The following is a 112695-nucleotide window of genomic DNA, read 5'->3' as shown; positions in this document are numbered from 1 at the left end:
CTTGCTGCCCGAAAGCACCAGCACTTCGGTCTTCATGTCGAAGGTGCCGCGGTCGCCGGTGGCAACCTGATTGTCCGATTTGATGTAGACCTTATCGTCGACCTCGAGATGGTCGATGTTGGCGGATCCGGTCATTGCCGCGGCACCCGCCGGCTGGGCGCCTTTGGCGGCGCCTGCATCCCTGACGTAATAGACCGTCATTTTGCCGGCCTTGAGCACAGTTGGACCCTGGACGACGTTGACGTTGCCCGTGAAGACGGCAACGCTTTCCGCTTGACGCACCTCGAGCTTGTCGCTTTCGATCTGGATCGGCTTGTCGCCCGACAGCCTGAGGCCGGACATTTGGCTGGTCGCCTTGGACTGCGCCAGCGACGGCGCCGTCCCCAAGGTCAGCCCCAAGGTTAGCAACGCCGAAATCGCAGCGAGGCGCCGTGCCGAACTACTGAACCACATTGGTCTCTCCGCTCTTTGCCTCTGCCGCCTTCAGGCTGGCGGGATCGATGTCGACGCGCACCTTGTTCTCGAAAACCAGGACCTTGCCATTGTCCTGGACCGACATCGAATCCGCCCTGATCCGCGACCCGCCGCGGCTGACGTCGACGGGCTCGCTTGTCTTCATAGTGCCTTCGCCGATGTCGAGATAGACCGATTTGAATTTTGCCACCACGCCATCCGTGGTCGACACCGTCACGTCGCTGGTCAGGCTGAGCGTGTTGCCGTCGCGATCATAGGTGCCGTGCGTGGCATCGATGGCGGCCGTGTTGTCGGCCGCAATCGGCAGCTTGGCCTTGATGCCTTCCAGGTCGATGATGCCTTGTTTGCTAACGTCCTGTATGGCGCGCAGGGCCGTCATCGAATAGGGCAGATTCTGCTTGGTGAAGCCGTTGAGTTTGGGATTGGCCATCACCAGCTTGCCATCGGCAAAGGCGCCGCCGTCGGCCTGCACCTCGATTGCAGCGGGGGCCATGAGATAGGAATAGACCGGAAACGCGACCGCGATCACGGCGGCGACCAGCGGCACGGCCAGCTTGAGAATCCGGACCCGGCGCGAATGACGCTGCGCAATGTCAAACGCGTCGACCCGCGCCCAGCCTGCGGCCTTGGGAGCCAACTCCGTCTCGGTGTTGGTCGGTTCGATTGGTCCCGCTAACATGACTGCTTCTTCTAAACCCCTGCCCGCCAGGCCGCCCTATAGGTGGGGTGCCGGCGCCCTCAAGCAAGCACAAGCCGAGGAAAACCGCAAAAATGTGACAACCGCCCCTGTACAACGAAAATGCCCCCGGCGCGCCTGTACCTCATACCAGATATGGGCGCAGAGTGTTAGAGCCTGTAAACGTGACAGGTTGAAGCGTGCCGCGAACGCCGAAGACGGCCTTTGGCGCAAGGCCGTCAGGAAACGGTAGCCGGGCGCGAATGGTTGCTTTAAAAGCATCTGCTCCCACCGACTACGAGGCTGACCATGGCATTGAGAGCCGACGACCTGATCGACCGCCGCCGCTTGCGCCGCAAGCTGACATTCTGGCGTGTTGCGGCGATTGTTGTCGCAGCAGCCGGGCTGATCGCCTTTTCCGCCTGGATTTATGGCGACGACTTCACTGGCGCGGCTGTCGACCACATTGCCAAGGTCAAGATCGAAGGTACCATCACCGAAGACGAAGAACTGATCAAGCGGCTGGAAGCCATCCGTCAGTCGCCGCGCGTCAAGGCTGTGATCCTGTCGATCGATTCACCCGGCGGCACCACCGTCGGTGGCGAGTCGATCTACGAGGAAGTGCGCAAGCTCGCCGCCGACAAGCCGGTGGTGGCCGAGGTCGGCACGCTCGCCGCGTCGGCGGGTTATATGATCGCCACCGCGGCCGACCATATTGTCGCACGCAAATCATCGATCGTCGGCTCGATCGGCGTGCTGATCCAGTACCCGGACGTCAGCGGCCTTATGGACAAGCTTGGCATTAAGCTGGAGGAGGTGAAATCCTCGCCCTTGAAGGCCTCGCCGTCTCCCTTCAAGCCGACCAATGATGATGAGCGCGCCATGGTCCGCAAGCTCATTCTCGACAGCTACGACTGGTTCGTCGGCATCGTCGCCGAACGCCGCAACATGACCAAACCGGAGGTGCTGGCGCTCGCCGACGGATCGATCTTCACCGGCCGGCAGGCGGTCACCAACAGATTGATCGACGCGGTCGGCGGCGAGGCCGAAGCGATTGACTGGCTTGCAGGCAAGGGTGTCGATGCCAAGCTCAAAGTGGTGGAATGGAAGGACACGGAAAAACGCAGCGGTTTCCTGTTCTCCAAGACGATGGCGCAGACCATCGGCGGTGCGCTTGGCCTGCCCGGCTATGGCGGCGACGTCCTTCACGAAATTGGAGCGGACCGCTTGTTTCTTGACGGTCTCGTTTCCGTCTGGCACCCTTGAGACGAGTGAAAAAAGCAAATAAAATCATTCTGATAATTTCGACGGCACTGCTTTCACGGGGAGCCTTTTCATGATCAAATCCGAACTTGTGCAGATCATCGCCACGCGCAACCCGCATCTTTTCCTGCGCGACGTCGAAAACATTGTCGGCGCCATCTTCGATGAAATCACCGACGCCCTTGCCGAGGGCAACCGGGTCGAGCTGCGCGGCTTCGGTGCGTTTTCGGTGAAAAACCGCCCTGCCCGCACCGGCCGCAATCCGCGTACCGGCGAATCCGTCGAGGTCGAGGAGAAATGGGTGCCGTTCTTCAAGACCGGCAAGGAATTGCGTGAAAGGCTGAACGGAGGCAAATAGGCGCGGCGCCCGCCGACCCGCTCCTGCCTTTTCTTCCGAACGGAAAAACATGTTCAATCGCTTCATCCTCATCGTGGTTTTCGTGCCGCTGGCCGTCATCCTGATTGCGCTGGCCGTCGCCAACCGCGAACCGGTGGCCTTCACGCTCGATCCGTTCAATCCCGGCAATCCGGCGCTGACGCTGACCGTGCCGCTCTTCATTTTCCTGTTCCTGGCGCTGGCCATCGGCATGATCGTCGGCAGCCTGGCGACCTGGATCAAGCAGGGTCGCTACCGCAAGCTGGCGCGCCAGCGCGGCGCCGAGGCTGAGAACCTGCGCCAGGCGGTCAGCCGCGCGCCCACCGCGGCGCAGGGCCCGGCCTTGCCGAAGCCGACGAACTGAGCCGCGGTTCGGGCCTGAAGCGCAGCTGGCCTATTTCTCCACGGAGCCTTCCATGCTGACCATTTCCGCCGCCGAGGTCGACCGTGCGCTGACCTTTTCCGGGCTGGTCGAGACGTTGCGCGCCGCTTTTCGCGACGGCGCTGTGCAGCCGATCAGGCACCATCACACGGTCGAGCGGCCCGATGGCGCCGCCTCGACGCTGCTTTTGATGCCGGCCTGGACCGACTTCAACGCAGCCGGCACCTCGGCCGATGGCCATATCGGCGTCAAGATTGTCACCGTGTCACCCGACAACAATGCCGTAGGCAAGCCTGCGGTGATGGGGCTTTACCTCTTGCTCGACGGCGCCACCGGCGAGCCGCAGGCCTTGATCGACGGCCAGCGGCTGACGCAGTGGCGCACGGCCTGTGCCTCGGCGCTGGCCGCCTCGTATCTGGCCCGCGAGGACGCCTCGCGGCTGCTGGTGGTCGGCGCCGGCGCGCTGTCGCCATTCCTTGCAAAGGCGCATTCGGCGGTGCGGCCGATCAAGAACATCCGCATCTGGAACCGCACGCCGGCCAATGCCGAAAAGCTCGCGGCAAAATTGCGTGCCGAGGGTTTTGCGGCCGAAGCAGCAGGCGATCTCGACGCCGAACTCGGCCAGGCCGATATCGTGTCGTCGGCGACCATCACCACCACGCCACTGATCAAGGGCGCACTCTTGAAGCCAGGAGCCCATGTCGATCTGGTTGGCGGCTTCACGCCGGCGATGCGCGAAAGCGACGACGACGCGATTGCACGCGCCCGCGTCTATGTCGACACCCGCGCTGGCGCCATCAAGGAAGCCGGCGATATCGTCCAGCCGCTGGCCTCCGGCGTGCTGAAACCGGAAGCCATCGTCGCAGACCTGCATGAACTGGCACGCGGCCAGAAAAAAGGTCGGCAGAGCGATGACGAGATCACGCTGTTCAAGTCGGTCGGTGCGGCCCTCGAGGACCTCGCCGCCGGCATTGCCGTGTATCGCGCAAGCGTAGGGCAGTAGGGCAGTAGGGCAGTAGGGCAGTAGGGAGCCGTACCAATCGTGCGGCTTCGTGCCAATCATATTTCCTATTCACCTACTGCCTTACTGCCTTACTAACCTACTGCCTTATTCCCTTTGCCAATAAACCCGCAGCCGGTGGTTATCCGGATCGAGCGCGACGAAGGTCCGGCCGAAATCCATGTCGGCCGGGCTCTGCAGGATTGTCAGGCCGCGGCCGGCCCACTCGGCATGGGTGGCGTCGACGGCTGCAGGCGTATCCAGCGCAAAGACGACCTCGGCGCCGCCACCTGCTGCCGCGGCGGCCGGCTCCACCGTGTGACGCGACCAGAGGCCGAGCTTGAAGCCGTTGTCGAGCACGAACAGCACGAAGGTCGGCGAGGTATCGACCGGCTCCCGCCCGAGCAGAGCGCTATAAAAGGCGCCGCTGTACTCAGGCTTGTCGACATAGAGGATGACGAAATTGGGCGGTGTCATGAATTGCTCTCCAGATGGTTTCGACTGGAGGAGCATAAGGCATCCCACTGCCAGATTCTGGCAGCAGCCTTTATTGCGGGCAGCCTTTAACCTGGGCAGCAGCCTTAGCTTGGCTTGTCGAGCGTCGCCCGCCATTCCCTCAGCAGCACCTGGCGACGGCGCGGATAGCGCATCTCGGTGGCGTTGAGGCCGGATATCCGATCGGCGCGAAAGTGTCTGAAGTCCTGGCGCATCTCGCACCACGCCGCGACGACGCGCACCTTGTCGAAGAAGCCGAGCGCAAATGGCCAGACGGTGCGCTCGGAGGCAGCGCCGCCGGCATCGCGATAGACAAAGCTCAGCTTGTGCTCCTCGCGGATGGCCTGCCGCACCACGCCGAGATCGATGCCTTCGATGACCTCGGTGCGCGATCCGACCAGCAGCGTCGAGGCATCGAGATCTTCACGCAAATCGTCCGGCAGCACCGCGGCGACCTTGGCCAGCGCGTCGGTGGCAGCGTTCGCAAGCCGCCAATCCGGCTGCTTGGCCACCCAGCGCGAACCGAGCACGATCGCCTCGATCTCCTCGTCGGTGAACATCAAGGGCGGCAGCATGAAGCCGGGCCTGAGCACATAACCCAATCCCGCCTCGCCCTCGATCCGCGCGCCCTGCCCCTGCAGCGCGGCAATATCGCGATAGAGCGTGCGGATCGACACGCCCATTTCGCCTGCAAGGCTGCGACCGCTGACCGGCCGGCGATGACGGCGCAGTATCTGGATCAGGTCGAGCAGGCGTTCAGCACGGGACATGAATCATAACCTGGTTTCAATCGACGATAGAGCCCCAGCACTTTCGGCGGCAAGCAACATGGTAGCGGACGGGAACATCTACGGCCTCGCTCCGTTGTTCGAACCTATGGAAATCCGCGGGTTCCTATTGTTCTGGTCGATTTTGACCACCACCGTCGCTGCGCTCAGCCTTGGGCCATCCTTCGCCCATGTGCTAGAATCGGTGCCGCGACTGACCAGATGGTCGCCTTCGCTTTGGCGTGAAACTACGGTCTTCAACGCTCAGTTCCAATTCTTCGCGACTATCGGCGCACCGCTGGACGTGGCGGCGATCGTCTGTCCGGGTCTACTCGCATGGATGCTGCGCGGCGACCGCCCGGCATTCTGGTGGGCGTTGGCCGCCACCATGCTTTACCTGATGGCCCTTGTGGCGTGGGTTGCGCTGGTCAAACCGGCAAACGATGTCCTGGCTACCTGGGTGCCCGGACCGATCCCGGACAATTTCGAAACTATCCGGAGCCGCTGGGAAACGGGCCATATGGTCGTCACCGGCTTCAAGGCCGCCGGTTTCATAGCGCTCGTCGTCGCCCTGCTTTCGATCCGGCGCGGCTGATCCTTTCGCAAATGCCGGCGGCCGCTTTGTTGCGCCGGTCAATGTGCTGTGGCAGAAGCGGCCGAGCCGCCGCCCGGAGATGCGCCTTCTTGAAACCTTTTCGCGACAAACGCCGCGACAGCCGCCCGCCCGCGAAGGGCGTGGCGGAGCAGCCGCGGCAGCGCGACGCCAATCGAACTGCTGGTCCGGAGACAAAACCGCAGGACCGGTCCGAGCCTAAAGCCGCGCCACGCCTGCTGTCGCGCCGCGACGGCGCGCTGCCTGCCGAACATTTGCCGCTGATCCTCGAAGTCGGTCCCAATCAGGACTACGCGCTGCTCGACAGCGGCGCCGGAGAAAAGCTCGAGCAATACGGCCCCTACCGCATCGTTCGGCCGGAGGGCCAGGCGATCTGGCAAAAGGCTTTGCCGGCCAGAGACTGGGAGCGCGCCGACGCCATTTTCACCGGCGATACCGACGAGGAAGGCATCGGCCGCTGGCGCTTTCCGAAGACACCGCTCGGCGAGACCTGGCCGATGAAGCATGACGGCATCGACTATCTCGGCCGCTTCACTTCGTTTCGCCATGTCGGCGTCTTTCCCGAGCAGGCCTCGCATTGGGACCACATGGCCGGGCTGATCGCGGCGGCAAAACGGCCGGTCAAGGTGCTGAACCTGTTCGGTTACACCGGCCTTGCTTCGCTCGTGGCGGCGCGTGCTGGCGCCGAGGTCACCCATGTCGATGCTTCCAAGAAAGCGATCGGCTGGGCCCGCGAAAACCAGGAGATGGCGGGCCTGTCGCAAAAGCCGATCCGCTGGATCGTCGACGATGCCGTGAAATTCGCCGAACGCGAGGAGCGCCGCGGCAACCGCTATGACATCATCCTGTTCGACCCGCCCGCCTATGGCCGCGGACCGAAGGGCGAGGTCTGGCAGCTATTCGAGGATCTGCCGGCGCTGACCGACATCTGCCGCGCCATCCTGACGCCGAAGCCGCTCGCCGTGGTGCTGACCGCCTATTCGATCCGCGCCTCCTTCTTCGCCATCCATGCCTTGCTGCGCGACACCTTCGCCGGCATGGGCGGCACGGTCGAATCGGGCGAGTTGATCATTCGCGAGAAATCCGCCGGCCGGGCGCTGTCGACCTCGCTGTTCTCGCGCTGGGTGGCCTGAATGAGTACATACGAACGGCACGCAGGCGCGCCAGGGCAGGTGAAGGAAGTCACCAGCCTCGCCAATCCGCTGATCAAGGACATCAAGGCGCTCGCCTTGAAGAAATTCCGCGACCAGCAGAATGCCTTCATGGCCGAAGGCCTGAAGCTGGTCATCGACGCGCTCGATCTCGGCTGGACGATCAGGACACTGGTCTTCGCCAAGGCCGCACGCGGCAATGCGGCGGTCGAAAAAGTCGCGGCGCGCACAGTTGCCGCCGGCGGCACCGTGCTTGAAGTTTCGGAAAAGGTGCTGGTCGCCATCACCCGCCGCGACAATCCGCAAATGGTCGTCGGCGTGTTCTCACAGAAATTCCTGCCGCTGAAGGACATCCGCGCCCAGGACGGCGACGTCTGGGTGGCGCTCGACCGCGTGCGCGACCCCGGCAATCTCGGCACCGTCATCCGCACAGTCGACGCCGTCGGCGCCACGGGTGTCATCCTGGTCGGCGAGACAACCGATCCTTTTTCGGTCGAGACGGTGCGCGCCACCATGGGTTCGATCTTCGCCGTGCCGGTCGCCAAGGCGACGCCTGAGGCTTTCCTCGCCTGGCGAAAGAGCTTTCCCGGCCTCGTCGCCGGCACACATCTTAAGGGTGCGGTCGATTACAGATCGGTCGATTTTTCAAAAGGTCCGGTGCTTTTGATGATGGGCAACGAGCAGCAAGGCCTGCCTGACGAGTTGGCTGCAAGCTGCGACAGATTGCTGCGGATACCGCAGGCCGGCCGCGCCGATTCGCTCAACCTGGCGGTGGCCACCGGCGTCATGCTGTTCGAGATCCGGCGCGGCGCGCTGAAGCTCGGCCCGGAGGAAGCCGGATCGTGACATCCCAAACCGTGAAACTGCAAACCATGAAGTCCTGGAGCCCCTACGCTCTTCTGGTCGTCGCCGCGATAGCGTTCGACCAGTGGCTGAAGTATCTGGTCGAGACCGGCCTTGCCTTTCAGCAAAGGCTCGATCTGTTGCCGTTCCTGGCACTGTACCGCACCTACAACACCGGCATCGCGTTTTCGCTGTTTTCGTCCTTTGGCGACACCGGCCTGGTGGTCGTCGCGGTCCTGGTGGTCGCTTTCGTGCTCTACCTCGCTGCCCGCACGCCGCCCGGCCACCTGCTTGCCCGCGTCGGTTTCGCGCTGATCGTTGGCGGTGCGCTCGGCAATCTGATCGACCGCGCTACCTATGGCCATGTCATCGACTATATCCTGTTCCATACGCCGGTCTGGTCCTTCGCCGTCTTCAACCTCGCCGACGCCTTCATTTCGGTCGGTGCCGTGCTGGTCGTCTTCGATGAACTCATTGGCTGGGGGCGCGGGACCTCGCACGATTGACCTCACTGGCTGGGCGCCACACACTTCAGAACCGAACGCCTCGAGGAGAAAAAATGCTCGAAACCTTCAAAGCCATCCTCGTTTCGCGCGACGCCGAGAAAAAACAGTCGGTCGCAGTGACCGAACTCACCGAGGCAGACCTGATGGAGGGGGACGTTACCGTCGCGGTCGAGGCGACGACGGTGAACTACAAGGACGGTCTTGCCATAACAGGCAAGGCACCGGTGATCCGCCGCTGGCCGCTGGTGCCGGGCATCGATTTCGCCGGCACCGTCACCTCGTCTTCCAATCCCGACTGGCGCAAGGGCGATCGCGTCATATTGAACGGCTGGGGCGTCGGCGAGACGCATTTCGGCGCCTATGCCGGACGCGCCCGCGTCAACGGCGACTGGCTGGTGCCGCTGCCGGACGGCATGAGCCCGCATGATGCGATGGCGGTCGGCACCGCCGGCTACACCGCCATGCTTTGCGTCATCGCGCTGGAGCGGCACGGCATCGTGCCCGACCGCGGCCCGGTGGTGGTGACGGGTGCTGCCGGCGGCGTCGGCTCGGTTGCGGTCTCGATCCTGTCCAGCCTCGGCTATCACGTCATCGCTTCGACCGGCCGCAGTGCCGAACGCCCTTACCTGATAGACCTTGGCGCGGCCGAAGTGATCTCACGCGACGAGCTTACCCAGCCGGCAAAGCCGCTCGCCAAGGAACGCTGGGCCGGCGGCGTCGATGCTGTCGGCAGCCACACGCTGGCCAACGTTCTGTCGATGACCTCCTATGGCGGCGCCGTCGCCGCTTGCGGCCTCGCCGGCGGCATGGACCTGCCAGCAAGCGTCGCTCCGTTTATCCTGCGCGGTGTCTCCCTGCTCGGCATCGATTCCGTGATGGCGCCCAAGGCGGTCCGCATCGAGGCCTGGCGCCGCATCGGCACCGATCTCGATCACGCAAAGCTTGCCAGCCTGTCGACGAGCATCGGCTTCGACGGCATCATCGGCGCGGCGCATGACATCGTCGAGGGCAGGATCCGCGGCCGAGTGGTGGTGGACATGTGAGCCCAAGGGCAACAAGGGACAAAAAGAGCGCGACCGCTAAAATTCGAACGATCCGCCACAACCTTCCATAAGCTCTATCTGGCAGGAGTTCCGTATGATTGCGGAACCCGGCATCAGAGAGGCGGAACCAGCCGAACGGGCCGACGGGACGGCTCCCGAGGGGCGGCAGCTTGTCGCCGCTCCACCGCTGGCGCCGGAATTGCCGGATGCCAACCGCGAAGGCCTGCCGTTCCTGACGCTCGTCGCCATCGTCGTGCTGGCAGGCCTGTCGCATCTGACCGGAGCGCCGATCTTCATCACCATCGGCCTTTTGGCGACAGCCATGGCCGGGCTCGCCATGCATCTGCGCAACAGGCGCGCCGAGCGCCGCGCGGTGGCCTTGCTCGGCGCGACGGCGGCCCGCAGCCGCGCCGAGATCGAGACGCTGGCCGACCGCATGTGGGAGATGCAGGAGAGCGAGGAGCGCTTCCGCGGGCTGATCGATGCGCTCGGCGATCTCGTCGTCCACCGCGACCGCGACGGCCACATCGTCTACGCCAACAAGGTTTTCGCCGACCTTGTCGAAACCGACCAGCGCGACCTTGCCGGCAAGACCTTGGCCGAACTCGGCATCGATGTCGGCATCGTCCCCGACGCCGCCTTTTCCGACCATGAATGCCTGAGTTCCACCGACGTCGCCATTCGCACGCCGGACGGTCCACGCTGGTTCTCTTGGATCGAGCTGTCGGTGCGCGACAAGGACAGCGGCGCCGTTTCGCATCGTGCCATCGCCCGCGACATCACTGCCCGCAAGCGCGCCGAATCGTCGCTGATCACCGCCCGCGAGCGGGCCGAATATGCCAGCCAAGCCAAATCGCGCTTCCTCGCCACCGTCAGCCACGAGATCCGCACGCCGATGAACGGCATCATGGGCATGGCGCGGCTTCTCGCCGACACCAGCCTTTCGCCCGAGCAGCGGACCTATGTCGGCGCCATCTCGACCTCGGCCAGCGCGCTGCTGGCTCTGATCGAGGACCTGCTCGATTACTCCAAGATCGAGGCCGGCCGCTTCGATCCGGAACCGCAGCCGATGTCGGTGCGTGAGATCGCCGACAACGTCGTCGAACTCTTGGCGGCGCGGGCCTTTGCCAAGGATATCGGCCTCGGCTGCCATGTCGAACCCGACGTGCCGCAGCTGATCACCGCCGACCCCGGCAGGGTCAGGCAGGTGCTGCTCAACCTCATCGGCAACGCCGTCAAGTTCACCGACAGCGGCGGCGTTCTGGTAAGCATCGCCCGCGTCCGCACCGAAACCACCGATCGCATCCGCTTCACCATCGCTGACACCGGCCCCGGTCTGCGTGAGGAGGACATGGAGCGCATCTTCGAGGACTTCGAACAGGCCGACGGCACCTCGACCCGTGCGCATGGCGGCGCCGGCCTCGGTCTTGCCATTTCCAAGCGCCTGGTGACCGCCATGGGCGGCACTATCTCGGTGTCGAGCCGGCTTGGCCAGGGGTCCGAATTCGTCTTCGAGATTCCCGCTATTTCCGCAGTCGAGGCGCCGCAGATCCGCCAGAACGCGCTGTCGGGCCGGCATGCGGTGATCGTGTCGAAGAATCTCGTCGAGGCCGAAGCCATCGCCCGCACCATTCGCGCCAATGGCGGCACGGTCGATCTGGCCACCACCGCCGCCCAGGCCACCCCTTTCGCCGAGGGCTGCGACGTGCTTCTGGTCGATGCTGCCATGGAGGAAAGTGACGGCAGGCTGCTCAGGCGCCTGCGCCAGGGCGGCTTTGCCGATTGCGAGGCGGTGACGCTGATCGCGCCGACCGACCGCGGCATGCTTGGCGAGTTCCGCGCCAACGGTTACGCCACCTTCCTGGCAAGGCCGGTGCGCGGCGAGACACTGCTGCGCGTGCTTTTGACCAGCCATGCGCCGGTCATCGCCGAGCCGCAGCCGCAAAAGCGCGGCGCGCAAGCTGTGCACGCCATTGGTGGCCGCCAGCAGGGCCTGTCGGTGCTGATCGCCGAGGACAACGACATCAACGCCATGCTGGCCCGCGCCACGCTGCTGAAGGCCGGGCATCGCGTAAAAGTGGTCGGCAACGGCAAGGCCGCGGTCGAGGCGGTCATCAGCACCGGCCACAAGCACCGCTTCGATGTGGTGCTGATGGACCTGCATATGCCGGTGATGGACGGTCTGGACGCCATCGCCGCCATCCGCCGCTATGAGGAGGAGACCGCGGTGCCGCCGGTGCCGATCATGGTGCTGTCGGCCGACAGCCAGGAAAAGACCCGCCACGCCGTGCTCGCTCACGGTGCCAGCGGCTTCGTCACCAAGCCGCTCGACCCCGATGCCCTGGTTCACGCGGTCGAAGGGCAAGTGGCTGCCTGAGCCGCTTTCGATCACCCGATAGCCGGTTGGCATTAGAGCGCCCGCGTCTCTTGGACGCGCAAAGGACGCTCTAACACTTTGACTTTTTCGCATGATCCTTTCCGGAAACCAATTTCGGTTTCCGGGGTCATGCGATACCCAGCCGACGAAGTATTGCCCGCAGAGCCGTATCACGGTACTGTCACAATCCTGTTGCACCTACACCGTATCCCCGTGCCAAGAGGGATGGCTCGAAGGAGAATCACTCGTGCATACAGTCATGCCGGAATGTGATGCTCGGCCGAACGCCAGCGGGCCTTTGCTTGTCGGCCGGAACGCCGATGCCGTCATAAAAGGCGCATCGCTCGGCCGCATCGGCAATCTCGAAGTGCGGCTCGCCCGCAACGAGGCCGAGATCGCTGCCGCGCAGGAAGTGCGCTACCGGGTGTTCTACGACGAGCTTGGTGCCAGGAAGGACCTGTTCCAGATGCAGGACCGCCGCGATGCCGACCGCTTCGATCCCCTCTGCGATCATCTGCTGGTCTTCGATACTTCGCTTTCCGGCCCCGAGCATCGCCGCATCGTCGGCACCTACCGCCTGCTGCGGCAGGAGATTGCCGCAGCAGCCGGCGGCTTCTATTCCGAGGGCGAATTCGAGCTGACCAAGTTGATCGCCCGGCATCCCGGCCAGCGCTTCCTTGAGCTTGGCCGCTCCTGTGTTCTGCCGGAATACCGTTCGAAGCGCACCATCGAGGCGCTGTGGCAAGGCATCTGGGCCTATATCAACCATTACGGCATCGGCGTGATGACAGGCTGCGCGTCGTTCCACGGCACCGTGCCGGCGGCACATGCCGAGGCGCTGACCTATCTTGCCCATCACTGCCGGACGAATTCATCCTGGGACGTGCGTGCCGTCGCCGGGCGCTATTGTTCCATGGATCTGATGCCGATCGAGGCCGTCAATGCCAAGGCGGCGATCGCCGCCATGCCGCCGCTGGTCAAGGGCTATCTGCGCGTCGGCGCGCGCATCGGCGACGGCTGCGTCATCGATCGTGAATTCTCGACGGTCGACGTGTTCGTGGTGATGCCGGTCAAGGAGATCGGCGCCCGCTACGTCAACTATTATGGCGGGGAAGCGCAGCGCTTCGCTGCGTGAATAGTGAATAGTGAATAGTGAATAGTGAATGATGAATAGTGAATGATGAATAGTGAATGATAGAAACGAAGCCCGTCTGGCTTCTACAAACTACTTTCTACCAACTACTAACCATTCACTATTGACCATTCATCATTCACGCATCCTTCTCAGCCTGCTCGTTGACCGGCCCCGGCTCCGGCGCTTCGCTTGCCACATGCTTGGGGCCGCCCTTGGCGACGCCGACCATGGCCGGCCGCAGCACGCGCTCGCCGATCGAATAGCCGGGCTGCACGACCTGGACGACCGTGTTGGCGGGCACGTCGGGATTGGGCACCTCGAACATCGCCTGGTGGAAATTCGGGTCGAATTTCTCCCCCTCGGGCTCGAGCTTCTTCACACCGTGCCGCTCCAGCGCCGACAGCATGGCGCGCTCGGTGATCTCGACGCCGTCGATCAGCGCCTTGAAGCCGGCATCGCCCGATGCCTTGGCCTCCTCCGGGATGGCATCCAGCGCACGGCGCAGATTGTCTGATACCGACAGCATGTCGCGGGCAAAATTGGCGACCGCATAGGCGCGCGCGTCGTGGACGTCTCGGGCGGTGCGGCGGCGCAAATTCTCCATGTCGGCCGCGACGCGCAGCGCGCGATCCTTCAGCTCTTCGTTTTCCTTCAGAAGCCGCACAAGCGCTTCATAGTCGCCGTCGACGCCGCCTTCCCTTGGCTCCGCGGCAGCCTCGGTCTTCTCGGCTTCATCGGGCGCGCGTTCGTCTTTTGCCTGGTCGCTCATCGCCGTTTCCCGTCATTTCGAATGGTGTGGATTTGCGCCCGATATCGAGGTTTAGCGGCCAAAAATCAAGGGGCAAGCGATACTGCAGCCGCTGTCGCGGCTTGATGGCGGACGGCGCAGACCTTTCGATTTTAATTCAAACTTTACCACAGCTGCCGGCTTTGCTTGCCAGGATACTACAAAGCGGGAACCATTCCTCCCCTGGAAGAGTTTCGAAGCCGACACAGGATTTTGGATGATGCCCCGCAGGAATGGCGAAAAACGCGACGGGCTCGCCGCCGATATCCGGCGCCAGCTCGGCACCGAAGCGACCAAGCGCTTTCTGCGCACCTTGCCGGCCTACCGCACGGAGTCCGATATTCCCGACCGTTTGAAGGAATTGCTTGACCGCCTGGACGGCATCGAAGCCAACATGGTCGCAGGCGGGCGCCGTCGGTAGACGCCGTTGCCGGCGGCGCGCCCGGCGATTGCGGCCGGAAACTCCTCGCATCGCGCGACATTTACGCGCAGTAACTTTGCGTGACCCCATCTTGTGGCAGCGCCCTGCACCGCCTATGTTTCATGATGAACATGATTTCCCCCGAAGCTGTGGCAAACAGCAAGCGTGCCTGGTTGAAAATCCTGTCGCGCTATAAAAAGCCCGACAGGCGTCGCAGCGCCGTCGAACTCGCCATCACCCTCATCCCTTTCGCCACGCTGTGGGCATTGTCCTCGGCCGCTTATGCCTATGGCCATTGGTGGGGTCTGGTCCTCATCCTTCCGGCCGCCGGCTTTCTGGTGCGGATCTTCATGATCCAGCACGATTGCGGCCACGGCTCGTTCTTTGCCAATCGCTATGCCGACGACTGGATCGGCCGCGTGCTTGGCGTGCTGACGCTGACGCCATACGATTGCTGGCGCCGCGCCCACGCAACCCATCACGCCAGCGCCGGCAATCTCGACGAGCGCGGCACGGGCGACATCAAGACGCTGACCGTGGCCGAATATCGGCAACTGTCGTGGCGAGGTCGGCTCGCCTATCGCCTCTATCGCCACCCGCTGGTGATGTTTGGCCTTGGCCCGATTTGGATCTTCATTTTCGAGCAGAGACTGCCCTTGGGCATGATGCGGGGCGGTCTCACCCCTTGGGTGTCGTCGATGTCCACCAATCTCGCCATCGCCGTCATCGCTGCCCTGCTCATCTGGTTTGTTGGCCCCGGCGCGTTCCTGGTCGTCCATTTGCCGATCGTCATCCTCGCCGGATCGGCCGGCATCTGGCTGTTCTATGTCCAGCATCAGTTCGAGGAGACGGAGTGGACAAAGGACTCCGAGTGGGAATTCCAGCGCGCCGCCCTGCACGGCTCGTCCTATTACGACCTGCCGCCGGTGCTGAGCTGGCTCACTGGCAATATCGGCGTCCATCACGTGCACCACCTCTCCGCCAAGGTGCCATGCTACCGGCTTCCGGAAGTGCTGAGGGACTATCCGGAGCTGCGTGAGATCGGCCGCATAACGCTGTTCGACAGCCTGCGCTGCGTCAAGCTGGCGCTGTGGGACGAGAGCCGCAACAAGCTGGTGTCGTTCCGCGAAGCGCGGATGGCCATGTAGACGCACCGCCGCGCTGCCTGCGCGGCGGTTTATTTAGGACTCTAAATCAAGCCGCCTGGCGTTCGTCGCGCATCAGGATCTCGCCCTGGCGGATCTCGGTGCCCAGCACTTTCAGGCATTCGCGCATGAAGGCGGCAAGGCCCGGCCAGCCCTTGGCCGACACAAGATTGCCGTCGACATGGGCGCCGGTCGGCGCAACGTCGATATAGATGCCGCCGGCCAGCGTGACTTCCGGCTCGCAATACTGCAGCGCCGCGACTTCCCTGCCGCGCACGACGCCGTCGACCGCGATTAGGATCTGCACGCCGTGGCAGATGGTGAAGATCGGCTTGCCGGTGTCGTGGAAATGCCGCACCAGCGCCTGCACGCGCTTGTCGATACGAATATATTCCGGGCCCCGCCCGCCCGCCGCGTAGACGGCGTCGTATTCGGCCGGGTTGACCTCGGAAAACGTCTTGTTGAGAATGTAGTCGTGGCCGAGCTTTTCCGTATAGGTTTGGTGGCCTTCGAAGTCGTGCAGCGAGGTCTTCAGGATATCGCCCGCCTTCTTGTCGGGACAGACGACATGGACGGTGTGGCCCACCGCATGCATGGCCTGTTCAAAGACGAAAATCTCGTATTCCTCGCTGAACTCGCCAACGAGCATCAATATCTTCTTGCCAGCCATATCCGGTTCCTCCCTTGTGGCCACACATTTATTTCGGATCTCGAAATAATAGACCTATCCTAAAGCGGGGACGGGCAAAATAAAAGACTGAATCGGCAATGTGGTCCGACCAGATGCGGCTTTGGTTCCGCGGGGCGGATCAGCCGGCGCGCACCCGCCGCCAGGAATATTTCGGGCCTTTGGCCTCCGGCTTCACCGCCGGCTGGTAGAACAGCGGCAGTCCGCCGGTGCGGCCTTGCTCGAGCCGCTTCAGCAGCACCGGGTGCGACACCTCGAATTCGTCGAAGCCGAGGCGCAGCATATGCGGCAGCTGGTCGATCAGAACCTGGCCGGTGGCGCGCATGGCGCCGGCAAAATGATAACGGCTGCGCAGCAATTCGCCCTTAGAGAACGAGCGGCCGTCATTGAACGCCGGAAACGCCAGCGCCACCAGCGACAGCTGGTCGAGCAGGCCGGCGATCTTTTCGAGCTGGTCGCCGGGCTGCAGCAGCACGCCAATGCGTTCCTTCGCCGACCGCCGCACCTCCGGATCGAGGCCGAGAAACGCCTGCAGCGGCAGGATGAAGCGGCCATTGCCGACCAGCGCCTCGGCGCTTTCGGCATGAACCCACTCGTCCTCGCAGAAACCATTCGGCGTCCACAGGCGGGTGGCGGTTTCCGCTATCAATTCGCTCATCAAGAAAATTCCCAAGTTCAAAAACCTGGATCCCAAAAATCCGGGATCCCAAAAGATCCTAAAGCGAGGCGTCGGTCAGTGACTTCTCCAGCCCCGACAAATGGATGCCGCACTCGGTCTTGGCGTGCCCGGCCCAGCGGCCACTGCGCGCGTCATCGCCAGGCTGCACCGGCTGCGTGCACGGAAAACAGCCGATCGACAGATAGCCATAGGCGACCAGCGGGTTTTCACGCAGCGCATGTGCGCGCATGTAGCCGGCCTGGTCTGATGTCGTCCAGTGCGCCAGCGGATTGATGCGGATGCGCGAGCCGACCGCCTCGAACACCGGAAGCGCTGCCCGCGTCGCCGCCTGGAAGCGCTTGCGGCCGGTGAACCAGGCGCGGAACGGCTCGACGCCGCGCGCCAGCGGCTCGACCTTGCGCACGTCGCAGCAGGCGTCGGTATCGGTCTCGTTGAGATTGCCGGTCGGGTCGATCCTTGCCAGCGCCGTATCGTCGGGCCTGATCACCCGGATATCGGTCAGCCCGAAATCGGCGACCAGCGCGTCACGATAGCCGAGCGTTTCCTCGAAATGCTTGCCGGTGTCGAGAAAGATCACCGGCAGCGTGCGGTCGATCTCGGCGATCATGTGCAGCAGCACCGCCGAATCCGCGCCGAACGACGAAACCGCGGCGATTTCGCCGTGAAACAACTCCCGGGCTGAGCGCTCGATGATCTCCAGCGGCTTCAGATGGCCATAGAGCGCGTCGAGACCCGCCGCTTCGGCGGCGATGCCGGCCTCGACGTCGACGATCCGATCAAGCGGCCTTGGCTTCGCCAGCATAGAGCGCCTCCTTGAACGGCGCGGGACCGACACGGCGGTAGGCGTCGATGAATCTTTCGTTTCTGTCCAGCCGAAGCCCGAGATAGGTCTCGACGATCTGCTCGATGGCATCGGTGATCTCTTCCGAACTGAAGCCGCGGCCGATGATCTCGCCGACCGAGGTGTTCTCGTCGGCCGAGCCGCCGAGCGTCACTTGATAGAGCTCGGCGCCTTTCTTCTCGACGCCGAGGATGCCGATATGGCCGACATGGTGATGGCCGCAGGCATTGATGCAGCCGGAAATCTTCAGCTTCAATTCGCCGATGTCGCGCTGGCGCTCCAGCGAAGCGAAGCGGCGCGAGATTTCCTGCGCCACGGGGATGGAACGCGCCGTCGCCAGCGCGCAATAGTCGAGGCCGGGGCAGGAGATGATGTCACTGATCAGATTGGAATTGGCCGTCGCCAGCCCGATATCGACCAGCGCGTCATAGACCGCCTTGAGGTCGGCACGCGCGACATGCGGCAGGATCAGGTTCTGCTCGTGGCTGACGCGCAGCTCGTCGAAGGAATATTTTTCGGCAATGTCGGCGACCGCTTCCATCTGGCTGTCGGAGGCATCGCCCGGCGTCTCGCCGATGCCCTTGAGCGAGATGGTCACTGCGGCATAGTCGGGATGGCGATGGGTGACCACATTCTGGTCCAGCCATTCGGAAAAGCTCTTGGAATCGAGCCGGGCAAGCTTGACCGCCTCGTCGCCTTCCGGCCGGTCGACAAGCGCCGGCGGCGCGAAATAGGCGTCGATGGCACGGATGTCGGCTTCCGGCAGCTTCAGCTCGGCGTCCTTCAATTCCTGCCATTCAGCCTCGACCTGGCGGGTGATCTCCTCGACGCCGGTCTCGTGGACCAGGATCTTGATGCGCGCCTTGAACTTGTTGTCGCGCCGGCCATAGAGGTTGTAAACACGCAGGATCGCCGTGCAGTAGGACAACAGATCCGCTTCGGGCAGGAAGTCGCGGATCTTCTTGGCCACCATCGGCGTGCGGCCCTGGCCGCCGCCGACATAGACCGCGAAACCGAACTCGCCGGCCGCATTCTTCTTCAGGTGCAGGCCGATGTCATGCGTCTGGATGGCGGCGCGGTCGCGCTCGGCGCCGGTCACCGCGATCTTGAACTTTCGCGGCAGGAACGAGAATTCCGGATGCACCGACGACCATTGCCGCAGGATTTCGGCATAGGGGCGCGGATCGGCGACCTCGTCGGCGGCGGCGCCGGCGAAGTGGTCGGCGGTGACGTTGCGGATGCAGTTGCCGCTGGTCTGGATGGCGTGCATCTCGACGCTTGCCAGGTCGGCCAGGATAGCCGGAATGTCCGACAGCGCCGGCCAGTTGAACTGGATGTTCTGGCGCGTCGTGAAATGGCCGTAGCCCTTGTCGTATTTGCGGGCGATATGGCCAAGCATGCGCAGCTGCTTGCTGTTCAGCGTGCCGTAGGGCACCGCAATGCGCAGCATATAGGCATGCAGCTGCAGATAGACGCCGTTCATCAGCCGAAGCGGCCGGAACTGATCCTCGGTGATCTCGCCGGCAAGCCGCCGTGCGACCTGGTCGCTGAACTCGGCGACGCGGGCCTTGACGAAATCGTGGTCGAACTCATCGTAACGGTACATGTCTCGGTCTTTCCGGGCGCGTCCGCCCGTTATTTTCTTCATTCGAGCATGATCGGGATCATGCTCCTGTCATCTATGCCGCGCGGGCGGCTTGCGGACGGGCCTGCTTGCCCAGATCGTGACGGGTGGTGGGGCCGGCGGCGCGGATCTTTTCACGCAGCCGGACCGCCTCTACCGTGCCGTTGAGCACGGTCACGTCGATCAGATTGACGTCGACCACCTCGTTGTCGGCGGAGGCCTTGGCGCCGATCGCCTCCAGCCGGTCCTCGGCCGCCTTGTCATAGGCGATGTCGGCGTGGTCGATGGTCTCGGCCCAGCCGCCATTGGCGTACCAGACGGCTATGCCGTCGGCGAGGCGGTTCGCGGTCAGGACTTTCATTGGTTCACTCCTACCGCGGCAGCACGGGCCACGCTTTCCTGCCTGTGTGCCGCGAGCGGCTCGGACCGTTCGAAATTGGCGCCGGCGACCGCGTCGCCGATGATGGTCATCACCGGGCCGCTGAGATCGGCGCGCGCCTCCAGCGACGGCAGGTCGGCGAGCGTGCCATGGAAACGGCGGCGGTTGGCGAGGCTGGCATTCTCGACCACGGCGACGGCCGTATCCGGCGACAGGCCGGCTTCGATCAGCCGGCCGGCGACCTCGGCGGCGACCGAGCGTCCCATATAGACGGCGACCGTTGCACCGGAAATAGCGAGCTTTGCCCAATCGGGCAGCGAATTTCCCTTTAAGTCGTGACCGGTGGTGAACACCATTGACGACGACACGCCGCGCAGCGTCAGCGGCAGTTCGAAATCGGCGGCGGCGGCAAAGGCCGCGGTGACGCCCGGAACCACCTCATAGGCGATGCCGGCATCGCGCAGTGCCGCCATTTCCTCGCCGGCCCGGCCGAACACCAGCGGGTCTCCGGATTTCAGCCGCACGACGCGCCTGCCGGCGTGGCCAAGCTCGACCAGCAGCGCATTGATCTCGGCCTGGCTCTTGGAATGGCAGCCCTTACGCTTGCCGACCGGCAGGCGTTCGGCATCGCGGCGGCCCATGGCGACGATCGCCTCCGGCACCAGCGCGTCATGCACAATCACGTCGGCTTCCATCAGCAGGCGATGAGCGCGCAGCGTCAGCAAATCCTCGGCGCCGGGACCAGCCCCCACCAAAGCAACATTGCCCAGGGCGACATGGCCCGATTCCGGGGTATTCGAAAGCAGCAGGCCGACGGCGGCGTCATGCGCCTCAGAAAGCTGTCCAGCTTCCACGGCGCGGGCCGGCGCGCCGCCAAAGAAATCGCTCCAGAAGCGGCGGCGGGCATTGCCTTTCGGCAGCAGCTTTTCGGCGGCGCCGCGAAACGATGCGGCAAGCGCGGCGAGCGGCCCGAGCGAAGGCGACAGCATGCGGGCAATGCGGCTGCGCAGCATCTGCGCCAGCACCGGGCCGGCACCTTCCGTGCCGATGGCAATGGCGACCGGCGCGCGGTTGACCAGTGCCGGCGTGAAGAAATCGCAGAGCTCCGGCCGGTCGACGGCATTGACCGGAATGCCCAGCCGGCGCGCATCCCCTGCAACGCGGCGGTCGAGCGCCTCATTGCCGCTGGCGGCAAACACCATCACCGCATCTGCGAGGTGCGCGACATCGTAGGCGTCGGCGACGTGGGTGGCACCTGTCTCGGCGATGAAGGCCAGCAGTTCGGGGCTTGCAGCATCGCTGACGATGCGCAGCACAGCGCTCGACTGAGCGAGCAGCCGCGCCTTGGCCAGCGCCTCCTCGCCACCGCCGATGATGGCCACGGCTTCGCCCTCGACCCGCATGAAGACGGGAAAGGCGTTGAGCTTGGGGTTGGCTTGCGGCATGACGAGCGGAATCCTGGAACCGTTTGCCAGTTCTACGCGGGGGCGCGAAAAACCAGAAGGCACCCACTCGCGCATCGCTTCGTAGCAGGCAATCTCTTTTCTGCAAGCATGACGGCCAAGAGAAAAATATTCCACATTCAAATGCGGAGCGGATTGAAGCTGCTGTTGCGGCCCTTGATCCGCTGCCTTTCTAGCGGCTGGCCGAGCGCGCCACAAAACAGATTTTTCTAAATTCTACCAATTTAGTAGATTAAAGCCGCCGGATCCCAACCGAGCCATTAACGGCAGCTTGGCGCTCTCGCCATCCCTACCGGAACATTCACGCCTCGGCACGCGTTTGCCCTGTAGACCCAGGCCCGGTCATACCCCTGCGGCAAAGGCCCGGCGATGGGTTCGAAAAATCAAAAAGGAGCGCCCCATGAGCAACGTCAGACTGAAACGCGGATTGTGGATCGTGGTGGCCGACGGCGAAAAGGCGCTATTCCTCGAGAACCGTGGAGACGTCCAATATCCCGACCTTCAGGTCGTGCACGAGATGGAGCAGGAAAATCCGGCGACCCGAGAGCAAGGCACAGACCGCCCCGGCCGCTACAGCGACGGCCCTTCCGTCCACCGCAGCGCGGTCGAGGACACCGACTGGCACCGTCTCGGCAAGGAGCGTTTTGCCGACGAGATTGCCGACACGCTCTACAAGCTCGCGCATCGCGGCACGTTCAAGGAGATCGTGCTGATCGCGCCGCCCCCGGTGCTGGGCGACATGCGCAGGAAGCTGCACAAGGAGGTCGCTGACAAGATAACGGCGGAAATTCCAAAGACGCTGACCAACCACAGCATACCCGATATCGAGAGCCTGCTGCAGGCGACCTGATCGCGGCATCGGCGGCGCGCAACCTTCATTTCCGTATCAATCGCCAGGCTGGAGCAGGCCGCGCCGTGGTGGTGGCAAATCTCGCCGGCTCTCCGTCTGTTTGCTGCTTTGCCATTGATTTCATGGGATTGCGGGTTGTCACGCGACTGTCCATACTGCCAGGACGGCGGCTTTGGGCGGCGCATATCCGACATCGCGATTCCTGAAGGCGCTCCATAGACAATGCCGCATGACACGCCCCTTATCGCCACTATCGTTGCCGGTCTGGGGCTGGCTTTCGTCTTCGGCGCGCTTGCCAACCGCTTCCGCGTCCCGCCGCTGGTAGGCTATCTCATCGCCGGCGTTCTGGTTGGACCCGAACACGCCGGGTTTCGTCGCCGATGCCGGCCTCGCCAATGAACTGGCCGAGATCGGCGTCATCCTGCTGATGTTCGGCGTCGGCCTGCATTTCTCGCTGAAGGACCTGTTGTCGGTCCGCGCTATCGCGGTGCCCGGCGCCATCGTGCAGATCGGCTTTGCGACAGCCCTTGGCGCCGGCCTTGCCTGGATGCTCGGCTGGTCGATGGGTGCGGGGCTGGTCTTTGGCCTGGCGCTTTCCGTCGCCTCGACCGTGGTGCTGTTGCGCGCCCTGCAGGAGCGGCGGCTAATCGAGACCGAGCGTGGCCGCATCGCCGTCGGCTGGCTGATCGTCGAGGATCTGGCCATGGTGCTGGCGCTGGTGCTTTTGCCGGCATTGGCCGGCGTGCTCGGTGGCCAGCAGCAGGCCGAGGTCCACGGCAGTCTGCTGTCGCTGCCCGCGAACTACGGCATCTGGGGCGTCGTGGCCATCACGCTGGCCAAGGTCGCGGCCTTTGTCGTGGTCATGCTGGTGGTCGGCCGCCGGCTTATCCCCTGGATCCTGCACTACGTCGCCCATACCGGATCGCGCGAACTGTTCCGGCTGGCGGTGCTCGCCATTGCGCTTGGCGTCGCCTTTGGCGCGGCCAAGCTGTTCGGCGTGTCGCTGGCACTGGGCGCTTTCTTCGCCGGCATGATCATGAGCGAATCCGAGCTCAGCCACCGGGCGGCCGAGGAATCGCTGCCGCTGCGTGACGCCTTTTCCGTGCTGTTCTTCGTTTCGGTCGGCATGCTGTTCGACCCGTTCAGCCTGATCAGCAATGGCTGGCCGATCCTGGCGACGCTGGCCATAATCGTTATCGGCAAGTCGCTGGCAGCCTTCGTCATCGTCCTCGTTTTCCGCTATCCGATCGCAACCGCGTTGATGATTTCGGCAAGCCTTGCCCAGATCGGCGAATTCTCGTTCATCCTGGCTGAACTTGGCGTCGGTCTGAAGCTGCTGCCCGAACAGGGCCGCGACCTCATCCTCGCCGGCGCCATCCTGTCGATCGTCCTCAACCCGCTGATGTTTGTTGCCGTCGACTGGGTAAAACCTTGGCTGGAAAAACGCGCCGGCAAGACGGTGCCGTCCGACGAAGTAAGGCCGATCGGCCCGGCAACCGAGCCCGGCCAGGTGGCTTCCGTGGCGGCACCTGCGAAAGAGGATGGCCCGCCGCCCAGGACGAGGCAGGCCGGCCACACCATCCTGATCGGCTACGGCCGCGTCGGCAGTCTCGTCGGCGCGTCCCTGAAGCAGGCCGCCCTGCCCTTCCTCGTCATCGAGGATGCAGACAAGACGCTGGCGAAGCTCAAGGCCGACGGCATCGAAACCGTTTCCGGCAATGCGGCGAACGGCGGCGTGTTCGCCGCGTCCAATCCCGAGGGCGCCGCGCGGCTGATCTTGGCCATCCCCAACGCCTTCGAGGCAGGGCAGATCGTGCTACGCGCCCGCGCCGCCAATCCGACAATCGAAATCATCGCCCGCGCCCATTCCGATGCCGAGGTCGAGCACCTCAAGGGCCTTGGTGCCGACACGGTCATCATGGGCGAACGCGAGATCGCCCGTGGGATTGTCGAAGTGGTGACGGGGACGGCCTGACCCAATTCACCTGGCCGGCTGAGGATGACCGCGTGCCATCACATGGGAACGGGACGGCAGGCTGGATAGCTCGCCTGGAAAAGCCTTCTACACGTGCTGGCCGCCATTGATGTGGATTTCCGAGCCGGTCACGTAGGAGGCCTGCTGCGAGCACAGGAAGAAGATGATGTCAGCGACTTCCGCGGTGGTGCCCAGCCTTCTCAGCGGGATTGTCTCGACGATTTTTTCCGTGCCCGGCGACAGGATGGCGGTGTCGATCTCGCCCGGTGCGATCGCGTTGACGCGGATGCCGTGCGGGCCGAAATCATGCGCCATCTCGCGCGTCAGCGAGCCGAGTGCCGCCTTCGACGTCGCGTAGGCGGTGCCGGCGAAAGGATGCACGCGGGTGCCGGCGATCGAGGTGACGTTGACGATCGAGCCCTTGGCCGAAGCCAGCTCCTTGAACAGACCGCGCGCCAGCATGATCGGGGCGAAGAAATTGACCTGGAAGACGTCGCGCCAGACATGCATCGGCGTGTCGATCGAGTTCATGCGGCTGTTGCCGTCCTTGAGCTTCGGCGAGATGCCGGCATTGTTGACCAGCGCATGCAGCTGGCCGCCATGTGCTTCCAGGCGGTGGCGAATCTCGGAGATCGCGATGCCGACATCCTCCTGGTCGGCGAGATCGACCTTGATGTGGTCTTCCGGGCCGGCCGGCCACGGGCAGTCCTCGGCAAAAGCCTGGCGCGAGCAGGTGATGACGCGCCAGCCTTCGCGTGAAAAGCGCTTGACCGTGGCATGGCCGATGCCGCGGCTGGCACCGGTCAGCACAATGGTCTTTCTGGTGTCGGTTTCGGCCATGTCGCGTCTCCAGCCGCATGATCTAGCCGATTGTGAGGGCGGTGGCGAGCGTCGCCAAGACCCGCCCGTCCGGCTGCCGACCTGCCATTGTTCAATAGCAGGTCGGACATTCGTATAGCAGCCCGAAGTTGAGAAGAAAGATTGCGATTGCCAGCGGCCAAAGGACACGCAGGAACCCGCTGCGCGATCGTTGCATCAAACGCCCGGAAAGCCACGCCGCTCCATAAGGCAACAAAAACCCCGTGATCACCGATGCAAGTATCGCACCTATCCTCTCATGGAAGACGTACGGCGGATCGGAGAAATGAAGATTCGGCAGATGCCGGAATACCACTACCCAAATGGTCATTGCCAGCAGCAAGGACTACTGCCACCAATTCAAAGTGTTGAATCTTTTGACGTCGTCCATTCCCCTGGCCCATTTTCCGACAATGGATGTCCGTTGTCGCTCAGCCGCCTGTCAGGATGTCCAGGATCGAGGTCTGCCGCTTCTTGACCGGGCCGCCGACATTGCCGGGCGGCACCGGGTGCTTGATCGATCCGGTAGTGCCGTCGACACCCGGCATGGCAAGGCCGCCGGCATCGACCGTCTCGGCGGGCCGCGCGGGACGCGAAGGCGACTGGGTGGCTGCGGGCGGCGCTGACTGGCCAACGGAAGCGACCGGCGCCGGCGGCGCCGTCTCGGACGGTATCTCGTCCTGCACGATGGTGTCGGGCGGCGTCGATTTCCAGGTTCCGGGCAGCGGCGCCACCGGCACGCCCTCATGTGCTGCGACCATGAACTCGTGCCAGGCCTGCGCCGGCAGCGCGCCGCCGGTGACCTTCTTCATCGGGCTGCCGTCGTCATTGCCGAACCAGACGCCGGTGGTCAGATTAGCGGTATAGCCGATGAACCACGCGTCGCGCGAGTTCTGGCTGGTGCCGGTCTTGCCGGCGGCCGGCCAGGCGAACGCCGCCTTCCTGGCCGTGCCGATCTCAACCGTGCCGGTCATCATCGAGTTCATCATGCCGACGACGTCGGGCTTGACGACGCGCGGCGCGCCGCCGCCATTGTTCTCGTAGAGCACCTTGCCGTCGCTCGTCGTGACGCGGCGGATGAAATGGATGTCCGGCTTGTAACCGCCATTGGCGAAGGGAACATAGGCCGAGGTCAGTTCCAGCGGCGTCACTTCCGAGGTGCCGAGCGCGATCGATGTGTTGGCCGTCAGCTCGGACTGGATGCCCATGCGGTGCGCCGCCTCGACCACCGCGCTCGGTCCGACTTCCATGGTCAGCTGCGCGGCCACCGAGTTCAGCGATTTTGCCAGCGCCGTCGCCAGCGTCACCTTGCCGAAATATTTGCCGCCGTAATTATCGGGCGTCCAGTTGCCGATCTTGATCGGCGCGTCATTGCGCACGCTGTCCGGCGTGCGGCCGGATTCCAGCGCCGCCATATAGACGAACGGCTTGAACGCTGAGCCCGGCTGGCGGCGCGCTTCCGAGGCACGGTCGAACTGGCTGGTCGAATAATCATAGCCGCCGACCATGGCGCGCACCGCGCCGGAATTGTCGATCGACACCAGCGCGCCCTGGCTGACATTGAGTTTTTTGCCGCTCTGGTCGATCAGCCGGCGGATCGATTGCTCGGCGAGCTTCTGCAGCGTCAGATCGACGGTCGTGTCGACGACGATATCGCGGCGCACGTCGCCGATCAGGTCGGGCAGTTCTTCGATGATCGTATCGGCGACATAGTTTTCCGAGCCGGTCCAGTAGGACGGCGCGCGCGTCGCCGGCGCGCTCATCGCCGTGGTCAGCTCCTTGGCGCTGATCTTGCCCTCGTCGCGCATAGCAGCGAGCACCAGCTGCGAGCGCTGCTCGGCCGCCTTCGGGTCGCGCGCCGGCGACAGCCGCGACGGCGCCTTGAGCAGGCCGGCGAGAAGCGCCGCCTCCGACAGCGTGACGTCGCGCGCGCTCTTTCCGAAATAGCGGCGCGAGGCCGCTTCGACGCCATAGGCGCCGGAGCCGAAATAAACCCGGTTGAGGTACATTTCGAGGATCTGGTCCTTCGTATGCTTGTGCTCCAGCCACAGCGCCAGCAGCACTTCCTGCACCTTGCGTTCCAGCGTGCGGTCCGGCGTCAGGAACAGGTTCTTGGCCAGCTGCTGGGTCAGCGTCGAGCCGCCCTGCGAAAAATGCCCGCCGAGAACATTGGTCACCATGGCCCGGGAAAGGCCGATCGGGTCGATGCCGAAATGCGAATAGAAGCGGCGGTCCTCGATGGCGATGACGGCTTCGGGAATGTAGGGCGACATCTCGTGCAGGCCGACGGCTTCGCCGCCGCTCATGCCGCGATTGCCAAGCAGCTGGCCGTCGACCGAGACGATCTTGATGTTGGGTGCGCGGTCGGGAATGGCCCAGGTGGTAGCCGCCGGCATTTTCGCGCCGTAATAGACGACGATGCCGGCAGCAGCGATGCCGCCCCAGATGGCCAGCACGAAGCACCAGTAGAACAGCCGGCCAAGCACGCCGAACACGCCGCGCCGGCCTTTGCCGCGCCCGCCACGTGACGGTTTTGCCTTGGGCGATTTGCGTTTTGTAGCGGCTTTTCGGTTGCTCGGCACGACGCGGTCCTCCTCGCTCACCGAAAAACCGGCCGAGGAGCTCGCCGCCGGCGATGCCTCGAAGCTGGGCTCGATGCGGCTGTCTTTCCGGTTCGCCATGCGCTGTGCTGTTTTCCCGATGCCTATGGCGTTCGGGTTGAAGACTAGATGCGGCGGTTTAAAGGCGGGTTAAGTCGGGATAAATCGAAGCAAACTGTATTCAACCGGATGCGGCCCGCGACGGCGCTAAAGCCGAAATGAAAAAACCCGCCTCGGTCGGCGGGTCGTCGGCGCGAATGAGCAACCATACGGAAATTAGTAGCATAGCTGCCGGCACAAAGCAAGAACAAAATACGCCATCCAGGAATAAATCGCTTCAGCGTGCGATGCCGGCCGGCGACATACCCGGCCTCAGTCGTCCGCGTCCGGATCATCGGAGGCCGGCCGCCAGCTGATCGGCTCGATCTTCTTTTGCGTATGGCCGTCCGTATAGGCCCACCAGCCGGCATCGCTTTCGTCCCAGTCGCCGCCGGCCGCCTTCAGCCGGTCGAGCGAACGGTATTGCGCGATGCTCTCGTTCATGACGCCGTCGCTGTCCTGCCAGTAGACGGTGACCTTGGAACCGTCCTTCGGCGCCGTTTCGATTGATTTTCGGGCAGCCATTTCAGTTCCTCCCGGCCGACGGCGATAAATTGCCAGAAGGCCATCAGCTATGGGCGAAGATATCCTCTTCATCCCAGCCCATCAGGTCGAGTTTCGCACGGGTCGGCAGGAAGCGGAAGCAGGCATCGGCTTCCTTGGTCCGGTTGTCGCGCGCCAGCCGCGCGCCCAGCACGTCGCGCAGCCGGTGCAGATAGAGCACGTCGGACGCGGCATATTCGAGTTGCTCGGGCGACAGTGTCTCGGCCGCCCAGTCCGACGATTGCTGCGCCTTCGACAGTCCGACCCCGAGAAGCTCGAAGCAGATGTCCTTCAGCCCATGCCGGTCGGTGTAGGTGCGCGTCAGCCGCGACGCGATCTTGGTGCAGAACACCGGTTCCGGCATGACGCCGAAGGCGTTGTAGAGCACGGCGAGGTCGAAGCGGCCGTAATGGAAGAGCTTGGTGATGCTGCGGTTGCGCAGCAGGCTGACCAGGTTCGGCGCCTTCTTCTGGCCGGGCGCGATCTGGATGACGTCGGCCGAGCCGTCGCCCGGCGAGATCTGTACGACGCAGAGCCGGTCGCGGTGCGGGTTCAGCCCCAGCGTCTCGGTGTCGATGGCGACCGCCCCGACATCGTAATGCAGCAGGCCGGGCAGATCGTTCTTGTGGAAACGGATGTCGCTCATCGTCTTCTCCGGTCGCGGCCCCGTGCACAGACGCGCGACGGACCATGCCCGTCCTTGCCGTGATCCGGTGAAAAATCAACAGAAAGTTGATCATGGCGCAATTTCAGCGTGTCAGCGCCTCGAGAATGCGCGCCCAGGAGCGCTGGCCCTTGTGGAAGGAACTCATCTCGTACTTTTCATTCGGCGAGTGGATGCGGTCGTCGTCGAGGCCGAAACCGACCAGCAGCGATTCCATGCCGAGATAGGTCTGGAAATCGCCGACCACAGGGATCGAGCCGCCGCTGCCGGTCACCACGGCCGGCTTCGGCCATTCGTCGGAGAGCGCCTGCTTGGCCTTGGCCAGAAAGGGCGAGTCGTAGGAAAGCTGGATTGCCGGCGAGGCGCCATGCGGGTGGAACTCGACCGCGCAGTCCGCCGGCACACGTTCCCTGGCGAACGCCTGGAAGGCGGCGCGGATCTTCTCCGGATCCTGTTTGTGGACGAGGCGAAAGGAGACTTTTGCCGAAGCTTGCGCCGCGATCACCGTCTTGAAGCCCTTGCCGGTATAGCCGCCGATGATGCCGTTGAACTCGGCCGTCGGCCGCGCCCAGGTCAGCTCGAGTACCGAGCGGCCCTTTTCGCCGGACGGGATCGACAGGCCGATGGGGCCGAGGAAGGTCTCGGCGGTCTCGCCGAGCGACAGCCACGACTGCAATATCTGCGAGGGCGTTTCCTCGACGCCGTCATAGAACCCCGGAATGGTGACGTGACCGTCCTGGTCGTGGATGTCGGCGAGGATTTTTGCCAGGATGCGGATCGGATTGGCGGCGGCGCCGCCATAGAGCCCGGAATGCAGGTCGCGATCGGCGGCCGTCACCGTGATCTCCTCGCCGACCAGACCGCGCAGCGAGACGCAGATCGACGGCGTATCGCGGTCCCACATGCCGGTGTCGCAGACCAGCGCGAAATCGGCCCTGAGCTCGTCCGCATTCGCTTCGAGAAACGGCTTCAGTGACGGCGACCCGGACTCCTCCTCGCCCTCGAACAGGATCGTGATGCGGCACGGCAATCCGCCATGCACCTGCTTCCATGCGCGGCAGGCCTCGACGAAGGTCATCAGCTGACCCTTGTCGTCGGCCGCGCCGCGGCCGGTGATCACCTTGTGGCCGGGCTCGATCTCCTTGACCGCTGGCGCGAACGGGTCGCTTTCCCACAGTTCGATCGGATCGACCGGCTGCACGTCGTAATGGCCGTAAAACAGCAAATGCGGCGCGCCCGCCGGCCCGTCGTGATGCGCGACCACCATCGGATGGCCAGGCGTGTCGCGCACGCTGGCGTCGAAGCCGATCAGCTTGAGCTCGGCGACCAGCCATTCGGCGGCCTTGCGGCAGTCGGCCGCGTAGTCCGGATCGGTGGAGATCGACTTGATGCCGAGCAGGCCGAACAGGCGTTCGAGGCTCTGGTCGAAATTCTTGTCGAGGCGGTCGAGTACCGGGGAAACTGCAGACATCTGGCGGGCCTTTCGATTCTGGCGGCGAATCTAGAGCCCATACGGCGAAACGGAAAGCCCGCGACCGTTAGGCCACAAGGTAGGATCCTGTCGAAAGGCAAAAAAATGCCGCCGTGGTGGAGGGGGAACCACGGCGGCCTTACTCGAAACGATGCGGCAGCCCGGAGAGGGGGGATAGGCTGCCGCAAGTGTCCGGGATAGGCGGGGGACGGGCCTTGCTCCGGACTTCGGCGAAAACTGCCGATGCCATTTATTTGTGTCTCCGAACATGGCGATTCAAGGGCACAAAAATTACACTTTCGTAACATAGGCGTGAGCGAACAAAGCTCTGAACCAGGCTCTGAACCAAGCCCTCATGGGCCAGCTCTGTCAGGGTGTTGCCGGAACCCTTGCCTGAAGCCGCGTTTGGCATGGACCGCGGCGCTGCGCCGCGCTATCCCTCGTGCCATGAAAAAAGGCGATCATCTCTTCCTTATCGACGGCTCCGGCTACATCTTCCGGGCCTATCACGCGCTCCCGCCGCTGACCCGCAAGTCCGACGGGCTGCCGACCAGTGCCGTGCTCGGCTTCTGCAACATGGTCTGGAAACTGACGCAGGACGCCCGCAACACCGATGTCGGCATCGTGCCGACGCATTTCGCCGTGATCTTCGACTATTCGTCGAAAACCTTTCGCAACCACCTCTACCCTGAATACAAGGCCAACCGCTCGGCGCCGCCGGAAGATTTGATCCCGCAATTCGGCCTGATTCGCCAGGCGACCAGGGCCTTCAACCTGCCCTGTATCGAGACGGAAGGCTACGAGGCCGACGACCTGATCGCCACCTATTGCCGGCTTGCCTGTGAAGCCGGCGCCGATACCACCATCATCTCTTCCGACAAGGATCTGATGCAACTGGTTGGCCCTTCGGTCGCCATGTACGACCCGATGAAGGACCGTCAGATCGGCGTTCCCGAGGTGATCGAGAAATGGGGCGTGCCGCCGGAGAAAATGATCGACCTGCAGGCGCTGACCGGCGATTCGGTCGACAATGTGCCGGGCGTGCCCGGCATCGGGCCGAAGACGGCGGCGCAATTGCTCGAACAGTTCGGCGACCTCGACACGCTGCTCGCCCGCGCCGGCGAGATCAAGCAGGACAAGCGGCGCGAATCGATCATCGCCAACGCCGACAAGGCGCGCATTTCGCGTGATCTGGTGACGCTGAAGAATGACGTGCCGGTGACCGAGGGGCTCGACGAGTTCGTGTTGCACGCGCCGGACGGTCCCAGGCTGATCGGCTTTCTCAAGACCATGGAATTCTCGACGCTGACCCGCCGCGTCGCCGAAGCGACCGGAACCGACGCAGGCGACGTTGCGGCCACTGCCGTCACGATAGAGCGTGCCGATACCGCGCATGGCCCCGACATGGGTTTTGGCGTGCCCGCGGCCGCCGAGAGCGCACCGGGCGTCAAGTCGGACGAAGCGGCGTCCGAAGCCCCGGCCGAAGCCACGCAAGGCGACACCCCATCTCTGCTTTCGGCGCTTCGCCTGGAGGCTGCCACCGCCCGTAAGATCGACACCGGCGCCTATGCCTGCATCCGCGACGCCGCGACGCTGAAGGCCTGGATCGCCGAGGCGATGGAGACCGGCATCGTCGCCTTCGACGTTAAGGCCTCCTCACCCGATCCGATGCGGGCCGAACTGATCGGCCTTGCCATGGCCGTCGCGCCCGGCCACGCCGCCTATGTGCCGCTTGCCCACAAGAACGGCAACGGCGACCTGCTCGGCGGCGGCGCGGTCGAAAACCAGATCCCGATCCGCGACGCGCTGGCGTTGCTGAAGCCGCTGCTCGAGGACAAATCCGTCCTCAAGATCGTGCACGACATGAAATACCGCCTTGTCGTCATGAGCCGTCACGGCATCGAGATCGGCCCCTATGACGACACTATGCTGATCTCCTACGTGCTCGAGGCCGGCACCCATGGTGGCCATGGGCTGGAGGCGCTGGCCGATAAATGGCTCGGCCACTCGACCATTCCGCTGAAGGAACTCGCCGGTTCGGGAAGAAGCTTCGTCGGCCTCGATCAGGCCGACCTCGGCAAGGCGACCGCCTACGGCGCCGAGCACGCCGACGTCGCGCTCAGGCTCTGGCAGGTGCTGAAGCCACGGCTTGCCGCCAAGGGCCTTGTCTCGGTCTATGAACGGCTAGAACGGCCGCTGGTGCCGGTATTGGCGAGGATGGAACAGCGCGGCATCTCCGTCGACCGGCAGATCCTGTCGCGGCTCTCCGGCGAACTGGCACAGGGTGCCGCGCGGCTCGAGGACGAGATCTATCAGCTGGTCGGCGAGCGCATCAACATCGGCTCGCCAAAACAGCTCGGCGACATCCTGTTCGGCAGGATGGGCCTGCCCGGCGGTTCTAAAACCAAGACCGGCCAATGGTCGACCTCGGCGCAGCTTCTCGAAGACCTCGCCGCCGAAGGCCACGAATTGCCGCGCAAGATCGTCGACTGGCGCCAGCTGACCAAGCTGAAATCGACCTATACCGATGCGCTGCCCGGCTTCATCCATCCCGACACCGGGCGCGTCCACACCTCCTACGCGCTTGCCGCGACGACAACCGGCCGGCTGTCGTCCTCGGACCCCAATCTGCAGAATATTCCGGTGCGCACCGTCGAGGGCCGAAAGATCAGGACGGCCTTCATCGCCGACAAGGGCAACAAGCTGGTTTCCGCCGACTACAGCCAGATCGAATTGCGCGTGCTCGCCCATGTCGCCGAAATCCCGCAGCTCAAGCAGGCCTTCGCCGACGGCGCCGACATCCACGCCATCACCGCCTCGGAAATGTTCAACGTGCCGGTCGAGGGCATGCCTTCCGAAGTGCGCCGCCGTGCCAAGGCGATCAATTTCGGCATCATCTACGGCATTTCGGCCTTTGGCCTCGCCAACCAGCTGTCGATCGCGCGCGAGGAAGCCGGCGACTACATCAAGAAATATTTCGAGCGCTTCCCCGGCATCCGCGACTATATCGACGCGACCAAGGCCTATGCCCGCGAGCACGGCTTCGTCGAAACCATTTTTGGCCGCCGCATCCACTATCCGGAGATACGCTCGTCAAATCCCTCGGTCCGCGCGTTCAACGAGCGCGCCTCGATCAATGCACGCCTGCAGGGCACCGCCGCCGACATCATCCGCCGCGCCATGATCCGTATGGACGAGGCGCTGGAAAAGGCGAAGCTTTCCGCCCGCATGCTGCTGCAGGTGCATGACGAGCTGGTTTTCGAGACGGCCGAAGCCGAGGTCGAGGCGACGATCCCCGTCGTCTGCCATGTCATGGAGAACGCCGCCATGCCGGCGGTATCGATGTCGGTGCCGCTGCACGTCGACGCCCGCGCCGCCAACAACTGGGAAGAGGCACATTGAGGCGGGGCCGCTGAGCCGCCCTGCGAATGGCGGCTTCTGCATTTTCACAACAGCACCAACTGACAGTCCTCGGCGCCGCCCCTCATCGCCCTGCCGGGCACTTCTCCCCGTAAATGACGGGGAGAAGGAAGCCGGCACCAACGCTGGCGACCCCCTCTCCCCGTCCTTCACGGGGAGAGGGTGAGGGTGAGGGGCAGCGCAAACGGCTGGAATGGGCGCAAAGTGAAAATCCAAACCCGTCCCCAGTGTGATACAAAGCCCCCATGATCACCAAGACACTCCAGAATCTGGTAAAGCATGCGGAAGCTTGGCCTCGCGAAGACCAGGAGGAGCTTGCCGACTATGCCCGCCTCATCAAGGCCCGCCGAACCGGTCTATATGCCACGTCCGAATCGGAGCGCAGCGCCGTCAGAGCAGGACTCGCGGAGGCCGACCACGGCACTTTCGTAGATGAGGATACACTCTAGCGTCACCCGACAAGACGTAAAAGGCTCCCTTGCCTTGTCTCTGAGGCTCCGGCCTCAAGCCGCTTCGGCCAAACACTTCGCACAAGTCCCACGAAACTCGATCACCGCCTTTTTGGCGGCGAAGCCGGTCGAGCGCACCCATTCGTCGAGCCGGTGGCCGACATCGTGGTCGGAGAACTCGGTCACCTGGCCGCAGGCATCGCAGATGGCAAACGCTGTCATCGAATGGCTATGGTCGTGCGGCTCGGCACAGGCGACGAAGGAATTGAGGCTTTCGAGCCTGTGCACGAAGCCGGACTTCACCAGCGTGTCTAACGCCCGGTAGACCTGCAGCGGGGCGCGGAAACCGCGCTCGCGCAGCTGGTCGAGCAACGTATAGGCGCTGAGCGGCCCGCTGGCAGCCTCGAGTTTCTCGAGCACGCAAAGCTGGTTCTTCGTCAGTACATCCCTTGCCGCCATGATCCCGTTCCAAGCCGTTCCGTGCCGATGGCCGCTGTTGGGCATGCAATCAGGCCTCTTCCATCCAGATAGCGACGAACCGCCTTTTTTGCTACTGTTTCTATTCGCGGCCGGTGGTCGGCCGGGCAGCGGCGCGATATTCAAAATACTGACAAAATCCTCGGCCAGGCTGGCCGTGCTTGGAAATTCGATCGGGCTTGGGGAAGCAATCATGATCAAATTGACTCGGCGGACGCTGCTTGCCGGCACGTCCGCGCTGGCGGCCGCCGGCTTGCTTCCGTTCCGGGCATTCGCAGCGGCGCGCACCTACCACGCGCTGCTCGTTGCTTGCACCGATTATCCGAACCTGCCGCGGAAGAACTGGCTGATCGGACCGAAGAACGATGCCGGCCTGGTGCGCGATTTCCTTCTGAAGAACACGCCCGCGCCGGTGAAGTTCTCAGCCGAAAACGTCACGCTGCTCGCCAAGGATGTCGAGGGCGCCAACGGACCGCCGACACATGCGGCGATCAAGGCGGCACTCGCCGACCTTGCCGCCAAAGTCCAGCGCGCCGATTTCGTCTACCTGCATTTGTCCGGCCATGGTGCGCAGCAGCCCGCGGCGAACAAGGGCGACGAGACCGACGGCCTCGACGAGATTTTCTTGCCGTCCGACATCGACAAATGGGTCAACCGCGAAAAGGGCGTGCCCAATGCGCTGGTCGACAACGAGATCGGCACCGCGCTCGACGCCATCCGCGACAAGGGCGCCTTTATCTGGGCCGTGTTCGACTGCTGCCATTCCGGCACGGCGACGCGCGCGGCCGAGGTCGACGACGAGCTGGAACGCAAGGTCGAGTTCGCCGATCTGGTCGGCGGCGACGACGCTGCCAGGGCGGCTGCGGTGAAAGCCTATGACGAGATTGCGTCCGCCACGTCGCGCGGCTTTGACGGGGACGGCCAGCGCAAGCCGGCCTTCAAGCTGACGCCGACCGGCGCCGAGCCGACCACCAAGGGTAAGTTGGTCGCCTTCTACGCGGCGCAGACGGTGGAGACGACACCTGAGATGCCACTGCCCAAGGGCACGGCCGATGCGCCTCGATTCGGCCTGTTCACCTTCACCATCCTGTCGAAATTGGCCGAGAACCCCAACATCACCTACCGCCAGCTCGGCCAGGCGGTGCTGCAGCAGTATTCGGCGGACGGCCGCAACCGGCCAACGCCGCTATTCGAGGGAGAACTCGACGCACGCGTGTTCGGCACCGACAAGACCGACGCGGTCATGCAGTGGCCGGTCGTCGTCAAGGACGATAACGCCACGATCGGCGCCGGACTGCTGCACCGCCTCACCCCCGGCAGCAAGCTTGCAATATTGCCCTCGGCGCTGTCGCCGCTGTCCGAAGCGCTTGGTTATCTCCAGGTGCAATCGGCGAAGAATCTGGAAAGCCGCGTCAAGCCGGTCGAGTTCGGCGGCAAGCCGGCGCTCAGGCTGGCCGACATCCCCGCCAATGCCTATGCGCGGCTTGCCGAGCTCGCCGTCGATTACAAGCTCGTGATCGCACGGCCGGCGGCGACCAAGGGCCTGGAGACGGAGGCCGCGCTCGCCAGTTCGGTCCTCGACGAACTGGCGGCCAGGGAGAACTCAGGTTTCCATATCGCACTGGTCGAGCCGGGCAAGGGCGCCGATCTGCGTCTCGCCGTGCTGCGCGAGAATGCCGTCGCCGGCGCTGCAGAAGATGCCACCGACGCGCCGGCACTGTGGTTTCTGCCGGCTTCGGGCGACATGACGCTCAAGGACGGCAGCAAGCCGCCGCTGATCGTCATTCATCCGGATGACCACGGAAAGTTGGTCGATGCCGCGGCCAAGAACCTGACGAAAATCTTTCGCGCCATCGGCCTGTCGAGGCTGGCCGCCGCTTCGGACTATCGGCCGGAAGAGGTCGACGTCGAGTTCCGGATCAAGCGCCTCGATAGTGACACGCTGCAGCCGATCGAGCCGTCGACGGTGCCGCGTGTTTCGCCCGATGATCAGGTGCATGTTTTGGCCAGGAACAGCTCGGCGAACCTGGTTGACATCAACGTGCTCTATGTCGGCTCTGATTATTCCATCCAGCATTTTCTCGCCGAGCGCCTAACCGAGGGAGCCGTCCTCGAGGAAGGCCTGTTCAAATTCACCGACACCAGCTTCGGCATGGAGCGGATGATCGCCGTCTTGACCCAAGCGCCGCCGCAGAGCGAGAAGCAGGATCTGAGCTTCCTGGCGCAAGAGGGCGTTGTCTCGGTAACGCGCGGACTGGGACAGCCAAGCTTCTCCGACATGCTGGCCGATATCGGCATGGCGCCGGCGACGCGGTCGGCCATGCGGCTTACCGACGACAAGGCATCGAAGGGCGCCGTGATGATCTTCCCGATGGAGACGGTGCCGCGCGCTTGAGGCGACATCAAGCGCCCGGCCAGGCCTCTTGCCTAGGCGGCTGACAATGAACATTCTTCGACCGCCGCTGTCGGCGGCGGAACGAAACGGATGAGGGCGTTCGTGAACAGGATCGTATTTTCGTGGCGCGCAACAACCGCCGGCTTTGTCGCCGGGCTGTTGCTGGCCGCCAATGCCTCGGCGGACGAGGCCTGCGGCCTCTGCGCCAAGGAGGTCGTCATCAACTCCGAGTTGGCGAGTTGCTTTCTCGACCAGTATGACCAGATCGCCAAAACCGGCAACACCGCCGTCGTGGTCGATCTCAGCAGCTGCGCCTCGCGCGGCGTGGTCGAGCCATTGCCGTCGCCGGGCAAGGCGCAGGTGGAGCCTGACGTGCAGTTCATCGTTTCGCGCGCGCAGCTGGATTGCCTGAAGAAGAAGCTTGAGACGCCGGGTATCGTGCTCGACCCGTCCGCCACCATAGAACTGGACAGCTGCGGATGACAAAAGCGGGGGGCATCGCAACACAGCAGGCAGTGTCAGCGCCGACATCGGAAAAGAAACCGGTGTCACTGCCGGAAACCGTCGAAGGCCTGCCGTGGGTGAGCAATCACGAGGTCAAGAAGGAGGCGAACCCGTTCACCGATCGCGACTGGCGCATGCTCGTCTATGCCTGGTCCGGATTGCTTGTACGCCTGGCGATCATCTTCACCTTGATCTTTTCGGTCTACCAGTTCCTGGCAAACCAGGAGCAGAAGCGCGTCGAGCAGACGATGTCGCTGGTCGAGCTCTGGGAAAGCAAGGACTACCAGCAGGCGCAACGGGCCCTCAAGCAACGCCTTGCAGCACTCAATGCCAAATACGGCAATCTGCTCAGCGCCAATCCGACGCCGACCGAGGAACAGGTGTTCAGGCAACGCATTGGTATCGAGGCGATGAGCGCAACTGGCGGCGACATGCCGCTTGCCGAGTTCAGCGACAATTTCGACCGCGTCGTCTATTTCCTCAACCGCCTTTCCTTCTGCGTCGAAGGCGGGCTGTGCTCGCGTGAGGTCGCCGACTCTTATTTCCGCGACTATGCCGCTTCCTTCTGGAGCTATTTTGCCGGCTATATCGACAAGGAGCGCAAGGCCGGTTCGCCGACTTTCGCCCTGCCGATCGAGAACTATGTCCGCCAGGCGCCACCCTCGGCCCAGTCCAGATAATCCCCGAAAATGCGAAAGCCGGCGACGGAAATGCTCCGCCGCCGGCTTTGGTTTGGAGCATTTTGCAGCCAAGTGTAATCACAGTTGGCGTCGCAGAAATGCGGCTAAAATAAATAGCCCGCCCCGACGATCACGCGGCGGAAATTCTGCTGGCCTATTTGTACAGGCTGTTGATCCACAGGACGTTAATGGCGTTCAGACGCACGGCGGTATTCGCATCCGGGCTCTCGGCCACGTTCACGCCGGTGATGACGCGCTGCTTGGAGCCATTGTCATAGGCATAGACCGAGCTGCCGCTCGATCCTGGATAAGTGTCGCAGTCGTACTGGAAATACTCGGTGGCGATGTTTTCGGCGTGCACTTCGCAGGTCGCCTTCCACATCGTGCCCATCGGCTTGTCGCCGGGATAGCCGATGATGTTGGCAGTGAAATCGCCGAGATCCACATAATTGGCATAGCCCAGCCAGCCGAGATTGGTGCCGACATCCTGCTTCAGGGTGACGATGCCGAGATCCCACGGCACGACCGAGCCGTAAAAGCCCTGATAATTGTCGATGAAGCCCTGGACGATATAGGCGCTTTCATAAGTGAAGGCGCCGAACGGTGCGTCGTCGGCTGTCTTCCCGTTGAGAGCCGGCACGAACAGGATATCGTCGAGCCAGGCCTTGTCTTCGTGACTGTAGAGGCAGTGCGCCGCGGTGAGTACCGTGCGCGGACCGATCAGCGTCGCCGAGCAGCTGCCATAGCTGCCGCTCTTCGATTTGCCTTCGAGGTAGCCGATCGCGGTGAACGGGTAGGTTTTGGTATTCTTGATCTGCTCGCGGTCGTCCGCCCCGAACACCTGGCGGCCGGCCTCTTCGCCTCCGCTTAGCCCGGAATTGTCGGACTTCTGCCCCTCGGCGGGCGCGTTCATTTCCTTGATGACAAGGTCCTTCAGCGTTTCGTTCGGGTCGATCTTGATGTCCTTGCCATCGGCGGAACGGCCGACGATGCCATAGGATTTGACCGCCGTTGCTTCGTCGGCGAGCGGCGCGGCGCGGTTGGCCTCGTCGTCGGTCAGTTTCAGCGGAGCGATCGGCTTCGCCCGGCCGGGCTTGTAATCGCCCGATGTCACGTCCCGCATGCTTTCGCCGTTGCCGGCATTGGCGGAACCTGGATCGGCAGCTAACGCAGGAACCGCCCACATTGCGGTGGAAAGCAACGCGGACGCAATAATGCTATGTGTCAGTTTTGTCATGGTGAGACTCTCCCAAAAGTCAGCAAGGACTGGATCAAGATCGAGAAATATTGTCGAGATAGTGGTGGCGCCGAAAAATGAGATTGGTTGCCGGCGCCTTTACCGGGCCATTATTCAGTGCAGCCAGTTTAGGTCCTCGCCAAAAATGCCCGCAACGGTATACTGCCTAAAATAATCCAACATTGGCAACGACAAATTGCTTCCACATAGCCCGTGGGGGGCTATAGGATTTTGGGCGGGTTTGGCTCGACAGCACGATTAGCAGAAGTGGTGCTCGGTTTTGTGACAGATCGTGCTTCGCCTTGGAGCATGACCTCACCGGCCGGTTCCATTTCAGTGGATTATGCGTCGAGGCTGATCTGTCGGAACATCGTCTGAGGGGGTTCGTGGTGAAGATCATCCATAGGTTCAGACCGATTGCTGCCGCCTCGCTGCTTGGCATCGCGGCGGCCTTGCCGGTCGTCAATTCCGTTCATGCCACGGACGCGGCCGCCCGGCCGGAGGTGGCGATCTCGCCGATGAAACGCGTGGCCGAGTCCCGGGCAAAAGCCAAGGCGGAGAACCCCGACGGCGCCGATCGCGTCTACGGCGGCAAGCAGGCCGAGACGGGCGCCTACCCGTTCCAGGTGGCATTGCTGACCACCGACAGACTGGACGAACGCCCGGCCTCGCAGGCGAATGCGCAGTTCTGCGGCGGCAGCCTGATTGCGCCGCAATGGGTGCTGACGGCGGCGCACTGCCTCAATGACGACGGCCAGCCGATTTCGCCTGATGTGGTCACCGTGCTCACCGGCGCCACCGATCTCAGCGAGGGCAAGCGTTACAAGGCGGTGGAGATCATCGTCAACGAAGGCTACAGCGAGCAGACGCTGGACAACGATCTCGGCCTGATCCGGCTGGCCTCGCCGGCCGATGCCCCGACCATCAAATTTGCCCGTGAGCCGACCCCCGACGCCGGCAAAACGACGGTCACCGGCTGGGGCAAGATGCAGGACGGAACATTTCCCACAGCGCTGATGGTCGCCGACCTGGACCTCCAGCCGAACGCAACCTGCAACAGCGGCATCAAGGCGATTTATGCGCATGATTTGAAGGCTGCGCTCGGCGAGCTCGCCCGCCGCATGCGTTACTCGGAAAGAGGCATCGAGGCGGCCGCCAACGCAATTGCTGCTGATATGGCCGATCCGCTGACCGGCAACATGATCTGCGCCGGCACCGCCAGCGGCGAGCGCGACGCCTGCAATGGCGACAGCGGCGGACCGCTGTTCATGACCGGCGCCGACGGTCCGGTGCAGGTCGGTGTCGTCAGCTGGGGCGAAGGTCCGGCCGACGGCAGCGCCGCCTGCGGCCACAAGAACGCTTACGGCATCTACACGCGGCTGGCCAACTACACTGGCTGGATCGAGGACAAGATGAAGACGGCGGCTCCCGCACCCGCAGCGCCCAAGGCGGCCCTCGGCACGGCTCAGAAGCCGGCGACGCCCTGACCGCGTTCGCCTGCTGAATGAACGGCGGGAGCAATCCCGCCGTTTCTGTCCGGAAACTTAAGGTTGGGACTAGAACCAGCGATCGCGGCGCTGGTCTGTGGCGGCCAAGGCGAGGCCCAGTAGCGCCCCTACGGCCGCTCCGAGTATGAAGGCGGACGATACTGTGCCAGGATTCTCCTGGACAACCCCGGACACTGTCTGCGCCCTGTTGCGGAGGGCTTGTGCCGTCCGAGAGGCGCGCTCAGCAGCGTTGTCATACCAATCGCCGGCGTCCTCGATCGCCTCTTCCGCGCGTTCGGCCAAGGTCCGGTTGATCTTGTTGATCTCGCGCCTCAGTTGCGCGACCTGCTTCTCCAGGGCTTCCTGAGCTTCACGCTGAGTCATTTTCGGTGCTGCGGATTCGTTCGGTTCGTCGGCCATCGTTATCTCCTTTGCTCAGGTTCGGATCAACGGCCGGCCCGCTATCTAGGTTCCTCCGCAAAACGCGTCTGTCCGGTGTTTGTTCGATGAAAATCCGGGTTTGTCCCGGCTTGTGTGAGAAATCGGCGCGAGCGTCGGATCGTTCCGGCACTCCCGGCGTTGGTGAAAACCCACAAGGGAGGAACCGCCATGGATGACGATCGGCATGAAAAAATTCGGCAGCGAGCATATGAAATCTGGGTGCGCGAGGGCCGCCCGCACGGCGCCCATGAGCGTCATTGGCAGCAGGCGAAACATGAGCTTGACCTCGACGACGCGGACCGCGTTCCGGCTGGAACGATCGCCAGTTCCGACGTTCTGACGGTCGAGGCGCTGGCGATGCGCACCGGGATAACCGGTGATCAGGCGCAAGACCTGATCGACAGACTTGGCAACGATAGAGCGACGCTCGAGGAAGCCGCGCGGAGCCTCAAGGCAGCCGAAAGTTAGCCGCTGGCTGTCGAGGTCGAAGACGGCTGCCAACTGAAGTGGCAAATCTGACCCCGCGCACGCGAGTTGCCGGACCCTGTGCGCGCCGGACTGGTGAGGCAGGCGGCCGATTGGCCTTGGTCAAGCGCCCGGGCGCATCTGACGGATCAACTCGACGGCGTTGTGGATCTGAGACCGATGAAGGACCGGCTGCCATCGTCGACGGGCTGTTCGATTTGCTCGACACGGATGTCGCGGCTCAAAAAGGTGCACCGTCATCGTAATTAAATTTCACCAGTTACCGGGTGGACTGTACTGAATGATAGCGATCTTTGCCTTACTATGCTGTAGATCCATTCAATTCATTGAGGTTTCCGTAATGAGTAATAGGATATCATGGGTTGAGAATACCGAAGTAACTTTGATTAGAATCGAATTGTATTCGGTTGTGATTGAAGCTTTATCCTTAGACATGGGCGATAGGATATCGACAGATATAAATAGAGATTTTAAAGTCTATATTTCAGATGAGCTCTCAAATTACGATGTCGTAAAACACAAAGGATCACTTCCAATTCTTTGGAAAATAGGTATGAGCATAGTTCCCGTAAAATTCGATCAAGACGCCCTCGAAATAGAGCTCAACGACGGCGGACGCATCTCTGTCGAACTAGAAATTGGAAAATTGGAGCAAGTTAGCTTTCGTCGCACAAAGCCAGATACACTCGAACACCTTCCCTGAAGCCTGGCAGGAATTACGAGGAATTACGGTGACAGTGCACTCTTTACTATGTTCGCCCGGCTGTCGTTGTGTAGATTGACCGCGTGGCTCACCATGCTCGCATCGTCGTTCCCGGTCTGAGCCGTGGATGCCGCAGTCGCCTACTTCCTTGGCGGACCCTTGCGCTCGGCCGACGCCGCCCAGAGATTGATATCCGACTCGCGTGCAAAGGTGTCGATCTCGGCGAGCTCGGCATCGCTGAAGTCGAGCGCCTTCAGCGCGCTGACGCAATCCTCGACCTGTTCCGGCCGGCTGGCGCCGATCAGCGCCGACGTCACCCTGCCCCTGCGCAGCACCCAGGCCAGCGCCATCTGCGCCAGCGTCTGGCCGCGGCGACGGGCGATCACGTTCAGCGCCTCGATATTGGCGATGGATTTGTCGTTGATGAAGGCCGGGCGCAGCGACTTGCCCTGGCTGGCGCGGCTGCCGTCGGGGATGCCGCCGAGATATTTGTCGGTCAGCATGCCTTGCGCCAGCGGTGAGAACACGATCGAACCGACGCCAAGCCCCTCAAGCGTATCGAGCAGGCCGTCATCCTCGACCCAGCGATTGAGCATCGAATAGCTCGGCTGATGGATCACGCAAGGCGTGCCGAGCTGTTTCAATATGTCGGCGGCCTCGCGTGTGCGCTGCGAATTGTAGGAGGAAATGCCGGCATAAAGCGCCTTGCCCGAGCGCACCGCGTGATCGAGCGCACCCATCGTCTCTTCCAGAGGTGTTTCGGGGTCGAAGCGGTGCGAATAGAAGATGTCGACATAGTCGAGCCCCATCCGCTTCAGGCTCTGGTCGAGGCTGGCCAGCACATATTTGCGCCCGCCCCACTCGCCATAAGGTCCTGCCCACATTTCGTAGCCGGCCTTGGTCGAGATGATCAGCTCGTCGCGATAGCCGGCAAAGTCCGTCCGCAGGATCTCGCCGAAAGCCCGCTCCGCCGAGCCGGGCGGCGGGCCGTAATTGTTGGCGAGGTCGAAATGCGTGACGCCGAGGTCGAAGGCCTTGCGGGTGATCGCCTGCTTGGTTCTATGCGGTGTGTCGTCGCCGAAATTGTGCCAGAGCCCAAGCGAGATCGCCGGCAGCTTCAGGCCGGACCGCCCGCAGCGATTGTAGATCATCTTTTCGTAGCGGTTTTCGGCGGGGACATAGGGCATGGGAAATCCTCAGATTGAAGCGAGTTCGACAATTGCCGCCGCGAAAACGGGTGAGTCGGCTCCGCCCCTCACCCCTTACCCTCGCCCCGTAAGAACGGGGAGGGGGCCGCGATCCCTTGAGTGCGCCGCCTACTTCGTTTTCTTCTTCGCCAGCAGCTCTTTCGCCGCCTTGACGCCGAGCGCTTCAGGCCGCTCGCAGCTGGTCTGCATGGCAACGAACTTTCCGGTCTCGCCCGAACGCAACAGGCCGGTCATGACGTCGACGGCATGCAGCGCCAGTTCCATCGAGCAGCGGTGCGGCCGGCCTTCGGTAATCGCGATCGCGATGTCGGCCAGACCGGCGGTGCGGTAGTTGGCCATCATGCCTTGCGAGTGCATCTCGTTGGGCACGCCGAACGGGTGCCGCCATTTCGGCAGCTTCTTCACCGGCTTGGCGGCTTCGGTGTAGCGCACCTCGCCGCCGAAGAAGTTCGGATCCGGCACGAACACCGTGCCCGCCTCGCCATAGAGCTCCATCGGCGCGTGGCCGTGGCTCCAGACGTCCCAACTGGTATTGAGCGTCACCACGGCGCCGTTCTCGAACTCCAACACCCCGTGGATCGTCGTCGGCGTGGAGACCGGGATCTTTTCGCCGACGCGCGGCTTCGAGCTGATGATGCGTTCCGTCATCGGGATCGAAGCGAAGGCGGCGACCTGCTTCACCGGCCCGATCAGCTGGATCAGATTGGTGATATAATAGGGTCCGATGTCGAGCACCGGGCCGGCGCCTGGCTGGAAGAAGAAGTCCGGATTGGGGTGCCAATGCTCCATCCCATGGCTCATCACATGACAGGTGCCGCTGGTGATCCTGCCGAGCCTGCCGGTGTCGATCAGGTCGCGGACAAGCTGGTGTGCGCCGCCAAGGAACGTATCGGGCGCCGAACCGATGCGAAGCCCCTTGTTTTCCGCCCGCTTCTTCAGGTCGAGCCCTTCCTTGACCGACAGTACGAACGGCTTCTCCGAATAGACGTGCTTGCCGGCGTCGAGGATCTGCTTCGACACCTCGTAATGCACCGCCGGAATGGTCAGGTTGACGATGATGTCGATATCGTCCGCCTTGAGCAGCCCCTCGACGGTCTCGGCGCGCAGCTTGAACTCCTTTGCCCGCGCTTTCGCCGCTTCCATGTTGATATCGGCGCAGGCGCGCATCTCGATGCCGCGAAATAGCGGCGCCAGTGAAAAATACGCCTTCGAGATGTTGCCGCAGCCGATGACGCCAATCCCAAGTTTTGTTGCCATGCTGGTGTGCTCCTAATAGGTCTTGGCGGCTGCGATCGAGCGGCGGGCAAAGCGCTCGATGTCGTTGGGGTTGTCCTGTTCCATGACGTAGTATTTTGCCGCACTTTTGGCGCGCAGCGCCTTGATCAGGCCGGGCCAGTCGATGGTGCCGTGGCCGACGTCGGACCAGCCGTCCTCGTCGAGGCCCTCGCCCGGCTTGGCCATGTCCTTGACATGGGCGGCGACGATGCGCTTGCCGTGCTTTTCGATCCAGGGCAGCGGGTCGACGCCGCCGCGCACCACCCAGGCGACGTCCATCTCCCAGCCGATATCGGGCGCCGAAGACAGGATATGGTCCTGCGGCACCGAGCCGTCGGCAAGCGCCTTGAACTCGAAATCATGGTTGTGCCAGGCAAAACCATAGCCGGCTTTCTCAGCCGTCTCGCCGACCTTGGCCAGCCGTTCACCGAAGCCGCGCCAGCCGGCCGCGTCGGCCGGCCTGAACTCGGCGTTCAGGAAGGGGCAGATGAGCAGCGTGATGCCGAGCGCATCGGCCGTTCTGCGCACGCCGTCGAAATCCTTCTCGAGTGCGTCGATCGAGAAATGCCCGGTCGGCATGGCGAGCCCGTTCTTGTCGAGCTCGGCACGGAAGGCCTTGGGATCGTCATAGACGCCGCCGAACCCTTCGACTTGGCTGTAACCAAGCTCGCCCAGCATTTTGAGCACGCCCTCCCAGGGCTGGAAATTGCGGGCGCTGTAAAGTTGGAATGACCAGTTCATCGTGTCTGTCCGTTTTCTTGGGAGGGTTAGTCTTGGGGGAGGGTTAAGTCTTGGGCGAGGGATGGATGTTGGACGGTTAAATCATGATCTAGAGGCGGCTGCCGGTTGCGGCGTCGAACAGCGAGGCGCGCATCGGGTCAAATCCGATGCCCACCGCCTCGGCGTTCTTCGGCGTGCGTTCCGATGTCACGCGTACAGTGAAATTCTGGCCGCCGAGCTTCAGCCACACCAGCGTGTCGGAACCCATGGGCTCGACGACCTCGACATTTGCCGTGGCTGCGAACGGCCATCCCGCCCCGCTGTTGAACGCGACATGCTCGGGGCGGATGCCGAACACGGCCGGGCCCGGCACCGGGTCCTTCTCGAAAGCATAGGTGGCAAGCGGGATCCGCACATCCTCGACGACAAAGTGCCAGTCGCCTTCCGCCTGCTCCAGCCTGCCGTCGAGAAAGTTCATCGCCGGCGAGCCGAGGAAGCCGGCGACAAACCGGTTGACCGGCCGGTTATAGATCGTCTGCGGCGCATCGAGCTGCTGGATCACGCCGCCCTTCATCACCGCGATGCGGTCGGCCAGCGTCATCGCCTCGATCTGGTCGTGGGTGACGTAGATCATGGTGTTTTCCAGCTTGCGATGCAGCAGCTTTATCTCAACGCGCAATTCCGCGCGTAGCTTGGCGTCGAGATTGGAGAGCGGCTCGTCGAACAGAAAGACATCGACGTCGCGGACAAGTGCGCGCCCGATCGCCACGCGCTGGCGCTGGCCGCCGGACAGAGCCGCGGGCTTGCGATGCAAAAGCGGCTCGATCTGCAGGATCTCGGCGGCCCGGGCGATGCGCTTGGCGATCTCGTCCTTGGCGAGGCCGGCAACGCGCAGCCCAAACGACAGGTTTTTCTCCACCGTCATCTGCGGATAGAGCGCATAGGACTGGAACACCATGCCGATGCCGCGGTCCTTGGGCTCTTCCCAGGTGACGTTCTTGCCCTTGATGAAGATGCGGCCTTCGGAAACGTCGAGCAGCCCGGCAATGCAGTTGAGCAAGGTCGACTTGCCGCAGCCGGACGGGCCGAGCAGCACGATGAACTCGCCTTCGGCGACATCGAGATTGAGCGTCTGCAGCACCGATACCGCGCCGAAATTCAGCGACAGGTTCTGGATCGAGACGCTGGTGCCGTTTGCCCCCCTGCTGCCGTTTACCTCAACGCTGCGGTTTGCGGTCATCGCCATCATCCTTTCACCGCGCCGGCGGCGATGCCGCGCACAAACAATTTTCCGGACAGGAAATAGACGATCAGCGGCACGAGGCCGGTCAGGATGGTGGCTGCCATGTTGACGTTGTATTCCTTCACGCCTTGCACCGAGTTGACGATGTTGTTGAGCTGCACCGTCATCGGATAGGTGTCGGGGCGGGTGTAGACGACGCCGAACAGGAAATCGTTCCAGATGCCGGTCACCTGCAGGATGATGGCGACAACGAAGATCGGCAGCGACATCGGCAGCATGATGCGGAAATAGATGCCCCAGAAGCCGGCGCCGTCGACGCGCGCTGCCCGGAACAGCTCCTCCGGCATGGAAGAGAAGTAGTTGCGGAACAAAAGTGTGAGGATCGGCATGCCGAAGATGGAATGGACGATCACTAGGCCGCTGAGGCTGCCATAGAGGCCGATCTCGCGCAGGATGATGACGATCGGATAGATCATCACCTGGTAGGGGATGAAGGCGCCGACGATCAGGATGATGAAGAAGGTGTCGGCCCCTTTGAAGCGCCAGTTGGCAAGCGCATAGCCGTTCACGGAGGCGAGCGCGATCGACAGGATCACCGACGGAATGGTGATGCGCACGGAATTCCAGAAGCCGCGCGACAGCCCGTCGCAATTGAGCCCGGTGCAGGCGCTCGACCAGGCCTTGACCCAGGGCTCGAAGGTGATCTCCATCGGCGGCGAGAAGATGTTGCCGAGGCGTATCTCGGGCATGCCTTTGAGCGATGTCACCACCATCACGTAGAGCGGCAAAAGATAGTAGAGCGCCACCACGATGAGCGTGCCGTAGAGGAAGATGTTGCGGCGCGAGAACATATGCCGCGGCTTCGGCCCGCTCGGCCCGTACGCTTCGAGCGTGCCGGGGCCGGCCGGCAAGGAAACGGTATGGTCAGACACGCTTCTTGCCTCCAAACTCGAGATAGGCCCACGGCACGATGACGATGATCACCGACAGCAGCATCATGGTCGACGCGGCGAACCCCTGACCGAGGTTCTGGGCGAAGAACATGTAGTCATAGACATATTTGGCCGGGACTTCGGAGGCGATGCCGGGCCCGCCGCTGGTCTGGGCGACAACCAGGTCATAGATCTTGACGATACCGGCAGCGATGATGACGAGCGTGGTGATGAAGACCGGCCGCATCATCGGTATGATGATGAACAGATAGGTCTTCCAGGTTGGTATCCCGTCGACCCGCGCTGCCTTCCAGATATCCTCGTCGATCCCGCGCAGGCCGGCCAGCATCAGGCACATGATGAGTCCGGTGCCCTGCCAGAGAGCGGCGATCAATATGCCGTAGATGACGATGCTGGAATCATAGAGCGGATTGAAGCTGAAGCTCTCCCAGCCGAGGCTGCGCACCACTCCCTGGATCCCGAATTCGGGGTTGAGCAGCCACTGCCAGACAAGGCCGGTGACAATGAAGGAGAGGGCGAAGGGATAGAGGAAGATGGTCCGGAACGTGTCCTCGAACCGGATCTTCTGGTCGAGCAGGGCGGCAAGCAGGAAGCCGATCACCAGCGAGAACAGCAGCGACAGCACGCCGTAGATCAGCAGGTTCTCGATCGAGACCAGCCAGCGCGGCACCGACCACAGCCGGTAGTACTGGTCGAGCCCGACGAAATTCAGCCGCGGCAGGAGCTTCGAACTGGTGAAGGAATAAAGCACCGTCCACGCGCTGCCGCCGACAAAGATCACCAGCGCGGTAAGGATCATTGGGATCGAGGCGATCTTCGCATTGAGGTTGCGAAAGAGTTGGCTAGGGCGTTCGCTCTTGCTCATCTGCACAGCCGCGCTGGATCGGGTAAGGGCGGTACGCTCCCGACCCTGCGCTCGCAGGGGCGGGAGTGAGGGCAGTTGTCGATCGTCAATCGGCCGAACCGACGATGGCGGCGAAGCGCTTCTGCGCATCTTCCACGGTCATGTCCTGCTTGGCGAAGAACTCGGAGAAAAGATCCTCCTTCTGCTTCTGCGTATCCTGCGAAAGCAGCTGGTCCGTCCAAGGCATGACGTTGCCCTTGGCGAGGATTTCGAGCCCCTTCTTCATGCAGTCGTTCGCCGCCTTGAGGTCGACGTCGCCGCGCACCGGCAGCGAGCCCTTCTTGAGATTGAAGGCGACCTGTGTCTTGGGATCGAGCAGCGTGTGGGCCAGCACTTCCTGCGCCTTCGATTTTTCGGGGTCCTTCAGCAGCGGGAAGTAGAAAGCGTCGCCGCCGGTGGCGATGACCTCGTTGAGACCAAGGCCCGGAAGGCAAGTATAGTCCTTGCCGGCGGTCTGGCCGGCAACCTGGAACTCGCCCTGCGCCCAGTCACCCATGATCTGGCCGCCGGCCTTGCCGGTGATGACCAGATTGGTGGCCTGGTTCCAGTCCTGCACATTGGTGTTCTTCGCCATCTTGCGGGCGTCGTCCGCCGCCTTGAAGACCTTGGCGACCTCGGGCCCGGCGGCGAATTCCGCGTCCTTGTCCTTGTAGACCTTGAGGAACGCGTCGGTGCCGCCGACCGCCGCAAGCAGCACGTCGAAAGCGCCGGAGGCTTGCCAGGGCTGGCCGCCGACCGCGAGCGGCTGGATGCCTGCTTTTTCCAGCGCGGGCGCGGCAGCGACATATTCATTCCAGTTCTTCGGCACCGGCACGCCGGCTTTTTCGAAGGCGGCGTTCGACAGCCACAGCCACTGCCAGGAATGGATATTGACCGGCACGCAATAGATCTTGCCGTCGAGGGTACAGCCGTCGAGCAGGCTCTTCGGCTGCACGATTTCCGTCCACTTCTCCTTGGTGGCGAGATCGGTGAGGTCGCGCATCAGCCCGGCCTGCACCAATTCTTCCGCCTGCCGGCCGTGATTGAACTGGGTCGCGCCCATAGGGTCGCCGCCGGTGATGCGGCTGATCATGATCGGCCGCGCCGTGCCGCCGGAGCCGGCGATAGCGCCATCCACCCAATGATTGCCAGTCGCGTCGAAAGCCTTGGCGAGTTCGGCAACCGCCGCCGCTTCACCGCCCGAAGTCCACCAATGGGTGACTTCCAGATCCGTCGCGGCCGCCGGGCCGGCGAACTGCAGCGCGGCCGTCGCTGCCAGCGCAGCAGTCATGAGTTGGTATCGCATTTCGTTCCTCCCAGAATCTGAAACGTTACAGATTTTGGATACGGCAATTGCTTCAGACGCGCAACCCCTCGGGCAAAGGCGCCATCACATTTTTTCGAAACACGAATAAAATCAATCAGCTCGCCAGCCTACCGCAACGCAACAAGAGAGGTTGCATCGCGAAAGTAAATGCTGCGGCGCCCAAAAACGAGAAAAGCCCGTTCCAGTCGCTCTTTCTGCGCCGATTGAAGTATCGCTCATTTTGCGCCTGTCACCAGTGATAAGGCGATGGCAGTGACAATCTGTAACGTTTCAGTATATAGCGGTCTCATTCGGTGAAGGCCCGCGGCGTACCCGCGGCCCGCCGATTGCCGGCCTGCCCGGCAACTGCTATGCGCCTGACGGGGCGGGACGAATGAACAGGCATCAAAAAGAGAAGGCCGACGAGGCGTCGGGCCAGGGCCGGCCGACACTGAAGACGCTCGCCTTCATGACCGGGCTGGGCGTCACCACCGTGTCGCGCGCGTTAAAGGACGCGCCTGAGATCGGCGCCGAGACCAAGCGGCGCGTCCAGCTTGTCGCCAAGCAGATCGGTTATCGGCCCAACCGCGCCGGCGTGCGCCTGCGGACCGGCAAGACCAATGTCATCAGCCTGGTGCTCAACACCGAGCACGAGATCATGAGCTTTGTCTCGGATATCATCTACGGAGTTTCGGAAGTCATCGCCGATACGCCCTATCATTTGATCGTGACGCCCTATTCGCGCTCGCAGGATCCGCTGGACCCGATCCGTTATCTCGTGGAAACCGGTTCAGCCGACGGCGTCATCATTTCGCGCACGCAGCCGAACGACCCGAGGGCCCGCTATATGCTGGAGCGCGGCATTCCCTTTGCCACGCACGGCCGCACGGATATGGGGCTGATCCACCCCTACCATGATTTCGACAATTACGCTTTCGCGGCCGAGGCAGTGCGCCATCTGGCCGGCATCGGCCGCCGCCGGCTGGCTCTGCTGGCGCCGCCCGTCGAGCTGACTTATCACGGCCACATGCTCGCCGGCTTTGCCGATGCGCTGAGCGAGGTCGGCGCCAGCGAAATCCCGTTCAACACCGTTTCGATCGATCATTCGATCGAGCAGATCAGAATGCGGACCGCGCAGCTGATGCGCCGCGAAAACCGTCCGGATGGTTTCATCAGCAGCGCCGCCGCCGCGACGCTCGCCATCGTCGCCGGCATCGAAGATGCCGGCCTTAAGCTTGGCCGCGATGTCGATGTGGTATCCAAGCAGTCGTCGGAGCTTCTGCATCTGTTTCGCAGCGAATTGCTGGTCGTCAACGAGAACTTCCGGCTGGCCGGCGCCGAGCTCGCCCGCTCGGTGCTGGGCTGGATCGGCGGCGCCGCACCCGGCTCCCTGCAAAGCCTGAGCGTGCCGGGCGAAGTGCAGGCCTATCGCCGCCCGGCGTCCACTTAAGCGGCGTCGGTCAACCCGCCGCGCCGCTTCCCCACGGGCCATGGAAAGCGCCTTGCCCGTCGATGCGCTCGAAGCCATGCGCACCGAAGAAATCGCGCTGCGCCTGGATCAGGTTCGAAGTGCCGCGGCCCTGCCGGTAACTGTCGAAATAGGCAAGCGCCGATGACAGGGCCGGCACCGGCGAGCCGGCTTCGGCTGCCCTTGCCACGACACGGCGAAGCGACGGATGTGCCTCCTGCATCAATGAAACGAAAGCCGGCGCCATCAACAGGTTGGTGGCTGCGCCGCCGGCGCCGAAGGCCTCCGCCATCGTATCCAGCAATTGCGAGCGGATGATGCAGCCGGCCCGCCAGATCTTGGCGATGACCGGCATCGGCAGGTTCCAGTTGAATTCCTTCGACGCGCCGCTCATCACCGCGAAGCCTTGCGCGTAGGCGGCGATCTTGCCGGCAAACAGCGCCAGCTCGAGATCGCCGAGCAGTGCGTCCCTGTCTCCGGAAATCTTGCTCACGCCGCCGCCATAGACCTTTCCGGCGGCAAGCCGCTCGTCCTTGATCGACGACAGCACGCGCGCCGCCACCGCCGCCTCGATCGCGGTGGCCGGGATGCCGAGCTGCTGCGCCTCGATCACCGACCATTTGCCGGTGCCTTTCTGGCCGGCGCGGTCGAGGATGATGTCGACGACCGGCTTGCCGGTCTTGGGATCGTCGGCGGCCAGCACCTTGGCAGTGATCTCGATCAAATACGAGTTAAGCCGACCGGTGTTCCACTGGGAAAACACCTCAGCGATCTCTTTCGGCCCCATGCCGAGCCCGTCGCGCAATATGCCGTAGATCTCGGCGATCATCTGCATGTCGGCATATTCGATGCCGTTGTGAATGGTCTTGACGAAGTGCCCGGCGCCGTCGGTGCCGAGCCACGCCGCGCAAGGCTCGCCCTTGAACTTGGCCGAGATTGCGGTCAGCACCTTTTCGACGCGCTTCCAGGACTCTTCGGTGCCGCCGACCATGATCGAGGGACCGTGGCGTGCGCCCTCCTCGCCACCGGACACGCCCATGCCGATGAAGGTCAGGCCGGAGCTGGAAAGCTCGGAAAAGCGCCGCATCGTATCGCGGAAATTGGCATTGCCGGCGTCGATGACGATGTCGTTGGCCGACAGCACCCCGCGCAATGCCGTGATCTGCTCGTCGACCGGTTTGCCGGCCAGCACCATGATGATGATCGGCCGCGGCGGCCGGATCGCGGAGGCCAGTTCCTCGAGGCTATAGCAGGGCACCACCATATCCCTGAGCGCGCCGGCATTTTCGACAAAGGCATCGGTGCGCGCCGCGGTGCGGTTGAAGACTGCGATGCGGTGCCCCTTCTCGGCGATATTGAGCGCCAGGTTGGAGCCCATCGTGCCAAGGCCGATCAGGCCGATTTCGGCTTTTTCCATTGTTTCTTCCCTGCTTTCGGATCTTGTTGGTTTGAGCCCGCGATTGGGTTGGATGCCCATTCTTGATGACGATGATTGACGGGCCTTCAAGGCCGCGTCAACCGCCTCGCCGAATTGTGTTGCAGACCACCAGCTTGTCCTCACGGCCTGATGTCGATCGGTGCCTCGATCTTCACCATCTCGAAATCCGAGACCAGGATATCGAGCCGCGCCGTCCACCGGCCGGGGACCGGGATGACAAGATCGTCGACGCGCCAGGTGCCGTCGCCGGGCTTTGTTGCCGGGCGCTTTATCGGCTCGATGCCGGAATCGGGCTTTGACAGCACCAGCGTCACCTGCTTGGCGTCGAGCGGGCCGAAATCGCCGGTCATGATGAAGATCGAAGCGGCAACAGGCCCGGCGTGGCCGGGCGCAATGCTGAGGTCGGCCATCGCTTGCAGCGTGTGGATATGGACCGATGCCGGCTGTGCGGCGGCGATCGCCAGCGCGCGCGGCGGTGGCGTGAAGCGCCAGCCGGCGGCAACGCCAAAGATCACCACCACGATCAGCGCTTCGATGCCGATCGAGCGGGCCAGCCGCCTCTGGACCTCCGTATTTCCCGCCTCGGCCGGGGCCGTTAGCTTAAAGCGGTTGACGGCGGCGAGCGTGAACAGAAAGACAAGCAGCACCAGCTTGATCAGCAGCAGCCGGCCATAAACGGTATGGACCAGCGCCGATGGCGTTTGCACCTGGATGACGGCGAGCACGATGCCGGCTGCCGCAAGCACGGCCACGACGAACAGGATCGCTCGCGAAAACCGGCGCAGCAACGGCCCGGCTTTGGCCGGCTGCCGTTTCAAGGCAAGACCGAGCGGTGCCAGCGCCCCGGCCCAGACAGCGATCGCTGCGCCGTGCAGAAACACCATCGGCCTGGTCAGCCACTGCGGCTCGGCAGCACTGGCATGCCCGCTGGCGGCAAGTGCTGCGCCAACACCAACCAGCCCGGCCAAGGCGAGCGGCTTTGCGTCGGCGGGCGGCACAACCAGCGACAATAGGCTAAGGCCGAGCGCCATCAGCGCGATCAGCACCGTCCAGCCAAAGCTGGTCCCGAGCGCGGTCTGCCAGATGACCGGCTGCGCCAGCCGGGCCAGCGGCGCACCGAGTGCATCCAGGCCCTGGAAGCCGAGCGACAAGGGTCCCGCGACCAGCCCGCACAGGATTGCCGCGGCGATCAGGCGCTGGCCGGATCGCCCGCCTTGTGCCAGCCAGGCCAACGCAAAGGCACCGCCAACGCCGAAAAGGAGGCCGATATAGAGAAAGACCTTGCCGATCCAGATCGCCGTACGAAGCCCCCGGTCGACGGCTTCGGCGACAGCCGGCGCAGCACTCGGCGTGCCGATCGAAAACAGCACCGAGCCGCCGACCGGATGGCCGTCGGCGGAAATCACCCGCCAGCTCAGCACATGCGTGCCGGATGTCAGCGCCTGCGGATTGTCGATCTCGACGGTCTGGCCGCTGAGCCGGAAAGAGGTCAGCGGGACCGGCGTGCCGTCGGGCCGCACCAGCGTCAGCACCAACGGCGAAACCGGCTCGGTGAAGGTCAGCGACAATTGCGACGGGCTCTGCGCCAGCACCGCAGCGTCAGCCGGCTCGGCCTTGATCAGCGCCGCGTGGGCGAAGGCGGGGTTCGGCGCGGCAATTGCGGCGAGCAGCATGATGGCGGCAAGCAGGCCAACGGCAAGCCGGCCGGTATAATTACCGGCGATACAGGCTCGTCGCAGGAAGGATGCCGCGCTCATCTCATGGCCAAAAGCAGCGGCGCGCTCTTTCGAACAAAGCCCGCCGTTAGCGCTCACTTCTTCGGCGACAATTTGAGGCCGGGCGCCGGAAATTCCAGCGCGTCCTCAGCCTGCCCGACCGCCGGAATCTCGATCCAGCGATCGGCAACGCCGTCACATTCCTGCACCACCGGGAAATAGAGCGTCTGACCTGCCGGCAGATCCGCCGCCAGTGTCGCGCGGAAGACGAATTCGTCGTAGAATTCGTCCGGCAGGCTGCCGGCGCTCCAGTCGATCTCCTTGACGCCGCTGGTCACTGCCTGGCCGTAAAGCTGGTAGGGCTTCTCGTACTTGCCGTTCTTGACCTGCAGCGTCCAACCCGGCTTCGGCATCGGTTTGACCGAGAGCACCCCTTCCGGAATCTGCACGCGAACGGCGGTCGTTGCCTTGCCCTCGCAGCCATGCGGCACAAGCAGCACCGCCTTGTAGGTCGAGCCGACCGCCGCTTCCGGCGTTTCGAGCGTGATGTGGGCGAAGGCCATGCTGGTCCCGAGGACGAGAAGCGCGCAGCCGGGCAAAAGAGATTTCTTCATGATGGTACCTCTCGAAGCGGCCAAGTCAGTCGTCGTCCTGAGGTGCCGCGCTGCCGATGCCTTGCACGGCGAAGTTGACCGTAACGGTACCGGCTTTCTCGAAGGTCAGCGTGGCAGAGAAGGTCTCGCCTTGCTTCGGCTGCCGCTTCAAATCCATGAACATCAAATGATAGCCGTTGGGCGCCAGCGCGACCTTGCCGCCGGCCGGAATCTCGAGGCCGCCGGTGACCGGCCGCATGGTCATGACGCCATTGCTGACGCCCATCTGGTGCAGTTCGGCCTTGGCCGAAATATCGGAGGTGATCGACAGAAGGCGATCCGGCGCACTGCCGGAGTTGGTGATGGTGAAATAGCCGCCGGCCACCTTGGCGCCGGCCGGTGTGGCGCGCGACCAGGGATGCCCGATCTCGATATCGCCGACCTTGAACTCATGCGCGAAGACGGACTGGGCGCTGGCGAACAGGAGGGCAAGGACGAACACCGCGAAGCCGAGATGCGCCTCGAAGCCGCGCAACGGGAAACGCCTGCGGCTGAACGCGGCGGCGCGAAGAAAGTGGGACATGATTGCTCCATGAGCTTTAGGGGATCGCGCCGTGGCCGGTCGCGAACGATGTCGATAAACGCGCCGGCGAAGGGTTGCGCAGCGCGAACCAGAACGGATCAGGCCGTCGCCGGTGGTGCGCGCGGATTGGATGGAGTGCGGGCACGGGCGAAATCGCGATGCCGGAATGCCGCCAGGATAAAGGCGACGGTTTCTACGGAAAGGCTGCGAGCCGGGCCCCCGGCATCGGGCGGTGGCGCGTAGACAGCCGAAACGAGGTTGCAACCAAGCATGCAGCAGGCTGGCATGTGCTGCGGGTGCGGGTCGCCGGCAGGGAGTTGCGTCGCACCGTCATGGGTGCAGATGGTGTTGCCGAAAGCATCGAATTGCGAAGCGTTCGGTTCGATGCCGGAAGCGAACGCGCCGAGCATCGACTGGAGCACGAGCAGCCAGGCCGCGGCGAACGCGACCGGCATGCTCCATCGTTTCCGGCATATGGTCAAGAACCAGCCTCTCCACGCAGCAACGTCAGCTCTCTAGCACGGAGCCGGCGGCCGGAAAATCGCCAAAACGTTGCTGCGGCAACGCAACACAATCACGCGCGTAGCGGCTGCCTTCCCTCCGGGATCGACGTCAGCAGCGTGTGGCGGGCCGATTTCAGGTGCTTGCGGCAGGCGGCGTCGACCCTGGCTAGATCGCGCGATTTGAGCGCGGCGATATAGGCGAGATGCTCCTGGACCGCGACTTCGTTGCGCTCGCGCTCCTGCGCCTTGTTCCACTGGTAGTGGTAGTGGAAAATCATGGCGATGACGTCATAGAAATCGACGATGAAGCGGTTGTGCGAGGCGCGGTGGATCAGCCTGTGAAAGCGTTCGTCGAGCTCAGAGAACTCGCTGAAGCGCGCGGCGATCTCGCGCGCCAGCCGGCGATGCTCGTCCTCCAGGCGGTCGAGGTCGGCCCAGACCGGGCTGTCCTCGGGCAAAGCGGCAAAGGCGGCGGCCGAGCGCAGTTCGAACATTTCGCGGATTTCGGTCAGCTCCAGCGCGAAGGCGCGGGTAAAGCCTTTCAGCACCCAGTGGCTGTTGCGGCGCTTCTCGATCAGGCCGAAGCGCGAGAAGCGGATCAGGAATTCGCGCACGCTGGTGGTGCCGACGCCGATCTCGCGCGCCAGTTCGAGTTCGTTGATCTGCATGCCGGCTTCGGCACCGCCGGCAAGCAGCCGCCGCATGAAGGAGCGCTCGATGATCTCAGCCAGCGTGTCGGTCTCTTCCTCGGGGAAAAAATCGTCCGGCCGCGGTTCGCGCAGAACCGTCTTGTTGCGCTTGTTCCAGTCGATCAGGCCGGTCTCTTCCATGCGCGCAAGGATGGTGCGGACCGTCGTGCGGCTGACGCCGAGCAGAGTGCCCAGCTCCGGCTCCGAGGGCAGGCTCTTGGTTTCGTCGAGCAGCCGGAGACCGCGATTATAGGCGTCCTTGTAAACGTTGTTGCTCTTTGACATCCCCTGCCCCGTGGCGCACCGGCGCTTGCGGCCGGCCTGAAGCGTTTCTCGCGCATGAAATCGGAATCGCTTCGGAAAACATCATGCGCAACGCTAGTTTTGGTGCCTCCATCGCGCATCCAAAAGACGCGGCGCGCTCGTGCGAAAAAACAATTGACGCAAAAATGTTTTTTCCCGATAAAAGACATTATATGTTAAGAGCCGCGTGTCAATCCGCTCGCGCACCCAGGAACATACCCAGGAAGCTCCCGTGAACGCCGCAACCAGCATTCTTCTGTCTCCCGCCGACAATGTCGCGGTCGCCAATGGCCGCATCGAGATCGGCACCGTGCTGCCGGGCGGCGCCGTCGCCGTCGCACTGATCGAGCCCGGCCACAAAGTGGCGATCAAACCGATTGCAGCCGGCGAAGCCGTGGTCAAATATGCCCAGGCGATCGGCCGCGCCACGCAGGACATCGCGCCCGGCGAGCATATCCATTCGCATAACCTGGTCTTCGAAAGCGGTCGTTTGCCGGTGGTGCCGCCGAGCGAGGCAGTGCACGCGACCGAGGCGGACCGCACCCGCACCTTCATGGGCTACCGCCGCGCCGACGGCCGTGCCGGCACGCGCAACTTCATCGGCATTCTCGCCAGCGTCAATTGCTCGGCCACCGTCTGCCACGCCATCGCCGATGCGGCGAACCGCACGCTTCTGCCGCAATATCCCGGCATCGACGGTTTCGTCCCGATCGTCCACGGCCAGGGCTGCGGCATGAGCGCCACCGGCGACGGCATGATGGTGTTGCACCGCACCCTTGCCGGCTATGCCCGTCACCCGAATTTCGGCGGCGTGCTGATGGTTGGGCTCGGCTGCGAGGTCAACCAGCTCACCCTCTATGGCCAGAAGGGCGTCGCCGCGGGAAAACGCCATTTCAACATCCAGGAAGCCGGCGGCTCGCGCAAATCGGTCGAGAAGGCGTTGCTCGTGCTGGCCGAGATCGCCGAAGAGGTCGGCACGCTTCAGCGTGAGCCGATCCCGGTCAGCGAGATCGTCGTCGGCCTGCAATGTGGCGGCTCCGACGGCATGTCCGGCATCACCGCCAATCCGGCGCTGGGTGCGGCCGTCGACATTCTGGCCGGCGTCGGCGGCATCGGCATCCTTTCCGAGACGACGGAGATCTACGGCGCCGAGCATCTGCTCGCCTATCGCGCCGCCACCCCCGAGATCGCCGCCAAGCTCGACGGCTACGTGAAATGGTGGGAAGACCACGTCGCCAAGCATGGCGCTTCCATCGACAACAACCCCTCGCCGGGCAACAAGCGCGGCGGCCTGACCACCATCCTGGAAAAGTCGCTGGGCGCGGTCGCCAAGGGCGGCCAGACGCCGCTCAACGGCGTCTTCGGCTATGCCGAAAAGGTCACCGGGCACGGGCTGGTGTTCATGGACACGCCCGGCTACGACCCGGTCTCGGCCACCGGCCAGGTGGCGGGCGGCGCCAATGTCATCGTCTTCACCACCGGCCGCGGCTCCTGCTTCGGCTGCCGGCCGACGCCGTCGATCAAGGTCGCCAGCAACTCGACAATGTACCACACGATGGAAGAGGACATGGACGTGAATTGCGGCGTCATCGCCTCGGGCGAAAAGACCATCGCCGGCATGGGCCGCGAGATCTTCGAACTGATCGTTGAGACAGCTTCGGGCCGCAAGACCAAGAGCGAAGAGTTCGGCTACGGCGACAACGAGTTCGTACCCTGGCACCTCGGAGCGACGCTCTAAACCAGACCGCCCGCGACAATCGCGGACACCTGACATATCCCAGGTGTCACACTTCTGCGAGCCTTAAAAAGAATGAACATTCCATATTGACTGAGCGATGGAATTAATATTCCATGCGGGATATTGGAGGAGATTGGCAGCGGAGTTCCGACGGAAAAAACTCTCCCGCCCAGCCATTCGAAGCAGGCATCAAACATCGCTTGCGCCGACCGAGGTGATACACTATCAAAATGCGGTAACTGTTTTTTATTGATAAAGTTCCGTTGGGCCGCGCCATCCGGATGGAGCTTCTGTAACGTTCACCGGGCGACTTAGGGAGGACTCCTAATGAAATTCGTGACCAGCATTCTCAACCGCCGCGCCTTCGTGGCACTTGCAGCCGCCTCGATGCTTGCCGGCGTGATGCATTCGGCGCCGGCATCCGCGGCCGACGTTACCATTCCGATCATCGTCAAGGACACCACGTCCTTCTACTGGCAGATCGTTCTGGCCGGCGCCCGCAAGGCCGGCAAGGATCTCGGCGTCAATGTTCCCGAACTCGGCGCCCAGGCCGAGACCGACGTCAACGGCCAGATCTCGATCCTCGAAAATGCCGTCGCCGGCAATCCGGCTGCCGTCGTCATCGCGCCGACCGAAGCCAAGGCGCTCGGCAAGCCGATCGACGAGGCCGCCACCAAGGTCAAGATCATCGGCATCGACTCCGGCGCCGACTCCAAGGCCTTCACCTCGTTCCTGACCACCGACAACACCCAGGGCGGCCGCGTCGCCGCTGACGGCCTCGCAGCGGCCATCGGCGAAGCCAATGGCGGCAAGGTCGAGGGCGACGTCGCCCTGATCACCGCGCTTCCGGGCGCCGGCTCGCTCGAACAGCGCGCCCAGGGTTTCAAGGAACAGCTCGCCGCCAAATATCCCGGCCTCAAGCTGGTCGCCGACAAATATGCCGACGGCCAGGCCACCACCGGCCTCAACATCGCCACCGACCTGATCACCGCCAACCCTAATCTCAAGGGCATCTTCGCGTCCAACCTGATCATGGCGCAGGGCGTCGGTCAGGCGATCGCCGAGAACAGCCTCGCAGGCAAGGTCGGGCTGGTCGGCTTCGACAGCGACGAGAAGCTGATCAAGTTCCTCAATGACGGCGTCATTTCGGCTCTCGTCGTCCAGGATCCGTACCGGATGGGCTATGACGGCATCAAAACGGCACTCGCCGCCTCGAAGGGCGAAAAGGTCGAGGCCAATGTCGATACCGGCGCCAACCTGGTGACCAAGGCCAACATGAAGGATCCGAAGATCGACGCGCTGCTCAACCCGAAGCTCGACTGAGCATCGCCACAGGCGAACTGTTTCCGGGGCCTTTTCGCCCCGGAAACACCCCGTACTCGCGCCAATCGTGAGGCCGATCTGGGGGCCAATCTGGGAGGATTGTCATGACTTCGACGGCGCAGGAACTCCATCCGGCACCAACGCTGGAACCGGGCAGGACCATCCTCGAACTGCACGGGCTGGAAAAGCGCTATCCCGGCACCCACGCGCTGAAGCCGGTCAACCTCGCCTTCAAGGCCGGCGAAATCCATGCCATCGTCGGCGAGAACGGCGCCGGCAAATCCACCCTGATCAAGCTTCTGACCGGCGTCATGCCGCGCACATCCGGCGACGTCATCTGGGAGGGCAAGCCCGCCGCATTGGCGACGCCGCATGAGGCGATGGCGCTCGGCATCAATGCCGTGCATCAGGAAGTCGTCCTGTGCCGACATCTCACGGTCGCGGCCAACATGTTCCTCGGCGAGGAGGATTCCCGCTTCGGCATCCTGCAGCAGCGGGCGATGGTCAGGCAGGCGCAGAAGATCATCGACGATCTCGGCTTCGACCTGCCGGCGCATGTCATGCTGGGTGACCTGACCATCGGTCAGCAGCAGCTGATCGCCGCCGCCCGCGCCACCGTGCGCGGCACCAAATTCCTGATCTTCGATGAACCAACCGCCTACCTCACCCGCAAGGAGGCCGACCAGCTGTTCACGCTGATCCGCCGGCTGAAGGGCGAAGGCGTCACCATCATCTACATCAGCCATCGCATGGAAGAAGTGTTCGAGCTCGCCGACCGCGTTTCGGTGCTGCGCGACGGCACGCTGGTCGGCACCAGGAACATCGCCGAGACCAATGACGCCGAACTGGTCAAGATGATGATCAACCGCTCCATCGAGCAGGTCTACCACAAGGAGCATTTCACCCCCGGCGCGACCATCGTCGAAGCCAGGAACCTGTCCGGCAAGGGCTTCGAAAATGTCTCCATGTCCGTCCGTGCCGGCGAGATCGTCGGCCTCTACGGCCTGATCGGCGCCGGGCGCAGCGAGTTCGTCACCACGCTCTATGGCCGCCACCGCAAGTCGGCCGGCCAGATCCTCTGGGAGGGCAAGGAGGTCAGGGTCAATTCCGAACATGACGCGATCCGGCTTGGCATGGCGCTGGCACCGGAAAGCCGCCGCGACCAGGGCCTCTGTCTCAACCTGCCGGTCGGGCTCAACCTCAATTTGCCGATCTACAAACGCATCTCGAGCAATCTGCTGATCTCCCGCGCGCAGGAAAAGGCGCAGGCCGATCGCCAGATCGCCGACCTGCGCATCAAGACGCCGACGCGTAGCGCGCTGGCCTCCAGCCTATCCGGCGGCAATCAGCAGAAGATCGTCATCGGCAAATGGCTCGCCCACGGCGCCAAGCTGTTCATCTTCGACGAGCCGACGGTCGGCGTCGATGTCGGCACCAAGGCCGAGATCTACCGCCTGTTCGGCGCGCTGTTATCCAAGGGAGCCGGGATCATCCTGATCTCGTCCTACCTGCCGGAGGTCTATGAACTCGCCGACACGCTGCATGTGTTCCGGCGCGGCAAGCTGGTGGCTACGCATGGGTTTCGGACCGCTGATCACGAGGAGATCCTCACCCAGGCGCTGGCCGAGAAACAAGAAAGACCGGGAGGACAGATATGAGCACCGAGGCGATCCCTGCCGAAAGGCCGAAACGCAACTACAACGCCCTGTTCGGGCTGACACTGCTGGCGCTGCTGGTTCTTTTATGGATCATCCTGTCGGTAGCGACGCCGAGCTTCGCCTCCGCCAACAACATCTCCAACCTGTTGCGGCAAGGGTCGATGATCGCCATCCTGGCGGTCGGCCAGACCTTCGTCATCATCACCGGCGGCATCGACCTTTCCGTCGGCGCCGTTGTCGGCTTCGCCACCGTCATCGTTGCGATGCTGATCAACGCCGGCACACCGGTTTTCCTCGCCATCCTGATTACCTTGCTGGTCGGCGTCGCCATCGGCATGTTCCATGGCTTCGGCATCGTCAAGATGGGCCTGCCGCCCTTCATCATCACCCTGGCGACGCTGACCTCGCTGCGCGGCATCGGCCTGTTGATGACCAACGGCAACTCGATCTCGATCAACAACGACGCCTTCCAGACGTTCTCGCGCAGTTCCTTCGTCGGCGTCCCCAATCTGTTCTGGATGGTGATCCTGGTCGGCATCCCGGCCTATATCTTCCTGCACCACAGCCGCTGGGGCCGCTATCTGTTCTCGGTCGGCTCCAACGCCGAGGCGTCGCGCCTGTCAGGCGTCAACGTCCAGCGCACCATCTACATGGCCTACACGCTGTCGGGCCTATGCGCGGCCTTCGTCGGCGTGCTGCTCGCGTCGCGCATTGGCATCGGCAATCCGACGCAGGCCGAGGGCTGGGAATTGCAGGCGATCGCCTCCTCGGTGATCGGCGGCACCTCGCTGTTCGGCGCTGTCGGCTCCGTGCACGGGCCGCTGCTCGGCGCCTTCATCCTCGCCACCATCAACAACGGCGCCAATCTCTTGAACGTCAACGCCTTCTGGCAGCGCATCATCACCGGCGTGCTGATCATCGTCATCGTCTATTTCGACGGCCTGCGCCGACGCGGCAAATAAACTGGATTGAAGCATGAAAGCCGTCATCTGCCGCTCGCCCGGCGACCTTGTCCTTGAAGATCGGCCGGCGCCGGCCGCGCCGCCCTCCGGCTGGGCGCTGGTCGCGGTCAGCCATGTCGGCATCTGTGGCACCGACTATCACATCTTCGAAGGCAAGCATCCGTTCCTCGCCTATCCCCGCATCATGGGCCACGAAGTCTCGGGAACCGTGATCGAGGCTGGCGAAGGCGTCGACCTCGCAATCGGCGAGCCGGTGATCGTCAATCCCTACCTCGCTTGCGGCCAATGCATCGCCTGCCGGCAAGGCAAGCCGAATTGCTGCGTGAAGATCGAGGTGCTCGGCGTCCACCGCGACGGCGCCATGTGCGAGCAGATCCTGGTGCCGGCGCAAAATCTTTATCCGGCAAACGGCCTGTCGCTGGCCGATGCCGCCGCCGTCGAATTCCTGGCGATCGGCGCCCATGCAGTACGGCGCTCGCTGGCTCAATCCGGCGCACGCACCCTGGTCATAGGCGCGGGCCCGATCGGGCTCGGCACGGCGCTGTTTGCCCGCATCGCCGGGCTCGATGTGACACTGCTCGACATGAGTACGGAGAGGCTGGGTTTTGCCGAAAGCGAACTCGGCTTCGCGACGCACGACGGCTCGCAGGGAGCTGCCCCCGAACTGGTCCGACAGGCGACCGGCGGCGATGGTTTTGACGCGGTGTTCGACGCCACCGGCAGCACCCGATCGGTGCAGTCGGCCTTCGCCCATGTCGCGCATGGCGGAACATTGGTGCTGGTTAGCGTCGTCAAGGACGACATCAGCTTTTCCGACCCTGAATTCCATAAGCGGGAAATGATGCTGATCGGCAGCCGCAACGCCCTGCGTGCCGATTTCGACCATGTCGCCGCCTCGATCCGCAACGGCGCGGTGCCGCTGGCAAAGCTCGTCACGCACCGCACGACGCTTGGCGAGACGCCGCGCGACCTCGCCCGCTGGGCGCATGAGAAATCCGGGTTGATCAAGGCGGTCATCCAGGCCGGGTGATGCCGAAGCTGGCGCGCCTCAGAGAGCCGAAAGTTTCAGCTCGACGCGCTCCGCTGGGAACCGCGTTTCGGCAAACTGGATCGGCTTTCCGTCCGGCGTGACGTTGACGGCGACCGTGACCAGCACGATGGCCCCTGGCTGGAGGTCGAGGTCGGCAAGATCGGCGGCATCCGCATGGCGCGCCGACAGCACCGTCGACTGCCGGAGATAGTCGCTGACGCCGAAGCGCTGGAGCGATGCGGTGATGGATCCGGTCTCCGCCATGACGGCATCGATGCCGGCAAAGCGCTTGGCGTCGAACCAGCCGGTGGCCCGTGACACCGCCTGTCCGTCGGCTTCACCGCGCGTCTCCAGGCGAATGACGTCGGACCCTTTGGCAAGGCCCAACCCTTCGGCGACGCGCCGGCTGGCCGGCTCGACCGCCGACGCCAGCAAGACGCTCCTGCGCTCCGACGCCTGGCCCTGCAGGCCTTCGGAAAAGCGCGTGCGCGTGCCGATCGGATAGGACAGCCGCCTGCGCGACAGCACGAAAGTGCCACGCCCCTGCTCTGCCTTGAGCACACCCTCCTGCACCAACGCCGCGATGGCGCTGCGCACCGTGTGGCGGTTGACGCCATAGCGCTCGGCTAGCACGATCTCCGGCGGCAGTGCCGCGTTCTCGGGAAAATCCCCGATAGCGATCGAACGCAGGATCTGGTCGGCGATCTGGCGCCACAGTGCAACACCGCTGCGCCGCTCGATGCTGTTGGCATGCCCGATCATTCCCGCCCCCAACTTTGCGCCCACTTTGGCTCTTGTCACTCACCCGTCATGGACACGCGCTAGATAACGGGTATAATTTGTATAGTTGTCTATATCAATAGACAAATTAAGCGCACAAGGAGCACCGGCCATGCGGGGACAGGAAGCGCGAGAGCAGGCCGAGCGCAAAGCCGCCATGGCGACACTGGCACAAGCCCCCGGCGACGATATCGTCCGTCTCTGGAATGAGTCCGGCCTGCCTTCCCAGGCGGAGCTTTTGCGTGGTCCCGAAACCGGCCTGGTTACGGTGCGCGGTCGCATTGGCGGTGGCGGTGCGCCCTTCAATGTCGGCGAGGCGACGGTCACCCGCGCCACGGTGCGGCTTGCGTCCGGGCAGGTCGGCCACTGCTACGCACTCGGCCGCGACAAGCAAAAGGCAAGGCTGGCAGCGATTGCCGACGCGCTCTGGCAGGACCCCGCCCACCGTAACGCAGTCGAGACCAGGATCGTCGCCCCCTTGCAGGCCGCACTGACCAAGGCGCGTGAACAGCGCCGCGCCGAGACGGCGGCGACCAAGGTCGACTTCTTCACCATGGTACGCGGAGAAGACTGATGGACGCAGCCGTGCAATCGATCGAAGGCGGTTTCGCCGATCCGGTCTTCAACGCGCAGACGGTGTTCCGCGCCGTCATGGACGCGATGGCACGGCCGGGCAGCGTGCAGCCCCTGCCGGTCCTTGCCCACCCTCCGGCGCCGCTGTCGGCCACCGCCGGCGCCATAGCCCTGGCGCTGTGCGACAACGACACGCCGCTCTGGCTCGACCCGGCTTTGCAGGCCTCGCCCGCTATCAAATCCTGGCTCGGCTTCCATACCGGCGCGCCACTGGCCAACACGCCGGCCGACGCACATTTCGCGCTGATCGCCTCGCCGGCCGAGATGATGGCGCTCGACGGCTTTTCGCAAGGCACCCAGGACTATCCGGACCGTTCCACGACGCTGATCCTCGAGGTCAGCGATCTCGTCTCCGGCGCTCCGCTATTGCTCGAAGGCCCCGGCATCGAACGGACGGCGACGATCGCGCCGGCACGGATGCCGCGTCATTTCGTCGAGCAGTGGAAGCAGAATAACCAGCGCTTTCCGCGTGGCGTCGACATCATCCTCGCCACCCCTGGCGGAATTGCCTGCCTGCCGCGCACGACGCGCATCAAGATGATGGAGGCATAGGATGTATGTCGCGGTAAAGGGCGGCGAAGCGGCCATTCGCAACGCTCATCAATTGCTCGCCGACCGCCGGCGCGGCGACCGTTCAGTGCCCGCACTTCGTCTCGACCAGATCGTCGAGCAGCTGGCGCTCGGCGTCGACCGGGTGATGAGCGAAGGCTCGCTCTACGACCGCGAACTGGCGGCGCTCGCCATCGTTCAGGCGCGCGGCGACATGATCGAGGCGATCTTCCTGGTTCGCGCCTATCGCACGACGCTGCCGCGCTTCGGCTACACCAGAGCGGTTGAGACCGGCACGATGCTGGTCGAGCGGCGCGTCTCGGCGACCTACAAGGACCTGCCGGGCGGCCAGCTTCTCGGCCCGACCTTCGACTATACCCACCGGCTGCTCGATCCCGAGCTTGCCGCCGGCGGCGATGTCGCCGAGCCGGAGCAGCGTGCGGGCGAGGCGGAAGCCATGCCGCGCGTCTCGGCGATCCTTGCCCGCGAAGGCCTGATCGAGCCCGACGGCGACATGCCGCAGGACCATGTCCCAGGCGACATCACCCGCGAGCCGCTCGAATTCCCGATGGCGCGTGATATCCGCCTGCAGGCGCTGTCGCGCGGCGACGAAGGGTTTCTGCTGGCGCTCGGCTATTCCACCCAGCGCGGCTATGCGCGCAATCATCCCTTCGTCGGCGAAGTCCGCATTGGCGAGGTCGAGCTGGAACTCGACGTGCCGGAACTGCCCTTCGCCGTCCCGCTCGGCTCAATCCGCGTCACCGAATGCCAGATGGTCAACCAGTTCAAAGGCTCGGCCAAGGCGCCGCCGCAATTTACCCGCGGCTACGGCCTCGTCTTCGGCCAGAGCGAGCGCAAGGCGATGGCCATGGCTTTATGTGACCGCGCGCTGCGCGCTTCGGAGTTCGGCGAGGATGTCGTTGCCGCCGCCCAGGACGAGGAGTTCGTCATCTCGCATTCCGACAATGTCCAGGCGACCGGCTTCGTCGAGCACCTCAAGCTGCCGCACTATGTCGACTTCCAGGCCGAACTCGACCTCGTGCGCCGCATGCGCGCCGAGCACGACGCCCGCGAGAACACCGGCAAGATGGAAGAGAAAAGGGAGGCCGCGGAATGACCGCCCAACCAACCGATATCGCCACCTACAACTTCGCCTACCTCGACGAGCAGACCAAGCGGATGATCCGCCGGGCGATCCTCAAGGGCATCGCCATCCCCGGCTATCAGGTGCCGTTCGCCTCGCGCGAAATGCCGATGCCCTATGGCTGGGGCACCGGCGGTGTCCAGGTCACCGCTTCGATCATCGGGCCGGACGATGTGCTCAAGGTCATCGACCAGGGCGCCGACGACACCACCAATGCTGTCTCGATCCGCGCCTTCTTCAAGAAGGTCGCCAATGTCGCCGTCACCACCGAGACGGCCAAGGCGACCATCATCCAGACCCGCCACCGTATCCCCGAACACCCTTTGGTGGCCGGCCAGGTGCTGGTCTACCAGGTGCCGATCCCCGAGCCGCTGCGCTTCCTCGAGCCGCGCGAGACCGAAACGCGCAAAATGCATGCGCTGGAGGAGTACGGCCTGATGCATGTGAAGCTCTACGAAGACATCGCCAAGCACGGCCGCATCGCCACCACCTATGCCTATCCGGTCAAAGTCGAAGGCCGCTATGTGATGGATCCTTCGCCGACGCCGAAATTCGACAATCCGAAGATGCACCGTTCGCCGGCTTTGCAACTGTTCGGCGCCGGCCGCGAAAAACGCATCTATGCGTTGCCGCCCTTCACCAATGTGGTCAGCCTCGACTTCGAGGACCATCCGTTCGAGGTGCAGACCTTCGACCAGCCCTGCGCGCTGTGCGCGGCCGAAAACGTCTATCTCGACGAGGTCATCCTCGATGATCATGGCGGCCACATGTTCGTCTGCTCCGACACAGATCATTGCGAGAAGCGGCGCGAAGCGGGTCATGGACAGCACCCAGCAGCCACTCTTGAGGAGCGGACATAATGGGCACCTCATTCGTCGCGATTGGCGACAAAGGCTTCTGGATGCGCGACTCTGTCCTGTCCCTTTGGCTGCGACTGTTGGCTTTGAACCTGGAAACCAAGGCAGATCGAGCAGATCCCCTTATGCTACTGCGCGACGAATGGTTGTGGCAGTCAGAGGCTGAGATCGTCGGGGCGATGGACGCCCATCTCGACGAGGCTGCTGCCGACTCCGCAACGAAAGCTTCCGTCGTCGCCGCTATCGAAAGACTGCTCGAAGCACTGTCCCGGCATGGCGACAAGCTCCCTGCATCAACCATGAACCTTCTTGGTTTCACAAACTCCTGGGGGCTGGATTATCAAACCAAGGGTCTGGTTGAGGTCGGGAGGGCCTTCCTCGCACTCCTTGACGGCAAGATCGACAGCGAAGCCGACAGCATAGAATTCATGCCAGGATCGCGCCCATGATCGACGAACCGTTGCTGCGCGTCTCGGCGCTGTCCAAATTCTACGGCTCGCGCGTCGGCTGCGAGAACGTCACGTTCGACCTGTGGCCGGGCGAGGTGCTGGCGGTGGTCGGCGAGTCCGGTTCCGGCAAGACGACGCTGCTCAACTGCCTGTCGACGCGGCTGCTACCCAGCTCCGGTACCGCCAGCTACCGCATGCGCGACGGCCAGTTCCGCGAGCTTTACCGGATGAGCGAGGCCGAGCGCCGCTTCCTGATGCGCACCGACTGGGGCTTTGTCCACCAGAACCCCGCCGACGGCCTGCGCATGACTGTGTCGGCCGGCGCCAATGTCGGCGAGCGGCTGATGGCGGTCGGCGACCGCCACTATGGCAGGATCCGCGCCACGGCCGTCGACTGGCTGTCGCGCGTCGAGATCGACGAGGACCGCATCGACGATGAGCCGCGCGCCTTTTCCGGCGGCATGCGCCAGCGCCTGCAGATCGCCCGCAACCTCGTCACCGGGCCGCGGCTGGTATTCATGGACGAGCCGACCGGCGGCCTCGACGTCTCGGTACAGGCGCGCTTGCTCGATCTGCTGCGCGGGCTGGTCACCGATCTCGGCCTCGCGGCCATCGTCGTTACCCATGATCTCGCGGTGGCGCGGCTGCTGTCGCAGCGCATGATGGTGATGAAGGACGGCCGCGTCGTCGAAAGCGGCCTCACCGACCGCGTGCTCGACGATCCGCGCGCGCCCTACACCCAGCTTCTCGTTTCCTCGATACTGCAGGTGTAATCATGGCGACCCCGCTCGTTGTCTCCGATGTTGCCAAGAGCTTCACCATGCATCTGCGTGACGGCATCAAATTGCCGGTCGTCGCCGGTGTCTCGTTCGCGATCAGGGCCGGCGAATGCTCTGTGCTCGGCGGTCCGTCCGGCGCCGGCAAGAGCTCGATCCTGAAAATGCTCTACGGCAATTATGCCGCCGACGAAGGCCAGATCATCGTCCAGCACGAGGGCGGGCTCATCGATCTCGCCTCGGCCAGCCCGCGCACCGTGCTTGCAGTTCGCCGACTCACGATCGGCTATGTCAGCCAGTTCCTGCGCACCGTGCCGCGCGTCTCGGCGCTCGATGTTGTCGCCGAACCGTTGGTCGAGCGTGGCGAGGACCGTGAGGTCGCGCGCGGCAAGGCGCGCGCCTTGCTGGGGCAGCTGAACCTGCCCGAAAAACTCTGGGCGCTGCCGCCGGCGACCTTTTCCGGCGGCGAGCAGCAGCGCGTCAATATTGCGCGCGGCTTCATCACCGAGCATCCGATCCTGCTGCTCGACGAGCCGACCGCCTCGCTCGACGCGAGGAACCGCGACGTGGTGATTGCGTTGATCGCCGCCAAGAAGGCGGCGGGCGTCGCTTTGCTCGGCATCTTCCACGACCACGACGTGCGCGAGGCGGTCGCCGACCGCATCATCGACGTGACCGCCTTCGCCGCCGGGAAAATCGCCGCATGACCAAGAAATTGTCGGAGGCGCCGCTGGTCCACGAGACGGCGGAAGTCGAGAACTCGACGCTTGGCCGCTGGACCGAGATCGCTGAGCGCAGCCGGGTCTCGGAAAGCATTCTTGGCGACTATTCCTACATGATGCAGGACTGTGCCGTCTGGTGCGCGACCATCGGCAAGTTCGCCAATATCGCCGCAAGCGTCCGCATCAATGCCACCAATCATCCGACCTGGCGGCCGACGCTGCATCATTTCACCTATCGCGCCTCCGACTATTGGGACGACGCCGAGCACGAGAGCGAATTCTTCGCCCAGCGCCGCGCCAAACGCGTCACCATCGGCCACGACACCTGGCTCGGCCATGGCTCGACCATCCTGCCCGGCATCACCGTCGGCGACGGCGCGGCGGTCGGCGCTGGCGCGGTCGTCTCGAAGGATGTCGCGCCCTACACCATCGTCGGCGGCGTGCCGGCCAGACCGATCCGCGAACGCTTCGACCGCCGCACGGCGGAGCGCTACCAGGCGCTCGCCTGGTGGGACTGGGATCATGCCCGGCTGCGCGCCGCACTCGACGATTTCCGCGCGCTTTCGGCCGAGGCGTTTCTGGAGAAATACGGCGCGTAGCCCTGATACCGCGGCAGAGATTCCACCCGGCGAGTGACACGCGCGTTCGCGCACCAGGAACCACAATTTAGCCGAGTCTAAACTTATCTGAATCTTAACAGAGACATGCGAGATGTATGTACTACGGTTGTCGCGATGGGCGAGCAGCCGAGAAAAAAGGAGCACTCGGATGCGCGCCAAGCTGACGGCCATTTTGGCTATTCTTTCGACAGCGTCATTGATGACGAATTCCGCTTTTGCCGTGACGGCTGCCGGTAGTATGACGGTTCGCCTGACGATCACTAATCAATGCAAAGTCCAAACCGCTGGCGATCTGAATTTCGGTTCGCACGGCGTCATCGATGGAAACGTCGAGGAGACCAGCACAATCGGTGTGCAATGCACCTCCGGACAGACTTACAATGTGGGCCTCGGCGCAGGTGCCGGCACCGGCGCGACGGTTGCGGTTCGCAAAATGACTTCGCCGGCGGCTGCTACGGTAAACTACACGATGTATAGTAACAGCGCGCGCACCCTGGTATGGGGCGACACTGTCAACACCGACACCGTTACGGGAACCGGCGACGGCAACGTCCAGAACCTGACCGTCTATGGGCGGGTACCTGCGCAGCTGACGCCGGCAGCAGGCGACTACACGGACACCGTTGCAATTACCATAACCTATTGACCTTCCCCAAACGCGAAGGAATTAGCATGCGATCCATGCTGACACACGTCAGTGCCGCAGCGATCGTCTTGCTGTGCGCGGGCTACTCTCAGGGTGCTTCCTTGCGGGTAGCCCCGACCAATCTGGAATTGATCGCCCCCGACAGCGCGGCGGTTCTGAACCTGCGCAATGACGCCAAGCGGCCTATCAATGTCCAGGTCCGCGTCTTTCGGTGGCGCCAGGCAGGCGGCGTGGAGCAACTAGAGCCGACCTCGGATGTCGTCGCCAGCCCGCCATCGACGCGGATCGGACCGAATGCCGACTACGTCGTTCGTGTCGTTCGCGTCAGCAAGGCGCCGGTGGATACGGAAGAAAGCTACCGCGTCCTGGTGGACGAACTGCCTGACCCGTCGCGGAGGAAGGGCGGCACTGTCACTCTGGTGCTGCGCTATTCCGTGCCTGTCTTCTTTCGCAATCCCGACGCAAAGGCATCTGACGTGTCGTTCAGTGTATCGCGGACCGGAGGCAGGCTGATGCTGATAGCGCACAACAATGGTGAAAGCCGCGTGAGACTGTCCAATCTCAATTTGGTTCAGGGCGGCAAGAAGCTGGGTGGTCGCAGCGGGCTTGTCGGTTATGTTTTGGGCGGCGCGACCATGCAATGGCCGCTCGGCAACGGCAAATCGCTGGCTGGAAGCCCTATCACGCTAAAAGGGCAAAGTGATCGTGGACCATTCGATGCCCCAGTGGCGATCAAGGGGCGCTAGGGTCGCGGTCGTCGTTGCGGGCATCATCTTCCCTCTCCTGCCGGCGGTCGCTCAGGTTTCGCAAGCTGAGCCGCAAGTCGTGGACTCCGCTCTCCCCCCGGCGGGACGCCGCGATCTTTACCTCGAAGTGTTCATCAATGATGTTTCGACGGGACTGATTGGCACCTTTACGGAATTTGCCGACGGCGGCCTGGCGGCAACTCCGGACGAGCTGGAGCAAGTCGGCTTGAAGCCCGTGGAGGACGCTATCGGCAACGATGGCCTGGTCAGGCTCGACCGACTGCCGGAGGTCGCTTTTCGGATCGACGAAGCAACCCAGCGCCTTTACGTCACGACCAGCAACGAGGGTCGGGCCGCACGCGTCGTCGACATTCGCGGCACCGACAAGGAAGATCGTCTTCAGCCGCAGTCCGGCTACGGTGGTGTGCTGAACTATTCGCTTTTTGCGAGCTCCAACAGCTTCTTCGACGATGATCTGGACTTGTTCCAGGGCATTTCCGGCGGCTTCGACGCGCGTGCTTTCAGCCCTTTCGGCACGCTCAGCCAGTCATTCACCGCCGGCTATTCCGACAGCGAGTTTGGCGGACTTGTACGGCTCAACACGACCTGGAACTACTCGGACCCGAAGCGCCTGATGACCTATCGGGCAGGTGACTTCATTTCCGGCGGGCTGTCATGGACGCGGCCCGTCTACCTCGGCGGCGTCCAGGCGCAGCGCAACTTCCGGCTTCGATCCGACCTGGTCACGCTGCCGCTGCCGTCTTTCGGAGGAACCGCAGCCGTTCCTTCGACGCTTGAAGTCTACACCCAGAACGTCCGCACCTACAGCGGCGAGGTTCCCGCCGGCCCCTTCCAGATTACCAATCTGCCGGTGTTTGCAGGCGCCGGCGAAGCGCAGGTTGTCTTGCGAGACAGTCTCGGTCGTGAAACCACCGCCACGCTTCCGTTCTACACCTCCAGCTCGATGCTGGGACAGGGGCTGCTCGATTTCTCCGCCGAAGTTGGACTTCCACGGCGCAATTTCGGCATCGAATCCGCCGACTATGACGAGCGCCTGTTTGGCATCGCCACGGCGCGTTACGGTCTCACCAACTGGCTGACACTCGAGGCCCATGCCGAGGGCGGCGAGGGGTTGGTCAATGGCGGGGTGGGCGCCGCGTTTCCGCTCGGACACTACGGCGCTGCCTCACTCGCCGTTGCCGCCAGCAATCATGACGGGCGCACTGGCTCGCTGGTGAACGCGTCGCTGGAGATGAGTTCCGAGGGATGGTCGATCTATGGTCGGATTCAGCGCGCCTTCGGCGACTACCAGGATATCGCCTCGGTGACCGCCGAACCTTCCTTTCCTGATCCCGGCGATTTCCCGATCTTCAGCGGGGACGTTCCGCGATCGATTGATCAAGTAACATTGAGCATTCCGGCACCACTTGAGTTTTCGAGCCTCAATCTCTCCTATACGCATCTCGAAAGCGCCGAAGGCGAGAAGAGCCAGATTGTCGGCCTTTCCTATAGTCAGCAAATATTCAAACGAAGCAGCTTTTACGCTACGGCCTTTGCCGATCTCGAAGACCATCACAGCTTCGGCGTGTTTGCCGGGATCTCGATCTCATTCGGGGACGACATCACCGCCTCGACCGGCGTGGAGAACGGCCCCGACGGCCTCAATGTCGTTGCCGACGTTGCCAGGTCGGAGCGTCTGGAGGACGGCAGCATCGGTTGGCGGGCGCGAACGTCGGAAGGAGAAACAACCAGCCGTTCGGCTGCCGTCAGCTACAGGGCTCCCTTCGCTCGCTTCGAAGCCGACGTTCAACAATATGACAAGGATTTCAGAGCCACCGCGCAGATGGATGGCGCAATCGCAGTGGCAGGTGGCGGCGTTTTCGCCACCAATCGTATCGACGACGCTTTCGCGGTCGTCGAGGTCGGCGCGCCCGACGTCGACGTGCAATTCCAGAATCGCCCGGTCGGCAAGACCGACAGTCGCGGCCGCATTCTGATCCCCGGCCTCAATTCCTACGAGCCGAACACAATTTCGATCGATCCCAAGAACCTGCCGGTCGACGCGGATATTCCGGCCACCAGGGAAATCGTGGTGCCGGCCGATCGCAGCGGCGTGGTGGTGAAATTCGGTGTTTCGGAAGCGCCGGAGGCGGCGCTCGTCACCTTGGTCGACAGCAGCGGGGTACCGCTCGAGGCCGGCCTGAGCGGCCGCATGGAGGGTGGGTCGGAAGACTTCATCATCGGCTATGACGGCCAGGCGTACATTCGCGACCTGGGTGCCGAAAACGCACTCGTCATTGCTCGCTCCGATGGGAGTTCCTGCCGGGCCGAATTTTTCTACCTGCCCACACCCGGCCAGCAAGTGGCGATCAAGGACGTGACGTGCCAGTGACAATGGGAAAGGTGACAATGGGAAACAAGATGCTCCGCTTTGTCATGCTCTTGATCGTCGTCCTGTTCCCGTCGGCCGCTTGGGCCTTGAGCTGCAGTTTCGGCGTTTCCGGCATGAATTTTGGCTCGGTCGATACTCTGTCGAGCAGCCAGACCAACTCGACCGCGACGATAGACATGAGTTGCACGGGGGGCTTGGTCACCCAGCGCATCCTTATTTGTGCGCATCTTGCAGCCGGCAGCGGAGGCGCATCCACGGCAGCGGCCCGACAAATGCTGAGCGGAGCCAGCAGCCTCAACTATCAGCTCTATTCGGATACGGCGCGCAGCATCGTCTGGGGATCTTATGCCTGGGCCTATGCTTCGCGCCCGCCGGTCTTGACGTTGACGCTGGGTCTTTTGGGCACGGCCACGGGCACCGCCACAATCTACGGCGCGGCATTTGGTGGCCAGGGCACGGCTCCACCCGGGACCTATCTCTCGACCTTTTCTGGTGCGAATGTCGAATTTCGTTACCGCGTCAGCAGCACCAACAACTGCAATACAGGTACCGGCACCTTGGCGGCGGCTCCGACTTTCACCATAAATGCAACGGTCGCTGCGAATTGCCTCGTATCGACCAGCAACGTCGATTTCGGATCGACGGGCGTTCTCGCCGCAGATGTCGATGCCGCCGGTCAGGTTTCGATAACCTGCACGCCGGCAGCTGCTTACACTGTATCGCTGGGCGGCGGCACAACCGGTTCGGCCCCGACGGCGCGCAAGATGTCGAAGGGTGCGGAAACCGTGACTTACGGGCTCTACAAGGACACCGATCGAACTCAGCCCTGGGGTGATGCGTCGACGCCTGGTAGCACAGTGGCGGGCACCGGAACCGGCGCGCCTCAAAGCCTCACCGTTTATGGTCGGGTGCCGCCACAAGCCACGCCATCGGCCGGTGTCTACACCGATACGGTCGTCGTCACAGTCACCTACTGAGCGGAACGGCAAGCTGATGCCCTTCGGAACCGACTGACGAACGGGGCCGCCTGCAGCACACCTGTGGGCGGTAACAAAACTGACATCAATCAGACACCGCAGGTTCACGTGGCTGCGCTAGCGAGGGTTAACAGACCTTCAATTGCGACTGGACTGGAGCCTGCACCATGTCAGCTACGCTCGAAATCCGCGGCGTCACCCGCCGGTTCGGCAAGAACACTGCTGTCAGCAATGTTCACATCTCCATTCCGCAAGGCCAGATGGTCGGCATCATCGGCCGCTCGGGCGCCGGCAAATCGACGCTTCTGCGCATGATCAACCGCCTCATCGATCCCAGCCAGGGATCTATCCTGTTCGACGGCGTCGAGGTCTCCGGGTTGCGCGGCTCGCCGCTCCGGCGCTGGCAGCGCGACTGCGCCATGATCTTCCAGCAGTTCAATCTGGTGCCGCGCCTCGACGTGCTGACCAATGTGCTGCTCGGCCGGCTCAACCACCGCTCGACCCTGTCCAACCTGTTCGGCATGTTCTCCCGCAACGAATGCGCCGAGGCGGTGGCAGCCCTCGAGCGTCTCGACATCGCCCGCACCGCGCTGCAGCCTGCCGGCACCCTTTCCGGCGGTCAGCAGCAGCGCGTTGCGATCGCGCGTGCCATGATGCAACGGCCGAAGGTGTTGCTCGCCGACGAGCCAATCGCCTCGCTCGACCCGCTCAACGCCAAGGTGGTGATGGATTCGCTGCAGGACATCAATTTGCGCGAAGGCATCACGGTGATCACCAATCTACACACCCTTGATACGGCCCGTAACTATTGCAACCGCATCATCGGCATGGCCGCCGGCAAGGTCGTCTTCGACGGCCCGCCCGAAGATCTCAACCGCGAGGCCGTGCGCATGGTCTACGGTGCCGACAGCAATGGCGGCGAAATCTCCGAGGCCATCACCTCGACCAGTGTCGCCGTCAAACAGAAAATCGCTGCATCCGCCGGACCGCTGGAGCCCGCATTTCCGGGATACTAGTCCATGATCCCGAACCGAAGGTCAGCGTAGCAAAAAGTGGACACCGGTTTTCGGAAAAGATCATGGACAAACAATGAAAACGGCCTGATCGCCCGCCCGCGTCAAAGGCACTCGTCAAAATTCGATCGCAACCGGCGCGAGGCCGGATCAAAGGAGAGAGACCCAATGTTTAGGAAGATGGTTTTTGGCGCCGTTTCATTGCTCGCCATCGCTGCAAGTGCCGCTCACGCCCAGGATATCAAGGAATTCCGCATCGGCATCCTTGGCGGTGAAAATGAAGCAGACCGGCTGCGCAACTTTCAGTGCCTCGCCGATCACCTGAAGTCCGAATTCGGCTTCGAAAAGGTCTCGCTGTTCCCGGCCGCCGACTATGACGGCGTTATCCAGGGCCTGCTCGGCGGCACGCTCGATTTCGCCGAGCTTGGCGCGTCAGGCTATGCCAGCGTCTATCTCAAGGATCCGAACGCGGTGACCCCGATCCTCACCACCCAGCAGACCGACGGCGCGACCGGCTATTATTCAATCGGCCTGGCGCTGAAGTCGTCCGGCATCACCGACATAAAGTCGGCAAAGGGCAAGAAGCTTGGCTATGCCGACCCGGATTCGACCTCCGGCTATCTGATCCCGCTGACCCAGATCCCGAAGGACACCGGCGCCTCGAACGAAACCTTCTTCGCCTCGACGCAGTTCAATGGCGGCCACGAGAACAACCTTCTCGCCGTCCGCGACGGCAAGGTCGATGTTGCGGTTGACGATTCCTCGGGCATCGGCGACTTCAAGAACGGCTATACTTCTGGCACCTTCCACAAGGAAATCGCCAAGGGCGCCGTCGACCCCAACGACTTCGTCGAAGTCTGGCGCTCCGGCCTGATCCCGAACGGCCCGCTGGTCGTGCGCACCGCGCTCGGCGGCGATATGAGCGCCAAGCTCGCCAACTTCTTCACCAGCCTGCCGGCCAAGGACAAGCCTTGCTTCGAGGCCATCGAAGGCGGCGATTTCACCGGCTACGTTCCGGTGAAGCCGGACTTCTACAGCGTCATCGTCGAAGCCCGCAAAGCCGCGATCGGCGGCTGAATGCAATTGAAAAGGGCGGCGTTACCCGCGCCGCCCTTTTTGCATACCCGATCATGACCATCTCAGCCACGATCCGTTCAGACACGACCCGGCGGACGGCCGACACCTGGCAACGCCAGACGTCCTTGCGCCGGTTCTACACCGCGCTCGGCGTCGGCTTGCTGCTTGTCGCGATGTGCACAGCCATGTGGTTCGCCGACGAGGCCAATGCCGGACATTTCTTCGATCGGCTACCGCACATACTGGATTTCCTTAGTTGGCTTGTTCCCAAGGACTGCAACGACGTCTGGCGCGCGCTGTTCGACATCGCATCGCCGCACGACAAGGGCAGCCAGGAGTTCAACTTCCCGCTTGGCCGCGTCTATCTCTGGGGCGGTTTTTACCTGCCCGAATATTTCGAGCTGATGCTCACCACGCTTAATGTGGCGCTGGTTTCCACTTTCATAGGCTTCATCTTTGCGGTGCCCTTCTCCTTCATCGCGGCCCGCAATTTGACGCCCAGTCCGGTGCTCAGGCTCGTCGTCAAGCGCTTCATGGAACTGCTTCGCGCCTTCCCGGAGATCGTCATTGCCGGCCTGTTCGCAGCCATCCTCTCGACCGGCCCGGTCGCGGCCATCATCGCCATCGGCCTGCATTCGATCGGCGCCCTCGGCAAGCTCTTCTACGAGATCAACGAAAACGTCGACATGCGCGCCGAAGAAGGCCTGCGCGCGGTCGGTGCCAACTGGTTCGAGCGCGTACGTTTCGCCGGCTTGCCGCAAGTGCTGCCCAATTTCATGTCCTACACGCTGCTCAGGATCGAAATCAATGTCCGCATCTCGACCATCATCGGCGCGGTCGGCGGTGGCGGCATCGGCGAGGAGCTGAAGCTCTCGATCTCGCGCGGCTTCGGCGCCAAGACACTGGCACTGGTGCTGCTGTTGTTCACCACCATCTTCCTCGTCGACCAGTTCTCCGCCTGGCTTCGTCGCAAGCTCGTCGGCGATCAGGCATTTATGATGCGCGCTTGAGCATGGCCGCGATGACCGCCGATGAGATGCAGTCGATCGAGGAGCGCTTTCCCCAAGTGTTCCGGCGGCCCGTGCACAAACGCTTCGGCCCGCTGGTTCTGTTCGCCGGCATCCTGCTCTACCTCGTCTACGCCTTGTGGTTCTTCAGCCTGCCGCAAGTGCTGAGGGAATCGCACTGGGAACGCCTGCCGCTCTTCCTGACGCAATGGATCAGCTACGATCTGCAGCCGGAATTCCGTCTCGACCAGCCTCAGATCACGCCCAAATACCCGCGTTTCTCGGCTCTTGGCGAAGATCCCCATCCCGACTGGGTCATCACCAATGCCCACGGTTCCTACACCATCCTGATCGACGGCCGGGCCAAATCGGTCACCTTCGACAAGACCGAGGCGATACTGGTCGCCAATGGCCAGACGGTACCGGTGTCGTTGACCAGCGGCAAGCCGGTGATATCCGGCCCCGTGCCGGACTGGATCACCGCACACGACGATGAAATCGTTGCCAGGATGGGCTTTGCCGGCGAGGTCCGCATAACCGTCGATCGCGTCAAAGTCCGCAAGCGCTTCCTCGGCTGGGCGAATTTCGTCTTCGACACACGCTCGCCCTTCTTCAGCAAGTCGCCCGGCGAGGTGGTTTCGTTGCTGATGTCCGGACCCGAGCTCAAGCCGGGCACATCGAACATTGCGCTGGCCGCCGACAATATCTGGTACAATGCCCAATGGCAGCATGGCGACGTCTGGACGAAGCTGTTCCAGACCATCGTCATGGCATTTCTCGGCACGCTGCTCGGCGGCATCGTCGCCTTCCCGCTCGCCTTCTTCGCCGCCCGCAACATCACCCCGAGCGGCCTGCTTAGCCAGGTGCTCAAGCGCTTTTTCGATTTCATGCGTTCGGTCGACATGCTGATCTGGGCGCTGTTCTTCACCCGCGCCTTCGGCCCCGGCCCGCTGGCCGGCAGCGCCGCGATCTTCTTCACCGAGATCGGCACGCTCGGCAAAGTCTATTCGGAAGGTCTCGAGAACATCGACGACAAGCCGCGCGAGGGCATCCAGTCGACCGGCGCCAACGGCTTGCTGGTGCAGCGCTATGGCGTGCTGCCGGAAGTGATCCCGGTCTTCATCAGCCAAACGCTCTACCAGTGGGAATCCAACACCAGGGGCGCGACGATCATCGGTGCTGTCGGTGCCGGCGGTATCGGCCTGAAGCTCTGGGAGGCGATGCGCACCAACTCCAACTGGGCCAATGTCTTCTACATGGTGCTGCTGATCCTGCTCGTCGTTTTCATCTTCGACAACATTTCCAATTTCCTGCGCCGCCGGCTGAGCAGGACGATCCACGACTACAACCGGATTCAGGCCGGCCAGGGGTGATCACCACGATTGGCCGCAGGTCTCCACGCCTTCGGCAACAGCGGGCTTCCCCCGTGTTTGACGAAGGAACAGTTGCTATGCCGCCTTCTTCCAGCCGCTCGTGATATGCCTGTAGCCGTCGCGGTAGACAGCTTCCGGGCTTTCCGAAAAGTCGCGCCACACCTTGGTTGCTGCCGCCAAATCCTTCAGCGAACGGCCGAACGCCTCGATCGTCAGCCAATCGTCATAGCCGCTCTTGCGGATAGCGGAGAACGTCTCCTTCCAGGGGACGTGGCCGCGGCCCGGCACGCCGCGATCGTTCTCCGAAATGTGGATATGGACGACGTTTTTGCGATTGCGCGTATAGGCGCCGATCGGATCGGCCTCTTCGATATTGGCATGGAAGGTGTCGTACATCGCCTTGACGTGCGGCCGGTTGATCGCGTCGATATGCTCCGACAGGTCGTCCATCGTGTTGAGCAGATAGCATTCGAAACGGTTGAGCGCCTCCAGTCCGATGGTAATGTTCTTGTTGCCGGCATGGTCGCCGATGGCACGTTGCGAGGCGACCGAGCGCTTTTTCTCAGCCGCTGTCGGCCCGCTGCCGGAGAAGGCCCCGAGCGTCGAATGCAACGGGCCGCTCAAGGTGTCCGCGCCAAGCGCTTGAGCGCAATCGATCGCCCATTTCATGTAGTCGATACCGGCCTTGCGCGTCGAGGCATCCGGCGAGATCAGGTTCATCGCCGGATCGCCCATCGCCGAGACCGCGGTGCGTTCCAGCCCGATGCGGTCGAGCAGCTCACCGAGCTTCTTGTAGTCGTCCGGCGTGCCGGCAAAGACCGGTATCTCGACGCCGTTGAACCCGGTCGCCTTGATGTCCCTGAGCAGCGGCTCGTGTTTTTTCAAGACACTGGTCGTCCACAACAGCATGCACATGCCGATTTTCATCGACGCCCCTCTCCCATCATTCGCTCGATCACCCGAGGAGTGGTGAGATTCAGATGAGGCCGGCCTCATCTGAATATCACCATCCCTTCAGAGCTTCGTCCACGCCCCATTCTTCGTGGACGACTTCACGCAGGCCTCGATGAAGGCCATGCCTTCGACGCCGTCCTGTACGGTCGGGAAGACGACATCCTTAGCCGGCTTGCCGCCCTCTCTACGTGCTGCACGAATCGCCCGCGCGGCCTCCTGGTAGATGTTGGCGAAGCCTTCGAGATAGCCTTCCGGATGGCCTGGCGGAACGCGGCTGACGCGCCCGGCGACGGGAAGTGCGCCGGCGCCATTTCGGGTGATCAATTGCTTTGGCTGGCCGAACGGCGTGTACCAGAGATAGTTCGGGTCGGCTTGCACCCATTCAAGCCCGCCCTTCGATCCGTAGATACGCAATTTCAGCCCGTTCTCGTGGCCGGGCGCCACCTGGCTTGCCCAGATCATGCCCTTGGCCGGGTGCGACTTGCCGACCGGCTTGAAGCGCAGCAGCACGTTGATGTTGTCGTCGAGCAGCCGCCCCGGCACGAAGGCGTCGAGATCGGCCGACAGTGAATCGAGCTCCAGCCCGGAGACGAAACGGGCGAGGTTATAGGCATGCGTGCCAATGTCGCCCAGCGCACCGCCGGCGCCGGCCTGCTTGGGGTCTGAGCGCCACGCCGCCTGCTTCTGGCCGGTGGCGGCCAGGTCTTCGGTCAGCCAATCCTGCGGATATTCCGACTGCACGATGCGGATATCGCCGAGCTGTCCCTTGGCCACCATCTCGCGTGCCTGCCGTACCATCGGATAGGCGGTGTAGTTATGCGTCAGCACGAACACCTTGCCGGTCTTTTCGACCAGCGCCGCCAGCTTGTTCGCCTCGGCCAGCGTCGTCGCCAGCGGCTTGTCGCAGATGACGTGGATGCCGGCCTCGAGAAAAGCCTTGGCGGCCGGCACGTGCACATTGTTCGGCGTGACGATGGCCACCACCTCGATGCCGTCCGGCCGCTTGGCCTCTGCCTTGGCCATCTCGGCATAGGAGCCGTAGCTGCGTGCCGGATCGAGCCCGAGCTCGGCCGCAGAGGCCTTGGCGCGCTCCGGATCCGACGACAGGGCACCGGCAACCAGCACGAACTCGTTGTCCATACGCGCCGCGATGCGGTGCACCGCACCGATGAAGGCGCCTTGTCCGCCGCCGACCATGCCGTAGCGGATCGGACCGCCCCCCGTTTCCGCCTTCGATGCGCCAACCATGATTTTCTCCCTCGTTGTTCGTTACCCTCCCCCTTGCGGGGCGGGTCGACGCGTAGCGTCGGGGTGGGGTCGTAAAGGCAGAGTTCGGCATGAACCGACCCCACCCCGCCCTGCGGGCCACCCTCCCCTCAAGGGGAAGGGAAGCAGCGCTAAATACCCATCATGCCGCGCAGCACCTTTTTGTCGGTCGTGCCGCCGGCGAAATCGTCGAATGCCTTTTCCGTCACCCTGATGATGTGATGCTGGATGAAGGGGGCCCCTTCCGCAGCACCATCCTCGGGGTGCTTGAGGCAGCATTCCCATTCCAGCACCGCCCATGAATCATAGTTGTATTGGGTGAGCTTGGAGAAGATGCCGCCGAAATCCACCTGCCCGTCGCCGAGCGAGCGGAAGCGCCCGGCGCGGTTGGTCCAGCTCTGGTAGCCGGAATAGACGCCTTGCCGCCCGGTCGGGTTGAACTCGGCGTCCTTGACGTGGAATGCCTTGATCCGCTCGTGGTAGATGTCGATGAATTCGAGATAATCGAGCTGCTGCAACAGGAAGTGCGACGGGTCGTAGTTGATGTTGCAGCGTTTGTGGCCGCCGACCGCATCGAGGAACATCTCGAAAGTCGCGCCGTCGAACACGTCCTCGCCCGGATGGATCTCGTAGCCGACATCGACGCCGTTCTCGTCATAGACGTCGAGGATCGGCTTCCAGCGCTTGCCGAGTTCGGCAAATGCTTCCTCGATCAACCCCGCCGGCCGCTGCGGCCACGGGTAGAGATAAGGGAAAGCCAGGGCACCACAAAACGACACCGACGCCTTGAGCCCGAGATTGTTCGACGCCTTGGCGCCGAACTTCATCTGCTCGACCGCCCATTGCTGCCTGGCTTTCGGATTGTTGTGCACCGCAGGTGGCGCGAAGCCGTCGAACTGCGCGTCATAGGCCGGATGCACCGCCACCAGCTGCCCCTGCAGATGCGTCGACAGTTCGGTGATCTCGACGCCGGCGTCGGCGCAGACGCCCTTCACCTCGTCGCAATAGGCCTTGGAGGACGCCGCCTTCTCGAGATCGAACAGTCGTGCATCCCAGGTCGGGATCTGTACGCCCTTGTAGCCCAGCCCGGCTGCCCATTTGGTGATCGAGCCCAGCGAATTGAACGGCGCGGCATCGCCCGCAAACTGCGCCAGGAACAGACCAGGGCCCTTCATCGTCGTCGGCATCGGCATCTCCCTATGTTTCACGACCAAGCATAGCGCCGATTGAAAACAGGGCCAGCCTCTTTGGTCTCTTTGCGCTGTGCGCTTCGTACCGCCATTCTGGTATTACCAAATGTCGAAATCTGGTCAAGCCATTTGACGCGCCACCGGAGCTTTGCAACCATGCCGAGTTGCGCCACATATTCCAACGTAATCAATGGTGTAGACGAGAAACAGCGCGTCATGGCAGCACTTCTTGCCGTCCAGATGAAATTGCTGTAGACCTCCCATCAGGCCCAATTGGTCGAACCAGTTTGCAAAAAAGCTGGGACGCCTTGGGGAGGAATCATGCGATGGGCTCCGGCAGAGCGCGTTGCAGGCGAACTGGTACAGGCGAATTCTGGGAAGGATAGACCATGCATCTTTCGACGCACAATTGGATGCGGGCGGAGCCGTTGGAAACGACGCTCAAACGCATCAAGAAATTCGGCTATGAGTCGATCGAGATTTCCGGCGAACCCGAACAGTACAAGCCCAAGGAAACGCGCGCGCTATTGAAGGAGCACGGCATCCGCTGCTGGGGAGCGGTGACGCTGATGCTGGGCGAGCGCAATCTCGCCGCCAAGGACCAGGGCCAGCGCGAGCGCTCGGTGCAATACGTCAAGGACGTGCTGACTATGGTCAGCGAGCTCGACGGCGAGATCATCACGCTGGTTCCCGCCACCGTCGGCAAGGTCGTGCCGGACGGCACCGAGGAAGAGGAATGGAAATGGGTGGTAGACGCCACCCGGGAATGCTTCACCCACGCCAAGAAGGTCGGCGTCAAGATTGCGGTCGAGCCGCTCAACCGCTTCGAGACCTACCTGTTCAACCGCGGCGCCCAGGCGCTGGCGCTGGCCGATGCGGTCAGCCCCGATTGCGGCGTCTGCCTCGACGCCTACCACATCCACATGGAAGAATTTAACGTCTACGACGCGATCCGGCAGGTCGGCGAGCGCCTCTACGACTTCCATGTCGCCGACAACAACCGCTTCGCCGCCGGCCTCGGGCAGATCGACTGGCCGAAGATCGTCGGCACGCTGAAGGAGATCGGCTATGACGGCGCGCTGACCAACGAATTCGTCGCTCCTGTCGACCGCACGCCGGCCGCCCCCTATCCCGACATGGTCGAACGCAACCCCGTCGACATATCGCCGGAGCAGCTGAAATTCATTCAGGACCACGGCTCCAGCGTGCTCACGGAGAAATTCTACACCGACCAGATGCGCATCAACGCGGAAACGCTGCTGCCGCTGATCAAGTAGCCGAGCCGTTTGGAATGAGCCCTTCCGCCTCACCGCGGCCGCGCCGAGGATGAACATGCGCATCAAGACGGTCCAAGCCTGGTGGATTCGCATACCGATCGAGGCCGCGAAGCAGCACCGCAGCGACTTCGGTCAGGTGGCGACGTTCGACGCCGCCATCCTGCGCATCGAAACCGACGACGGGCTGGTCGGCTGGGGCGAAGGCAAGAATGCCGCCGGCAGCGCCGGCAGCTACGGCGCCCTCGTCCATTTGCTGAACCACGAGGTCGGCCCACAGCTGGTCGGCCTCGACCCGGCCGACATCGGCGTCATCTGGGAGATGCTCTACAATGGCGTCCGCCACGACAGCGCCGCCCGCGCCGGCCACGCCATGCCGCAACTGGCACGACGCGGCATGAGCATCGCCGCTATCAGCGCCGTCGACATCGCATTGTGGGACATTCTTGGCAAATCGCTCGGCGTTCCGGTCTGGCGGCTGCTCGGCGGCCGCAAGCTGGACCGCATGCCGGCCTACGCTTCCGGCGGCTGGGCCACTGCGGAAGACATCGGCGACCAGCTGCAGTCCTACATCGCCAAGGGCGGCTTCAAGGCGCTGAAGATGCGGGTAGGCGCCATGGACGGCGCCCCGCACGTCTCCGCGGCCCGCGTCCGCGCCGCAAGACAGGCGCTCGGTCCCGATGTCGACCTGATGGTCGACGCGCACGGCACCTACACGGTGGCCGAAGCCAAGCGCTTCATTCATCTTGCCGGCGACCTCGATCTCGCCTGGTTCGAGGAGCCGGTGATTGCCGACGACAAACCTGGCATGGCCGAGGTGCGCGCCTGCGGCTCGATCCCGATCGCCACCGGCGAAAGCGAGGCGACACGCTATGCCTTCCGCGACCTCGCCGTGCTCAGATCCGCCGATATCTTCCAGCCGGATCCGGCCTTTTGCGGCGGCATCAGCGAGGCGATGAAGATCGGTACCATCGCCAGCGCCTTCAATCTGCGCTTTGCACCGCATCTTTGGGCCGGTGCGCCCTGTTTCTTTGCCGGGCTGCATATCTGCGCCGCATCGCCGGCGAGCTTCACCGTCGAATATTCGCTCGGCGCCAACCCCATGATCCACGATCTGATCGAAGAGACTGTCGAAGCAAAGGACGGTATGGTAGCGATCCCTGATAGACCCGGGCTGGGATTCACCATTTCGGAGCGGTTCCTGGAGGCGCACGCGCAACACGGCTGACAATGAAAGAAAAGAACCTTCTCGCGGAACTCGCCGCCTATCTGTTCTCCCATTCGGACAAGGAGACGGGCCGCACGCCGTCGGAGCGCGAACTGGCAGAGCATTTCAGCGTCAGCCGCGGCCAGATCCGCGAGGCGTTGGCCATTCTCGAGGCCATGCGCATCGTCGAGCGACGGGCGAAATCCGGCATCTACATCGATACAAAGCAGGCGAGCGTCGAGGCGATGGCGCTGTTCGCCCGCGCCGGCCTGCCGCTCGATCCTGTCCAGATCTACGAGACGGTCGAGTTGCGCAAGATCCACGAGATCAAGGCCGCCGAACTTGCCTGTTCGCGCGCCACCGAGGAGAATTTCGAGCGGCTGCGCGAGATTCTGAAGGCCTCTGAGGAGCGTATCGCCGCCGGCGAAGGCCTTGCCAGGGAAGACCGCGAGTTCCACCTCGAGATCGTGCGCGCGACCAAGAACAGCGTCTTCCACAATGTCTGCAGCGTCTACTACATGATGGGCGAGCTGCGCCTGCCGATCTATTTCAACGATCCCGAACGCAGCGTGCGCTCGCATGCCGAGCATATCCAGATCTATGAGGCGCTGCTGCGCCGCGACGGCAATCTCGCCCAGGCGCTGATGAGCGCTCATCTGCAAGGCGCGGAAAGCTACTGGAAGGGGCTGATCGAAGGGCGTGAGGCGGAACCGCACAGCCCAGCGCTCGAAAAGGCCTGAAATGCCCAAGATCCTGTCGACACACAGACTGCACCCTCGTGCCTCTTCCATGCTGACAGGGGCCGGCGAACTCGTCGTTGCTTCCGCTCTCGACGCGCACACGCTGGCCGCCGAGGCAAGGGACGCCGATGTCATCATCGTTCGCGCTCCCTTGCCGGCGGCGCTTTTCGAAGGCGCGACGAAGCTCAGGGCCGCGATCCGCCACGGCGCCGGGCTGGACATGGTGCCGATGGAAGCGGCCAATGCGGCCGGCGTGCTGGTGGCGAACGTGCCGGGAGTGAACGCGCGGTCGGTCGCCGAATATGTGATGTTCGCGGCACTGGCGCTGCTTCGGCGCTTTCGTGTGTTGGACCGCGATCTGCGGGCGAAGGGCTGGCTGGCCGGCCGCGAACATACCGTCGTGGCCAGTGAGCTTGCCGGCAAAACAATCGGCATCGTCGGCCTCGGCGCGATCGGTCAGGCGGTTGGTCATATCGCGGCACATGGTTTCGATCTGAATGTGGTGGCGACGACGCGCAGCATGCGGCCGGCGCCGGAAAGGGTCGGCTTCCTGTCGATCGACGCGCTGATCGAGCAGAGCGACGTCATCGTTCTGTGCTGCCCGCTGACGCCGGAAACGCGCGGGCTGATCAGCCGGGAGCGTATTGACCGAATGAAGCCGGATGCGCTGCTGATCAATGTTTCGCGCGGGCTGGTGATCGATGACGACGCCCTGATCGAGGCCTTGCAGAAGGGCCGCATCGGCGGCGCCGCGCTCGATGTTTTTGCGACACAACCGCTGCCGCCCGACCATCCTTATTTCGGCTTCGACAACGTCATCGTCACCCCGCATATGGCTGGGATCACCGAGCAGTCGATGATGCGCATGGGCGTCGGCGCGGCGGGCGAAGCTTTGCTGGTGCTGGCCAACAGATTGCCGGTCAATCTGCGCAACCCCGAAGTGGTCGAGCACTACCGGCGACGGTTCTCTGTCGATCTCTGAGAGCGCCTCAATTTTCCCGAATTCGTCAGCGACGTTGCCAGCATGGGAAACGCCGCAAAAATCCTGCTGACCGCCGGTTTCTGCATGGCAACGGCGCAGGCCTTCGCCAACGAACAGGGCAGCTACGTGTTCTGCGACAACGGCCTGCGCTGCGTGGCGGCACCCTGTCCATCCAACAGCGCGCTCGACCTCGCCACCGGCAAGATCGTCAAGGGTGTTTCGATCGACATCGATCGTTTGCCGCAGCAAGACAAGGCGCTCGATCTTTCGGACAAGCTTTACGCCGGCAAGGTCGTTGTTGTCGGCTTCATCGAGAACCGCATCCGGACATTCAACGGCAAGCAGTATACTTTGCCTTGGCTGGTCGCCACCGGCATCGAACGCGCCGCCAAGGACAGCGAGCGCGGCCACTGCTCGTCGCGCTGACACGCCGCCACACACGCGCTACCATTTTAATTTGCAAGCAGCGCCTCGACTCCTGCGGCGATGCGCAACAGGTGGTGGTCATGGCCATTGCGCGCCACCAGCATCAGCCCGGCCGGACGCGTCATTCCCGGCATTGGCAGCGAGATGGCTGATAGATCGAACTGGTTGGCGACCTGCGTGTTACGCAGCAGAAGGCCTTCCATCCTGTTGCACAACGCTTCGTCGCCCGTCATCGACACGATCGTCGGCGCCGTCACTGGCGTGGTCGGGAGGGCCAACACGTCGACCGCCGCCAGCCGCTCGTCCATCGCAGCGGCCAGCGCCGTGCGGTGGCGCATGGCCCTGATATAGACCGTAGCCGGCATGGCGAAGGCGCGCGACAATGGCCCGCTTACCCGCGGGTCGACCGGCGTCGCCGCTCCTGTCGCCAGCCACTCGGCATGGATCTCCGCCCCTTCCATTGCTGCGATCGACGCGCGTTTGGTTGCCGCGCGCAGCTCGGCAAGCAGGTCGTCGATCGACATCTCCACAGGCCGCGCGCCGTTAAGCCCCATCTTGCGAAGGCATCGGTCGAACGCCGTCGCGACCTCTTCCTCCGTATCATCGAACAGCACGCCGTGCGGAATGCCGATGCGTAGGGCGGCCAGCGGAAGCGGCGACAGTGCTCTCGGTTCTTCGCCCCCCATCACCGCGTCGGCCGCCGCACATTCGGCGACGGTGCGGGCCAGCGGACCGATCGAGTCCAGTGTGGCCGACAGCGGAAACGCACCCGCGAGCGGCACGCGCCGCGCCGTCGGTTTGAAACCGACGACGCCGTTCAACGACGCCGGAATGCGCACCGAACCGCCGGTATCGGAACCGATGGAGATTTCGCTGGTGCCTTCGCCGACCGAAACCGCGGCGCCTGAGGACGAGCCGCCCGGAATACGGCTGGCATCACTTGCATTGCCGGGCGTGCCGTAATGCGGATTGACGCCGATCGCGGTGAAGGCGAACTCGGTCATATTGGTCTTGCCGAGGATGACTGCACCGGCTTGGCGCAACCGCCGCACGACAAGGGCGTCCCGCAGCGTGGGCGCAGCGGTGGCAAGCAGCAGCGAGCCCGCCGTGGTCGGCTCGCCGGCGACATCGAACAGATCCTTGATCGAGACGATCGCCCCGTCGAGCGGCCCGAGCGTGATGCCGGCTTTTCGCCGCGCATCGGCGGCGTCGGCCGCCGCCCGTGCAGCTTCCGGGTAGAGCTTTACGAACACGCTTTCATCGTCGGCGCGAGCGGCAAGCCGCGAGAGAATTGCTTCGAGGCGATCACGGGCTGATTGCATTTTCGGTGTCGGACTCCGCACGCCTGCAACGTCTTAAGGTAGCCAGCAACTGGCCGCAGGAGACATAACCCGGCACGGTCGGATTTGCACCTGTCGAACCGAAGGAGGAAGCCCGATGCTCTACAAAGGCAGCTGCCACTGCGGCAAGGTCGCGTTCGAGGTCGAAGGCGAGCTGACCGGAGCCGTGCGGTGCAATTGCTCGATCTGCTCGCGCAAGGGTGCGCTGCTATGGGCAGTGCCGCATGAGAGCCTGCGGGTGCTTGCCTGGGGCGATGATCTCGGCCGCTACAGCTTCGGCGCCCATGTTATCGCCCACCGCTTCTGCCGGAGCTGCGGCATTCACCCCTTCGCCGAGGATGTCGGCGAAGGGAGCGGGCGAAGTGCCTACATCAATATCCATTGCATCGACGCGTTGGACCTAGCCGCCGTGCCGGTCTTCGACTTCGACGGTCGTTCGGTTTAGGCCTCAGAATTGTCGATCGGCTTCGGGCCAAGGAAGAACGCCGCCAGTGCCGCCAGCAACGTCGCCGCCCCGCAATAGGCGAAGGCGCTGGCAACGCCGGTATTGTCGACCAGCAGGCCGCCGAAGACGGCGCCCAACGCGATGGCGACCTGGAACGTCATAACCATGAGCCCGCCGGCGCTTTCCGCCTGATCGGGGGCGGCCCGCACCAGCCAGGTCTGCAGCCCGACGGGGACGGCGCCGAAGGCGAAGCCCCAGCTGGCCACCGCTATTGCAGCCACTACGGGTGAGCCCCCGACCACCAGCAGCAGGAGTGCCGAAAACGCGATCAGCAGAGGCGCCAGGCTGACGGCTGCCTTGAGGCTGCGTTCGGCGATGAAGCCGCCGGCAAAATTGCCGAAGAAGCCACCGATGCCGTAGGCGAGCAGCACCAGAGAGATCGTCTCGATGTCCAGCGCGGGCACCTTCTCGAGAAACGGGCGGACATAGGTGAAGCCGGCAAAGTGTCCCGAGGCGACCAGCAGTACCACCAGCAGTGCTACCCTGATCATCGGCCGCTTCATCACCTCCAGCAGCGTACGAAAACCTGCTGTACCTGCAGGCGGCAATCGCGGAATGGTAGCCACCTGCACCAGCAGCGCCAGCGCGCCGACCACGGCGGCGATCATGAAGGCCGTCCGCCATCCCCAGATGTCACCGACATAGGCACCGACCGGAGCCGCGCAGACCGTCGCCACCGAAACGCCAGTGAGGATGATCGACATGGCGCGCGGCATCAGCCGCATCGGAACGAGCCGCATCGCCATGGCTGCCGACATCGACCAGAAGCCACCGAGACTGATCCCGAGCATGATGCGGGCGATCAGAAGAACGGGAAGCGACGATGCAAACGCGGCCACCAGGTTTGACAGCACGAGCAGCACCGTCAGCGCCCACATGACCAGCCTGCGGTCCAGCCGCTTGGTGACGATAGCCATGGTCGGCGCCGCTATTGCGCCAATGACGGCCGTCGCCGTTACCGCCTGCCCGGCGGCGCCTTCGGTGATGCCGAGATCCTGCGCAAGCGGCGTCAGCAGGCTGGCGGGCAGAAATTCCGCAGTCACCAGGCCGAAGACACCGAGCGCCAGGGAGACCACCGCCCCCCATGCGGGCTCGGATCGTTCGCCGGTTTCCGACGGGTCGAGAACGGCGTCCATGACGCCTGTCGCGGGTTCGGTCATGAATGATCTCCGATCTGGTTGCAGCGCAGCATCTGGCTGCAGTGCAACATAGGGAGTGACTGTCTGGAGTTTCCATGCTAGAAACACCATTATGTTTGACCGTTCGTCCAAAATCCCCACCACCGGCGATCCGCTGACGGACATATTGCGCGGATTGCGTCTCGAAGGCGTCGATTACGGCCGTTGCGAGATGAAGGAGCCCTGGGGCATCCATTTTCCGGCTCAGGCGGCAGCACGGTTTCATTTCATCGGCCGCAAAGGCTGCTGGTTGCTGCAGCCGTCCGGCGAATGGGTCGAGCTCAAGGCGGGCGACGCCGTGTTGTTGCCGCGCGGCTCAGCCCACACGCTGGCGAGTGAACCGGGCATCGAGGCGGCGCCGATCCACGGCTATGAGGTCGAGGAGATCTGCAAGGATGTCTATTGCATGTCGAATGACGGCGTGCCGGGCTGCCGGCCAGGGACCTTGCTGTTTTTCGGCAGCATGTATTTCAATCTCGATGGCTTGCACCCATTGCTCGGCATGATGCCGGACGTGATGCGCGCGCACGAGCTGGAAGCCTATGAGCCGGGCATCCCGCATCTGCTGGAGGCGATGGCCCGCGAGGTGACGATGGAGCGCGTCGGCTCCGGCGGCATCCTGGCGCGGCTGGCCGATGTGCTCGCCGCAACCGTCATCCGCTCATGGGTCGAACGCGGCTGCGGCGACTCCTCCGGATGGATTGCGGCGGTGAGGGACCGCGAGATCGGCCGGGTGCTGGCCGCGATCCACTTGGAACCGAACCGCGACTGGACGGTGGAGGCTCTGGCAAGGATGATGGGCGCGTCGCGATCGGGTTTTGCCGAGCGCTTCGCCACCATCGTCGGCGAGACGCCGGCAAAGTATGTCACGCAGGTGCGGATGCACCAGGCGCGGCAATGGCTGGTCCGCGACCGGCTGAAGATTTCCGTCGTCGCGGCGCGCCTCGGCTACGAATCCGACGCCTCTTTCAGCCGCGCCTTCAAGCGGGTCATCGGATCGCCGCCCGGCCATTTCCGGGCCGAGGAACAGGCGGAGATCCGCCAGGCCGGCTAAAAACTGGCCGAGCTCATTGCTCGGTGATGCAGGCCGAGCCGGCGCTGCTCTTGCAATATTTGCCGGAAGCCCCGCATCTGCCATCCGAGACTTCGACGACGGTGCCGCTCAACAACAGCTTGCAGTCGCTGGTGGACAGATTGACCGTGCCGTTAAGGCCTTTGATCTTCTTGGCGTCCACCTTCGCGCCGGCGACAACTTTCTTGGCTGCCTGCGCCTCGCTCAGATGTGCGGACGACAATCCCATACCCGCGACAAGCAGGATAGTCGCAAAACTGCGGAACAGATTTCCCATAGCCAACCCTCCGTATTTGGGCCTCCGAATTTGGGCATGCAAAGCCCTTTTTGGGACCGAAGGATCAGCCTATTCGACAAATCGGAGCATCCGCATCCCCCGTACGGGGGATGACGAGAGACTAGAGCTTTTTGCAGCCACATGGAATCACTTGGCGTCGCACAAATTCGGCTAAAACAAATAGATAGAGCGGATGCACGGTTCAATTTGAACGCATTCCGCTCCAGCTGCGGCAAAGAGGCTTGTACTTAGCCGGCGTGACGCAGGCTTATTCCGCTGCCCTTGTCGAACAGCACCACCTTTTCCGGGTTCCAGGCAAAGCGCACCGGCTGCTCTATCTGCACGTCGGTCCTGGCCGGCACAGTGGCGCGCAGCATGGTGTCGCCGACCCGCAGCGTCAGGATCTTCTCCACGCCATGGTTCTCGACATCGTGGACCCGCGCCTCAACCGGCGCGCCGGTCTCGAGATAGACGTCCTCGGGACGAATACCGAAGACGAGCGGGCGACCGTCGGTCGCCACGCCCGTCTTGGCACCCCCCGAAGTCTTGGCACCCCCCGCAAGCGGCAATTCGAAATTCAGCGGTGCCATCACCGCACGTCCGTTAACGAGCTTGCCGTCGATGAGGTTCATCGGCGGCGAGCCGACGAAGCTCGCCACGTAGGTGTCGCGCGGATTGTTGTAGATCTCGTACGGCGTGCCGGTCTGGACGATGCGGCCATGGTTGAGCACGCCGACCTTGTCACCCATCGACATCGCCTCGATCTGATCGTGCGTCACGAACAGGAAGGTGGCGCCAAGCTGCATCTGCAGGTTCTTCAATTCGGTGCGCAGCGCCTCGCGCAATTTGGCGTCGAGCGCCGACAACGGCTCGTCCATCAGGAATACCCTCGGCTTGCGCACGATGGCGCGGCCGATCGAGACGCGCTGCATCTCGCCGCCTGAAAGCCGGTCGGTCTTGCGATCGAGCAGATGCTCGATCCGCAGCGTCCTGGCAGCGCGGTCGACACGATCCTTGATCTCGGCGTCGGGCAGCCGGCGGATCTTCGGCTTTAGCGGAAATTCGAGATTTTCGCGCACCGTATAGCGCGGATAGAGCGAATATTGCTGCAGCACCAGGGCCACGTCGCGCTCCGCCGCGCCCCAATCGGCGACATCGACGCCGTCGATAAAGACCTGACCTTCGCTCGGTTTTTCCAGGCCGGCAATCATGCGCAGCGTCGTCGTCTTGCCGGCGCCGGTCTCGCCGAGCAGGACGAAGAACTCGCCGTCGGCGATGTCGAGATCGAGCCCGGTCAAGGCGGTGTGGTTGCCGAATTTCTTTGAGATGTTCTTGAGCTGGATGTGGGCCATCAGAGTCTCACTCCCAGCGACTTGCCGCTCGCCGTGTCGAAGAAATGCGCCTGGGCCGGATCGATCCTGGCGAAGACCCTTTCGCCGGGGCCGCCGATGAAGCCGCTCTTGGTGCGCGCGCGCAGCATCTTGGAGCCGACCTTGAGGTCGACGATGTCGAACGACCCGAGCGGCTCGACGATCTGCGTCTCTACCGGCAGGAACCCTTCGGCTGCTTCGCGGCGGACGAGAACGCCTTCCGGCCGGATGCCGAGCGCGAGCTGGCCGCCGGCATGGCCGTTGAGCTTCGACAGCAACGCACGCGGGAATTCGAAGCCGGCGGCCGCATCGCCGACCGTCACCGAGGCCGACGAGGCTTCCTCGGTCACCGAAGCGTCGGCGACGTTCATCACAGGGCTACCGACAAACTGCGCGACGAAAAGATTCGCCGGATGCGAATAGACCTCGTCCGGCGAGCCGACCTGCTGCAGCACGCCCTCATGCATGATGACGATCCGGTCGGCGAGGCTCATCGCCTCGATCTGGTCGTGGGTGACGTAGATGCTGGTCGAGCCCTGCTTGATGTGCAGCCGCTTGATCTCGGCCCGCATCTCCTCGCGCAGCTTGGCATCGAGTGCCCCGATCGGCTCGTCCATCAGCATCGCCTTCGGCCGCCGCACCAAGGCTCGGCCGATCGCGACGCGCTGCATGTCGCCGCCCGACAGCGCCGACGGTTTCTTGGCGAGGAGATCGCTGATCTGCAGCGTCTTGGCGACCGAGCGCACCTCGCTATCGATCTCGGCCTTGCTCTTGCGCGTCGCTCTCAGTGGAAAGGCGATGTTCTCGTAGACGCTCATATGCGGATAGAGCGAGAACGATTGGAAGACCATGGCGATGTCGCGGTCGGCGGCCTTGAGGTGCTGGACCGGCTTGCCGTCGATGAGGATGTCGCCGCCGTCGATCGTCTCCAGTCCGGCAACGGCCCTGAGCGTCGTCGTCTTGCCGCAGCCCGACTGGCCGAGCAGCACGATGAACTCGTTGTCGTCGATCTTCAGGTTGAGGTCCTTGATGACCTGGACGGCGCCGAAATATTTCTGGACGCCGCGAAGCTCGATCTGGGTCAATGCTGTGCCCCCGGATTTGCCCCTTGCCCGGTGCCGGCCTTCTCCTCCGGCGCGATCTTGGAGGTGATGTTGAAGCCGATCAGGCCGATCAGGATGATAGTCACGCCGTAGCTGTGCAGCAGCATATGCCATGGCTGGCAGAGCGCGATGATGCCGAGCACCATCAGCACCTGGCTGCCCGGTTCGAGATATTTCTGGTTGATGGCGCGAAAGCTCATTTGCGGATCGCTCCGAAGGACATGCCGCGCAACAGGTGGTTGCGAAGCAGGAAGGTGAAGATCGCGACCGGCAGCAGGAACAGGAAGGTTCCAGCAGCGATCACCGTCCAGTCCGGCAGGCCGGAGCCGATCTGGCTGGGGATGAAGGGCGGTGCTGTCTGGGCACGGCGGCTGGTCATGATCAGTGCGAAGGCATATTCGTTCCACGCCGTGATAAAGCAGAAGACGGCGGTGGCGGCGATGCCGGTGGCGGCCTCCGGCAGCACGATCTTGAAGAAGGCTTCCATGCGCGTGTAGCCGTCGACCAGGGCCGCCTCCTCATATTCCTTCGGGATCTCGTCCATGAAGCCTTTCATCAGCCAGACCGAGAAGGACAGGTTGAAAGCGGTGTAGAGGATGATCAGGCCGAGGTGGGAATCGTTGAGGCCGACCGCCCGGTACATCAGGAACATGGGGATGGCGACGACCACCGGCGGCAGCATGCGCGTCGACAGGATGAAGAAGAGCAGATCCGCCTCTCCCTTCACCCTAAAGCGCGAGAAGCCGTAGGCGGTGAAGGTGCCCATGCCGACCGCCAGGATGGTCGAGGTTATGGCCACGATCAACGAGTTCATGAAGCGGCTCGGATAGCCGGACCACTGCACCTGGCCCTTGCCGTCACGCACGATCTTTTCGCCGCCGTCGAAGACGACGCGCTCCCACCAGGGAGCGGCTGCATACTCCTCCGGCGACGCTGGGTTGCGTAGCTGCGAGCGCTTGGTGAACAGCTTGACGAAGGGCGATATTTCCGGCTGGAAGACGACCGTCGGCGGGATGGTAGTGGCGAGATTGCGCGGCTTGAACGCCGTCGAGGCAATCCAGTAGATCGGCGCCAGGAAGATGATCGTCACCAACAGGACGGCGACGATTGCAACGCGATTGAAGCCGATTTCGGAGGAGGTGCGCACGGCAGCCATCTCAGCGCTCCTTCACCTTGTTGAGGTATTTGACATAGATATTGGTGATAGCCAGCACCATGATCAGCACGATGTAGGCGAGTGCGCAGGAGCGCCCGGTCTGCCATTCTTGGAATGCCATCTTATAGAGCCGGATCGAGATCAGTTCGGCCGTCGGCTGGCTGGTCAGGATGTAGGCGAGATCGAAGGTCTTGAATGCCTCCATGGTGCGGAAGATGACCGCGATCATCAGGATCGGCGCCACCAGCGGCAGCGTGATGCGGAAGAAGGTGTAGAACGGCCCGGCCCTGTCGATCGCGGCTGCCTCGTAGAGATGCTTGGGCACGGCCGACAGGCCGGCCAGCGACAACAGCATGACGAAGGGCGACCACATCCAGATGTCGGTCAGCGCGACCGCATAGAGCGCCATTTTCGGATCCGACAGCCACTCGAAGGTGCCGAGGCCGAGCGCATAATTGATGATGCCGAAGGACGGATCGTAGAGCAGCTTCCAGAACAGGCCGACGACGGCCATCGACAGCATCATCGGCAACAACAGGAGCGTCGTCAGCAGGCCCTTGAGCGGAATGTCGCGGTTGAGCAGCATGGCCACGCCGAAGCCGACGAGCAGCTGGCCGGCGACTGAGATGATGACGTATTTCGCGGTGATGGCGAAGTTGGACCAGACATAGGGATCGCCGAGCAGGTCGCGATAGTTTTGCAGCCCGACGAAATTCGCCGCCGCGCTGGTCGAGGCGCGGAAATCGGTGAACGAATAGCCCAGCGAATAGATCAGCGGGAAGATGTTGAAGACGATCAGAAACAGGATCGTCGGGATGATGAAGAGATTGCGGATCGAAATGTCGCTGAGACCGCGAGCGGCGGCCCGCGAGGACCTGTCCAGCGTGGTGATCATCGTGGTCGCCAAGACCCTGCTCCCGGTTCAAAAATCAGAAAAAGAAACGGAGGAGGCACGAACGCCCCCTCCGTGAAACTTCATACTTATTGGCCGCGGCCGTATTTCTTGAAGGTCGCGTTCCAGTCGGCTGCCAGTGCGTCCAGCGTCTCCTTGGCGGTGCCTTCGCCGCCGATCATGTAGGGGTAAACGCGCTGGTTGAGCTGCTGCAGCAGTTCGGCATATTCCGGAACCGCCCAGAAGTCCTTGACCTTGAACATGGTCTCGTAGAACGCCTTGTTGTACGGCGTGGCGTTCTGGAATTCGGGCGACTTGAGCACGGCGGCACTGCAGGTGTAGCCGCCGAGCGCTGCCCATTTCTTCTGGGTCTCGTCCTTGATGAACCATTCAAGGAACTTCGTCGCCTCTTCCTGCTTCTGCGAGTAGGAAACGATGGAGATGCCCTGACCGCCGAGTGCGGCGAACTGGTCGCCGCCAGGTCCGGCAGGATTGGCGAAGAAGCCGGTGTTCTTGGCGTTCGGGTTCGACGCCTCGTTGATCAACGAGGGAAAGAACGCGAAGTAGTTCATGCTCATGGCGGCCAGGTTTTCAGTGATCGCCTGGTTGTCCTCGACGAAGAACGACTTGGCCCAGCCCGGAGGCGTGAACTTGTAGAGTTCCTTGTAGGCGTCGAGCGCCGCGATCGCCTTGTCGGAGTTGATGAAGCCATCGACCTTGTAGGTCTTATAGTCACCCAGCTCGCCGCCAAAGGAGAACAGCGCGTTCTCAAAACCCATCGCCATCGCGTCATAGGAATTGTCGGTGTAGATGGCGATGCCGTATCGCTTCTGATCCGGCCGGTAGAAGAATTCGGCGATGTCGCGCAGCGCCTTGAAATCCTTCGGCACGTCGAGATCGTAGCCATACTTGGCCTTGAAGGCTTCCTTTTCCTTGGGGTCTTCGAACCAGTCCTTGCGGTAGGACCAGCCCACCGCATCGCCTTCGAGCGGAATGGCCCAGTACTTGCTGCTGCCGCCCGGATATTCGGCATAGTATTTCACCGTCGCCGGCGCCATCACTTCGCCGACCTTGTGCTTGTTGAAGAAGTCGGTCAGGTCGACATAGTGGCCACCGGTCGAGCCGGCGCCGAGCCATTGCGAGTCGCCGACGACCATATCATAGGCGTCGCCATGGGCGTTGAACTCGGTGAAGGCCTTGGTCTGGAAGTCGGGCCACGGTGTGGTTTCCACTGTGATCTTGACGCCGGTTTCCTTCTCGTACTCGTTGCCGAGTTCCTGCAAGTAATTGGCCGGATCCCATTCCGCCCAGAATATGGTGAGTTCCTTTTCCTGCGCGTAGACGGACGTTCCGCAGGCGAGCACTAAGCCGATACCAGCAAGCACGCTGGTCATTGTCTTGCGCATAATGATTTCCTCCCTTGTGCGCATTCTACCGTTCATGAGAACCGGCAGCGAGGCCGGCCCTGGTAGTCCTCCCGTGACGGCACCGTTCCGGTTTGTGAGCCTCCTCGCTCGACCGAAACGGATCTCAGCCTTCACCTTTGATCCGCTTTATTTATTCTAATCTGGTATTACCAATTTCAGAGGCACGTCAAGCCCTTTCTTGGCCGATGGCGGGCAGGCTGGCAAGTCGGTTTCCGCAGTATCTCCCTGTTTTCCCTGAATTTTCCTACTATTTGATATACAAGGGCCTTGCCTGGACCGCTGCATCGCCAATAGTATGGGTATGCAGGGTGCAAATCTGGTCGAACCAGATTGGCGTCATCTAGCGGCCGTCGCCGGTGCGATCCCATCTCCTTCAATCATCGATTCCGTCACCGCCGCGCGTACCAGCGCGCTGGCTGCCCATTGCGCGACCGACATCATCCTGCGGCTATCCAATCCCCATATATCCTTCAATACGATCAGCATCTCAACGCCGAAGATCAGCGACAGCGCTTGCGCGAGCCGCTTGAATTCGCGCGGCGGCAACCGGCCCTTGAGCGGCGCGATCGCATCCTTCAAAAGCTCGACGCGATGGCCGCGCGTGAAGGTCGGCTCACCGCCCAGCGTGCCTGCCTGTCGCTGCGCCCACTGGTCGAGCGACAGTTTCAGCGCCGCCTTGAACGTCGCCTCGAAGGCCTCGATGCGCGGCATGGCGGTTTCGAACAGCTCGGCTATCCGGCGCTCGGGATCGGTAGAGTTCGATCGCCAGGTGAGGATCGGCCCAAGCCCTTCGTCGACCACCGCCTGCACCAGCGCCGCCTGGCTCGGAAAATACCGATAAGCGGTGGCGCGGGAGACTTCCGCTGCTTCCGCGACCTCGCTGACCGACGGCGTGGCGCCCGCCTGCATCAACCTTGTCGCCGTCTCCAGCATCAGCCGCCTGGTGCGGGCGCGGGGCCCGCGCTCGGCCCGCGGGTTCGCCCCTTGGCCGGCATCGTCGTTCACAGTCGCTTGTTGACGTGAGACATCCATGTCAATACGATACGCGCGTCTCAAAAAATTGCAATGGCCCTTCGCGCCGTCGAACGGCCGGGCAACGGGGCGGCAGCGCCGAGCACGCCCAAGACCGGGGAAACGCGATGAAGCGCATCTATGTGGTGGGCACCGCCGACACCAAGGGCGAGGAGCTCGCTTTTCTGGCCGATGCGGTCGCCGCAACCGGCGCATCGATTGCCCGTGTCGACATCGGAACACGCGAGGCGACCGTGCCGGTCGATGTTTCGGCAGACGAGGTCGCCAGCCATCATCCCGGTGGCCGCAATGCCGTGCTCGGCATCGACGACCGCGGCACATCGGTGGCGGCAATGGCCACCGCCTTCGCGCGGTTTGTCCAGTCGCGCAGCGATATTGCCGCGATTATCGGCATTGGCGGCGGTGGCGGCACCTCGATCATCACCGCAGGCATGCGAACGCTGCCGCTCGGCCTGCCCAAGATCATGGTTTCGACTTTGGCTTCCGGCGACACCGCGCCCTATGTCGACGTCTCCGACATCGTCATGATGCCGTCGGTGACCGACATGGCCGGCCTCAACCGGCTTTCCCGTGTCGTGCTGCACAATGCCGCCCAGGCGATATCAGGCATGGCGGCGAAGCCGGCCCCGCCGCCTGACGGCAGACCTTCGCTCGGCCTCACCATGTTCGGCGTCACCACGCCATGCGTGACGGCGATCGCCGATGAGCTTCGTTCGACCTATGACTGCATGGTCTTTCACGCCACCGGCACCGGCGGCCGCGCCATGGAGAAGCTTGCCGATAGCGGCCTGTTGTCCGGCGTCATCGACATCACCACGACGGAAGTCTGCGACTTTCTGTTGGGCGGCGTGCTGCCGGCGACCGACGATCGCTTTGGCGCCATCGCCCGCAACAGGCTGCCCTATGTCGGCTCGGTCGGCGCGCTCGACATGGTCAATTTCTGGGCGCCGCCGACAATTCCGGAACGCTATCGCAGGCGGCTGTTCTACGAGCACAATCCAAACGTCACGCTGATGCGCACCACCGCCGACGAAAGCCGCACGATCGGCGAATGGATCGGCACAAGGCTGAGCCTCTGCGAGGGTCCGGTTCGTTTCCTCATTCCGGAGAAAGGCGTGTCGGCGCTCGACATCGAAGGCGGCGCCTTCTTCGATCCTGAAGCCGATGCGGTGCTGTTCGAGGCGATCGAGCGCACGATCAAACCCGACAAGAAGCGCCGCGTGCTGCGCCTGCCGCTGCACATCAACGACCCGGAATTCGCCTGGGCTGCGACAACGGCCTTCCTCGACATCGCCAGACAGTGAGACACCAAGACATGCCCGCCATACCGCGCAAGAAAATCCTGGAAAAATTCCGCAAGATGATCGGCGACGGCGTGCCAATCGTCGGCGGCGGCGCCGGCACCGGCCTCTCGGCCAAGGCCGAAGAAGCCGGCGGCATCGACCTGATCATCATCTACAATTCCGGCCGCTACCGCATGGCCGGGCGCGGCTCGGCCGCCGGCCTGCTCGCTTATGGCAATGCCAACGAGATCGTCAAGGAAATGGCCTACGAAGTGCTGCCGGTGGTGAAGAAGACGCCGGTGCTGGCCGGCGTCAACGGCACCGATCCCTTCGTCATCATGCCGCTGCTGCTGGCCGAGCTGAAGACGATGGGCTTTTCCGGTGTGCAGAACTTTCCGACAATCGGCTTGTTCGACGGCCAGATGCGGCAGAGTTTTGAGGAAACCGGCATGGGGTTCGGGCTCGAGGTCGACATGATCGCCGAGGCACACAAGCTTGACCTGTTGACCACGCCTTATGTCTTCAATCCAGACGAGGCGCGCGCCATGACAAAAGCCGGCGCCGACATCGTTGTCGCCCATATGGGGGTGACCACCGGCGGCTCGATCGGGGCAACCTCGGCCAAATCGCTGGACGACTGTGTGAGGGAAATCGACGCCATCGCCGAAGCGGCACGCTCAGTGCGCGAGGATATCATCCTGCTTTGCCACGGCGGACCGATCTCGATGCCGGACGACGCCAAATATATTCTTGAGCGTTGCAAGAGCCTGCATGGTTTCTACGGCGCCAGTTCGATGGAACGGCTGCCGGCGGAAGCCTCGATCGCGAGACAGACGGCGGATTTCAAGGCCGTCACGTTCGGCGCGGCACAAAAAAACAGCAAGAAAAACAAGGGATGAGACGATGACGGACAACAGCAAGGTGTTCGTATACCCGAAGGACGTCAGCGCCTTCGGCTTCGACTGGGGCAAGCTGTCGCTGACGATCGCTCCCGAAGTGAACGGCGCGACGCGCTTTTCCGGTGGTGTCGTCGACCTGCCGTCGGGCAAGGGCCATACGCGTCATAACCATCCGGGTGCCGAGGAGATCATCTTCGTCATCTCAGGCAATGGCGAGCAGATGGTCGAGGACGAGAAGGGCAACCCGGTCGTCGAGAAGGTCGGCCCCGGCTGCACCATCTATGTGCCGGAAAGCCGCTTCCACTCGACGCTCAACACCGGCGACGGGCCAATGCAGCTCTTCGTCGTCTATTCGCCGGCCGGGCCGGAACTGGCACTGCGGGATTTGCCGGATTTCACGCTGCTGCCGCCAGGCGGGAAGTGAGATAGAAGGCGCCTAAGCCCCGCCCCTGTTCCAGCCCCTGCCCCGGTCGCCGAACATGACATAGCCGGCATCGGTGACCGCCACCGTATCCTCGAGCTTGATGAAGCCGCGTGTCGGGTGGAGCATGGTCGTCTCGACCGAGAGCACCATGTTCTTCTCCAGCGGCTTTTCGGCATAGGTGCCTTCATACGTCACCGGATGGTTGGTCATCAGGAACGGCGCTTCATGCGTGATCAGCCCCATGCCGTGCGCGAAGAAATCGGTATAGGGCGCAACCTTGGATTTCTTCAGCACGCCTTCGGCATGAGAAATCATGTCACCGCCCAGCGTGCCCGCCTCGACTTTGGAGAAGGCCGCCTGCTGCACCGCCTCGACCTCGGCCAGCAGATCCTCGAGTTCAGCGTCCGGCTCGCCCAGAATGCCCATGCGGCAGAGGTCGCCGATATAGCCGTGGTAGTTGCCGCCGGAATCGATCGACATCACCTCGCCCTTCTTCCACGCCTGCGGCGACGCGGCGCGGTTGTGGCTGGAGCCTAGCGTCAACAGGCAATATTCGAAATGCGCGCCGCGATTGGTCTCCTCGCGCCTGAGCTGCTCGATGATCTCGCTCTTGCTCGTGCCTTCGCGGGCCCAGCCAATGGTCGCCAGCATGGAATCGGTGATCAGTTCCGAGGCGATGCGCAGCTTCTCCAGCTCCGCCTCGGTTTTGATCGCCCGCATGCGCTCAAGCATATGCGTCGCGTCGATCAGCTTGGCGTCCGGCAGTGCGTTGCGGATCAGCATATAAGCGTCGGACGGCAAAAAGCCCGGTTCGATGCCGATGCGGGCATTGCCCTTGCCGATCTTCCGCAAATGTTCGACCGCGAGATTGGCGGCATCGAGTGTGCCCCAGCAGGCGGCATGCAGTGTCGGCGTCCAGAACGGGTGGTTCTGGTGCTCGCCGCCCTCCATGCGGTTGCCGATATAGGCGGCATGCTCCGGGCCGCCTTTCTCATAGACGACAACAGGCAAATAGCGGCTGTGGCCGATCGCATCCATGGCGGCGAAGAAGATGAACTTGTAGCCGCCAAGCAGATATTGCGTGTTGTGCTTGGATGTGGCGAGCAGCACGTCGATGCCGGCCTCCTCCATCAGCCCGTCCACCCTGGCCTGGTCGAACGGCACGCTGCCGACGGCATTCTTGCCCGGGCCAATGTTCATGTCTCTCTCCCTGAAATCCCTTAGCCAGCCGCTCGGCGGCGCCAGCTTTTCTGGCTCTGATCCTCGGCTATGCTTAAATCTGCATCATTTTGCCCGATCTGGTCCAGCCAGAATGGGCGAACGAGCCCCAAAAGCTCCTTCACTTGCTGCCTTCCAGTCTGGTCCTGCCAGAATCCGCGCATCGAACCGTTTCTGTACAACTGGTCCAGCGGACGGAAATTTCAAAGCCACGTGAGGATGCGCCAATTCCGTCTCTGGCGAAACCCCGGACAAGGCCCATAATCACGTTGCGGAACGCTTATGAGCGTCCGAGGGGTACGGCGGACCCGGCCGGGTCGCGGAGAGGACGGAGTTCGATCATGTCAGAGTTCACCATTTCCAGACGCACGATGCTGGCCGGTTCGGCATTGCTGCTGGCTTCCACGGCCATGCCGACGATCGGCTGGGCGCAGACGCCGAAAAAGGGCGGACGACTGGTCGTTGCCGCCGATTCCGAGCCGCGCAATCTCAATCCGGCGATCGTCGCCTCGAACGGTGTCTTCTTCATTTCTAGCAAGATCGTGGAAACCTTGGCCGAGGCATCCTTTGACGGCAAGGACGGGCTCGATCCACGCCTGGCGCTGAGCTGGGAAGGCGACGCCGACGGTCTGTCGGTGACATTCAAGCTACGCGAGGGCGTCAAATGGCATGACGGCAAGCCCTTTACCTCCGCCGACGTCGCCTTCTCGGCGCTGCAGGTCTGGAAACCGCTGCAGAATCTCGGCCGCACCGTGTTCAAGGATCTTGAGGCCGTCGACACGCCGGACGAGGCCACCGCCGTGTTCAAATTCGCCAAGCCGACACCGTTCCAGCTGATCCGCAATGCCTTGCCGGCTCTCACCAGCGTGGTGCCGAAGCACATCTATGAGACCGGAAAGATTGAGGACAACCCGGCCAACAACGCACCGGTCGGCACCGGCCCATTCAAATTCGCCGAATACAAGCCCGGCGAATATTACCGGCTGGAGAAGAACACCGATTATTGGGGCAAGGACCAGCCCTATCTCGACGAGATCATCTATCAGGTGCTGCCCGACCGCACCTCCGCCGCAAGCGCGCTCGAAGCGGAGGAAATCCAGCTCGCCGCCTTTTCCGCCGTGCCGTTGGCCGATCTCGACCGCATCTCCAAGGTGCCTGGCCTCAAGGTTATCACCAAAGGCTACGAAGCGCTGACCTACCAACTGATCGTCGAGATCAACCATCGCCGCAAGGAGCTGGCCGACCTGAAAGTGCGCCAGGCGATCGCTCACGCCATCAACAAGGATTTCGTCGTCAAGACGGTATTTCTCGGCTATGCCGCAACCGCCACCGGCCCGGTGCCGAAAAACGACCCGCAATTCTACACCGCCGACGTGCCGACCTATGATTTCGACGTTGCCAAGGCCAATGCCTTGCTTGACGAGGCCGGCTACAGCCGAGGCGATGACGGCAAGCGCTTTTCGCTGAAACTGCTGCCGGCGCCCTACTTCAACGAGACCAAGCAGTTCGGCGACTATCTGCGCCAGGCGCTCGCCGCCATCGGCATCGACGCCCAGCTGGTCAACAACGACTCGGCCGCGCACATCAAGGCGGTCTACACCGACCACGCCTTCGACCTTGCGGTCGGGCCGCCGGTGTTTCGCGGCGATCCGGCGATCTCGACCACCATCCTGGTGCAGAGCGGCATTCCCGACGGCGTGCCCTTCTCCAACCAGGGCGGCTACAAGAACGCCGAACTCGATGCCCTGATCGCCAAGGCATCGGAGACGCTCGACACCGCCGCCCGCACCGAACTCTACAAGGAGTTCCAGAGAAAAGTTGCCGCCGACCTGCCGCTCATCAACGTCGCCGAATGGAGTTTCATCAGCGTCGCCCGCGACACGGTCAAGAACATCGCCAACAACCCGCGCTGGGCGGTATCGAACTGGGCGGACACTTGGCTGGAGGCTTAGGCAGGTCGGCTCAAGGCTTGCACATCGCCTATGTGGGTGCTCAGCTTCGGCTATGAGAGTTCCTTCGCGCCCCCCTCTGTCCTGCCGGACATCTCTCCCACGAGGGGGGTGCCGAACGCAGCGCCGAAGACTTGGCTCTCCTGTCAGTGCTGCGCCATGACCCGCGCCCTCATCCTTCTTCGCCGCCGTCTCGTTGGCAGCATCTTCGTGCTGCTGATCGTCGTCGTCGGCACCTTCCTTTTGCTCGAAGCAGCGCCCGGCGACGCGGTCGATGCCTATATCGTCTCGACCGGCGGCGACGCCGGCATGATCGAGCTGTTGCGTCACCGCTGGGGTCTCGACCAATTGGAGCTGACGCGGCTGGCCAACTATCTCTGGGCGCTGCTGCATCTCGACCTTGGCCAGTCGGTCACCTTCTCGCGGCCGATCCGCGACGTCATCCTCGAGCGCCTGCCTACCACGCTGCTGTTGATGGGCAGCGCCACCGCGCTCTCCTTCGGCCTCGGCTCGGCGCTCGGCATCTATGCCGGCGCCAGACCCGGCAGCTTCCGTGATCGCTTCCTGTCCATCGGCTCGCTGGCGCTCTATGCCGTACCGGGATTCTGGCTCGGGCTGGTGCTGATCATCGTCTTCGCCGTCGACCTGCGCTGGTTTCCGATCGGCGGCATCGAGAGCATCGCCTCGGGCAAGACCGGCCTCGATCGCGCCGCCGACATCGCCCGCCATCTCGTCCTGCCGGTGTCCGCGCTCGGCTTCATCTATCTCGCGCTTTACCTGCGCATGATGCGCGCCGGCATGGCCGAAGTCTGGCGACAGGATTTTGTCCTCGCCGCCCGCGCCAGGGGACTTTCCCGCCAGCGCATCGTGCTCGCCCACGTCGCCCGCAACGCATTGTTGCCGCTGGTCACCATGCTTGGCCTGCAGTCCGCGCAAATGCTGGGCGGCAGCGTCGTCATCGAAAGCGTCTTTTCCGTGCCCGGCCTTGGCCGGCTGGCGCAGGAAGCGGTGGCCGCGCGCGACACGCCGTTGCTGCTCGGCATCATTCTCGTCAGCGCCGTTCTGGTCGTCATCGTCAACCTTCTCGTCGACATCGCTTACGCCTTCCTCGATCCGCGCGTCGGCGCCAGTGAGGCCGGTGCGTGAGCCCGCTTCGCCGCTTTCTTCGCACGCCGGAAGCGATCGCCGGCGCGGTCTTCCTGGCGGCACTGTTTGCCGTGGCGCTTGCCGCACCTTTGTTCTTTCCCGGCGATCCGCAGGCGATTGCCGGGCCGGCATTGCTGCCGCCATTCAAGGACTGGTCGCTGCCACTGGGCACCGACCGCCTGGGCCGCGACGTGCTTGCCGAGCTTTTCCATGGCGCCCGTACCTCCCTGGCGGTCGGGCTGGCAGCAGCAGCCGCCGCCCTTGCCGTCGGCGCCGTGATCGGCACGTTGGCCGGCTTTGCCGGCGGCCTCGTCGACGAAGTGCTGATGCGCATCACCGACGCTTTCCAGACCGTGCCGGCCTTCCTGCTAGCTTTGGCTTTCGTCAGCATCGTCGGGCCATCGCTCGGCGTCGTCGTCGTGGCGATAGCGCTTGGCGCCTGGACAGGACCGGCACGCGTGGCGCGGGCCGAAGTGCTGTCGATCCGCGAGCGCGATTTTGTTGCCGGCGCCCGCGTCATCGGCATGCATCCGCTGGAGATCGCCTTTCGCGAAGTGCTGCCCAACGCATTGCCGCCGGTACTGGCATTGTCGTCGGTGATCGTCGCCGCGGCGATTCTCACCGAAGCGGCATTGTCCTTCCTCGGCCTTGGCGACCCCAACCGCGTAACCTGGGGCGGCATGATCGCCGAGGGCCGCGCTGTGCTGCGCACCGCGCCCTTTTTGTCGATCATTCCGGGCGTAGCGCTCGTGCTGACCGTGCTCGGTGTGTATCTCACCGGCGAAGGCGTCGTCGAGACGACGGCGGTGAGGAGGAGCCTGTCGTGACGGCGCTGCTTTCGATCGGTGATTTGTCGGTGACTTATCGCCGCGACGGCGCTGAGGTCGCGGCGCTGAAACATATCAGCCTTGACGTCGCGACTGGCGAGCGCTTTGCCATCATCGGCGAGAGCGGTTCGGGCAAGAGCACGCTGGCGCTTGCGATTGCCGGGCTGCTGCCGGCCTCATCCAGGATAGAGGGCCGCATCGATTGGGTGCCCCCATCGCCATCCCGGGGCGCCAAGGATCGCCAATCTTTCCTTTTTCGCAATAGCCTCCCCCTCGGTGGTCGCGACATCGGCTTCGTCTTCCAGGACCCCTCGGCCAGCATCGATCCGGTGATGACGGTCGGCAAACAGATCGCAGAAGTCGCGCACGCCCATCTCGGCCTTGCCTGGCGAGACGCCTATACCAGGGCCAGGGACCTGCTCGAACGCGTCCGTCTGCCCGTTCCCGATGCCGCCATGCGCGCCTACCCGCACCAGCTATCCGGCGGTCAGAAGCAGCGCGTGGCCATCGCCGCAGCGATCGCGGCCAGCCCGAAACTGCTAATCGCCGACGAGGCGACCAGCGCGCTGGACACCATCGTGCAGGCCGAGATCGTCGCGCTAATTCGGCAATTGGTGGCCGAGGACGGTATGGCGCTGCTGTTCATCAGCCACGACATCGCGCTGGCCGCCGAGCTTGCAGAGAGCATCGCCGTGTTCCGGCATGGCGAACTGGTCGAGTTCGGTTCGACGGCGCAGGTCGTCAGTGCGCCGCGTCACGCCTACACAAGGGCGCTGCTCGAAGCTCATCTCGGCCTCGACGTCGAGCCGCTGCTGCGGCAGACCGGAACATGAGCGGTCCGCTGCTCGCCGTTTCCGGCCTGACCAAACGATACCGTCGCGGCGGCAAGATCATCGCCGCGGTCGACGATGTTTCCTTCCACATCGAACCTGGCGAGACGCTGGCGCTGGCAGGACCTTCCGGCAGCGGCAAGTCGACGATAGCTCGGCTGATGCTGCGGCTCATCGAACCCGACGCCGGCAATATCGAATTTGAAGGCAGCGAGTTCCTGTCACTGAACGGCGCTGCCTTGCGCGACCGGCGCGCCCGTCTGCAGATGGTGTTTCAGGATCCGCTCGCCGCCTTCAACCCGCGCGCCACGGTGGCGCGCGTGCTCGACGATCCCTTGCGCATCCACCATATCGCCTCGCGAGCCGAACGCCCGCGCCGCATTGCCGCTCTGCTGGAGCGCGTCGGCCTCAGCCCAGGTCTCGCCGGCCGCGCCATTCACGAAATTTCCGGCGGCCAACGTCAACGCGTCGCAATCGCCCGCGCCATCGCCACAAAACCGTCGCTGGTCGTGCTCGACGAGGCGGTGTCGGCGCTCGACGTGTCGGTGCGCGCGCAGATCCTGCGGCTGCTGCTCGACCTTCAACGCGAGGAGCGCATCGCCTATCTGTTCATTTCGCACGATCTCGGCGTCGTCCGTGCCATCGCTCACCGCGTCGCCATTCTGGACGCTGGGCGCATTGCCGAGAGCGGCGACGCCCGCGACGTCATCGACGCGCCGCAATCTGCAATCGGCAAGGCGCTTGTGGCGGCAGCGCCAAGACTGCCAAGGATCGAACAGGACGCCTCATGACCGACGCCGAAGCCCGAGCCGAAAAACTGTCGCGCGAACTCGATTCCGCCTTCCGCAACCGCGCCGATCTTTATCGTCTGCTCCTCGATGAGCTGACTGCGGAACTTGGCGCGGAAAAAGCCGAGGCGATCATGATCCGTACCATCGAACAACGCGGCAAGGAGGTTGCGGCGGCGGCCTTCGCCGATTTCGGCCCGAACGACGCACCGGCGATCGGCGAGGCGTTCCTGGCCGTCAGCCCGGATGGCGGCCGCATGTATCCGACCGACGTCGAACGCAGCCAAGGCCGCATCGCCTTCAAGGTCAAGCGCTGTCCGCTGAAGGACGCCTGGGTCGAAGCCGGCGTCGGCGACGAGAAGCTCGCCACGCTCTGCCGCATCGCCGGCGCCTTCGACCGCGGCCTGTTCGAGGCCACCGGGGTGCGCTTCGACAACGTCACCTGGACGCCGGGCCACGGTTCCGGCTGCTGCCACATCGCTTTGACCAACCGGGATGCCGGCTAGAGCTGCATCCATGCAGCACATTCAGGTGCCGGCAAGGACGTGGAACTCCGTCCCGGCGCGCGAGCTTCGGTGTTTGGCAGCACGCCCCAAAACAAAAACCCCAGCGCCGTAAGGCTACCGGGGTTTGATGCTTGCATTGCAAGGAATTTGGTGGGGGGGCAGGATCTGTCTCGGTGTCCCGGGTGTCGGCTTCGTGCGAGGCCTGACGGGGATCGAAACAATCGCCCAGCAATACGAAAACGGCCCGCACAAGGCGGGCCGTTTTCGTATTTGGTTGCGGGGACAGGATTTGAACCTGTGACCTTCAGGTTATGAGCCTGACGAGCTACCGGGCTGCTCCACCCCGCGTCAACCCTAGAAGTAAGCCTTGGCTCACTGGATTCAAGCTCCCGCCAAATGAAAGGGCCGCTTGCGCGGCCCGGAGTCCCGTTGGCGGGCCTGTTCGTAAGGAGAAGATTTAACAACGTGCGCTTGGCAGACCTGGCAGCGACCTACTCTCCCGCGTCTTGAGACGAAGTACCATCAGCGCTGGAGCGTTTCACGGCCGAGTTCGGAATGGGATCGGGTGCAGCCGCTCCGCCATAACCACCAGGTCGGCAAAACGCACGTTGCTCGAGAAGCTGTTTTCTGTGCCATCCATCGTGTTCACGATGGGCATTGGGAATGAGAACGATCAAGCCGATCGAACTATTAGTACCGGTAAGCTTCAAGCGTTGCCGCTCTTCCACACCCGGCCTATCAACGTGGTCGTCTTCCACGGTTCTCAGGGAATACTCGTTTTAAGGTGGGTTTCCCGCTTAGATGCCTTCAGCGGTTATCCCGTCCGGATATAGCTACCCTGCTATGCGGCTGGCGCCACAACAGGTCCACCAGAGATCCGTCCATCCCGGTCCTCTCGTACTAGGGACAGATCCTTTCAATATTCCTACACCCACGGCAGATAGGGACCGAACTGTCTCACGACGTTCTGAACCCAACTCACGTACCGCTTTAAATGGCGAACAGCCATACCCTTGGGACCTGCTCCAGCCCCAGGATGCGATGAGTCGACATCGAGGTGCCAAACAACCCCGTCGATATGGACTCTTGGGGGTCATCAGCCTGTTATCCCCGGCGTACCTTTTATCCGTTGAGCGATGGCCCTTCCACGCGGGACCACCGGATCACTATGACCGACTTTCGTCTCTGCTCGACTTGTCAGTCTCGCAGTCAGGCAGGCTTATGCCATTGCACTCAGCGAACGATTTCCGACCGTTCTGAGCCCACCATCGCGCGCCTCCGTTACTCTTTAGGAGGCGACCGCCCCAGTCAAACTACCCACCATACATTGTCCCGGACCCGGATAACGGGCCGCGGTTAGACATCCATAGTGATAAGGGTGGTATTTCAAGGGTGGCTCCACCTGAGCTGGCGCCCAGGTTTCAAAGCCTACCACCTATCCTACACATGCCACTACGAATGCCAATGTAAAGCTATAGTAAAGGTGCACGGGGTCTTTCCGTCTAACCGCAGGAACCCCGCATCTTCACGGGGAATTCAATTTCACTGAGTCTATGCTGGAGACAGCGGGGAAGTCGTTACGCCATTCGTGCAGGTCGGAACTTACCCGACAAGGAATTTCGCTACCTTAGGACCGTTATAGTTACGGCCGCCGTTTACTGGGGCTTCGATTCAGAGCTTGCACCCCTCCTCTTAACCTTCCAGCACCGGGCAGGCGTCAGACCCTATACGTCGTCTTGCGACTTCGCAGAGCCCTGTGTTTTTGATAAACAGTCGCTACCCCCTGGTCTGTGCCACCCTCCCATGCTTGCGCATGAAAGGGTCACGCTTCTTCCGAAGTTACGCGTGCAATTTGCCGAGTTCCTTCAGCATAGTTCTCTCAAGCGCCTTGGTATACTCTACCAGTCCACCAGTGTCGGTTTCGGGTACGGTCTATAAGGAGGAGCTATTTCCTGGAACCACGCAGCAGCCCTTTCAATCCGATAAGATTGGACTACCTCAATGATCCGTCACTTCCTCCAGGCCCACGAATATTAACGTGGTTCCCATCGTCTACGCATTTCTGCCTCGACTTAGGGGCCGGCTAACCCTGCTCAGATTAGCTTTAAGCAGGAACCCTTGGACTTTCGGCGGGGGAGTCTCTCACTCCCCTTACGTTACTCATGTCAGCATTCGCACTTCTGATACCTCCACCATCCCTCACGGGTATGGCTTCATCAGCTTACAGAACGCTCCGCTACCGCTTGCATTGCTGCAAACCCTAAGCTTCGGTGTATGGCTTTAGCCCCGTTACATTTTCGGCGCAAAGACCCTTATTTAGACCAGTGAGCTGTTACGCTTTCTTTAAATGATGGCTGCTTCTAAGCCAACATCCTGGTTGTTTTGGGATCCTCACATCCTTTCCCACTTAGCCATAACTTGGGGACCTTAGCTGTAGGTCAGGGTTGTTTCCCTTTTCACGACGGACGTTAGCACCCGCCGTGTGTCTGCCGACTATTACTCCCAGGTATTCGGAGTTTGGTTAGGTTTGGTAATCCGGTGAGGACCCCTAGCCCATCCAGTGCTCTACCCCCTGGGGTATTCGGTCGACGCTCTACCTAAATAGATTTCGCGGAGAACCAGCTATTTCCGAGTTTGATTGGCCTTTCACCCCTAGCCACAAGTCATCCCGAACTATTGCAACAGTTATGGGTTCGGTCCTCCAGTAAGTGTTACCTTACCTTCAACCTGCTCATGGCTAGATCACTCGGTTTCGGGTCTAATGCGACGAACTGAACGCCCTATTCAGACTCGCTTTCGCTGCGCCTACACCTATCGGTTTAAGCTTGCTCGTCACACTAAGTCGCTGACCCATTATACAAAAGGTACGTGGTGACCCAGGACGAACCTTGGGCTCCCACTGTTTGTAGGCAATCGGTTTCAGGTACTATTTCACTCCCCTTGTCGGGGTGCTTTTCACCTTTCCCTCACGGTACTAGTTCGCTATCGGTCATGCACGAGTACTTAGGCTTGGAGGGTGGTCCCCCCAATTTCAGACAGGATTTCACGTGTCCCGCCTTACTCGAGGACGATGATTTGCATTACGCGTACGGGGCTGTCACCCACTATGGCCCTACTTTCCAGAAGGTTCCGCTTGTCTCATCATCGCCACTGGCCTGGTCCGGGTTCGCTCGCCACTACTTCCGGAGTCTCGGTTGATGTCCTTTCCTACGGGTACTTAGATGTTTCAGTTCCCCGCGTTCGCCACTTTACCCCTATTTTATTCAGGGTAAGTTACCTATTATCGATACTTGGAAACCACAGCAGCAAGTTGCCCTGCTGCTCTGATTTTCCAAGTACCTTAGGTGGGTTTCCCCATTCGGAAATCTACGGATCAAAGGGTATTCGCACCTCCCCGTAGCTTATCGCAGCGTATCACGTCCTTCATCGCCTGTGCATGCCAAGGCATCCACCAATTGCCCTTAAGACACTTGATCGTTCTCATTGCCAATGCCCACCTGCGCGATCTCGAAGAGATCGTCGCTCAGCGAAATCCTGTGCGGGATTGTCGCTGGAATGTCATTGGCACAAAAAGACCAGCTTCTCGAGATCGGTTCGAGGGTGCGGTTAGGCAAG

108 protein-coding genes, 1 tRNA gene, 2 rRNA genes and 1 pseudogene (1 of these 112 only partly in view) are annotated in these 112695 nt (G+C 63.0%); 61 read left to right on the top strand and 51 right to left on the bottom strand.

The features are described from left to right. Both NKJ08_RS05905 and lptC read right to left on the bottom strand, forming a co-directional pair. Window positions 1–453: the 5' portion of an LptA/OstA family protein gene (locus NKJ08_RS05905; RefSeq protein WP_352525180.1), read on the bottom strand. The gene continues 147 nt to the left of window position 1, outside the view; 453 of the gene's 600 nt are visible here — the first part of the coding sequence; its start codon is at window positions 451–453; the stop codon falls past the left edge of the window. Next, window positions 440–1153 carry an LPS export ABC transporter periplasmic protein LptC gene (lptC, locus tag NKJ08_RS05900; RefSeq protein ID WP_352525179.1) on the bottom strand — a complete coding sequence of 238 codons (714 nt, stop codon included), beginning with the start codon at window positions 1151–1153 and terminating at the stop codon, window positions 440–442. The genes NKJ08_RS05905 and lptC overlap by 14 nt, the downstream gene beginning before the upstream one ends. A gap of 306 nt (window positions 1154–1459) precedes the next feature. Between lptC and sppA the strand changes: the two genes are divergently transcribed. From sppA to lhpI, 4 genes are all read left to right on the top strand, one after another. Next, window positions 1460–2416 carry a signal peptide peptidase SppA gene (sppA, locus tag NKJ08_RS05895; protein ID WP_352525178.1) on the top strand — a complete coding sequence of 319 codons (957 nt, stop codon included), beginning with the start codon at window positions 1460–1462 and terminating at the stop codon, window positions 2414–2416. Window positions 2417–2486: 70 nt separating this feature from the next. Beyond that, window positions 2487–2771 carry an integration host factor subunit beta gene (locus NKJ08_RS05890; RefSeq protein WP_006200394.1) on the top strand — a complete coding sequence of 95 codons (285 nt, stop codon included), beginning with the start codon at window positions 2487–2489 and terminating at the stop codon, window positions 2769–2771. A 49-nt stretch (window positions 2772–2820) separates the two neighbouring features. Then, window positions 2821–3153: a LapA family protein gene (locus NKJ08_RS05885; RefSeq protein WP_352777032.1), complete on the top strand. Its 333-nt coding sequence runs from the start codon at window positions 2821–2823 to the stop codon at window positions 3151–3153. A gap of 52 nt (window positions 3154–3205) precedes the next feature. Then, complete coding sequence (lhpI, locus tag NKJ08_RS05880; protein ID WP_352525176.1) at window positions 3206–4174, top strand: bifunctional Delta(1)-pyrroline-2-carboxylate/Delta(1)-piperideine-2-carboxylate reductase; 969 nt, start codon at window positions 3206–3208, stop codon at window positions 4172–4174. Window positions 4175–4279: 105 nt separating this feature from the next. Here lhpI and NKJ08_RS05875 read toward each other — a convergent pair whose 3' ends face one another. Together NKJ08_RS05875 and NKJ08_RS05870 are read right to left on the bottom strand one after the other, a co-directional pair. After that, window positions 4280–4648, bottom strand: a complete 369-nt coding sequence (locus NKJ08_RS05875) for a VOC family protein (RefSeq protein WP_352525175.1) — start codon at window positions 4646–4648, stop codon at window positions 4280–4282. Window positions 4649–4752: 104 nt separating this feature from the next. Continuing rightward, complete coding sequence (locus NKJ08_RS05870; RefSeq protein WP_352525174.1) at window positions 4753–5436, bottom strand: helix-turn-helix transcriptional regulator; 684 nt, start codon at window positions 5434–5436, stop codon at window positions 4753–4755. 106 nt (window positions 5437–5542) lie between these two features. Here NKJ08_RS05870 and NKJ08_RS05865 point away from each other — a divergent pair, with 106 nt between their 5' ends. The 7 genes from NKJ08_RS05865 to olsB all read left to right on the top strand — a co-directional run bounded on the left by NKJ08_RS05865 (window position 5543) and on the right by olsB (window position 13101). Beyond that, on the top strand, window positions 5543–6028 hold the full coding sequence (locus NKJ08_RS05865) for an anthrone oxygenase family protein (protein ID WP_352525225.1): 486 nt from the start codon (window positions 5543–5545) through the stop codon (window positions 6026–6028). An 89-nt stretch (window positions 6029–6117) separates the two neighbouring features. Next, window positions 6118–7179 carry an RsmD family RNA methyltransferase gene (locus NKJ08_RS05860; protein WP_352525173.1) on the top strand — a complete coding sequence of 354 codons (1062 nt, stop codon included), beginning with the start codon at window positions 6118–6120 and terminating at the stop codon, window positions 7177–7179. Beyond that, window positions 7180–8043, top strand: a complete 864-nt coding sequence (locus NKJ08_RS05855) for a TrmH family RNA methyltransferase (protein ID WP_352525171.1) — start codon at window positions 7180–7182, stop codon at window positions 8041–8043. Between the two features lie 26 nt (window positions 8044–8069). After that, the gene (gene lspA / locus NKJ08_RS05850; protein WP_352525223.1) at window positions 8070–8546 is read left to right on the top strand and encodes a signal peptidase II; all 477 of its coding nucleotides are present in this window, start codon (window positions 8070–8072) and stop codon (window positions 8544–8546) included. A 53-nt stretch (window positions 8547–8599) separates the two neighbouring features. Further along, window positions 8600–9589, top strand: coding sequence for an acrylyl-CoA reductase (NADPH) (acuI, locus tag NKJ08_RS05845; RefSeq protein WP_352525170.1), 990 nt, complete (start codon window positions 8600–8602; stop codon window positions 9587–9589). A 94-nt stretch (window positions 9590–9683) separates the two neighbouring features. Continuing rightward, entirely contained in the window at window positions 9684–11966 is a 2283-nt protein-coding gene (locus NKJ08_RS05840) for a PAS domain-containing hybrid sensor histidine kinase/response regulator (RefSeq protein WP_352781526.1), read from the top strand. A 259-nt stretch (window positions 11967–12225) separates the two neighbouring features. Further along, on the top strand, window positions 12226–13101 hold the full coding sequence (gene olsB / locus NKJ08_RS05835; protein WP_292664606.1) for a l-ornithine N(alpha)-acyltransferase: 876 nt from the start codon (window positions 12226–12228) through the stop codon (window positions 13099–13101). Between the two features lie 136 nt (window positions 13102–13237). Here the strand turns inward: olsB and grpE are convergent, their stop codons facing one another. Beyond that, window positions 13238–13870 carry a nucleotide exchange factor GrpE gene (grpE, locus tag NKJ08_RS05830; RefSeq protein ID WP_352777039.1) on the bottom strand — a complete coding sequence of 211 codons (633 nt, stop codon included), beginning with the start codon at window positions 13868–13870 and terminating at the stop codon, window positions 13238–13240. A 235-nt stretch (window positions 13871–14105) separates the two neighbouring features. On the opposite strand from grpE, the gene NKJ08_RS05825 reads away from it, so the two are divergent. Together NKJ08_RS05825 and NKJ08_RS05820 are read left to right on the top strand one after the other, a co-directional pair. After that, window positions 14106–14309 (top strand): hypothetical protein, encoded by a 204-nt coding sequence (locus NKJ08_RS05825; RefSeq protein ID WP_352777042.1) that lies wholly within the window; start codon window positions 14106–14108, stop codon window positions 14307–14309. A 125-nt stretch (window positions 14310–14434) separates the two neighbouring features. Next, a complete protein-coding gene (locus NKJ08_RS05820; protein ID WP_352525222.1) occupies window positions 14435–15457 on the top strand; it encodes a fatty acid desaturase in 1023 nt (340 codons plus the stop codon). Window positions 15458–15503: 46 nt separating this feature from the next. Here the strand turns inward: NKJ08_RS05820 and NKJ08_RS05815 are convergent, their stop codons facing one another. The 6 genes from NKJ08_RS05815 to cysG form a co-directional block, all read right to left on the bottom strand. Continuing rightward, window positions 15504–16124, bottom strand: coding sequence for a DJ-1/PfpI family protein (locus NKJ08_RS05815; protein ID WP_352525164.1), 621 nt, complete (start codon window positions 16122–16124; stop codon window positions 15504–15506). A 139-nt stretch (window positions 16125–16263) separates the two neighbouring features. After that, window positions 16264–16800 (bottom strand): DUF934 domain-containing protein, encoded by a 537-nt coding sequence (locus NKJ08_RS05810; protein ID WP_352525163.1) that lies wholly within the window; start codon window positions 16798–16800, stop codon window positions 16264–16266. A 58-nt stretch (window positions 16801–16858) separates the two neighbouring features. Then, a complete protein-coding gene (locus NKJ08_RS05805; protein ID WP_352525162.1) occupies window positions 16859–17623 on the bottom strand; it encodes a phosphoadenylyl-sulfate reductase in 765 nt (254 codons plus the stop codon). Continuing rightward, on the bottom strand, window positions 17598–19268 hold the full coding sequence (locus NKJ08_RS05800; protein WP_352525160.1) for a nitrite/sulfite reductase: 1671 nt from the start codon (window positions 19266–19268) through the stop codon (window positions 17598–17600). Before NKJ08_RS05800 ends, NKJ08_RS05805 begins: the two co-directional genes overlap by 26 nt. Before the next feature lie 73 nt (window positions 19269–19341). Beyond that, window positions 19342–19647: a DUF2849 domain-containing protein gene (locus NKJ08_RS05795; RefSeq protein ID WP_352525158.1), complete on the bottom strand. Its 306-nt coding sequence runs from the start codon at window positions 19645–19647 to the stop codon at window positions 19342–19344. Next, window positions 19644–21110 carry a siroheme synthase CysG gene (cysG, locus tag NKJ08_RS05790; RefSeq protein ID WP_352781525.1) on the bottom strand — a complete coding sequence of 489 codons (1467 nt, stop codon included), beginning with the start codon at window positions 21108–21110 and terminating at the stop codon, window positions 19644–19646. The genes NKJ08_RS05795 and cysG overlap by 4 nt, the downstream gene beginning before the upstream one ends. A 418-nt stretch (window positions 21111–21528) precedes the next feature. On the opposite strand from cysG, the gene NKJ08_RS05785 reads away from it, so the two are divergent. Together NKJ08_RS05785 and NKJ08_RS05780 are read left to right on the top strand one after the other, a co-directional pair. Continuing rightward, window positions 21529–21978 (top strand): baeRF12 domain-containing protein, encoded by a 450-nt coding sequence (locus tag NKJ08_RS05785; RefSeq protein WP_352781524.1) that lies wholly within the window; start codon window positions 21529–21531, stop codon window positions 21976–21978. A gap of 222 nt (window positions 21979–22200) precedes the next feature. Then, a pseudogene (locus NKJ08_RS05780) lies at window positions 22201–23953 on the top strand (cation:proton antiporter domain-containing protein). A gap of 87 nt (window positions 23954–24040) precedes the next feature. Here the strand turns inward: NKJ08_RS05780 and NKJ08_RS05775 are convergent. The 6 genes from NKJ08_RS05775 to NKJ08_RS05750 all read right to left on the bottom strand — a co-directional run bounded on the left by NKJ08_RS05775 (window position 24041) and on the right by NKJ08_RS05750 (window position 30188). Further along, a complete protein-coding gene (locus tag NKJ08_RS05775) occupies window positions 24041–24793 on the bottom strand; it encodes an SDR family NAD(P)-dependent oxidoreductase (RefSeq protein ID WP_023675240.1) in 753 nt (250 codons plus the stop codon). Between the two features lie 91 nt (window positions 24794–24884). After that, the gene (locus tag NKJ08_RS05770) at window positions 24885–25154 is read right to left on the bottom strand and encodes a hypothetical protein (RefSeq protein ID WP_352781523.1); all 270 of its coding nucleotides are present in this window, start codon (window positions 25152–25154) and stop codon (window positions 24885–24887) included. 88 nt (window positions 25155–25242) lie between these two features. Then, the gene (locus NKJ08_RS05765; RefSeq protein WP_352781522.1) at window positions 25243–27492 is read right to left on the bottom strand and encodes a transglycosylase domain-containing protein; all 2250 of its coding nucleotides are present in this window, start codon (window positions 27490–27492) and stop codon (window positions 25243–25245) included. A 291-nt stretch (window positions 27493–27783) separates the two neighbouring features. After that, window positions 27784–28035 (bottom strand): hypothetical protein, encoded by a 252-nt coding sequence (locus NKJ08_RS05760; protein ID WP_352525152.1) that lies wholly within the window; start codon window positions 28033–28035, stop codon window positions 27784–27786. A gap of 43 nt (window positions 28036–28078) precedes the next feature. After that, window positions 28079–28699: a ribonuclease D gene (locus NKJ08_RS05755; RefSeq protein WP_352525151.1), complete on the bottom strand. Its 621-nt coding sequence runs from the start codon at window positions 28697–28699 to the stop codon at window positions 28079–28081. 103 nt (window positions 28700–28802) lie between these two features. Further along, window positions 28803–30188 (bottom strand): M20/M25/M40 family metallo-hydrolase, encoded by a 1386-nt coding sequence (locus NKJ08_RS05750; protein WP_352525150.1) that lies wholly within the window; start codon window positions 30186–30188, stop codon window positions 28803–28805. A 447-nt stretch (window positions 30189–30635) separates the two neighbouring features. Between NKJ08_RS05750 and polA the strand changes: the two genes are divergently transcribed. Then, window positions 30636–33590, top strand: a complete 2955-nt coding sequence (gene polA / locus NKJ08_RS05745; RefSeq protein WP_352781528.1) for a DNA polymerase I — start codon at window positions 30636–30638, stop codon at window positions 33588–33590. Between the two features lie 521 nt (window positions 33591–34111). Here the strand turns inward: polA and NKJ08_RS05740 are convergent. Then, window positions 34112–34516, bottom strand: coding sequence for a Fur family transcriptional regulator (locus tag NKJ08_RS05740; RefSeq protein WP_352525149.1), 405 nt, complete (start codon window positions 34514–34516; stop codon window positions 34112–34114). Window positions 34517–34727: 211 nt separating this feature from the next. Between NKJ08_RS05740 and NKJ08_RS05735 the strand changes: the two genes are divergently transcribed. The 3 genes from NKJ08_RS05735 (at window position 34728) to NKJ08_RS05725 (ending at window position 38113) form a co-directional block, all read left to right on the top strand. Next, window positions 34728–36929 carry a caspase family protein gene (locus NKJ08_RS05735; protein WP_352781521.1) on the top strand — a complete coding sequence of 734 codons (2202 nt, stop codon included), beginning with the start codon at window positions 34728–34730 and terminating at the stop codon, window positions 36927–36929. 102 nt (window positions 36930–37031) lie between these two features. Continuing rightward, entirely contained in the window at window positions 37032–37412 is a 381-nt protein-coding gene (locus NKJ08_RS05730; protein WP_352525145.1) for a hypothetical protein, read from the top strand. After that, complete coding sequence (locus tag NKJ08_RS05725; protein ID WP_352781520.1) at window positions 37409–38113, top strand: DUF4760 domain-containing protein; 705 nt, start codon at window positions 37409–37411, stop codon at window positions 38111–38113. Before NKJ08_RS05730 ends, NKJ08_RS05725 begins: the two co-directional genes overlap by 4 nt. A 154-nt stretch (window positions 38114–38267) precedes the next feature. On the opposite strand, the gene NKJ08_RS05720 is transcribed toward NKJ08_RS05725, so the two are convergent. Then, window positions 38268–39350 (bottom strand): trypsin-like serine peptidase, encoded by a 1083-nt coding sequence (locus NKJ08_RS05720; RefSeq protein WP_352781519.1) that lies wholly within the window; start codon window positions 39348–39350, stop codon window positions 38268–38270. A 389-nt stretch (window positions 39351–39739) separates the two neighbouring features. On the opposite strand from NKJ08_RS05720, the gene NKJ08_RS05715 reads away from it, so the two are divergent. Beyond that, window positions 39740–40837, top strand: coding sequence for a S1 family serine peptidase (locus NKJ08_RS05715; RefSeq protein ID WP_352781518.1), 1098 nt, complete (start codon window positions 39740–39742; stop codon window positions 40835–40837). 69 nt (window positions 40838–40906) lie between these two features. On the opposite strand, the gene NKJ08_RS05710 is transcribed toward NKJ08_RS05715, so the two are convergent. Next, entirely contained in the window at window positions 40907–41257 is a 351-nt protein-coding gene (locus NKJ08_RS05710; RefSeq protein WP_352781517.1) for a hypothetical protein, read from the bottom strand. A gap of 189 nt (window positions 41258–41446) precedes the next feature. Here NKJ08_RS05710 and NKJ08_RS05705 point away from each other — a divergent pair, with 189 nt between their 5' ends. Both NKJ08_RS05705 and NKJ08_RS05700 read left to right on the top strand, forming a co-directional pair. After that, window positions 41447–41746, top strand: a complete 300-nt coding sequence (locus NKJ08_RS05705) for a DUF2934 domain-containing protein (protein WP_352525140.1) — start codon at window positions 41447–41449, stop codon at window positions 41744–41746. 358 nt (window positions 41747–42104) lie between these two features. Beyond that, window positions 42105–42467 carry a hypothetical protein gene (locus NKJ08_RS05700; protein ID WP_352781516.1) on the top strand — a complete coding sequence of 121 codons (363 nt, stop codon included), beginning with the start codon at window positions 42105–42107 and terminating at the stop codon, window positions 42465–42467. A gap of 140 nt (window positions 42468–42607) precedes the next feature. Here NKJ08_RS05700 and mgrA read toward each other — a convergent pair whose 3' ends face one another. The 7 genes from mgrA to NKJ08_RS05665 form a co-directional block, all read right to left on the bottom strand. Beyond that, a complete protein-coding gene (gene mgrA, locus NKJ08_RS05695) occupies window positions 42608–43654 on the bottom strand; it encodes an L-glyceraldehyde 3-phosphate reductase (RefSeq protein WP_352525138.1) in 1047 nt (348 codons plus the stop codon). Between the two features lie 129 nt (window positions 43655–43783). Further along, a complete protein-coding gene (locus NKJ08_RS05690) occupies window positions 43784–44932 on the bottom strand; it encodes a Gfo/Idh/MocA family protein (RefSeq protein WP_352525137.1) in 1149 nt (382 codons plus the stop codon). 12 nt (window positions 44933–44944) lie between these two features. Further along, window positions 44945–45691: a sugar phosphate isomerase/epimerase family protein gene (locus tag NKJ08_RS05685; protein WP_352525136.1), complete on the bottom strand. Its 747-nt coding sequence runs from the start codon at window positions 45689–45691 to the stop codon at window positions 44945–44947. Between the two features lie 88 nt (window positions 45692–45779). After that, window positions 45780–46910 carry an ABC transporter ATP-binding protein gene (locus NKJ08_RS05680; protein WP_352525135.1) on the bottom strand — a complete coding sequence of 377 codons (1131 nt, stop codon included), beginning with the start codon at window positions 46908–46910 and terminating at the stop codon, window positions 45780–45782. 5 nt (window positions 46911–46915) lie between these two features. After that, entirely contained in the window at window positions 46916–47845 is a 930-nt protein-coding gene (locus tag NKJ08_RS05675) for a carbohydrate ABC transporter permease (protein WP_352525134.1), read from the bottom strand. Continuing rightward, window positions 47838–48731: a carbohydrate ABC transporter permease gene (locus NKJ08_RS05670; protein WP_352456791.1), complete on the bottom strand. Its 894-nt coding sequence runs from the start codon at window positions 48729–48731 to the stop codon at window positions 47838–47840. The genes NKJ08_RS05675 and NKJ08_RS05670 overlap by 8 nt, the downstream gene beginning before the upstream one ends. Before the next feature lie 85 nt (window positions 48732–48816). Beyond that, window positions 48817–50055: an ABC transporter substrate-binding protein gene (locus NKJ08_RS05665; protein ID WP_352525133.1), complete on the bottom strand. Its 1239-nt coding sequence runs from the start codon at window positions 50053–50055 to the stop codon at window positions 48817–48819. 47 nt (window positions 50056–50102) lie between these two features. On the opposite strand from NKJ08_RS05665, the gene NKJ08_RS05660 reads away from it, so the two are divergent. Continuing rightward, window positions 50103–50315: a hypothetical protein gene (locus NKJ08_RS05660; protein WP_352525132.1), complete on the top strand. Its 213-nt coding sequence runs from the start codon at window positions 50103–50105 to the stop codon at window positions 50313–50315. 134 nt (window positions 50316–50449) lie between these two features. Then, window positions 50450–51505 (top strand): LacI family transcriptional regulator, encoded by a 1056-nt coding sequence (locus NKJ08_RS05655; RefSeq protein WP_352525131.1) that lies wholly within the window; start codon window positions 50450–50452, stop codon window positions 51503–51505. A gap of 10 nt (window positions 51506–51515) precedes the next feature. On the opposite strand, the gene gnd is transcribed toward NKJ08_RS05655, so the two are convergent. The 6 genes from gnd to NKJ08_RS05625 all read right to left on the bottom strand — a co-directional run bounded on the left by gnd (window position 51516) and on the right by NKJ08_RS05625 (window position 57329). Then, entirely contained in the window at window positions 51516–52940 is a 1425-nt protein-coding gene (gnd, locus tag NKJ08_RS05650; RefSeq protein ID WP_352525129.1) for an NADP-dependent phosphogluconate dehydrogenase, read from the bottom strand. Window positions 52941–53080: 140 nt separating this feature from the next. Further along, a complete protein-coding gene (locus NKJ08_RS05645) occupies window positions 53081–54718 on the bottom strand; it encodes a copper resistance CopC/CopD family protein (protein WP_352525128.1) in 1638 nt (545 codons plus the stop codon). A 53-nt stretch (window positions 54719–54771) separates the two neighbouring features. Beyond that, the gene (locus tag NKJ08_RS05640; protein ID WP_352525127.1) at window positions 54772–55290 is read right to left on the bottom strand and encodes a YcnI family copper-binding membrane protein; all 519 of its coding nucleotides are present in this window, start codon (window positions 55288–55290) and stop codon (window positions 54772–54774) included. A 25-nt stretch (window positions 55291–55315) separates the two neighbouring features. Then, window positions 55316–55852 (bottom strand): copper chaperone PCu(A)C, encoded by a 537-nt coding sequence (locus NKJ08_RS05635; protein WP_352525125.1) that lies wholly within the window; start codon window positions 55850–55852, stop codon window positions 55316–55318. A 98-nt stretch (window positions 55853–55950) separates the two neighbouring features. Further along, entirely contained in the window at window positions 55951–56307 is a 357-nt protein-coding gene (locus NKJ08_RS05630; RefSeq protein WP_352525123.1) for a DUF2946 family protein, read from the bottom strand. A gap of 119 nt (window positions 56308–56426) precedes the next feature. Then, the gene (locus NKJ08_RS05625; protein WP_352525122.1) at window positions 56427–57329 is read right to left on the bottom strand and encodes a GntR family transcriptional regulator; all 903 of its coding nucleotides are present in this window, start codon (window positions 57327–57329) and stop codon (window positions 56427–56429) included. Between the two features lie 250 nt (window positions 57330–57579). Between NKJ08_RS05625 and NKJ08_RS05620 the strand changes: the two genes are divergently transcribed. The 5 genes from NKJ08_RS05620 to NKJ08_RS05600 all read left to right on the top strand — a co-directional run bounded on the left by NKJ08_RS05620 (window position 57580) and on the right by NKJ08_RS05600 (window position 64058). After that, entirely contained in the window at window positions 57580–59085 is a 1506-nt protein-coding gene (locus tag NKJ08_RS05620; protein ID WP_352525120.1) for a UxaA family hydrolase, read from the top strand. 327 nt (window positions 59086–59412) lie between these two features. Continuing rightward, entirely contained in the window at window positions 59413–60408 is a 996-nt protein-coding gene (locus NKJ08_RS05615) for an ABC transporter substrate-binding protein (protein ID WP_352525118.1), read from the top strand. Window positions 60409–60512: 104 nt separating this feature from the next. Then, window positions 60513–62066: a sugar ABC transporter ATP-binding protein gene (locus NKJ08_RS05610; protein WP_352525116.1), complete on the top strand. Its 1554-nt coding sequence runs from the start codon at window positions 60513–60515 to the stop codon at window positions 62064–62066. Then, window positions 62063–63028: an ABC transporter permease gene (locus tag NKJ08_RS05605; protein WP_352525115.1), complete on the top strand. Its 966-nt coding sequence runs from the start codon at window positions 62063–62065 to the stop codon at window positions 63026–63028. The genes NKJ08_RS05610 and NKJ08_RS05605 overlap by 4 nt, the downstream gene beginning before the upstream one ends. A gap of 13 nt (window positions 63029–63041) precedes the next feature. Further along, window positions 63042–64058 carry a zinc-binding alcohol dehydrogenase family protein gene (locus NKJ08_RS05600; RefSeq protein WP_352781515.1) on the top strand — a complete coding sequence of 339 codons (1017 nt, stop codon included), beginning with the start codon at window positions 63042–63044 and terminating at the stop codon, window positions 64056–64058. An 18-nt stretch (window positions 64059–64076) separates the two neighbouring features. On the opposite strand, the gene phnF is transcribed toward NKJ08_RS05600, so the two are convergent. Further along, entirely contained in the window at window positions 64077–64820 is a 744-nt protein-coding gene (gene phnF / locus NKJ08_RS05595) for a phosphonate metabolism transcriptional regulator PhnF (RefSeq protein ID WP_352525113.1), read from the bottom strand. A 130-nt stretch (window positions 64821–64950) separates the two neighbouring features. On the opposite strand from phnF, the gene phnG reads away from it, so the two are divergent. The 16 genes from phnG (at window position 64951) to phnE (NKJ08_RS05515) (ending at window position 79819) form a co-directional block, all read left to right on the top strand. Next, window positions 64951–65412 carry a phosphonate C-P lyase system protein PhnG gene (gene phnG / locus NKJ08_RS05590; RefSeq protein WP_352525112.1) on the top strand — a complete coding sequence of 154 codons (462 nt, stop codon included), beginning with the start codon at window positions 64951–64953 and terminating at the stop codon, window positions 65410–65412. After that, window positions 65412–66023, top strand: a complete 612-nt coding sequence (gene phnH, locus NKJ08_RS05585; RefSeq protein WP_352525111.1) for a phosphonate C-P lyase system protein PhnH — start codon at window positions 65412–65414, stop codon at window positions 66021–66023. Before phnG ends, phnH begins: the two co-directional genes overlap by 1 nt. Before the next feature lies 1 nt (window position 66024). Further along, window positions 66025–67137: a carbon-phosphorus lyase complex subunit gene (locus NKJ08_RS05580; protein WP_352525109.1), complete on the top strand. Its 1113-nt coding sequence runs from the start codon at window positions 66025–66027 to the stop codon at window positions 67135–67137. Further along, on the top strand, window positions 67134–68024 hold the full coding sequence (locus NKJ08_RS05575) for an alpha-D-ribose 1-methylphosphonate 5-phosphate C-P-lyase PhnJ (RefSeq protein WP_352525108.1): 891 nt from the start codon (window positions 67134–67136) through the stop codon (window positions 68022–68024). The genes NKJ08_RS05580 and NKJ08_RS05575 overlap by 4 nt, the downstream gene beginning before the upstream one ends. Continuing rightward, window positions 68024–68470, top strand: a complete 447-nt coding sequence (locus tag NKJ08_RS05570; protein ID WP_352525106.1) for a hypothetical protein — start codon at window positions 68024–68026, stop codon at window positions 68468–68470. The genes NKJ08_RS05575 and NKJ08_RS05570 overlap by 1 nt, the downstream gene beginning before the upstream one ends. Next, a complete protein-coding gene (gene phnK / locus NKJ08_RS05565) occupies window positions 68467–69243 on the top strand; it encodes a phosphonate C-P lyase system protein PhnK (protein ID WP_352448383.1) in 777 nt (258 codons plus the stop codon). The genes NKJ08_RS05570 and phnK overlap by 4 nt, the downstream gene beginning before the upstream one ends. A gap of 2 nt (window positions 69244–69245) precedes the next feature. Beyond that, the gene (gene phnL, locus NKJ08_RS05560) at window positions 69246–69953 is read left to right on the top strand and encodes a phosphonate C-P lyase system protein PhnL (protein ID WP_352777071.1); all 708 of its coding nucleotides are present in this window, start codon (window positions 69246–69248) and stop codon (window positions 69951–69953) included. After that, window positions 69950–70567, top strand: a complete 618-nt coding sequence (locus NKJ08_RS05555) for a DapH/DapD/GlmU-related protein (RefSeq protein ID WP_352525104.1) — start codon at window positions 69950–69952, stop codon at window positions 70565–70567. Before phnL ends, NKJ08_RS05555 begins: the two co-directional genes overlap by 4 nt. A 220-nt stretch (window positions 70568–70787) precedes the next feature. Beyond that, the gene (locus tag NKJ08_RS05550) at window positions 70788–71234 is read left to right on the top strand and encodes a Csu type fimbrial protein (RefSeq protein WP_352525219.1); all 447 of its coding nucleotides are present in this window, start codon (window positions 70788–70790) and stop codon (window positions 71232–71234) included. A 26-nt stretch (window positions 71235–71260) separates the two neighbouring features. Further along, complete coding sequence (locus tag NKJ08_RS05545; RefSeq protein ID WP_352525103.1) at window positions 71261–71980, top strand: fimbrial biogenesis chaperone; 720 nt, start codon at window positions 71261–71263, stop codon at window positions 71978–71980. Further along, window positions 71952–74372 (top strand): fimbria/pilus outer membrane usher protein, encoded by a 2421-nt coding sequence (locus NKJ08_RS05540; protein ID WP_352525102.1) that lies wholly within the window; start codon window positions 71952–71954, stop codon window positions 74370–74372. The genes NKJ08_RS05545 and NKJ08_RS05540 overlap by 29 nt, the downstream gene beginning before the upstream one ends. 29 nt (window positions 74373–74401) lie before the next feature. Further along, a complete protein-coding gene (locus tag NKJ08_RS05535) occupies window positions 74402–75349 on the top strand; it encodes a Csu type fimbrial protein (RefSeq protein WP_352525217.1) in 948 nt (315 codons plus the stop codon). A gap of 167 nt (window positions 75350–75516) precedes the next feature. After that, on the top strand, window positions 75517–76365 hold the full coding sequence (gene phnC / locus NKJ08_RS05530) for a phosphonate ABC transporter ATP-binding protein (protein ID WP_352525101.1): 849 nt from the start codon (window positions 75517–75519) through the stop codon (window positions 76363–76365). A 165-nt stretch (window positions 76366–76530) separates the two neighbouring features. Further along, complete coding sequence (gene phnD, locus NKJ08_RS05525) at window positions 76531–77439, top strand: phosphonate ABC transporter substrate-binding protein (protein WP_352525099.1); 909 nt, start codon at window positions 76531–76533, stop codon at window positions 77437–77439. 53 nt (window positions 77440–77492) lie between these two features. Continuing rightward, window positions 77493–78449, top strand: coding sequence for a phosphonate ABC transporter, permease protein PhnE (gene phnE / locus NKJ08_RS05520; RefSeq protein WP_352525098.1), 957 nt, complete (start codon window positions 77493–77495; stop codon window positions 78447–78449). A 2-nt stretch (window positions 78450–78451) separates the two neighbouring features. Next, window positions 78452–79819: a phosphonate ABC transporter, permease protein PhnE gene (gene phnE / locus NKJ08_RS05515; protein ID WP_352525216.1), complete on the top strand. Its 1368-nt coding sequence runs from the start codon at window positions 78452–78454 to the stop codon at window positions 79817–79819. 75 nt (window positions 79820–79894) lie between these two features. Here phnE (NKJ08_RS05515) and NKJ08_RS05510 read toward each other — a convergent pair whose 3' ends face one another. The 3 genes from NKJ08_RS05510 to NKJ08_RS05500 all read right to left on the bottom strand — a co-directional run bounded on the left by NKJ08_RS05510 (window position 79895) and on the right by NKJ08_RS05500 (window position 83226). Beyond that, window positions 79895–80746 (bottom strand): sugar phosphate isomerase/epimerase family protein, encoded by an 852-nt coding sequence (locus NKJ08_RS05510; protein WP_352525097.1) that lies wholly within the window; start codon window positions 80744–80746, stop codon window positions 79895–79897. An 87-nt stretch (window positions 80747–80833) separates the two neighbouring features. Further along, window positions 80834–82021, bottom strand: coding sequence for a Gfo/Idh/MocA family protein (locus NKJ08_RS05505; protein WP_352525096.1), 1188 nt, complete (start codon window positions 82019–82021; stop codon window positions 80834–80836). 149 nt (window positions 82022–82170) lie between these two features. Further along, window positions 82171–83226 (bottom strand): sugar phosphate isomerase/epimerase family protein, encoded by a 1056-nt coding sequence (locus tag NKJ08_RS05500; protein WP_352525095.1) that lies wholly within the window; start codon window positions 83224–83226, stop codon window positions 82171–82173. Window positions 83227–83618: 392 nt separating this feature from the next. Between NKJ08_RS05500 and NKJ08_RS05495 the strand changes: the two genes are divergently transcribed. Genes NKJ08_RS05495 through NKJ08_RS05475 form a run of 5 tightly spaced genes read left to right on the top strand, consistent with a single transcriptional unit; the run spans window position 83619 to window position 87858 of the window. Continuing rightward, window positions 83619–84506, top strand: coding sequence for a sugar phosphate isomerase/epimerase family protein (locus NKJ08_RS05495; RefSeq protein WP_352525093.1), 888 nt, complete (start codon window positions 83619–83621; stop codon window positions 84504–84506). A 55-nt stretch (window positions 84507–84561) separates the two neighbouring features. Then, on the top strand, window positions 84562–85731 hold the full coding sequence (locus NKJ08_RS05490; protein WP_352525091.1) for a mandelate racemase/muconate lactonizing enzyme family protein: 1170 nt from the start codon (window positions 84562–84564) through the stop codon (window positions 85729–85731). Window positions 85732–85733: 2 nt separating this feature from the next. Continuing rightward, entirely contained in the window at window positions 85734–86450 is a 717-nt protein-coding gene (locus NKJ08_RS05485) for a FadR/GntR family transcriptional regulator (protein WP_352525090.1), read from the top strand. Window position 86451: 1 nt separating this feature from the next. Further along, window positions 86452–87432: a hydroxyacid dehydrogenase gene (locus NKJ08_RS05480; RefSeq protein ID WP_352525089.1), complete on the top strand. Its 981-nt coding sequence runs from the start codon at window positions 86452–86454 to the stop codon at window positions 87430–87432. A 42-nt stretch (window positions 87433–87474) separates the two neighbouring features. Then, window positions 87475–87858 (top strand): DUF6748 domain-containing protein, encoded by a 384-nt coding sequence (locus NKJ08_RS05475; protein WP_352525088.1) that lies wholly within the window; start codon window positions 87475–87477, stop codon window positions 87856–87858. A gap of 26 nt (window positions 87859–87884) precedes the next feature. On the opposite strand, the gene NKJ08_RS05470 is transcribed toward NKJ08_RS05475, so the two are convergent. Further along, on the bottom strand, window positions 87885–89180 hold the full coding sequence (locus tag NKJ08_RS05470; RefSeq protein WP_352781514.1) for an amidase: 1296 nt from the start codon (window positions 89178–89180) through the stop codon (window positions 87885–87887). Between the two features lie 115 nt (window positions 89181–89295). Here NKJ08_RS05470 and NKJ08_RS05465 point away from each other — a divergent pair, with 115 nt between their 5' ends. Continuing rightward, window positions 89296–89643 (top strand): GFA family protein, encoded by a 348-nt coding sequence (locus tag NKJ08_RS05465; RefSeq protein ID WP_352525084.1) that lies wholly within the window; start codon window positions 89296–89298, stop codon window positions 89641–89643. Here NKJ08_RS05465 and NKJ08_RS05460 read toward each other — a convergent pair. Then, window positions 89640–90863 (bottom strand): MFS transporter, encoded by a 1224-nt coding sequence (locus tag NKJ08_RS05460; RefSeq protein ID WP_352525083.1) that lies wholly within the window; start codon window positions 90861–90863, stop codon window positions 89640–89642. The genes NKJ08_RS05465 and NKJ08_RS05460 overlap by 4 nt on opposite strands. Window positions 90864–90954: 91 nt before the next feature. Here NKJ08_RS05460 and NKJ08_RS05455 point away from each other — a divergent pair, with 91 nt between their 5' ends. Beyond that, window positions 90955–91935, top strand: a complete 981-nt coding sequence (locus tag NKJ08_RS05455) for an AraC family transcriptional regulator (RefSeq protein ID WP_352777081.1) — start codon at window positions 90955–90957, stop codon at window positions 91933–91935. Window positions 91936–91948: 13 nt separating this feature from the next. Here the strand turns inward: NKJ08_RS05455 and NKJ08_RS05450 are convergent, their stop codons facing one another. The 8 genes from NKJ08_RS05450 to NKJ08_RS05415 all read right to left on the bottom strand — a co-directional run bounded on the left by NKJ08_RS05450 (window position 91949) and on the right by NKJ08_RS05415 (window position 99210). Beyond that, on the bottom strand, window positions 91949–92230 hold the full coding sequence (locus NKJ08_RS05450) for a hypothetical protein (RefSeq protein ID WP_352525079.1): 282 nt from the start codon (window positions 92228–92230) through the stop codon (window positions 91949–91951). Window positions 92231–92478: 248 nt separating this feature from the next. Continuing rightward, window positions 92479–93582, bottom strand: coding sequence for an ABC transporter ATP-binding protein (locus NKJ08_RS05445; RefSeq protein ID WP_352525078.1), 1104 nt, complete (start codon window positions 93580–93582; stop codon window positions 92479–92481). Then, window positions 93582–94685, bottom strand: coding sequence for an ABC transporter ATP-binding protein (locus NKJ08_RS05440; protein WP_352525076.1), 1104 nt, complete (start codon window positions 94683–94685; stop codon window positions 93582–93584). The genes NKJ08_RS05445 and NKJ08_RS05440 overlap by 1 nt, the downstream gene beginning before the upstream one ends. Next, window positions 94682–94903, bottom strand: a complete 222-nt coding sequence (locus tag NKJ08_RS05435; RefSeq protein ID WP_352525075.1) for a hypothetical protein — start codon at window positions 94901–94903, stop codon at window positions 94682–94684. The genes NKJ08_RS05440 and NKJ08_RS05435 overlap by 4 nt, the downstream gene beginning before the upstream one ends. Continuing rightward, window positions 94900–95859, bottom strand: coding sequence for a carbohydrate ABC transporter permease (locus NKJ08_RS05430; protein ID WP_352525073.1), 960 nt, complete (start codon window positions 95857–95859; stop codon window positions 94900–94902). The genes NKJ08_RS05435 and NKJ08_RS05430 overlap by 4 nt, the downstream gene beginning before the upstream one ends. Window position 95860: 1 nt before the next feature. Continuing rightward, window positions 95861–96766: a carbohydrate ABC transporter permease gene (locus NKJ08_RS05425; RefSeq protein WP_023675177.1), complete on the bottom strand. Its 906-nt coding sequence runs from the start codon at window positions 96764–96766 to the stop codon at window positions 95861–95863. A 74-nt stretch (window positions 96767–96840) separates the two neighbouring features. Next, window positions 96841–98157, bottom strand: a complete 1317-nt coding sequence (locus NKJ08_RS05420) for an ABC transporter substrate-binding protein (RefSeq protein WP_023675176.1) — start codon at window positions 98155–98157, stop codon at window positions 96841–96843. Between the two features lie 357 nt (window positions 98158–98514). Then, complete coding sequence (locus NKJ08_RS05415; RefSeq protein ID WP_352525071.1) at window positions 98515–99210, bottom strand: TetR/AcrR family transcriptional regulator; 696 nt, start codon at window positions 99208–99210, stop codon at window positions 98515–98517. Window positions 99211–99317: 107 nt separating this feature from the next. Here NKJ08_RS05415 and NKJ08_RS05410 point away from each other — a divergent pair, with 107 nt between their 5' ends. From NKJ08_RS05410 to NKJ08_RS05400, 3 genes are read left to right on the top strand one after another with little or no spacing between them, the layout of a single operon-like run. Beyond that, complete coding sequence (locus NKJ08_RS05410) at window positions 99318–100514, top strand: Tm-1-like ATP-binding domain-containing protein (protein ID WP_352525069.1); 1197 nt, start codon at window positions 99318–99320, stop codon at window positions 100512–100514. Window positions 100515–100525: 11 nt separating this feature from the next. After that, window positions 100526–101392: a phosphoenolpyruvate hydrolase family protein gene (locus NKJ08_RS05405; protein ID WP_352777090.1), complete on the top strand. Its 867-nt coding sequence runs from the start codon at window positions 100526–100528 to the stop codon at window positions 101390–101392. A 4-nt stretch (window positions 101393–101396) separates the two neighbouring features. Continuing rightward, entirely contained in the window at window positions 101397–101816 is a 420-nt protein-coding gene (locus NKJ08_RS05400; protein WP_023675172.1) for a cupin domain-containing protein, read from the top strand. Between the two features lie 12 nt (window positions 101817–101828). Here the strand turns inward: NKJ08_RS05400 and NKJ08_RS05395 are convergent, their stop codons facing one another. Then, window positions 101829–103016 (bottom strand): M24 family metallopeptidase, encoded by a 1188-nt coding sequence (locus NKJ08_RS05395; RefSeq protein ID WP_352777093.1) that lies wholly within the window; start codon window positions 103014–103016, stop codon window positions 101829–101831. A 359-nt stretch (window positions 103017–103375) separates the two neighbouring features. On the opposite strand from NKJ08_RS05395, the gene NKJ08_RS05390 reads away from it, so the two are divergent. The 6 genes from NKJ08_RS05390 to NKJ08_RS05365 all read left to right on the top strand — a co-directional run bounded on the left by NKJ08_RS05390 (window position 103376) and on the right by NKJ08_RS05365 (window position 109080). Beyond that, window positions 103376–104986: an ABC transporter substrate-binding protein gene (locus tag NKJ08_RS05390; RefSeq protein ID WP_352777095.1), complete on the top strand. Its 1611-nt coding sequence runs from the start codon at window positions 103376–103378 to the stop codon at window positions 104984–104986. A 156-nt stretch (window positions 104987–105142) separates the two neighbouring features. Beyond that, window positions 105143–106129 carry an ABC transporter permease gene (locus NKJ08_RS05385; protein ID WP_352525062.1) on the top strand — a complete coding sequence of 329 codons (987 nt, stop codon included), beginning with the start codon at window positions 105143–105145 and terminating at the stop codon, window positions 106127–106129. Beyond that, on the top strand, window positions 106126–106956 hold the full coding sequence (locus tag NKJ08_RS05380) for an ABC transporter permease (protein WP_352525060.1): 831 nt from the start codon (window positions 106126–106128) through the stop codon (window positions 106954–106956). Before NKJ08_RS05385 ends, NKJ08_RS05380 begins: the two co-directional genes overlap by 4 nt. Continuing rightward, window positions 106953–107789 carry an ABC transporter ATP-binding protein gene (locus NKJ08_RS05375; RefSeq protein WP_352525058.1) on the top strand — a complete coding sequence of 279 codons (837 nt, stop codon included), beginning with the start codon at window positions 106953–106955 and terminating at the stop codon, window positions 107787–107789. Before NKJ08_RS05380 ends, NKJ08_RS05375 begins: the two co-directional genes overlap by 4 nt. After that, entirely contained in the window at window positions 107786–108577 is a 792-nt protein-coding gene (locus NKJ08_RS05370) for an ATP-binding cassette domain-containing protein (RefSeq protein ID WP_352525056.1), read from the top strand. The genes NKJ08_RS05375 and NKJ08_RS05370 overlap by 4 nt, the downstream gene beginning before the upstream one ends. Beyond that, on the top strand, window positions 108574–109080 hold the full coding sequence (locus tag NKJ08_RS05365; protein ID WP_352525054.1) for an L-2-amino-thiazoline-4-carboxylic acid hydrolase: 507 nt from the start codon (window positions 108574–108576) through the stop codon (window positions 109078–109080). The genes NKJ08_RS05370 and NKJ08_RS05365 overlap by 4 nt, the downstream gene beginning before the upstream one ends. Window positions 109081–109351: 271 nt before the next feature. Here the strand turns inward: NKJ08_RS05365 and NKJ08_RS05360 are convergent. The 3 genes from NKJ08_RS05360 to NKJ08_RS05350 all read right to left on the bottom strand — a co-directional run bounded on the left by NKJ08_RS05360 (window position 109352) and on the right by NKJ08_RS05350 (window position 112556). Next, window positions 109352–109428: transfer RNA gene (locus tag NKJ08_RS05360), tRNA-Met, on the bottom strand. Window positions 109429–109558: 130 nt separating this feature from the next. Then, window positions 109559–109673 (bottom strand): 5S ribosomal RNA (gene rrf / locus NKJ08_RS05355). A 76-nt stretch (window positions 109674–109749) separates the two neighbouring features. Further along, window positions 109750–112556, bottom strand: a 23S ribosomal RNA gene (locus NKJ08_RS05350). Window positions 112557–112695: the final 139 nt, after the last annotated feature.

Source organism: Mesorhizobium sp. M0244 (genome assembly GCF_040321795.1).
GTDB lineage: Bacteria > Pseudomonadota > Alphaproteobacteria > Rhizobiales > Rhizobiaceae > Mesorhizobium.
Note: the sequence above shows the minus strand (reverse complement) of the source record. Positions and strands in the feature narration are given on the sequence as shown.

Excerpts from the sequence above, each read along its gene's own strand:
- lptC (WP_352525179.1), bottom strand. The coding sequence starts at position 1,153 with ATGTTAGCGGGACCAATCGAACCGACCAACACCGAGACGGAGTTGGCT.
- sppA (WP_352525178.1), top strand. The coding sequence starts at position 1,460 with ATGGCATTGAGAGCCGACGACCTGATCGACCGCCGCCGCTTGCGCCGC.
- NKJ08_RS05890 (WP_006200394.1), top strand. The coding sequence starts at position 2,487 with ATGATCAAATCCGAACTTGTGCAGATCATCGCCACGCGCAACCCGCAT.
- NKJ08_RS05885 (WP_352777032.1), top strand. The coding sequence starts at position 2,821 with ATGTTCAATCGCTTCATCCTCATCGTGGTTTTCGTGCCGCTGGCCGTC.
- lhpI (WP_352525176.1), top strand. The coding sequence starts at position 3,206 with ATGCTGACCATTTCCGCCGCCGAGGTCGACCGTGCGCTGACCTTTTCC.
- NKJ08_RS05875 (WP_352525175.1), bottom strand. The coding sequence starts at position 4,648 with ATGACACCGCCCAATTTCGTCATCCTCTATGTCGACAAGCCTGAGTAC.
- NKJ08_RS05870 (WP_352525174.1), bottom strand. The coding sequence starts at position 5,436 with ATGTCCCGTGCTGAACGCCTGCTCGACCTGATCCAGATACTGCGCCGT.
- NKJ08_RS05865 (WP_352525225.1), top strand. The coding sequence starts at position 5,543 with ATGGAAATCCGCGGGTTCCTATTGTTCTGGTCGATTTTGACCACCACC.
- NKJ08_RS05855 (WP_352525171.1), top strand. The coding sequence starts at position 7,180 with ATGAGTACATACGAACGGCACGCAGGCGCGCCAGGGCAGGTGAAGGAA.
- lspA (WP_352525223.1), top strand. The coding sequence starts at position 8,070 with ATGAAGTCCTGGAGCCCCTACGCTCTTCTGGTCGTCGCCGCGATAGCG.
- acuI (WP_352525170.1), top strand. The coding sequence starts at position 8,600 with ATGCTCGAAACCTTCAAAGCCATCCTCGTTTCGCGCGACGCCGAGAAA.
- NKJ08_RS05840 (WP_352781526.1), top strand. The coding sequence starts at position 9,684 with ATGATTGCGGAACCCGGCATCAGAGAGGCGGAACCAGCCGAACGGGCC.
- olsB (WP_292664606.1), top strand. The coding sequence starts at position 12,226 with ATGCCGGAATGTGATGCTCGGCCGAACGCCAGCGGGCCTTTGCTTGTC.
- grpE (WP_352777039.1), bottom strand. The coding sequence starts at position 13,870 with ATGAGCGACCAGGCAAAAGACGAACGCGCGCCCGATGAAGCCGAGAAG.
- NKJ08_RS05825 (WP_352777042.1), top strand. The coding sequence starts at position 14,106 with ATGATGCCCCGCAGGAATGGCGAAAAACGCGACGGGCTCGCCGCCGAT.
- NKJ08_RS05820 (WP_352525222.1), top strand. The coding sequence starts at position 14,435 with ATGAACATGATTTCCCCCGAAGCTGTGGCAAACAGCAAGCGTGCCTGG.
- NKJ08_RS05815 (WP_352525164.1), bottom strand. The coding sequence starts at position 16,124 with ATGGCTGGCAAGAAGATATTGATGCTCGTTGGCGAGTTCAGCGAGGAA.
- NKJ08_RS05810 (WP_352525163.1), bottom strand. The coding sequence starts at position 16,800 with ATGAGCGAATTGATAGCGGAAACCGCCACCCGCCTGTGGACGCCGAAT.
- NKJ08_RS05805 (WP_352525162.1), bottom strand. The coding sequence starts at position 17,623 with ATGCTGGCGAAGCCAAGGCCGCTTGATCGGATCGTCGACGTCGAGGCC.
- NKJ08_RS05800 (WP_352525160.1), bottom strand. The coding sequence starts at position 19,268 with ATGTACCGTTACGATGAGTTCGACCACGATTTCGTCAAGGCCCGCGTC.
- NKJ08_RS05795 (WP_352525158.1), bottom strand. The coding sequence starts at position 19,647 with ATGAAAGTCCTGACCGCGAACCGCCTCGCCGACGGCATAGCCGTCTGG.
- cysG (WP_352781525.1), bottom strand. The coding sequence starts at position 21,110 with ATGCCGCAAGCCAACCCCAAGCTCAACGCCTTTCCCGTCTTCATGCGG.
- NKJ08_RS05785 (WP_352781524.1), top strand. The coding sequence starts at position 21,529 with ATGAGCAACGTCAGACTGAAACGCGGATTGTGGATCGTGGTGGCCGAC.
- NKJ08_RS05775 (WP_023675240.1), bottom strand. The coding sequence starts at position 24,793 with ATGGCCGAAACCGACACCAGAAAGACCATTGTGCTGACCGGTGCCAGC.
- NKJ08_RS05765 (WP_352781522.1), bottom strand. The coding sequence starts at position 27,492 with ATGGCGAACCGGAAAGACAGCCGCATCGAGCCCAGCTTCGAGGCATCG.
- NKJ08_RS05760 (WP_352525152.1), bottom strand. The coding sequence starts at position 28,035 with ATGGCTGCCCGAAAATCAATCGAAACGGCGCCGAAGGACGGTTCCAAG.
- NKJ08_RS05755 (WP_352525151.1), bottom strand. The coding sequence starts at position 28,699 with ATGAGCGACATCCGTTTCCACAAGAACGATCTGCCCGGCCTGCTGCAT.
- NKJ08_RS05750 (WP_352525150.1), bottom strand. The coding sequence starts at position 30,188 with ATGTCTGCAGTTTCCCCGGTACTCGACCGCCTCGACAAGAATTTCGAC.
- polA (WP_352781528.1), top strand. The coding sequence starts at position 30,636 with ATGAAAAAAGGCGATCATCTCTTCCTTATCGACGGCTCCGGCTACATC.
- NKJ08_RS05740 (WP_352525149.1), bottom strand. The coding sequence starts at position 34,516 with ATGGCGGCAAGGGATGTACTGACGAAGAACCAGCTTTGCGTGCTCGAG.
- NKJ08_RS05735 (WP_352781521.1), top strand. The coding sequence starts at position 34,728 with ATGATCAAATTGACTCGGCGGACGCTGCTTGCCGGCACGTCCGCGCTG.
- NKJ08_RS05725 (WP_352781520.1), top strand. The coding sequence starts at position 37,409 with ATGACAAAAGCGGGGGGCATCGCAACACAGCAGGCAGTGTCAGCGCCG.
- NKJ08_RS05720 (WP_352781519.1), bottom strand. The coding sequence starts at position 39,350 with ATGACAAAACTGACACATAGCATTATTGCGTCCGCGTTGCTTTCCACC.
- NKJ08_RS05710 (WP_352781517.1), bottom strand. The coding sequence starts at position 41,257 with ATGGCCGACGAACCGAACGAATCCGCAGCACCGAAAATGACTCAGCGT.
- NKJ08_RS05705 (WP_352525140.1), top strand. The coding sequence starts at position 41,447 with ATGGATGACGATCGGCATGAAAAAATTCGGCAGCGAGCATATGAAATC.
- NKJ08_RS05700 (WP_352781516.1), top strand. The coding sequence starts at position 42,105 with ATGAGTAATAGGATATCATGGGTTGAGAATACCGAAGTAACTTTGATT.
- mgrA (WP_352525138.1), bottom strand. The coding sequence starts at position 43,654 with ATGCCCTATGTCCCCGCCGAAAACCGCTACGAAAAGATGATCTACAAT.
- NKJ08_RS05690 (WP_352525137.1), bottom strand. The coding sequence starts at position 44,932 with ATGGCAACAAAACTTGGGATTGGCGTCATCGGCTGCGGCAACATCTCG.
- NKJ08_RS05685 (WP_352525136.1), bottom strand. The coding sequence starts at position 45,691 with ATGAACTGGTCATTCCAACTTTACAGCGCCCGCAATTTCCAGCCCTGG.
- NKJ08_RS05680 (WP_352525135.1), bottom strand. The coding sequence starts at position 46,910 with ATGACCGCAAACCGCAGCGTTGAGGTAAACGGCAGCAGGGGGGCAAAC.
- NKJ08_RS05670 (WP_352456791.1), bottom strand. The coding sequence starts at position 48,731 with ATGAGCAAGAGCGAACGCCCTAGCCAACTCTTTCGCAACCTCAATGCG.
- NKJ08_RS05665 (WP_352525133.1), bottom strand. The coding sequence starts at position 50,055 with ATGCGATACCAACTCATGACTGCTGCGCTGGCAGCGACGGCCGCGCTG.
- NKJ08_RS05655 (WP_352525131.1), top strand. The coding sequence starts at position 50,450 with ATGAACAGGCATCAAAAAGAGAAGGCCGACGAGGCGTCGGGCCAGGGC.
- gnd (WP_352525129.1), bottom strand. The coding sequence starts at position 52,940 with ATGGAAAAAGCCGAAATCGGCCTGATCGGCCTTGGCACGATGGGCTCC.
- NKJ08_RS05645 (WP_352525128.1), bottom strand. The coding sequence starts at position 54,718 with ATGAGCGCGGCATCCTTCCTGCGACGAGCCTGTATCGCCGGTAATTAT.
- NKJ08_RS05640 (WP_352525127.1), bottom strand. The coding sequence starts at position 55,290 with ATGAAGAAATCTCTTTTGCCCGGCTGCGCGCTTCTCGTCCTCGGGACC.
- NKJ08_RS05635 (WP_352525125.1), bottom strand. The coding sequence starts at position 55,852 with ATGTCCCACTTTCTTCGCGCCGCCGCGTTCAGCCGCAGGCGTTTCCCG.
- NKJ08_RS05630 (WP_352525123.1), bottom strand. The coding sequence starts at position 56,307 with ATGCCGGTCGCGTTCGCCGCGGCCTGGCTGCTCGTGCTCCAGTCGATG.
- NKJ08_RS05625 (WP_352525122.1), bottom strand. The coding sequence starts at position 57,329 with ATGTCAAAGAGCAACAACGTTTACAAGGACGCCTATAATCGCGGTCTC.
- NKJ08_RS05615 (WP_352525118.1), top strand. The coding sequence starts at position 59,413 with ATGAAATTCGTGACCAGCATTCTCAACCGCCGCGCCTTCGTGGCACTT.
- NKJ08_RS05610 (WP_352525116.1), top strand. The coding sequence starts at position 60,513 with ATGACTTCGACGGCGCAGGAACTCCATCCGGCACCAACGCTGGAACCG.
- NKJ08_RS05605 (WP_352525115.1), top strand. The coding sequence starts at position 62,063 with ATGAGCACCGAGGCGATCCCTGCCGAAAGGCCGAAACGCAACTACAAC.
- NKJ08_RS05600 (WP_352781515.1), top strand. The coding sequence starts at position 63,042 with ATGAAAGCCGTCATCTGCCGCTCGCCCGGCGACCTTGTCCTTGAAGAT.
- phnF (WP_352525113.1), bottom strand. The coding sequence starts at position 64,820 with ATGATCGGGCATGCCAACAGCATCGAGCGGCGCAGCGGTGTTGCACTG.
- phnG (WP_352525112.1), top strand. The coding sequence starts at position 64,951 with ATGCGGGGACAGGAAGCGCGAGAGCAGGCCGAGCGCAAAGCCGCCATG.
- phnH (WP_352525111.1), top strand. The coding sequence starts at position 65,412 with ATGGACGCAGCCGTGCAATCGATCGAAGGCGGTTTCGCCGATCCGGTC.
- NKJ08_RS05580 (WP_352525109.1), top strand. The coding sequence starts at position 66,025 with ATGTATGTCGCGGTAAAGGGCGGCGAAGCGGCCATTCGCAACGCTCAT.
- NKJ08_RS05575 (WP_352525108.1), top strand. The coding sequence starts at position 67,134 with ATGACCGCCCAACCAACCGATATCGCCACCTACAACTTCGCCTACCTC.
- NKJ08_RS05570 (WP_352525106.1), top strand. The coding sequence starts at position 68,024 with ATGGGCACCTCATTCGTCGCGATTGGCGACAAAGGCTTCTGGATGCGC.
- phnK (WP_352448383.1), top strand. The coding sequence starts at position 68,467 with ATGATCGACGAACCGTTGCTGCGCGTCTCGGCGCTGTCCAAATTCTAC.
- phnL (WP_352777071.1), top strand. The coding sequence starts at position 69,246 with ATGGCGACCCCGCTCGTTGTCTCCGATGTTGCCAAGAGCTTCACCATG.
- NKJ08_RS05555 (WP_352525104.1), top strand. The coding sequence starts at position 69,950 with ATGACCAAGAAATTGTCGGAGGCGCCGCTGGTCCACGAGACGGCGGAA.
- NKJ08_RS05550 (WP_352525219.1), top strand. The coding sequence starts at position 70,788 with ATGACGAATTCCGCTTTTGCCGTGACGGCTGCCGGTAGTATGACGGTT.
- NKJ08_RS05545 (WP_352525103.1), top strand. The coding sequence starts at position 71,261 with ATGCGATCCATGCTGACACACGTCAGTGCCGCAGCGATCGTCTTGCTG.
- NKJ08_RS05540 (WP_352525102.1), top strand. The coding sequence starts at position 71,952 with ATGCCCCAGTGGCGATCAAGGGGCGCTAGGGTCGCGGTCGTCGTTGCG.
- NKJ08_RS05535 (WP_352525217.1), top strand. The coding sequence starts at position 74,402 with ATGCTCCGCTTTGTCATGCTCTTGATCGTCGTCCTGTTCCCGTCGGCC.
- phnC (WP_352525101.1), top strand. The coding sequence starts at position 75,517 with ATGTCAGCTACGCTCGAAATCCGCGGCGTCACCCGCCGGTTCGGCAAG.
- phnD (WP_352525099.1), top strand. The coding sequence starts at position 76,531 with ATGTTTAGGAAGATGGTTTTTGGCGCCGTTTCATTGCTCGCCATCGCT.
- phnE (WP_352525098.1), top strand. The coding sequence starts at position 77,493 with ATGACCATCTCAGCCACGATCCGTTCAGACACGACCCGGCGGACGGCC.
- phnE (WP_352525216.1), top strand. The coding sequence starts at position 78,452 with ATGGCCGCGATGACCGCCGATGAGATGCAGTCGATCGAGGAGCGCTTT.
- NKJ08_RS05510 (WP_352525097.1), bottom strand. The coding sequence starts at position 80,746 with ATGAAAATCGGCATGTGCATGCTGTTGTGGACGACCAGTGTCTTGAAA.
- NKJ08_RS05505 (WP_352525096.1), bottom strand. The coding sequence starts at position 82,021 with ATGGTTGGCGCATCGAAGGCGGAAACGGGGGGCGGTCCGATCCGCTAC.
- NKJ08_RS05500 (WP_352525095.1), bottom strand. The coding sequence starts at position 83,226 with ATGCCGACGACGATGAAGGGCCCTGGTCTGTTCCTGGCGCAGTTTGCG.
- NKJ08_RS05495 (WP_352525093.1), top strand. The coding sequence starts at position 83,619 with ATGCATCTTTCGACGCACAATTGGATGCGGGCGGAGCCGTTGGAAACG.
- NKJ08_RS05490 (WP_352525091.1), top strand. The coding sequence starts at position 84,562 with ATGCGCATCAAGACGGTCCAAGCCTGGTGGATTCGCATACCGATCGAG.
- NKJ08_RS05485 (WP_352525090.1), top strand. The coding sequence starts at position 85,734 with ATGAAAGAAAAGAACCTTCTCGCGGAACTCGCCGCCTATCTGTTCTCC.
- NKJ08_RS05480 (WP_352525089.1), top strand. The coding sequence starts at position 86,452 with ATGCCCAAGATCCTGTCGACACACAGACTGCACCCTCGTGCCTCTTCC.
- NKJ08_RS05475 (WP_352525088.1), top strand. The coding sequence starts at position 87,475 with ATGGGAAACGCCGCAAAAATCCTGCTGACCGCCGGTTTCTGCATGGCA.
- NKJ08_RS05470 (WP_352781514.1), bottom strand. The coding sequence starts at position 89,180 with ATGCAATCAGCCCGTGATCGCCTCGAAGCAATTCTCTCGCGGCTTGCC.
- NKJ08_RS05465 (WP_352525084.1), top strand. The coding sequence starts at position 89,296 with ATGCTCTACAAAGGCAGCTGCCACTGCGGCAAGGTCGCGTTCGAGGTC.
- NKJ08_RS05460 (WP_352525083.1), bottom strand. The coding sequence starts at position 90,863 with ATGACCGAACCCGCGACAGGCGTCATGGACGCCGTTCTCGACCCGTCG.
- NKJ08_RS05455 (WP_352777081.1), top strand. The coding sequence starts at position 90,955 with ATGTTTGACCGTTCGTCCAAAATCCCCACCACCGGCGATCCGCTGACG.
- NKJ08_RS05450 (WP_352525079.1), bottom strand. The coding sequence starts at position 92,230 with ATGGGAAATCTGTTCCGCAGTTTTGCGACTATCCTGCTTGTCGCGGGT.
- NKJ08_RS05445 (WP_352525078.1), bottom strand. The coding sequence starts at position 93,582 with ATGGCCCACATCCAGCTCAAGAACATCTCAAAGAAATTCGGCAACCAC.
- NKJ08_RS05435 (WP_352525075.1), bottom strand. The coding sequence starts at position 94,903 with ATGAGCTTTCGCGCCATCAACCAGAAATATCTCGAACCGGGCAGCCAG.
- NKJ08_RS05430 (WP_352525073.1), bottom strand. The coding sequence starts at position 95,859 with ATGGCTGCCGTGCGCACCTCCTCCGAAATCGGCTTCAATCGCGTTGCA.
- NKJ08_RS05420 (WP_023675176.1), bottom strand. The coding sequence starts at position 98,157 with ATGCGCAAGACAATGACCAGCGTGCTTGCTGGTATCGGCTTAGTGCTC.
- NKJ08_RS05415 (WP_352525071.1), bottom strand. The coding sequence starts at position 99,210 with ATGGATGTCTCACGTCAACAAGCGACTGTGAACGACGATGCCGGCCAA.
- NKJ08_RS05410 (WP_352525069.1), top strand. The coding sequence starts at position 99,318 with ATGAAGCGCATCTATGTGGTGGGCACCGCCGACACCAAGGGCGAGGAG.
- NKJ08_RS05405 (WP_352777090.1), top strand. The coding sequence starts at position 100,526 with ATGCCCGCCATACCGCGCAAGAAAATCCTGGAAAAATTCCGCAAGATG.
- NKJ08_RS05400 (WP_023675172.1), top strand. The coding sequence starts at position 101,397 with ATGACGGACAACAGCAAGGTGTTCGTATACCCGAAGGACGTCAGCGCC.
- NKJ08_RS05395 (WP_352777093.1), bottom strand. The coding sequence starts at position 103,016 with ATGAACATTGGCCCGGGCAAGAATGCCGTCGGCAGCGTGCCGTTCGAC.
- NKJ08_RS05390 (WP_352777095.1), top strand. The coding sequence starts at position 103,376 with ATGTCAGAGTTCACCATTTCCAGACGCACGATGCTGGCCGGTTCGGCA.
- NKJ08_RS05385 (WP_352525062.1), top strand. The coding sequence starts at position 105,143 with ATGACCCGCGCCCTCATCCTTCTTCGCCGCCGTCTCGTTGGCAGCATC.
- NKJ08_RS05370 (WP_352525056.1), top strand. The coding sequence starts at position 107,786 with ATGAGCGGTCCGCTGCTCGCCGTTTCCGGCCTGACCAAACGATACCGT.
- NKJ08_RS05365 (WP_352525054.1), top strand. The coding sequence starts at position 108,574 with ATGACCGACGCCGAAGCCCGAGCCGAAAAACTGTCGCGCGAACTCGAT.